General features: G+C 47.7%; 93 protein-coding genes, 2 pseudogenes, 6 riboswitches and 1 other annotated feature (2 of these 102 only partly in view). Of the genes and pseudogenes, 28 read left to right on the forward strand and 67 right to left on the reverse strand.

The features are described from left to right. The 3 genes from MKX98_RS25115 to MKX98_RS25125 form a co-directional block, all read right to left on the reverse strand. Window positions 1–415, reverse strand: the 5' end (the start) of a protein-coding gene (locus tag MKX98_RS25115; protein WP_339219064.1) for a DUF1963 domain-containing protein. Its footprint begins 887 nt before the window's first position; 415 of the gene's 1,302 nt are visible here — the first part of the coding sequence; it begins with the start codon at window positions 413–415; the stop codon falls past the left edge of the window. Window positions 416–774: 359 nt separating this feature from the next. Then, entirely contained in the window at window positions 775–1,629 is an 855-nt protein-coding gene (locus MKX98_RS25120) for an NAD(P)-dependent oxidoreductase (RefSeq protein WP_339219066.1), read from the reverse strand. Window positions 1,630–2,276: 647 nt separating this feature from the next. Next, entirely contained in the window at window positions 2,277–2,459 is a 183-nt protein-coding gene (locus MKX98_RS25125) for a GapA-binding peptide SR1P (protein WP_194544051.1), read from the reverse strand. Window positions 2,460–2,906: 447 nt separating this feature from the next. Here MKX98_RS25125 and MKX98_RS25130 point away from each other — a divergent pair, with 447 nt between their 5' ends. After that, window positions 2,907–3,554 (forward strand): transcriptional regulator, encoded by a 648-nt coding sequence (locus MKX98_RS25130; protein WP_339219071.1) that lies wholly within the window; start codon window positions 2,907–2,909, stop codon window positions 3,552–3,554. Between the two features lie 734 nt (window positions 3,555–4,288). Here the strand turns inward: MKX98_RS25130 and MKX98_RS25135 are convergent. The 4 genes from MKX98_RS25135 to MKX98_RS25150 all read right to left on the reverse strand — a co-directional run bounded on the left by MKX98_RS25135 (window position 4,289) and on the right by MKX98_RS25150 (window position 10,250). Continuing rightward, complete coding sequence (locus tag MKX98_RS25135) at window positions 4,289–4,900, reverse strand: SRPBCC domain-containing protein (RefSeq protein ID WP_339219073.1); 612 nt, start codon at window positions 4,898–4,900, stop codon at window positions 4,289–4,291. An 80-nt stretch (window positions 4,901–4,980) separates the two neighbouring features. Beyond that, window positions 4,981–5,949 carry a YafY family protein gene (locus MKX98_RS25140; RefSeq protein WP_339219075.1) on the reverse strand — a complete coding sequence of 323 codons (969 nt, stop codon included), beginning with the start codon at window positions 5,947–5,949 and terminating at the stop codon, window positions 4,981–4,983. Window positions 5,950–6,336: 387 nt separating this feature from the next. After that, window positions 6,337–7,260 (reverse strand): NAD(P)-dependent alcohol dehydrogenase, encoded by a 924-nt coding sequence (locus MKX98_RS25145; protein WP_339219077.1) that lies wholly within the window; start codon window positions 7,258–7,260, stop codon window positions 6,337–6,339. A gap of 167 nt (window positions 7,261–7,427) precedes the next feature. Beyond that, complete coding sequence (locus MKX98_RS25150; RefSeq protein WP_339219079.1) at window positions 7,428–10,250, reverse strand: LuxR C-terminal-related transcriptional regulator; 2,823 nt, start codon at window positions 10,248–10,250, stop codon at window positions 7,428–7,430. 228 nt (window positions 10,251–10,478) lie between these two features. Between MKX98_RS25150 and MKX98_RS25155 the strand changes: the two genes are divergently transcribed. Together MKX98_RS25155 and MKX98_RS25160 are read left to right on the forward strand one after the other, a co-directional pair. After that, the gene (locus MKX98_RS25155) at window positions 10,479–11,351 is read left to right on the forward strand and encodes an AraC family transcriptional regulator (RefSeq protein WP_339219081.1); all 873 of its coding nucleotides are present in this window, start codon (window positions 10,479–10,481) and stop codon (window positions 11,349–11,351) included. Window positions 11,352–11,514: 163 nt separating this feature from the next. Further along, complete coding sequence (locus tag MKX98_RS25160) at window positions 11,515–12,585, forward strand: hypothetical protein (RefSeq protein ID WP_339219083.1); 1,071 nt, start codon at window positions 11,515–11,517, stop codon at window positions 12,583–12,585. A gap of 104 nt (window positions 12,586–12,689) precedes the next feature. On the opposite strand, the gene MKX98_RS25165 is transcribed toward MKX98_RS25160, so the two are convergent. The 23 genes from MKX98_RS25165 to MKX98_RS25275 form a co-directional block, all read right to left on the reverse strand. After that, the gene (locus MKX98_RS25165; protein WP_339219085.1) at window positions 12,690–13,775 is read right to left on the reverse strand and encodes a nitronate monooxygenase; all 1,086 of its coding nucleotides are present in this window, start codon (window positions 13,773–13,775) and stop codon (window positions 12,690–12,692) included. Window positions 13,776–13,982: 207 nt separating this feature from the next. After that, on the reverse strand, window positions 13,983–15,242 hold the full coding sequence (gene tyrS / locus MKX98_RS25170; protein WP_339219087.1) for a tyrosine--tRNA ligase: 1,260 nt from the start codon (window positions 15,240–15,242) through the stop codon (window positions 13,983–13,985). 90 nt (window positions 15,243–15,332) lie between these two features. Continuing rightward, window positions 15,333–15,563: a binding site (T-box leader), on the reverse strand. Window positions 15,564–15,681: 118 nt separating this feature from the next. Beyond that, window positions 15,682–16,497 carry a tetracycline efflux ABC transporter Tet(58) subunit B gene (gene tetB(58), locus MKX98_RS25175; protein ID WP_071223302.1) on the reverse strand — a complete coding sequence of 272 codons (816 nt, stop codon included), beginning with the start codon at window positions 16,495–16,497 and terminating at the stop codon, window positions 15,682–15,684. Beyond that, entirely contained in the window at window positions 16,494–17,525 is a 1,032-nt protein-coding gene (gene tetA(58) / locus MKX98_RS25180) for a tetracycline efflux ABC transporter Tet(58) subunit A (RefSeq protein ID WP_220684216.1), read from the reverse strand. Before tetA(58) ends, tetB(58) begins: the two co-directional genes overlap by 4 nt. 298 nt (window positions 17,526–17,823) lie before the next feature. Further along, window positions 17,824–18,771: an ArsR family transcriptional regulator gene (locus MKX98_RS25185; RefSeq protein ID WP_071223304.1), complete on the reverse strand. Its 948-nt coding sequence runs from the start codon at window positions 18,769–18,771 to the stop codon at window positions 17,824–17,826. A gap of 241 nt (window positions 18,772–19,012) precedes the next feature. Continuing rightward, on the reverse strand, window positions 19,013–20,410 hold the full coding sequence (locus tag MKX98_RS25190; protein WP_339219092.1) for a family 43 glycosylhydrolase: 1,398 nt from the start codon (window positions 20,408–20,410) through the stop codon (window positions 19,013–19,015). An 89-nt stretch (window positions 20,411–20,499) separates the two neighbouring features. Further along, the gene (locus MKX98_RS25195) at window positions 20,500–22,242 is read right to left on the reverse strand and encodes a sugar-binding domain-containing protein (RefSeq protein ID WP_339219094.1); all 1,743 of its coding nucleotides are present in this window, start codon (window positions 22,240–22,242) and stop codon (window positions 20,500–20,502) included. Between the two features lie 67 nt (window positions 22,243–22,309). Continuing rightward, a complete protein-coding gene (locus MKX98_RS25200) occupies window positions 22,310–23,314 on the reverse strand; it encodes an aldose 1-epimerase (protein ID WP_339219096.1) in 1,005 nt (334 codons plus the stop codon). A 13-nt stretch (window positions 23,315–23,327) separates the two neighbouring features. Further along, complete coding sequence (locus MKX98_RS25205) at window positions 23,328–25,106, reverse strand: sugar-binding domain-containing protein (RefSeq protein ID WP_339219098.1); 1,779 nt, start codon at window positions 25,104–25,106, stop codon at window positions 23,328–23,330. Window positions 25,107–25,157: 51 nt separating this feature from the next. Then, window positions 25,158–26,093: a carbohydrate ABC transporter permease gene (locus MKX98_RS25210; protein WP_071223309.1), complete on the reverse strand. Its 936-nt coding sequence runs from the start codon at window positions 26,091–26,093 to the stop codon at window positions 25,158–25,160. Between the two features lie 15 nt (window positions 26,094–26,108). Then, window positions 26,109–27,080, reverse strand: coding sequence for an ABC transporter permease subunit (locus MKX98_RS25215; protein ID WP_339219100.1), 972 nt, complete (start codon window positions 27,078–27,080; stop codon window positions 26,109–26,111). Between the two features lie 29 nt (window positions 27,081–27,109). Further along, on the reverse strand, window positions 27,110–28,843 hold the full coding sequence (locus MKX98_RS25220) for an extracellular solute-binding protein (RefSeq protein ID WP_339219102.1): 1,734 nt from the start codon (window positions 28,841–28,843) through the stop codon (window positions 27,110–27,112). A 612-nt stretch (window positions 28,844–29,455) separates the two neighbouring features. Next, window positions 29,456–30,409 (reverse strand): glycoside hydrolase family 43 protein, encoded by a 954-nt coding sequence (locus tag MKX98_RS25225; RefSeq protein ID WP_339219104.1) that lies wholly within the window; start codon window positions 30,407–30,409, stop codon window positions 29,456–29,458. 315 nt (window positions 30,410–30,724) lie between these two features. Then, entirely contained in the window at window positions 30,725–31,375 is a 651-nt protein-coding gene (locus MKX98_RS25230) for an SUMF1/EgtB/PvdO family nonheme iron enzyme (RefSeq protein WP_339224577.1), read from the reverse strand. A gap of 61 nt (window positions 31,376–31,436) precedes the next feature. After that, window positions 31,437–31,805 carry a DUF4180 domain-containing protein gene (locus tag MKX98_RS25235; RefSeq protein ID WP_339219106.1) on the reverse strand — a complete coding sequence of 123 codons (369 nt, stop codon included), beginning with the start codon at window positions 31,803–31,805 and terminating at the stop codon, window positions 31,437–31,439. 2 nt (window positions 31,806–31,807) lie between these two features. Further along, on the reverse strand, window positions 31,808–32,467 hold the full coding sequence (locus tag MKX98_RS25240) for a TetR family transcriptional regulator (protein WP_339219108.1): 660 nt from the start codon (window positions 32,465–32,467) through the stop codon (window positions 31,808–31,810). 283 nt (window positions 32,468–32,750) lie between these two features. Then, window positions 32,751–34,208 (reverse strand): ABC transporter substrate-binding protein, encoded by a 1,458-nt coding sequence (locus MKX98_RS25245; RefSeq protein ID WP_194544068.1) that lies wholly within the window; start codon window positions 34,206–34,208, stop codon window positions 32,751–32,753. A gap of 70 nt (window positions 34,209–34,278) precedes the next feature. Further along, window positions 34,279–35,175 carry a carbohydrate ABC transporter permease gene (locus tag MKX98_RS25250; protein ID WP_071223322.1) on the reverse strand — a complete coding sequence of 299 codons (897 nt, stop codon included), beginning with the start codon at window positions 35,173–35,175 and terminating at the stop codon, window positions 34,279–34,281. Continuing rightward, window positions 35,175–36,101: an ABC transporter permease subunit gene (locus MKX98_RS25255; RefSeq protein ID WP_113061348.1), complete on the reverse strand. Its 927-nt coding sequence runs from the start codon at window positions 36,099–36,101 to the stop codon at window positions 35,175–35,177. The genes MKX98_RS25250 and MKX98_RS25255 overlap by 1 nt, the downstream gene beginning before the upstream one ends. 32 nt (window positions 36,102–36,133) lie before the next feature. Continuing rightward, window positions 36,134–37,399, reverse strand: coding sequence for a Gfo/Idh/MocA family oxidoreductase (locus tag MKX98_RS25260; protein ID WP_233355048.1), 1,266 nt, complete (start codon window positions 37,397–37,399; stop codon window positions 36,134–36,136). Window positions 37,400–37,446: 47 nt separating this feature from the next. Beyond that, a complete protein-coding gene (locus MKX98_RS25265; RefSeq protein ID WP_339219116.1) occupies window positions 37,447–38,538 on the reverse strand; it encodes a DUF4832 domain-containing protein in 1,092 nt (363 codons plus the stop codon). Further along, window positions 38,519–39,844, reverse strand: coding sequence for an acyltransferase domain-containing protein (locus MKX98_RS25270; RefSeq protein ID WP_339219118.1), 1,326 nt, complete (start codon window positions 39,842–39,844; stop codon window positions 38,519–38,521). The genes MKX98_RS25265 and MKX98_RS25270 overlap by 20 nt, the downstream gene beginning before the upstream one ends. Then, complete coding sequence (locus MKX98_RS25275; protein ID WP_339219120.1) at window positions 39,822–41,186, reverse strand: DUF4832 domain-containing protein; 1,365 nt, start codon at window positions 41,184–41,186, stop codon at window positions 39,822–39,824. The genes MKX98_RS25270 and MKX98_RS25275 overlap by 23 nt, the downstream gene beginning before the upstream one ends. 355 nt (window positions 41,187–41,541) lie before the next feature. On the opposite strand from MKX98_RS25275, the gene MKX98_RS25280 reads away from it, so the two are divergent. The 6 genes from MKX98_RS25280 (at window position 41,542) to MKX98_RS25305 (ending at window position 50,424) form a co-directional block, all read left to right on the forward strand. Beyond that, window positions 41,542–42,564: a LacI family DNA-binding transcriptional regulator gene (locus MKX98_RS25280; RefSeq protein ID WP_339219122.1), complete on the forward strand. Its 1,023-nt coding sequence runs from the start codon at window positions 41,542–41,544 to the stop codon at window positions 42,562–42,564. Window positions 42,565–42,779: 215 nt separating this feature from the next. Then, a complete protein-coding gene (locus tag MKX98_RS25285) occupies window positions 42,780–44,759 on the forward strand; it encodes a DUF4832 domain-containing protein (RefSeq protein ID WP_220684203.1) in 1,980 nt (659 codons plus the stop codon). A 258-nt stretch (window positions 44,760–45,017) separates the two neighbouring features. Further along, the gene (locus MKX98_RS25290) at window positions 45,018–45,725 is read left to right on the forward strand and encodes a response regulator transcription factor (protein ID WP_194544076.1); all 708 of its coding nucleotides are present in this window, start codon (window positions 45,018–45,020) and stop codon (window positions 45,723–45,725) included. Window positions 45,726–45,784: 59 nt separating this feature from the next. Further along, window positions 45,785–47,176 (forward strand): HAMP domain-containing sensor histidine kinase, encoded by a 1,392-nt coding sequence (locus MKX98_RS25295; RefSeq protein WP_339219125.1) that lies wholly within the window; start codon window positions 45,785–45,787, stop codon window positions 47,174–47,176. A gap of 95 nt (window positions 47,177–47,271) precedes the next feature. After that, the gene (locus MKX98_RS25300; protein ID WP_339219127.1) at window positions 47,272–48,036 is read left to right on the forward strand and encodes an ABC transporter ATP-binding protein; all 765 of its coding nucleotides are present in this window, start codon (window positions 47,272–47,274) and stop codon (window positions 48,034–48,036) included. Between the two features lie 6 nt (window positions 48,037–48,042). Further along, on the forward strand, window positions 48,043–50,424 hold the full coding sequence (locus MKX98_RS25305) for an FtsX-like permease family protein (RefSeq protein WP_194544079.1): 2,382 nt from the start codon (window positions 48,043–48,045) through the stop codon (window positions 50,422–50,424). A 74-nt stretch (window positions 50,425–50,498) separates the two neighbouring features. On the opposite strand, the gene MKX98_RS25310 is transcribed toward MKX98_RS25305, so the two are convergent. The 17 genes and pseudogenes from MKX98_RS25310 to MKX98_RS25390 form a co-directional block, all read right to left on the reverse strand. Continuing rightward, the gene (locus MKX98_RS25310) at window positions 50,499–50,945 is read right to left on the reverse strand and encodes a DUF5946 family protein (protein WP_194544080.1); all 447 of its coding nucleotides are present in this window, start codon (window positions 50,943–50,945) and stop codon (window positions 50,499–50,501) included. Between the two features lie 200 nt (window positions 50,946–51,145). Continuing rightward, on the reverse strand, window positions 51,146–51,349 hold the full coding sequence (locus MKX98_RS25315; RefSeq protein WP_194544081.1) for a Spo0E family sporulation regulatory protein-aspartic acid phosphatase: 204 nt from the start codon (window positions 51,347–51,349) through the stop codon (window positions 51,146–51,148). Between the two features lie 396 nt (window positions 51,350–51,745). Further along, on the reverse strand, window positions 51,746–56,944 hold the full coding sequence (locus MKX98_RS25320) for an isopeptide-forming domain-containing fimbrial protein (RefSeq protein WP_339219131.1): 5,199 nt from the start codon (window positions 56,942–56,944) through the stop codon (window positions 51,746–51,748). A 617-nt stretch (window positions 56,945–57,561) separates the two neighbouring features. After that, window positions 57,562–57,660, reverse strand: a riboswitch (cyclic di-GMP riboswitch). Between the two features lie 221 nt (window positions 57,661–57,881). Then, a complete protein-coding gene (locus MKX98_RS25325) occupies window positions 57,882–59,135 on the reverse strand; it encodes a hypothetical protein (protein WP_339219133.1) in 1,254 nt (417 codons plus the stop codon). A gap of 47 nt (window positions 59,136–59,182) precedes the next feature. Continuing rightward, window positions 59,183–59,965 (reverse strand): enoyl-ACP reductase FabI, encoded by a 783-nt coding sequence (gene fabI / locus MKX98_RS25330; RefSeq protein WP_194544084.1) that lies wholly within the window; start codon window positions 59,963–59,965, stop codon window positions 59,183–59,185. A gap of 379 nt (window positions 59,966–60,344) precedes the next feature. Next, window positions 60,345–60,785, reverse strand: a complete 441-nt coding sequence (gene fabZ, locus MKX98_RS25335) for a 3-hydroxyacyl-ACP dehydratase FabZ (protein WP_194544085.1) — start codon at window positions 60,783–60,785, stop codon at window positions 60,345–60,347. A 21-nt stretch (window positions 60,786–60,806) separates the two neighbouring features. Beyond that, entirely contained in the window at window positions 60,807–62,057 is a 1,251-nt protein-coding gene (locus MKX98_RS25340; protein ID WP_339219134.1) for a beta-ketoacyl synthase N-terminal-like domain-containing protein, read from the reverse strand. Next, complete coding sequence (locus MKX98_RS25345; protein ID WP_194544087.1) at window positions 62,047–63,267, reverse strand: beta-ketoacyl-[acyl-carrier-protein] synthase family protein; 1,221 nt, start codon at window positions 63,265–63,267, stop codon at window positions 62,047–62,049. The genes MKX98_RS25340 and MKX98_RS25345 overlap by 11 nt, the downstream gene beginning before the upstream one ends. Before the next feature lie 17 nt (window positions 63,268–63,284). Then, window positions 63,285–63,530: an acyl carrier protein gene (locus MKX98_RS25350; RefSeq protein ID WP_194544088.1), complete on the reverse strand. Its 246-nt coding sequence runs from the start codon at window positions 63,528–63,530 to the stop codon at window positions 63,285–63,287. 38 nt (window positions 63,531–63,568) lie between these two features. Then, entirely contained in the window at window positions 63,569–64,330 is a 762-nt protein-coding gene (fabG, locus tag MKX98_RS25355; protein WP_233355050.1) for a 3-oxoacyl-ACP reductase FabG, read from the reverse strand. 2 nt (window positions 64,331–64,332) lie between these two features. Continuing rightward, window positions 64,333–65,082: an acetoacetate decarboxylase gene (locus tag MKX98_RS25360; RefSeq protein ID WP_194544916.1), complete on the reverse strand. Its 750-nt coding sequence runs from the start codon at window positions 65,080–65,082 to the stop codon at window positions 64,333–64,335. Window positions 65,083–65,358: 276 nt separating this feature from the next. Continuing rightward, a pseudogene (locus MKX98_RS25365) lies at window positions 65,359–66,042 on the reverse strand (class I SAM-dependent methyltransferase); the annotation flags it as partial. A 203-nt stretch (window positions 66,043–66,245) separates the two neighbouring features. Next, window positions 66,246–66,334: riboswitch (cyclic di-GMP riboswitch) on the reverse strand. Window positions 66,335–66,462: 128 nt separating this feature from the next. Further along, window positions 66,463–66,795 carry a LuxR C-terminal-related transcriptional regulator gene (locus MKX98_RS25370; RefSeq protein WP_339219136.1) on the reverse strand — a complete coding sequence of 111 codons (333 nt, stop codon included), beginning with the start codon at window positions 66,793–66,795 and terminating at the stop codon, window positions 66,463–66,465. Between the two features lie 87 nt (window positions 66,796–66,882). After that, a complete protein-coding gene (locus MKX98_RS25375) occupies window positions 66,883–67,191 on the reverse strand; it encodes a hypothetical protein (protein WP_339219138.1) in 309 nt (102 codons plus the stop codon). Between the two features lie 161 nt (window positions 67,192–67,352). Further along, window positions 67,353–67,447, reverse strand: a riboswitch (cyclic di-GMP riboswitch). Between the two features lie 205 nt (window positions 67,448–67,652). Next, a riboswitch (cyclic di-GMP riboswitch) is annotated at window positions 67,653–67,747 on the reverse strand. A 145-nt stretch (window positions 67,748–67,892) separates the two neighbouring features. Further along, window positions 67,893–68,477 carry a YitT family protein gene (locus MKX98_RS25380; protein WP_233355133.1) on the reverse strand — a complete coding sequence of 195 codons (585 nt, stop codon included), beginning with the start codon at window positions 68,475–68,477 and terminating at the stop codon, window positions 67,893–67,895. A 251-nt stretch (window positions 68,478–68,728) separates the two neighbouring features. After that, a complete protein-coding gene (locus tag MKX98_RS25385) occupies window positions 68,729–69,595 on the reverse strand; it encodes a phosphosulfolactate synthase (RefSeq protein ID WP_071223336.1) in 867 nt (288 codons plus the stop codon). Between the two features lie 112 nt (window positions 69,596–69,707). Beyond that, on the reverse strand, window positions 69,708–71,018 hold the full coding sequence (locus tag MKX98_RS25390; protein WP_071223337.1) for an MFS transporter: 1,311 nt from the start codon (window positions 71,016–71,018) through the stop codon (window positions 69,708–69,710). 197 nt (window positions 71,019–71,215) lie between these two features. On the opposite strand from MKX98_RS25390, the gene MKX98_RS25395 reads away from it, so the two are divergent. The 6 genes and pseudogenes from MKX98_RS25395 (at window position 71,216) to MKX98_RS25420 (ending at window position 75,791) form a co-directional block, all read left to right on the forward strand. Further along, complete coding sequence (locus tag MKX98_RS25395) at window positions 71,216–71,923, forward strand: 2-phosphosulfolactate phosphatase (protein ID WP_339219140.1); 708 nt, start codon at window positions 71,216–71,218, stop codon at window positions 71,921–71,923. Between the two features lie 119 nt (window positions 71,924–72,042). Further along, on the forward strand, window positions 72,043–72,429 hold the full coding sequence (locus MKX98_RS25400) for a hypothetical protein (RefSeq protein ID WP_339219142.1): 387 nt from the start codon (window positions 72,043–72,045) through the stop codon (window positions 72,427–72,429). A 20-nt stretch (window positions 72,430–72,449) separates the two neighbouring features. After that, window positions 72,450–73,274, forward strand: a pseudogene (locus MKX98_RS25405) (DNA polymerase IV); the annotation flags it as partial. 255 nt (window positions 73,275–73,529) lie between these two features. Continuing rightward, window positions 73,530–74,777, forward strand: coding sequence for a DNA polymerase IV (locus MKX98_RS25410; protein ID WP_085980683.1), 1,248 nt, complete (start codon window positions 73,530–73,532; stop codon window positions 74,775–74,777). Beyond that, complete coding sequence (locus tag MKX98_RS25415) at window positions 74,774–75,118, forward strand: YolD-like family protein (protein WP_006212426.1); 345 nt, start codon at window positions 74,774–74,776, stop codon at window positions 75,116–75,118. Before MKX98_RS25410 ends, MKX98_RS25415 begins: the two co-directional genes overlap by 4 nt. A gap of 151 nt (window positions 75,119–75,269) precedes the next feature. Next, window positions 75,270–75,791, forward strand: coding sequence for a hypothetical protein (locus tag MKX98_RS25420; RefSeq protein WP_063477318.1), 522 nt, complete (start codon window positions 75,270–75,272; stop codon window positions 75,789–75,791). A 76-nt stretch (window positions 75,792–75,867) separates the two neighbouring features. On the opposite strand, the gene MKX98_RS25425 is transcribed toward MKX98_RS25420, so the two are convergent. The 7 genes from MKX98_RS25425 to MKX98_RS25455 form a co-directional block, all read right to left on the reverse strand. After that, complete coding sequence (locus MKX98_RS25425) at window positions 75,868–76,752, reverse strand: IS3 family transposase (RefSeq protein ID WP_210190097.1); 885 nt, start codon at window positions 76,750–76,752, stop codon at window positions 75,868–75,870. After that, window positions 76,695–77,018, reverse strand: a complete 324-nt coding sequence (locus MKX98_RS25430) for a transposase (protein WP_244235301.1) — start codon at window positions 77,016–77,018, stop codon at window positions 76,695–76,697. The genes MKX98_RS25425 and MKX98_RS25430 overlap by 58 nt, the downstream gene beginning before the upstream one ends. Window positions 77,019–77,115: 97 nt before the next feature. After that, window positions 77,116–77,571: a DUF4367 domain-containing protein gene (locus tag MKX98_RS25435; protein ID WP_036642935.1), complete on the reverse strand. Its 456-nt coding sequence runs from the start codon at window positions 77,569–77,571 to the stop codon at window positions 77,116–77,118. 313 nt (window positions 77,572–77,884) lie between these two features. Next, window positions 77,885–78,475, reverse strand: a complete 591-nt coding sequence (locus MKX98_RS25440) for a hypothetical protein (RefSeq protein WP_063477317.1) — start codon at window positions 78,473–78,475, stop codon at window positions 77,885–77,887. After that, window positions 78,472–80,103 (reverse strand): tyrosine-type recombinase/integrase, encoded by a 1,632-nt coding sequence (locus tag MKX98_RS25445; RefSeq protein ID WP_063477316.1) that lies wholly within the window; start codon window positions 80,101–80,103, stop codon window positions 78,472–78,474. Before MKX98_RS25445 ends, MKX98_RS25440 begins: the two co-directional genes overlap by 4 nt. Beyond that, entirely contained in the window at window positions 80,103–82,610 is a 2,508-nt protein-coding gene (locus tag MKX98_RS25450) for a helix-turn-helix domain-containing protein (protein WP_339219144.1), read from the reverse strand. The genes MKX98_RS25445 and MKX98_RS25450 overlap by 1 nt, the downstream gene beginning before the upstream one ends. Before the next feature lie 19 nt (window positions 82,611–82,629). Further along, the gene (locus tag MKX98_RS25455; RefSeq protein WP_006212418.1) at window positions 82,630–83,889 is read right to left on the reverse strand and encodes a hypothetical protein; all 1,260 of its coding nucleotides are present in this window, start codon (window positions 83,887–83,889) and stop codon (window positions 82,630–82,632) included. Window positions 83,890–84,116: 227 nt separating this feature from the next. Between MKX98_RS25455 and MKX98_RS25460 the strand changes: the two genes are divergently transcribed. Further along, the gene (locus MKX98_RS25460) at window positions 84,117–84,524 is read left to right on the forward strand and encodes a hypothetical protein (protein WP_339219146.1); all 408 of its coding nucleotides are present in this window, start codon (window positions 84,117–84,119) and stop codon (window positions 84,522–84,524) included. Next, window positions 84,521–84,862 carry a YolD-like family protein gene (locus tag MKX98_RS25465; protein WP_127593246.1) on the forward strand — a complete coding sequence of 114 codons (342 nt, stop codon included), beginning with the start codon at window positions 84,521–84,523 and terminating at the stop codon, window positions 84,860–84,862. Before MKX98_RS25460 ends, MKX98_RS25465 begins: the two co-directional genes overlap by 4 nt. 114 nt (window positions 84,863–84,976) lie before the next feature. Here MKX98_RS25465 and MKX98_RS25470 read toward each other — a convergent pair whose 3' ends face one another. Continuing rightward, a complete protein-coding gene (locus tag MKX98_RS25470) occupies window positions 84,977–85,531 on the reverse strand; it encodes a TetR/AcrR family transcriptional regulator (RefSeq protein WP_194544093.1) in 555 nt (184 codons plus the stop codon). A gap of 143 nt (window positions 85,532–85,674) precedes the next feature. On the opposite strand from MKX98_RS25470, the gene MKX98_RS25475 reads away from it, so the two are divergent. Next, window positions 85,675–86,640, forward strand: coding sequence for an SDR family NAD(P)-dependent oxidoreductase (locus MKX98_RS25475; RefSeq protein WP_339219150.1), 966 nt, complete (start codon window positions 85,675–85,677; stop codon window positions 86,638–86,640). Between the two features lie 119 nt (window positions 86,641–86,759). On the opposite strand, the gene MKX98_RS25480 is transcribed toward MKX98_RS25475, so the two are convergent. Both MKX98_RS25480 and MKX98_RS25485 read right to left on the reverse strand, forming a co-directional pair. Further along, complete coding sequence (locus MKX98_RS25480) at window positions 86,760–90,494, reverse strand: collagen binding domain-containing protein (protein ID WP_339219151.1); 3,735 nt, start codon at window positions 90,492–90,494, stop codon at window positions 86,760–86,762. 191 nt (window positions 90,495–90,685) lie between these two features. Continuing rightward, complete coding sequence (locus tag MKX98_RS25485; protein WP_194544096.1) at window positions 90,686–91,486, reverse strand: transglutaminase-like domain-containing protein; 801 nt, start codon at window positions 91,484–91,486, stop codon at window positions 90,686–90,688. Window positions 91,487–91,499: 13 nt separating this feature from the next. Next, window positions 91,500–91,588: riboswitch (cyclic di-GMP riboswitch) on the reverse strand. Window positions 91,589–91,645: 57 nt separating this feature from the next. Then, a riboswitch (cyclic di-GMP riboswitch) is annotated at window positions 91,646–91,732 on the reverse strand. Window positions 91,733–92,003: 271 nt separating this feature from the next. Between MKX98_RS25485 and MKX98_RS25490 the strand changes: the two genes are divergently transcribed. The 6 genes from MKX98_RS25490 to MKX98_RS25515 all read left to right on the forward strand — a co-directional run bounded on the left by MKX98_RS25490 (window position 92,004) and on the right by MKX98_RS25515 (window position 99,684). Continuing rightward, window positions 92,004–92,957, forward strand: a complete 954-nt coding sequence (locus tag MKX98_RS25490) for an ABC transporter permease subunit (RefSeq protein WP_194544097.1) — start codon at window positions 92,004–92,006, stop codon at window positions 92,955–92,957. A gap of 12 nt (window positions 92,958–92,969) precedes the next feature. Next, window positions 92,970–93,899, forward strand: coding sequence for a carbohydrate ABC transporter permease (locus MKX98_RS25495; protein WP_194544098.1), 930 nt, complete (start codon window positions 92,970–92,972; stop codon window positions 93,897–93,899). Between the two features lie 89 nt (window positions 93,900–93,988). Beyond that, the gene (locus MKX98_RS25500; protein ID WP_339219155.1) at window positions 93,989–95,485 is read left to right on the forward strand and encodes an ABC transporter substrate-binding protein; all 1,497 of its coding nucleotides are present in this window, start codon (window positions 93,989–93,991) and stop codon (window positions 95,483–95,485) included. 159 nt (window positions 95,486–95,644) lie between these two features. Continuing rightward, window positions 95,645–97,396: a histidine kinase gene (locus MKX98_RS25505; RefSeq protein ID WP_233355052.1), complete on the forward strand. Its 1,752-nt coding sequence runs from the start codon at window positions 95,645–95,647 to the stop codon at window positions 97,394–97,396. Next, window positions 97,371–98,132 (forward strand): response regulator, encoded by a 762-nt coding sequence (locus MKX98_RS25510; RefSeq protein WP_194544101.1) that lies wholly within the window; start codon window positions 97,371–97,373, stop codon window positions 98,130–98,132. The genes MKX98_RS25505 and MKX98_RS25510 overlap by 26 nt, the downstream gene beginning before the upstream one ends. Window positions 98,133–98,163: 31 nt before the next feature. Further along, window positions 98,164–99,684 carry an ABC transporter substrate-binding protein gene (locus MKX98_RS25515; RefSeq protein WP_233355053.1) on the forward strand — a complete coding sequence of 507 codons (1,521 nt, stop codon included), beginning with the start codon at window positions 98,164–98,166 and terminating at the stop codon, window positions 99,682–99,684. Between the two features lie 29 nt (window positions 99,685–99,713). Here the strand turns inward: MKX98_RS25515 and MKX98_RS25520 are convergent, their stop codons facing one another. The 3 genes from MKX98_RS25520 to MKX98_RS25530 all read right to left on the reverse strand — a co-directional run bounded on the left by MKX98_RS25520 (window position 99,714) and on the right by MKX98_RS25530 (window position 101,568). Next, entirely contained in the window at window positions 99,714–100,223 is a 510-nt protein-coding gene (locus tag MKX98_RS25520; protein ID WP_339219158.1) for a DUF4188 domain-containing protein, read from the reverse strand. A 6-nt stretch (window positions 100,224–100,229) separates the two neighbouring features. Continuing rightward, complete coding sequence (locus MKX98_RS25525) at window positions 100,230–100,871, reverse strand: TetR/AcrR family transcriptional regulator (RefSeq protein WP_194544103.1); 642 nt, start codon at window positions 100,869–100,871, stop codon at window positions 100,230–100,232. Between the two features lie 265 nt (window positions 100,872–101,136). Next, window positions 101,137–101,568 carry a DnaJ family domain-containing protein gene (locus tag MKX98_RS25530; RefSeq protein ID WP_220684185.1) on the reverse strand — a complete coding sequence of 144 codons (432 nt, stop codon included), beginning with the start codon at window positions 101,566–101,568 and terminating at the stop codon, window positions 101,137–101,139. 399 nt (window positions 101,569–101,967) lie between these two features. Here MKX98_RS25530 and MKX98_RS25535 point away from each other — a divergent pair, with 399 nt between their 5' ends. The 4 genes from MKX98_RS25535 to MKX98_RS25550 are packed head-to-tail and all read left to right on the forward strand — an operon-like array spanning window position 101,968 to window position 105,927. Then, the gene (locus tag MKX98_RS25535) at window positions 101,968–103,062 is read left to right on the forward strand and encodes an iron-siderophore ABC transporter substrate-binding protein (RefSeq protein WP_339219160.1); all 1,095 of its coding nucleotides are present in this window, start codon (window positions 101,968–101,970) and stop codon (window positions 103,060–103,062) included. Next, the gene (locus MKX98_RS25540) at window positions 103,059–104,099 is read left to right on the forward strand and encodes an iron ABC transporter permease (RefSeq protein WP_194544106.1); all 1,041 of its coding nucleotides are present in this window, start codon (window positions 103,059–103,061) and stop codon (window positions 104,097–104,099) included. Before MKX98_RS25535 ends, MKX98_RS25540 begins: the two co-directional genes overlap by 4 nt. Then, window positions 104,096–105,127 (forward strand): iron chelate uptake ABC transporter family permease subunit, encoded by a 1,032-nt coding sequence (locus MKX98_RS25545; protein ID WP_194544107.1) that lies wholly within the window; start codon window positions 104,096–104,098, stop codon window positions 105,125–105,127. Before MKX98_RS25540 ends, MKX98_RS25545 begins: the two co-directional genes overlap by 4 nt. Further along, window positions 105,127–105,927, forward strand: a complete 801-nt coding sequence (locus MKX98_RS25550) for an ABC transporter ATP-binding protein (RefSeq protein ID WP_194544108.1) — start codon at window positions 105,127–105,129, stop codon at window positions 105,925–105,927. The genes MKX98_RS25545 and MKX98_RS25550 overlap by 1 nt, the downstream gene beginning before the upstream one ends. A 10-nt stretch (window positions 105,928–105,937) precedes the next feature. Here MKX98_RS25550 and MKX98_RS25555 read toward each other — a convergent pair whose 3' ends face one another. The 7 genes from MKX98_RS25555 to MKX98_RS25585 form a co-directional block, all read right to left on the reverse strand. After that, a complete protein-coding gene (locus tag MKX98_RS25555) occupies window positions 105,938–106,231 on the reverse strand; it encodes a YfzA family protein (RefSeq protein ID WP_259445174.1) in 294 nt (97 codons plus the stop codon). A gap of 56 nt (window positions 106,232–106,287) precedes the next feature. Further along, window positions 106,288–106,914, reverse strand: coding sequence for an ABC-2 transporter permease (locus MKX98_RS25560; RefSeq protein WP_194544110.1), 627 nt, complete (start codon window positions 106,912–106,914; stop codon window positions 106,288–106,290). Further along, the gene (locus tag MKX98_RS25565; protein WP_339219163.1) at window positions 106,907–107,773 is read right to left on the reverse strand and encodes an ABC transporter ATP-binding protein; all 867 of its coding nucleotides are present in this window, start codon (window positions 107,771–107,773) and stop codon (window positions 106,907–106,909) included. The genes MKX98_RS25560 and MKX98_RS25565 overlap by 8 nt, the downstream gene beginning before the upstream one ends. Continuing rightward, window positions 107,770–108,153 (reverse strand): GntR family transcriptional regulator, encoded by a 384-nt coding sequence (locus MKX98_RS25570; protein ID WP_071223391.1) that lies wholly within the window; start codon window positions 108,151–108,153, stop codon window positions 107,770–107,772. The genes MKX98_RS25565 and MKX98_RS25570 overlap by 4 nt, the downstream gene beginning before the upstream one ends. Window positions 108,154–108,450: 297 nt before the next feature. Beyond that, the gene (locus tag MKX98_RS25575; protein ID WP_339219165.1) at window positions 108,451–110,685 is read right to left on the reverse strand and encodes a dockerin type I domain-containing protein; all 2,235 of its coding nucleotides are present in this window, start codon (window positions 110,683–110,685) and stop codon (window positions 108,451–108,453) included. A 116-nt stretch (window positions 110,686–110,801) separates the two neighbouring features. After that, complete coding sequence (locus tag MKX98_RS25580; RefSeq protein ID WP_339219167.1) at window positions 110,802–113,591, reverse strand: hypothetical protein; 2,790 nt, start codon at window positions 113,589–113,591, stop codon at window positions 110,802–110,804. Between the two features lie 322 nt (window positions 113,592–113,913). Then, window positions 113,914–115,343 carry the 3' end of a glycoside hydrolase family 2 TIM barrel-domain containing protein gene (locus MKX98_RS25585; protein WP_339219169.1) on the reverse strand. The gene runs 1,678 nt beyond the window's last position, so 1,430 of the gene's 3,108 nt are visible here — the last part of the coding sequence; the start codon falls outside the window, past its right edge — the gene reads right to left on this strand; the stop codon is at window positions 113,914–113,916.

A 115,343-nucleotide genomic window follows, 5' to 3' on the forward strand; every position in this document is an offset into this window, starting at 1 on the left:
ATGTCGGGATACAGGACTCAAGCGGCTTGTTCTGATAGCAGACCAGGGAAACAAGAATTTCCTGGCATGTGTCCTCATCACCTGCTTCCAGCAGATCAAGAGCAAAAGTCAGCAAGCGATCGGCCTCGCCTGGAGATAACGCCGAATATACCTCTTCTCTTTTCAGAGGATAGGGAATATATCGAATCAATGGATCCCGCTTCAGCGGGGCATGCATGATCTTAAGGATCCCTACAGGATCTGTAATCCCTTCATATAAGTCGATATCTCTCCGATTTTGTTCTATGTAACGCTGCCGTTCCGCACGCTCCATCTCCTGCTTGCACGGCATGCAATAACCGCCGGTCTTGGCCGCGGTTGCCGGTAATATCGTTGCCGAACATCCTTCGCTTCGGCATGGCAGCCGTTCTGTCATGCTAGCCCCTCCTTAATCTATGGCAAGTTCACTCAGTTGGATCCTGGCTCCTATTTCCTCACGGTCATGAATCTCCTTTATTAACTATAGCTTTCTTTTCATTCCCATATCAACAAGGAGCTCTCTTATAGACCACGACCGGCAAGGCTATGGGGTGTCGGCATATTAGGAGCATGGTAATTGAAAATAATCTTATAACGTCTCCATGGAATCGTGAGCACTGCTCCCTGAGCGCACGGTGTGTGGTCCGGGACATGCTCTACATTGTTACCCTTCAGATACGTTGTACATTGTGAATAGCATACTCCTTGTGTATGTACTCTTAACGGCGGAATCGGTTGGCGCATCGCTAAGCTCGCTCACCTAAGCGATTGCGCGAACCCTGTTCGCCACGTGGGATATAGCGGCTCCCAGCCGTACTCCTTCCGGGCTTTGGCGTTCGAAGCGCCGCGCTCGCCGCGCTTGCTCTCCGCTTGATATGCTGGAGCAGGCGCGTGCAGCGCCTCAGCATACAACGGCAGCCACAACGTACCGGCAGCAGGCTCGTCATCTACGATATTGACCGGCCCCGTCGGCCAGTCCAATGCCTGCAGTGCGGCATTCGCCGCATCCTCGACATGGAGAAATGACATAACGCCATCCGTTGCTGGAAGAGCTCGAGTTCGTACCTTTTCCGCCATGATTCCGTTGGCGTCGTACCACGTGCCGGGACCGTAGAACATTCCGTACCTTAGAATGACGTGGTTCGGCAGTTGTGCAACGGCATGTTCCAGCGAGATGATACCGTCTATCGTAGATTTGCGCGGCGGAGGCGCCTGGACATCCAGAGGGACGTTCTCGGTGGCGGGATAATCCCCGGGTTCATAGGCCCAGGCAATGCTCTGGGCAATCATGCGTTTAACGCCGTGGATCTGCGCGGCTTCTACCAGATGACGGGTGCCCTCCATCCGAATCCTCGCATTATCCTCCAGATTCCATTGGCTTAACGAAGTGAGCTGATGGATAATGACATCCGGCCGCACTTCCCCAATCGAGGCTATGATCCCTTCCCGATCAAAGGCATCCGCAACGATCCCCTTGGCTCCCCATGATTCGATCAGCCCTTTCCGCTGAGGGTCGTGGGTCATGCCGATAACTCCATGGCCGGCTTGCACCAATCTGGGAAGTAAACGCTGGCCGATAACGCCGGTAGAGCCCGCTACGAATATTTTCATAAATGACAACCCCCATTCCACTGCATATGAAGATAATTGATCCAACCCATCAAAAATGGGATATAGGCAGTTTCATCTTAGCATGACGGATGGGCAGCTATAAGTACCACTTTTCATCAAGTCAACCATGCCATTTCATTCGATTGAGAGGTTATCTCCACAGTTGGAAAGAGCATAGGACGCTCGCGTTTTTGACAAACGTGACGGAGCAGCGTAGTTGGGCAAGCACGAAGGACGCATTGGGACAAGCATGGATAGTGCAACCGCCTTTTGATAAATTCACAACATTATCGTAGTATTACAAGCGCGACAGAGTCGCAGCACCCGGAGTCAACAAGCGCGATAGAGCACCGCTGTACGTGAACCAAGCATTGTAGTTAAACAAGTACATAAAGTACATAGTTGGACAAGCACGACAGGGTATGCAGCACCCGAAGTTAAACAAGCGCGATAGAGCACCGCTGTACGTGAACTAGCATTGTAGTAAAACAGTGCATAAAACTCCGTAATTTTAGAAACACGACAGAGCACGCAGCACCCGCCGTCAACAAGCGCGACAGATCACGCAGCAATAAGCACTCTTCGTTCAACGCAAAAACGCACCACATCAAGGGGTGCGTTTTTGCGGGAACAACCTTCTTCTATCATTACTCTTCGTCTGTTACATCACTAACTGATACATGCATGTGGCTGTGCAGCTGCCGGCACTCCGGCTGATCACACACGCCATAGAAGGTAGCGATTCGATTCGTATCCACCGTATCGACTTCAGCGCTGCAATGCCTGCACAAGATGACGCCCATTTCCAACTTTTTAACGGAAGTGTTCATGCTTCACTCATCCTCTCCAGTATCAGATTGTTATGCATTTTTTATAATGATCTTCATGTAATTAATGTACAATATAAATAAATAATACACAATATATATTTATTAAATTGTTGAAATTCGTTATATATGACGTCATATTTATGAGGATAATATAAAAAAGCGCTCCATGTAGTAACATGAAGCGCTTCATGGCATGAATTTGCGAAAAATCACGCAATCACATGTTTTTTATCTTGGAAGAACTATATCGCTGTCACACATAGCTGGAGGCAATACTATTGCAAAACCCGCAAAACACGAGTTATACTAGCCATCATAAGGACGTGAAGAACACGCCGCTTCTATGCAAAGTGCCCCAATGAAGGATTGGGGTTCCATTGTATGGAGCGGCTTTTTTATTTTCTAGCGCAATCGCATTCCATCTAATACTAAGGAGGAAAAATGAACATGTCACGGTTTGATCAACAATATGAGCTCTGGATACACACGAATATTTTGAATGAAAAGAATCCCCGCAGGCTCGAAATCCTTCAGAAAGGGTTAGGCCACGGTACCGTCGAGTTTCTGCGCTCAGTGTGGTTTCCCGCAATCGGTAATTTCAATGACTTGCATCCGGAATGGGAAGTACGCGATTTCAGCAATGGTTATCGTTATTTAGACCTTGCCTACATGCCCGGTGGTGCGAGAGGAGGCATCGAAATCCAAGGATACGGCCCGCATGCCCGCGATTTGGACGTAAGAAGGTTTAAGGATTTATGCCGCCGTCACTGCTTACTGGCACTGGATGATTGGACATTCCTTCCCATTGCTTACCCCTCCATCGTCGAAGAGCCAAAACAATGCCAGCAGCTCATTTTATCCTTCGTCGGCAGATTTGTGGCGTCAGATGTACCTGCGTCCTTAAGTTGGCTGGAGGCAGAAGCTGTCCGATTTGCGCGGCGATTGCTACGCCCGATAACCCCATTAGAACTCGCAAATCATCTTAGGGTGAGTGACCGGCATACCCGACGCTTATTGCATAAACTGGTCGAGCTTCAGATACTGGACATAGCAAGCGGTGAACAACGAGCCCGTACCTATAAACTCCGCTTGTAACACAGTACCTGACAGGAGCACGTATCAGTTCCTTCAGATACCCAAGAGACGAATAAACAAACTAGTGGACACCAAATCCGTTATTCCGAAAAAAACAGCCACTTTTCCCGTTCTTCCGGACTCAGAATCCGCTATTTACTTAAAAAACCACAAATTATCACCATTCTTTATGTAATAGCGGATCTGGTGTCCTCATATTGCCCAAAACCCACCCGTCCAGACGTAATAGCGGAACCTCTGTCCTCATATTACCCAAACCCACCCGTCGGGACGTACAGCGGAACCTCTGTCCTCATAACGTCGCAGTAGCCCACCGCGAAACCACGCCTCATAAAAACATCTCTAAACTCCGCTCATCTCTAAAGTCAGCTTGTAACACAGTACCTGACGGGTGCACGTATCCGTTCCTGCAGATACCCAAATGACGAATAAACAAACTAGTGGACACCAGATCCGTTATTCCGAAAAAAACAGCCACTTTTCCCGTTCTTCCGGACTCAGAATCCGCTATTTACTTAAAAAACCACAAATTATCGCCCTTCTCTATGCAATAGCGGAACTGGTGTCCTCATATTGCCCAAAACCCACCCATCCAGACGTAATAGCGGAACCTCTGTCCTCATATTACCCTAAACCCACCCTACGAGACGTAATAGCGAACCTAAGTCCTCATAACGTTGGAGTAGTCAATTCAATCCGGTTGATAACCCTACGGTCCATATAACGGAATCTGTTCAGTTCGGCACCATCACCCGGTTTTGCAGCGTCGTCAGCATCTCATCCCAATAACACCTCATGATCTCTCTCATATAAACATCATCGAGCATCTCCTGGTGAATCGCGATGGTTGTTTTTCCAGTCTTCGTGGACAACACATAGATTTGCAGCCGGGACGGGTTGTCCCACTCCTTGCGTTTCCAAGTCAAGCGCAGCTTATGGTAGGGTACGACCACCGTAATTTTGCCGGACACGCCTTCCTTCGATTCATACTCATGCCCGACCTGCAGCTCCAGAGAAGGAACATCCCCGATCCATAATGACAGTCCCTCGGAAGACATGAGGAAATCCCAAACCCTCTCTTTTGTCGCGGCCATCGTCTTTCTGACCCCGATCTGCACCCCGGCATCTTTGGATAAGCCGACGGGCACCCGCCCCATGACCTGCTCATACATGACGGCGATCCACTCGCCCCATTCCCCGGATACTTGATGCTGCTCAACGATATGGTTTCGGATCTGCTCATGTGACCAGAGCGGGCCCACTTCCTGCCCAAGGGCCACAATCCATTCCTCCCACGAACGTTCGGTTGCTTTCATCACTTCTTGTTTAAAAATCGTGCCTGCCATCGAGCTCTCTCCTCCCTGACGCTATCTGTTGGAGTTCATTATATAATACAAACACTGACAAAGAAGGTCAGTGTTTATCTTCAGGATTGATAATATTTCAAGAGGGACTCCGCAATGTCGATCATGCCTGATTTCAGTTCCTCGGGCCCGATGATTCGAATCTTCCCGCCAAATGACAATAGGTAGTAGGCAACTTGCGTGTATAACATATGCTCATCCAGCCTGAACACCGCATGCTCCGCCGTACGTTCGACGAGGGCTTGACTGAGCAGCCAATGCGCGCATAAATCGTCCAAAGCTTGAGGGAGGCCTTGGATATGTACGGAAACCAAATGAGGATTGGATTCGGAACCTTGCCCCGATAACAAGCTGTCCAATACGTATTCCCGCGGGGAAAACGACGCCGGACGGTCAAACGCGTTGTCGGTATGCCGGATATCGCGCATACGGTCGACGCGGAAGCAGCGAATTTCACCGCGCAGATGGCAATGGCCCACCGCGTACCATTTGCTTTTCCAATGGACGAGTCCGTAAGGATCCAGGATACGTGGTTGTGTTATACCGTCATAGCCTGTGGCGTAGTCGATCTCGAGGCTGGATTGCCGGTCGATCCCCGCCTCGATCTCATGCAGTATCCTGGTAAGCGAAGAAGCTGTAGGAGGATGGATGGCCTCAATACTGCTTTCGTGGCGCTCCAAACGCTCCAGCTGCTCGGAATTCGTATATCGTTTTATTTTGGAAACGGCTCGATTAAGCGGCTCTTCGGATGGATAACCCGCTTCCCGTGCGAATGCGGCGGCATGAAGAAGCGCCCTTTGCTCATCGGCCTCAAAAAACAGCGGCTCCAGCTTGATATGCTCCGGGATGGAGTAGCCTCCATCGCGCCCAATCTCGGATACGACAGGCACGCCGGACATGCAGAGCGCGTCAATGCATCGGTAAACCGTCCGGATATGTACGCCCAGCTCCTCCGATAGTTGTTTAGCGGTTATTCTTCTTCGCGATTTCAGCAGCCATAGCATCGCCAGCATATTATCGGCTTTAGACATCGTTATGCAGCAGCCCTTCCCTTGGAATTCATATATGTGATCACATTATATATCACTTCCTAGTAGAAGGTTTAGAGATTTCTTCCTGCTTAATCCGGATGGTAATCACTGATTCCCCACGTTCTAATGAGAAAAGCCAACCCTCTGCAGGATCGGCTAGTCAATGAGTACATCGTGCGGCACTGCTACCTGTGTCCGCACGGTGAGTGGTCCGGGGCATGCTTGAATGTCTGTCTATACCTTGAATGTCTCTCTATATCCTTGGATGGCTGCTATATCCTTGAATGATGCCTAACTTCATCAGCTCTCATAATCATGCTCCGCCGTGAATGATGCCTAACTTCATCAGCTGTCATAATCATGCCCGCCGTGAATGATGACTTTTCCTCAATGATCATGGTCCACCGTGATGACAACGCTGCCCCTCTTGCGACCTTCATCCACATACCGGTGCGCCTCGGCCATTTGCTCCAATGCATACCTTCTGTCGATGACCGGCTTGATCTTCCCCGTTCCCAGCAGCTCCGCTAGCAATCTCAGATCCTCCATCAGCACCTTGGCTACCCCTTGCCCTTCAACGGTTACATAGCTCCCGCCCGGGGTGAGCAAATGCTTGCATTTGGATTTTGGCAGTTTACCGACCGCGTCCAGAATAATGTCGTATCGATCTCCGGTCGTCGTAATGTCCTCTTTGGTATAATCAAGGACCCGATCGGCTCCGAGCGACCTCACCATCCCCATATTCACGGCACTGCAAACGCCGGTTACCTCTGCTCCATAATGTTGCTTAGCAAGCTGTACGGCTAACGTCCCAACCGCACCGGACGCTCCGTAAATCAGAACCTTGTGTCCCTGCCGGATATTCCCTTTTCTAAGAAAATGCAGGGCCGTCGTTCCTCCGAAAGATACGGCGGCGGCATCGTCATAAGTCACATGATCGGGCTTTAACAGCAATAACGCATCTTCACGCATGCAGATATATTGGGCATACGTACCGAATTGCATTCCCCTGAATGCCAAGACCTGATCGCCTACCTTGAATCGCGTAACATCCCTGCCAATCGCTTCGACTTCCCCCGCCAGCTCTACCCCGAGTATCGGTTGTCTTGGCTTTCTCAGACCCAGCACCAGCCGCATGGGAATCCTGTACAAAAGAGGACTGCGAAATCCCCGCACGCGGCAATCCCCCGAATTGACGGTGGTTGCATAAATTTTGATCCGAATTTCGCGATCCTTTGGGATCGGCTTCTCTACCTCTTGCAGCTGTAAAACATCCGGTGCTCCATAAGCGGTGCATACCATTGCTTTCATGGGTTTCCTCCAAACTGGCATTTGCAATCAGTATATCTGCCGTCAGGTACCGGAACATAGATACTTAAGTATGGTTTTCTTATGGACAGCACAGTATGGTTCTCTCATGAATAGCGGTATAGGAAGGGAGATAGCCATGGATGAATATGTATACTACGATTGTCACCTTATAGTAAACCCAGCTCTCGCGCTCGCGCTACAGCTTCGGTACGGCGCGTGGCCTGGAGTTTATCGAAAATCATCCGGTTATGCCCTTTCACGGTGCTGAGCGTAACAAAAAGCCTCTCGCTAATCTGACGATTCGATAGCCCCTCGGCAATGAGACGCAGAACCTCCATCTCCCGCCGGCTTAGCGGCTCAATCAGAGAATCCGCAGGCTGAACAAACCCAGGAACGAATACGGATGTGACTCCACGTTTCAGTCCTTCAGCCTCAAATGCATGCAGCAATCGCTCCAGATAGTCACGGATGGGCCATAACAGCTTCTGCTCCGGTTTGTCTACGGCTCCTCTTAAGGGCAGCTGCTTGGGTTTGTCTACAGCTTCACTTAACAGCTTCTGCTTCGATTTGTTTACAGCTTCGCTTAATGGCCAATGCTTCGGCTTATCTATCTTCTGCCTCGGTTTGCTCAAAGCTGCTGCGTTGATCAATTCCCGCATCGGCTCCCCTTCATCGATAAACATCCGGATGAAGCCGCCCGGCTCGCCCATCTCCAGCACATCCGCAATAACTTGTGCCGCTCTCCGTTTCTCCCCATGGGCGTGAAGGGCCAAAGCCTGCAGCACCATCACCTTAAGCTGTTCGTTCATCCATTCTTTAACTTCCATATCCGTCCGCAGCTGTTCGAGGATCACCAGCGCTGTCGCCGTATCCCCCTGTGCCAGCAGCACCCTGGCTAGGCTTAGCTTGAGCTCAAACCTCTGGGCAAGCTGCAACGCTGAACTGACATCCCCTTGCCGCAGCAGGGCAAGCACCTGTGCTTCGGCAATATGGGGCAGCTGATGCGTGAAATGATACTGACGGGCGAAGTGATCCGCCTTGGCTAACATGGCAGCCGCTTCGCTCACCGCTCCCCGTGTAAGCTTCAGCCTTGCGAGAAACACCTCGCAGGCCACGCCCCTGTCGATATGCTCGAACTGCCCGGCCAAGCGGAGGGCCAGCTGTCCATGCTGTTCCGCGGCATCCAGATCATTCCACTCGCTGCATATTCGGGCTAGGCCCAGATGTGCTTCGCATGCTGCCGGCAGTGGAGGATCGCCCGCCAAATCCAGAACGCGCCGATACGTCTCGGCCGCAACATATAACTGATTCTCCGCTTCCTGAATCATTCCGAGTCCGAGCGTCGCCATCATGTTGATCGTGATGTGCCCAATCTTCTGACTGATGATCACGGCTTCCCGATACGCCTTGCCAGCAGCGGCCCGTTCCCCCTGCAGCTGGTAGGCATATCCCAGCGTCCATATCGTCGCTGTGCGCACGGGCAGATTATGCGGACTCAAAAATTCCAAGGCCCGGCGCGATTCCGCCATGATGGTTTCCGTCTGATGTTGACTGACAGCAAGCGTGGCACGTATGGAGGCGATATGCCCTATAAGATCCCGGGTATAATCGTCCTCCGCAGCTTGCAGATAGGTTTCGGCGGCTTGAAGTTTAGGTTCGATACCGGTCATTTGACCGACCATTAACATGGCGGAAGCATGCATGACATGTAGCGCGGGCCTTGCATCCATCTCCTCCTTAGGCAAGGAATCCAGCCAATGGAGCACAGGGCCTATTGCCCCACGGAAGATCAAAGGTATCCCCTTCCCTTCAATAAGGCGTGCGGCGCGATCCACATCCGAAGCGGCAATCGCATGCTGGAAAGCTTCCAGCAGAAGATCTTGACGTTCATGCCATTCGCTGGCACGACGATGCAATTCGGACACGTCCCTCTCTCCGCCAACCGCAGAAGCACCCGTTCGGGTCAGACGCTGCCGAAGCGCATCCGAGAACAAATGGTGATATCGGTACCAGCGCCTCTCCGTGTCCAGCGGAACGATGAACAGGTTGAAGCGCTCCAGGTACTCCAGGGTTTCTTGCCCGGAGATGGCGCTCAGCCGAGAATCACGAGCTCCGCTCCGAAGAACGTAGTCACACAATGGACCACACAACCGCTCAAGAATGGAGGTGTTTAGCAAAAAATCCTGAATATCCTCGGGCTGCTGCTGCAGTGCTTCTTCAACCAGGTAGTCCAGTACGTCACGGTGCTTGCCGCCGAAGGATCGGATAAAGGTGGCAGCGTCGTGATGGCCCTGCAAAGACAGCGCCGCTAATTGCAGGCCGGCAATCCAGCCCTCCGTGCGCGATTCGAGGAGCGCTGCATCCTCCGTCGACAAATCCAGTCCCATGGAGCGGCGCAGAAATTCAGAGGCTTCATCGGATGTGAAGCGCAAGTCTGATGTCCGCACTTCCGTCAACTGGTCCCGGACACGCAGCCGGGCCAAGGGCAGAGCGAGATCCTGGCGGCTGGCGATAACCACATGCATCTGCGGCGGCATGTGCTCGATGAGAAAATCAAGAGCGCTGTCTATCGCTTTGGAATCCAACACGTGGTAATCGTCAAGAACCAGAATGAACCGATTCGGCAGGGCCGCTATGTGGTTAAGGATGGCCGTGACGATACCTTCGAGCGGCAGAGGAAGAGGGGATGGCGCTTGGAGTTTGCTCATGATGCCCTCTCCGATTTCAACCCCGACGGTTTGCAGGGCGGCCACAAGATAAGCCAGGAATCTTGCGGGTTCACGATCCCCCTCCTCCAAAGACAACCAGGCGACGGGCAGCGGGGAATCTTTAATCCATTGGCTGAGCAGCGTAGTTTTACCGCAGCCTGCAGAGGCAGAAATCATAGTGAGCTTGCGCTGCAGACGCAGTCCCTCGTTCAAACCCTCGATTAGGCGGGGGCGAAGAACAGCCCTCGATCGGGGAGATGGTATATACAATTTTGTAGACAAAATAGGCGTGGACATCATAACCCCCGTTATGCCGTCATTGCAGCATTTTTTAACATATATATTATGATAAAGTGTTCGACAGCCTCCCGGTTTTCCCTCTTGTGCGCGATATTCGCTTGCTGCAGTCAAACGCAGAAGCATGATTTACAGGGTTAGGCATACGATGTATCCGAAATGCTGGAAGCCCTGTAATTGAACCCATCATTCATGCAAAAGGAGGTTTTTCAGATGAAAATTCACCATTCGATTCCTTGGCGTGACAATCTGTATCTGTTCAACTATCGAAGCGTACATACCGAGCCAGTGGAATATTTTCATTATCATGAAGGGTTGGAGATTCTGTACATTCACGAAGGCGCCGGAAGATATTTCGTCGATAATCAAACGTACTCGCTCAAGCCCGGCACCTTGGTGTTGATTAAACCTTTTCAAATTCACCATATTGAAGTCATCGTACCGCCGAATTACATTCGCAGCCTGCTGAAAATCAAAGCCTCCGTCATCGAGCGTTTCCTCACCGCACTCCCGCAGCTGACAACCGCGGTTTCACAATTGCTGGAGCATCCGTGGTCCAATCAGGTGTTTCATTTGTCGCCCAAGGATTCCATATATTTGGAAAATCAGTTTCTGCAATTGCATGAAATGCTGGCCAGCGTTCCGTCCAAGGTTCAGAAGGAAGTTGTTGCCTTGTTTTTATTTCATTTCTTCACCTACTTCAGTAGCCATATTTACCCGGCGGATCGTAGCGGGGGCTTCAAGTATCCTGCTCCCGCTGCTTCGATCGAGCCTGTCGGCGCCATGGTAAGCTGGATCGGCAAGCACTATCATCTATCCTTCACGATTAACGAAATGGCTGCGGAGCTTCATTTCTCTCCCAGTTATTTGTCCAAGCTGTTCAAAGAGCAGATGGGCATGACCATCATCGAATATACGAACAACAAGCGCTTGGAGGAAGCCAGAACGCTTCTTGGCTTGCCGTCTCTAACAATCGAAGACGTCAGTAAACAGGCCGGATTCAACTACCCCTCGTATTTTATCGCCATGTTCAAGAAAAAGTACGGTTTGACGCCTCTTCAGTATCGAATGCAGACGGAATTATGATATTTTCAAGCAGCAATGTGGTATGGGGATTGGATTATAATTAGAGCGCTTAAACAATGATTCTGATCCCTGTTAAGTGAGGTGATGTGTTTCGCACAGAAAGAATTGTAGGCAATTCATGCGACAGTACGGTGAATCGTGTCCAAAATAGCGAGGAGGTTTCATGATGATCAAGCCATCCATCAAGTTTGGCATCGTATCCTTATTTTGCTTCATGCTTGTATTTGCATTCTACCCTAGTCATATTGTAAAGGCGGCAACCAAAACGGTCCCGGCCGGTGACGTCGCGACGCTGCGGAGCTACCTAGCCAGCGCGAATCCCGGTGACATTATTGAAGTATCCGGGACCTACTCGGTGTCGGATGGAACCATTGCAACCTCCCGGAACGGATCGTCAGGCAATTACATTACGATTCGCGGCACGGGCAGCGGAGCCACTTTTCATTTCACCGCATCGGCAGGCAATGCGGCTTTCCATATCAAGAACAGCTATTATAAGCTGGAGAATGTGACGATCAACTCCAACTCCAAATCAAACAAAGGCCTGCTGATTGAGGCCTCTCACGGCTACGTTACCAACGTAACGGTCAAAAATACGACGGCAGAAGCGTTCAAGATTCGGAAAAACAGCCAGTACTGGCTTGTCTCGAACAGTACCGCCCATAGCGCGGGGCAAGGCGGGAAGTTCGGCGAGGGCTTCTATGTGGGGGATGCCGATCAGAACTGGACCACACTGCCCAATCCGGATCGAAGCGGATACATTACGTTCCTGAATTGCAGCGCCATACAGACCAAAAACGACGGCTTTGATTTTAAAGAGGGTACGCATCATATCAAAGTGATCGGCAGCACGGTTGACTTTCAGAATACAGTGCCGGAGTCGACCGTGGGCAACAACGGAATATTCATGCGGGCCAATGACGTACAGATCATCAACACCACCGTCAAAAACAATGCGGCCACGGGCCAGGCATTCAGAACAAGCAAAACCACGGCCTCGGACGGAGTGTCCTACGGAAGCAATCTGGAGCTTAAGAACGTAACCGCATCGAATATTTCGGGAGCGATGATTTACACGAACTATACGTCGAACAAATTGTATACCGACTATACCATGACCGGTGTTGCCGGAGGACTCTACGCTTCCGGCTCCAAAACAGCGACTTCTTCCAATCCGTCCTCCTTCGTGGAGATGACGTGGAGCGGCGAAGGCGGAGATACTTACGGCTTCTAGCCAAAAGATATGCAGGCCACCTTATGGGTTTTCTTCAGGTGGCCTGCTGCTTCATGTTTTCCTAAGCGAATGGCATAATCCGCTCTCATCTCCAATGATCGGATTTACGAAGAAAATGAGCAGATCAACAACGCTTCCCGGATCGTCTCGGCTACAATATCCGCTGCCGTTTGTCCTGCAGTCAGGCCTCTGGTGCCTTGCCCCGCCCACAATGACATATACTCCGGATTGTCTTGGCGATTAGCCGCGTTTCGGATGTCGCGGGTCACCGTATTCTGCGTAGGAAAAGGCAGCGGCTCTATGCCGCTCTGGTCCCATTGCCGGATGAATGCATTGCCGATTCCCCTTGCAGGCCGTCCCGAGAACGCTTTGGTGATCACCGTGCTCTCTTCCGTACTCTGAAGGAGCGCTTGCTTGTAAACCTCATGCGCACCCGATTCGACTGCGGTCAGGAATCGCGTCCCCATCTGAACGCCTTGGGCTCCAAGAACAAGCGAAGCTGCGAGCCCGCGTCCATCCATCACGCCTCCGGCGGCAATAACGGGGATCTTGATGTGATCCACGATTTGCGGTACCAAGGCAAACGTTCCGATCTGGGCCCCCATCGGGTGCTCCGAAATATCAAACGTTCCACGGTGTCCCCCCGCTTCGCTGCCTTGGGCAACGACGGCATCACACCCTGCCTGCTCAGCCAGCATGGCTTCGCGGACTGTGGTAGCCATCGCAACAACCCGAAGCCTAGCCGCTTTTGCTTGCTGCATATGAGGCTCATCCAGAATCCCGAATGCCGTACTGATGACAGGCACCTTCTCTTCGATCAGAACCGCGAATTGCTGCTCGAACCAATCCGGGGTTGCTACGTGGTCCTTGCCCGCATGGGGAATGCCAAGATCATCCCGCATCCGGTTTAACTCCTGTTGAACCTCTCCGATTCGCTCATGGCGATCCCGGGCACCGGGCACAAAAAGGTTGACGGCAAAAGGCTGATCCGTCCGCTTGCGGATTTCCTGAATGCTGTCGCGAATGGCAGCCGGCTCCATGTAAGCCGCACCCAGCGTGCCGAGTCCGCCTGCGTTGGATACGGCGGCGACCAGTTCTACTGTTGTCGGTCCTCCGGCCATCCCTGCCTGCAAGAGCGGATAACGGATTTGGAACAGCTCGCACAGCTCGGTCTGCAGTTGAATGTTCATGATATCATCTACCTCCTTTAACACTACAAATATTATCCTATTAAATGAGAGAAACTTTCAAATAAAAGAAGAACGCCAATAGGCCAACCAAAAGATTCTGGATAACCTGGTAATATGAAAGCCGCTAAGCACATGAAACGTGTTTAGCGGCTTTTTATGGGTGTTTTCGTCCAGGGAGACCGTTCTCCCCGATGGTTACAACGTCTTCTAGGACATTTTCACCAAGCTGTAGTTTTTCTTGCCTTTGCGAATGATGATGAAGCGGCCGCCGATCGCTTGGTCGGCTGTCACCTCGTGACCGACGTCGCTGATACGCTCGCCGTTCATCGAGATGGAGCCTTTGGTAATATCCTCACGAGCTTGCCGCTTGGAAGGCTCGATGCCCAGATCCACAAGCCAGTCCACGATATTCTTCGTTTCCGGCGTGGCTTCGAAAGTCGGCATCTCCTTAAATCCCTGCTCGATCTCATCGGCCGTAAGGGATTTAATATCGCCGCTGAACAAAGCCGCCGTAATGCGCTTAGCCTGCTCCAGCATCTCTTCGCCGTGCACGAATCTCGTCATTTCCTCAGCCAGCATTTTTTGCGCTTCGCGTTTATGCGGCTCGCTCTGCACCTTTTCGGCCAATTCGTCAATTTGCTCTTTGGTCAAGAAGGTGAAGTACTTCAGGTATTTCACAACGTCGCGGTCGTCGGTGTTCGCCCAGAACTGGTAGAACTCGAACGGCGTCGTTTTGTTCGGGTCGAGCCAGATCGCGCCGCCGGCCGTTTTGCCGAACTTCGTGCCGTCGGCCTTCAGCATGAGCGGTATGGTCAGGCCGAATGCTTTTGCTTCGGGCCCTTCTTTCTTCCGGATCAGATCCAGGCCGCTTGTAATGTTGCCCCATTGGTCCGATCCGCCGATTTGCAGCTGCACGTCCTCATGCTGGTACAGATGCAGGTAGTCGACCGACTGCAGGATTTGGTATGAGAATTCCGTAAACGAAATCCCGCTGTCAAGCCGGCTCGCAACCACGTCCTTCGCCAGCATCGAATTAATGCTGAAGTTCTTGCCGTAATCGCGCAGGAATTCGATGATGTTGATTTTATGCGTCCAGTCGTAGTTGTTAACCATGCGGATTTGATTGTCACCCTCGGTTACGAAGAGCTTTTTCATTTGCCCGGTCAGCGCGTCAACGTTAGCCTGAACCTGCTCCAGCGTCTGCAGGGAGCGCTCAGTTTGACGTCCGCTTGGATCCCCGATGGTGCCTGTCGCTCCCCCGATCAGAATGACCGGACGATGGCCGGCAAGCTGGAAGCGTTTGAGCATGATAAAGGGAATCAGGTGACCGATATGCATGCTGTCGCCCGTTGGGTCCACGCCGCAGTACAGCGAGATGGATTTTTCATTCGTAAGCTCCCGGAGGCCTTCGGCATCCGTCTGTTGGTTGATCGCATCGCGCCATTCCAGTTCGTCGATAATATTCACAGTGTTAACACTCCTTTTAGTTCAGTAATTTCCTTATAACGAAACGTCCAACTCGTTGAAAAACAAAAAATCGCCCCTTGTCTGTATAGACATAGGGACGATTGTTAACCGTGTTACCACCCTGATTGCACGAATGATCTGCACGCTGCCGCGCGTCATTCATGCCGCTCATTAGACGAGATATCGTTCGTCGTTTCCGCTCGGCATTACCCGAGATACTCCAGAGTGTATTTCGCCGCCTTGGTGTGTACCGGGTTCCATCATCCCCCGGCTTTCTAGAACAGGGACCAAGCTGCTACTGGGCTCTTTCAACGTATGTCGCTTATAAGATTACAGACAGTATAGTGAATTAATAAATCGATGTCAACCTGCGTTTCGGACGGAAGTCCTGCTTTCCCCGGCAGGATGGGTAAACGCCGTTAGGCGAGCCCCCTTGGTATCAAGTGCGGCGCATGTACGCACGAACCGTAATGGGAGCAAAGATCGCCACGATAACCGCGGCACCAACCAAGGATATCGTGAGATCCCAGCCCACAGTGCCAGCGTTGGTGAGATCCCGAACGGCTGTTACAAGATGCGAGATCGGATTCATATTGACGAACCACTGCAGCCAGCCCGGCATCGTATCCACCGGCACAAACGCGTTGGAGAGAAACGTGAGCGGAAATAGCACGATCATCGATATCCCCTGCACGCCGGAGGCAGATCTTGCAATCACGCCGCAGAAAGCAAAAATCCAGCTAATGGCCCATGAGCACAAAATGACGACCAACCCCGCAAGCGCAACATAACCCAAGCCGCCCTCAGGCCGGTACCCCATAATATATCCCATCGTAAAGGTAAGCACCGTCGCAATGGTATACCGAATCGTGTCTGCCAGCAGGGCGCCCGCCAGCGGTGCGATGCGTGCAATCGGCAGCGATTTGAATCGGTCGAATACGCCTTTATCCATATCCTCGCGCAGTTGAACGCCTGTGACGACGGAGGTCGTAATCACGGTCTGGACGAGGATGCCGGGAATGATGACGGGCAAATAACTCGCCACGTCACCGGAGATGGCGCCCCCAAAAATATAGGTGAACATCAGCGTAAAAATAATGGGCTGAAACGTGACGTCAAACAACTGCTCGGGCGTGCGCCGGAGCTTCAGCAGCCCGCGGTAAGCCATCGTCAACGAATTTCGGACCGTCTGACCCAAACTCGTGCGGTTCTTAAGCTGACGTTCCGTCCCAGGCTGAATCATGGAGCTGCTCATACCCGTGCCACCTCTCGATCATTGGATTCATAAGACCCTTGGGCAGCGTCTTCCTTCACGCCGTGGCCGGTGATCGTCAGGAACACCTCATCCAGGGTCGGCTTCTGCACGCTCATCTCGGACAAGCCGATTCCTGCCGTTCGCAGCTCGATCAACAGGTCTGTAACAAGACCCGCATTTGCCATCGGCGCCGTTATCTTTCCGGCTTCCGGCGATACATTGGCATGGACGCCTAACACTTGTTCCACGGTATGGCGGGCGCGATCCATGTCAACCGAATCCTCGACAGTCAAATGCAGCGAGGAAGTGCCTACCGACATCTTCAGTTCATCGGCCGTACCCTCGGCCACAACCCGGCCGTAATCGATAACGGCGATGCGGTCTGCCAGCTGGTCCGCCTCCTCGAGATACTGCGTGGTCAGCAATACCGTTGAACCGGTATTCACCAATCGGCGGATCGTATCCCACATCTGGGAACGCGTCCTTGGATCCAGCCCCGTCGTCGGCTCATCCAGGAAGATGAGCGGTGGCTGGGCAATCAGGCTTGCCGCCAGATCCAGTCTTCTCCGCATGCCGCCGGAGAAATTTTTTAGCGGCCGCTTCGCGGCTTCCGACAAACCGAATTCCTCAAGCAGCTCTTCCGCCTTGCGCCTTGCCTCCTTACGCCCCAAACCAAGCAAACGGGAGAATATAATCAGATTCTCCGTAGCGCTGAGCGATTCGTCCACCGACGCGTATTGGCCGGTTACCCCGATCAACTGACGGACAATCTGCGATTCCGCCTGCACATCATGTCCGAAGATTCGGGCCGAACCCGCATCCGGTCTTAGCAAGGTCGCCAGCATTCGGATGGTGGTCGTCTTGCCTGCCCCATTCGGGCCAAGCACACCGTAGATCGTTCCGGTACGTACGTTCAGATCCACCCCATCCACGGCGCGGTTATCGCCGAATGTTTTGACCAGTCCGTAAGCCTCAACGGCCAAGTCGCCAGGTTTTGGTTCTATTTTCTTTTTGTATGCATGCTCCATTATGATTTCCTCCTCTTCGCTAATGGATGATGATTGAATCGTAGCACCCCTAGTTAAACGGAATGTAAACCGGGAAAAGAATGGGCTCTTTTCATGAAAATGATCCTCATTCGATAAGGATTCGCGTGTTACTCCGAATACTTCTAAGGGCAAACAAAAAAAAGCGACAGCACAGAAACACCTTCTGCACTGCCACTTTATCCTTTATCTAAACGGGAAACCTCTTCGCCAACAAGCTGCCGCTGACTTGCCTCTTCTTCGTCAACAGCTAAGCCTTCGGCCACTTATACAAGCGTGATTAAAGGTCTTCCCCATCCTGATCCATCGTATATTTCAACTGCATGATGATATTCTGTTCGTGATCTCCAAACTGGCGACCGAACAGATTCAGCCCTCCTTGATTGACGGCATCGGGCTTAATGCCGATACGCAGCCGCAATTTGGGACTCTCGGAAAGATTCAGCTCAGCCAATGTAACACCCGACACTTTCTCCATATCCAGCGTCGTCTTCTCATGATCAACCCGCCAAGTCTTAAGAAACCCGTACTGCGTTGCCCAATCATACCACCAATTCGGGTTCAGCTTGCCGCGCCGATCCCCGAAATCGCCGGGGCTTGTCCACATGCCAATTTCAACGCCATTGACCCACACGGAAATATTCGAAGGCCAGTTATGATCATAATTGGGCGCCTCGGAACACATCTCCATGGACAATTCAAGCGATTCGATGCGAGCTCCGGCCGGAATATCCATCGGCATCAAATATTCCAAATATCCCTTGCGCAGCCAGATGATCTGGGCATTAACATGCTTGGGATGGTAAAAGCTCGCCGGCTCGTCTTCCTTTATGATATACCCGTCGGCATTCGCCATTCCGCATGTCGGCGATACTTCGCAATCGCTGTAATGGCCAATCGGCATCTCTACTTCATAGACATGCGTTACTCCTTTGGGTACCGAGTTTCTCAAATTCAACGCAATATGAATATCATCATAATTCCGGCTGCAGACCTTCATGGCCCCACGTGACGCCGGAAGCAATTCCGTATTAATTAACTCAGCCGCTTCCAACACTTTGATATTGCTCGCTACCGTCGAAACGGGGAGTTTGAGCTTCTCGGCGATTTCTATGATATTCAAGTTCTTGGAATTCAAGAGCCTTAGAATATCAACCCGAGAACGTGTTGACAAGGCATGGGCTACCGTGACCAATCTTTCCGGGTCGTTAAAACCAAGTTCCAGCACAAATCTGCTCTCCTTTAAACATATTCATTACAATAATTTTACTTCTTAATGAAATGAAAAACAATCACACTGGAAAGGCTTACACCAGCCATTTTCCTGCGTCTTGCCATACGGCATCATATAGCCGGACAAGCAAACCATGACTTTCATAGCCAGAAATGGCCTCCGGGAGAACCGGAAGCCATCCATGATCAAGCTAACAACTCTTTATTTATCGACCCACTATGCCATCGGCTGTGTCCTAATTCGCAGGCTTGATGTCAATAAAGTCGATTTCTCCATATCCCTCGCCTTTTGAAAAACGTATCGTGTTCACGCCGGCCTTCAACTGAATCCGCGCCGTGGACAGTCCCCAGTTCTCCCATCCTTTATTCGTGATATGGAACTTGCTCGCCGTACCGGCATTTACGCTGAGCATGAGATGGGACCAATTCCCCCCGGCTGTCCCGTTCGCCGTGCGGGCGAGCAGAATGTATTCGCCTGCCGACGCGACATGAACCGTGAATTCCACATAACTCTCCGGCGTATCGATATGCCCGGCCTTCATGCCTCCCGAGCCGTTAGGGCTCTGAGATGCATAGGCGATACCGCCGAATGTCCCTTCCTCGCCTTCGTAACGGATATGTGCTGCTTCGCCGGAAGGCAAGGTTATCGGAGCATTCGGATTCACCGGGACGCCGAGATTTGGCGTGTTGTCGGCATGCCACGTGAATTTCTGCATTCGAACCTCGCGGTTCCACCCGGCATTATTGTATTTGGCGACATGATAGAGTATCCAGTCCTCCGTACCGTCGGGCGACTTGGTGAACGAATGATGACCCGGTCCGTACAAACCGTTACCGGACTTGAATATAGGCTGGCTGCGTTTGCTCCATGATGCCGGATTCAGCAGATCGCTGGTTACGCTGGCCGTGATGAGGCCCAGGCAATAGTCGTTCGTCCAGCTTCCGCTTGCCGAGTATACCAGATTGATGAGACCGTTTCGCACAATCACCTGAGGCCCTTCGTTTACGTGCGGAGAATGGTTCGTTTCCCAGCTGTGAGTAGGCCTTGCGATTTCAACGCGATTCGAATCGATCGTCCAGGGATTGCTCATGCGGGCGATATACAAATTCTGCCGGACATTGGTGTCGCCTTCCCAGCCGGACCATATAAAATACAGCTGACCGCCTGTTTGCAGCACCGTGCCGTCAATCGCCCATTTGTTCGTCGGGTCTGTAATCTGGCCTTTGTACTGCCAGGTTCCCTGCGTCGGGTCCGCCGACGTGTTCTCCATGACATACATGCGGTGGTTGACGTTATCCCCGTCATCCTTGGCATAGTAGATGTACCAGGCCCCATTGATGTAATGCAATTCGGGAGCCCAGATGCTGCAGCAGCCCGTTTCCACTACCCTCGTCGGAGCTGCATCAATCGTCGTAAGCTGTGCGGACTTCCATATGGTCACATTTCCGCCGGTTGTTTTTGTGAAGTAGTAAAAGCCGTCGGTGTGTTTATAAACCCATGGATCCGCGCCCTCCTGCATGACCACGTTGTAGAAGTTATTTTGAAGCGTAGCCGCATGTGTCGCCTGACCCATAGGAAGAATAAGGAATGCGCATATCGTGAGCAATAATTTGTTCCGGTAATTCACCTTCATCCTTCGTCACGTTCCTTTCGGATAATATGCAATCATACATCATGCAGAAATGTAACACTGCCTACTTCGATAACGGTCATGATAACGGCTCAATCTTCAATCGCGGCCTTACGGGAATTGATGCGGCGAATCACGTCGGGATCGAATTTTGGACGTCTGTCATAGGTATACAATCCGTTCACTTCCTGCTCCACGTCGTACAGCTGGGTATAACAAAAACCGAACATCATCGGATGATCCAGCAGCACATTCGTTAAGCCCGCATAACGCGTTAGAAACGCTGCTTCGGATGTCGGCCTGTCGCCGTACCCCCAGGACTTCTCGTCTTTTTGGTCCGGATTCCACCATATGCCGCCATATTCGCTGATGAAATAAGGCTGGCCTTCATACTGCTGCCGATTCGGGAAGCTATTGTACACCTCTCCACCGTTCTTCATCGGCTCATATCGCTGTTTGAACGTCTCCGGGTTCTGGTCGTAATCATGGATATCGAAAATATCCGTCACGACATGGAAGTTGCCGCTCGTATCAATCACGGGACGCGTCGGGTCCATTTTCTTCGTGACTTCGTATACAATACGCAGTACGTCGTTATTTTGCTTGGAGCCGTCCCGGTCCCACGTCTCGTTGAAGGGACACCAGCCGATGAGGGCCGGATGATTGAAATCGCGCTCCACCCCTTCGAGCCATTCCGGCAGAAAATGGGACAACCCCTCCGCCGTGGTAATGTCGAGCCCCCAATTGGCATGCTCTCCCCATACCAGATACCCTAACCGGTCAGCCCAATACAGAAAGCGCGGTTCGAACATCTTCTCGTGAAGCCTTGCGCCGTTAAAGCCGAGTCCCATCGAAATTTCGATATCTTTGCGGAGATCCTCATCGCTTGGCGCGGTGTAGACCCCATCCGGATAGAAGCCTTGATCCAGCACAAGTCGTTGAAATACGGATTTGCCGTTGATGCGGAAGGCCATTCCGTCCAGCATGACGGTTCGGAGCCCGAAATAGGATTGGACGGTGTCACACACCTGATCCTGTCCTTGCAGGGATAATTCCAGATCGTACAGCCTGGCCTGACCCACCTCCCACAAGTGAACCTCCGATAATGGAATGGTAAGTTTGACGTACGGCCCGGATACGACGGCACTCGCATTCCCTACCGCTTTCCCTTCATACTGGGCGGATGCGGTCAGTTTATGGCCTGCTGCGTTCCCGTTGATCTTAATCTCGAGGTGGGCACAGCCATTATCCGGGTCACCCACCAGCTTCATGTCGGACATATAGACCCGCGGCACTTGCTCCAGCCATACCGTCTGCCAAATCCCCGTCGTACGGGTATAATCGCAGCCATGCGAGTGGAAGCGTCCGCTTTGTTTTCCGCGCGGCTGGCGTCCGGAACGGACGTCATCCTCCGCACAGACGGTAATCACGTTCTTGCCCGGTATTACATGCGAGGTGATATCTAAGCTAAAGGGCGTATATCCCCCGCGATGCGATCCTACGGATACACCGTTTACCCATACTTCCGCCTCGTAATCCACAGCCCCGAAGTGAAGCAGGATGCTGCCTTCCCATGCTTCAGGCACGGTAAAATCCCGCTTATACCATACGGCTGCCATGAAATCCTTATATTCAACGCCGGACAGCTTGCTTTCGGGGCAGAAAGGAACGGTGATCGTTCCGGACAGATCATGTCCCGGCTCATGGAATCCGCGCTCCTTCCCGCTTTTCCCATGATCGATTTCGAATTGCCAAGAACCGTTCAGATTGATCCAGTCGGGTCTTACCCATTGCGGACGGGGGTACTCCGGACGCGGCAGTGTTAATTCAGTCATGTTTAACTCCTTCTTATATGTTTAATTTGTCGGCATTTATCTTTCTGCCGACTGTCACCTGCGGCTTTTAGCCTTGGCTTTCCTTCACATACAGCCTGCTGGTCTCTTCCCAGATTTCATTCGGTTCAAGGCTGAAACATCCGATCTCTTCAGCTTCCATGTCCATATTGGGTGCATTGACCAGATTGATCTGCGGCTCAGGGCAAAAGAAACCCTCGGTCGCTTCGTTGTTCCAGATCATCCATTGTTTATAGGAGGTGCCTACGTCATAGACCAGCGTCAGTTTCTTCGCCCCATCGGTAAGCTCCATCCGGTTTCTTCCGTTTTGGGGCTCGGCTGTATAATGATTGTCCATCCCTTCAAAGAAAGGATAAACGCCTGCTCCTTGCATGGCCTGCTCGTTCGCCGACAGCTCCTGGTGGGAGCCAGTGGGCAGCATTCGACCATCCAGCTCCCATCGCTTCCCGACGGTCAGCTTTAAGCGGTAATCCCGGGCGTCGCCTCCCTCGGTAAATGGCGCGTTAACGGACGTATGAAACGCCAGCAGACACGGCATGGCTTCTTGGCCTGTATTGGTAATCGTTACCCGCTGGGATAGCCCCTGCTCGCTTAATCCGTACCGAAGCTGAATATGGAACCGGAACGGGAAGCTCCGAAATACCGGATGCCGTTCATCCACGCGGACAGACACGGTCACATAAGCTTCCTGCCCGGAATGCCCGTATTCATCAACCTCCCATGGAATATTGTACAGAAATCCATGCAGATGATGACCGGTTGCCTCTTCATTAACCGGCAGCTGATGGATTTTGCCGTTCCACCGGAACCGGCCATCCTGATACCGGTTCGGGGGAAACAACACCGGAATGCCATGGATCATCGGCCTTGCTTTGAAGGCCGACATTTCGTTAAGCGTCGGTTCATGCAGAAACCGGCAGCCCTTATCGAGGTCCCGGAACGATATCAAATTCCCGCCGATATCCGGAAGCATGATAGCCTCATAACTCCCGGCTCTTAAATAAACTGCTTTCTCGTTATGGTATACTCCTTCGTAAGCATTCGTCCCGTCCATTTCTCCACACCTCCTATTGTCCCGTCATGATGCTGCGTATGGTTTCAAGCGGCGCTTTGGGCTTGCGGTCATACGTCAGCAAGCCGTTGATCTCCTGCTCGACATCCGTCAGCTGCGTGTAGCAGTATCCCTGGATCACCGGGGAAGAGAACATGGGATCCACTACGGCCTTGAGCCGGATCAGGAAATCCTCCTCGTTCTCGGCTCCGGAATATCCCCAGCCTTCCCAATCGCTTTTCTTGAAGGCAATGCCGCCAAACTCCGACACCAGGATGGGTTGGCCTTCATAGGAAGCACCGCCGACGAATATCCTCCGGTTGGCCGGCATGGCTTCCACCGCCGATGCTGCTGTTGCATACCTCTTCTCCAGCACTTCCTGGCGGCTCTCGTAGTCATGAATCGTGACCAGGTCCGTGGTCATATGCTCCCATCCATCGTTATAAACAACCGGCCTGCTATCATCCAAAGACTTCGTTAAATGATACATCGCAAGCCCGTGCTGCTGCTGACGCTTATCCAGCTGAACATTCGGAACTCCCCAGCTCTCATTGAGAGGAACCCAGGTTACGATGCAAGGATGGTTATAATCCCGTTCGATGATCTCCTGCCATTCCGCTGTGAAGCGGCGAACATACGACTCGGAATATTCATATGCGTTGGCCGCCTCGCTCCATAACAGCAGGCCGAGCTTATCGCACCAGTACAGGAACCTGGGGTCCTCCGTCTTCTGGTGCTTCCTCACGCCGTTGAATCCCATTTCCTTCGCCAGCTCCACATCGCGCTTCAAAGCCTCATCCGACGGCGCTGTTAGAATTCCCTCAGGGAAATACCCCTGGTCGAGCACGAGCCTTTGAAAATACGGGCGGTTATTCAGGCATAGCTTGCCGTTCTCGATTGATACCTTCCGCATCCCGAAATAGCTGGATACTAAATCGACGACGTTCTCATCCTGAACAAGGCGGAATTCGATTGTATACAGGTTCGGATGCTCAGGGCTCCACAGGCGTCCCAGACCATGATCCGTAAAATCACTCAAACCGATGGACCGCAGCTGCTCCGCGTTTCGAATTGCATATTGATCTTCGGCAACTTGTTCACCCTTATACGATACGGTGATCTGCAGCTTGAGATTCTCCATCGACTTGTAACCCTCAAGGAAGGTCCGAATGCGTATTTCGTTCCGGTCAATGTCGGGTGTCATCCTTATTTTTCTCAGATGTACCGAGGATACCGGCTCCAGCCACACGCTCTGCCAGATGCCGGTCGTACGGGTATAGAAAATGCTTGCCGAATGCTCAAGCCAGTACTGTTTGCCTCGCGGCAGGGTGACGTCTCGGCTGAAATCCTCCGCCCGCAGCACGATCGTGTTGCTTCCTTCCGCGAGCGCGGCCGTAATGTCGGCCTGGAACGGCGTATGCCCGCCTTCATGCATCGCCACTAAATGCCCGTTTACCCACACTTTGGCGAAATAATCCACGGCGCCGAAATGAAGCATAATCCGCTTCCCGTTCCAGTCCTGCGGCACGTCGAACGTTCTGCGGTACCATACCACATCATGAAAGGAAGGGTCGCCGATGGCGCTCAGCTTGCTTTGGAACGTAAAGGGCACGTTGATTTTCCGCGTGAAGGAAGCCTTCGCTTCCACCCGATGCCACCCTGCATCCTCGCCGATGGCTTCATCATCAAAACTGAAATCCCATTCGCCATTGAGGGTTAACCACTCTTTACGCTCAAACTGGGGTCTCGGATATTCATTGCGAACCGTTTGTGTCTTGCTAACTTCTGTCGTCAAGATGCAACTCACTCCTAATGATTCAGTCTCTCTATGTGCTCGTTTGAACGTCTAGCCTTTGATCGAACCCACATAAACGCCTTTCACGAAATACTTCTGCAGGAACGGATACACCATTAATATAGGCACCGTCGAAACCACGATCGCGCAATATTTAACCAGCTCCCGGAACGCGGTCGAGCTCTGGGCGCTGTTAATAACGACTCCGCCCGCGCTGCCGATCGTGGTGGCCGTCGAATCATTGGCAACCAGGATTTCCTTCATTAACAGCTGTAACGGGAACAATTCCCTGTCCTTCAGCAGGACCATCGCGTTAAACCAGGAGTTCCAATTCCCGACCAGATAATACAGGAAGATAACGGCCAGCGTGGCTTTCGACAGCGGCAGGATCACCGTGATCAGAATGTTGGCCTGGCTTGCGCCGTCGATCAATGCCGCTTCTTCCAGCTCTCTCGGAATCGATTGGAAGCCGGTTCTTAGAATGATGATGTTCCAAGTGCTTAAAGCGGTCGGCAGAATCATCGCCCACAGATTGTTGTACAAGCCGATGTCCTTCATTAACAGGAACCAGGGTATCAGCCCTCCGCCAAAGAACATCGTGATCGTAATCAGAACCATGATAAAATTCTTGAAATACAAGTCCCGTCTGGAGAGCACGTATGCCCCCAATATCGTCATGACCATATTGACCAAGGTGCCCAATCCAACATAAATGATCGTATTCATGTACCCCTTCAGCAGGCTGTTGTCTTTGAACACCAGCTTGTAACCGTCGAGCGTGAATCCCAGCGGCTTTAACAACACCCCTTTATGTGCCATCAAGGCGCTGGGATCGCTGACGGAGGCAAACAAGATATGCAGTATGGGATAAAAACATACCAACGTTAAGGCGGTTAACAGCGTATAGTTCGTGAAGTCGAATACGCGGTCTCCTATGCTTTTATGCTTCCTTCTTCGTTTCACTTTGAGTTGCTTGATATCCTCCATAACCTTCCCTCTCTCTTACCATAAGCTGGATTCAGATCTGCGTTTCACGATGGTATTTGTCATCCATAACAGCCCGAAGTTCACGATGGAGCTTATTAATCCGACGGCTGTGGAATAACTCAGGCTCGCTTCCCTCAAGCCCCTGCGGTAAACATAGGAAGCGATGACATCCGCCGTATCGTAGATCAAAGGATTATAGAGCAGAATAATTTTCTCGTAGCCGGAAGCCATCAATCCGCCGATTGCAAAGATAAACAGGATGATGATGACCGGACTGATCTGAGGCAGCGTAATGTACCACATTTTTTTCACCCTGCCGACCCCGTCGATATCGGCCGCTTCATATAATGAAGGATCGATGGAGCTCATCGCAGCCAGGTAAATGATGCTGTCCCAGCCTATGCTCTGCCAGATTCCGGAGAAGGTATAAATCGGGCGGAACAAATTGGAGTACCCGAGAAGGGATGAGTAGTCTTTTCCCGTTATGAACGAAAGCAGCTGCGTAACGACCCCTTCATTGGCCGTAAAGATGTGAATGATCCCGCACACAACCACCAGTGAAATAAAATGCGGCATATACGTAATGGTTTGAACGGTCCGCTTAAACTTGGAAGAACGAACTTCATTCAGCAGCAAGGCCAGGATGATCGGTGCCGTAAATCCAAACACGATGCCCCAAACATTCAGCAGGAGCGTGTTCTTCACGACTCTCCAAAAATAGGGTCCGGAGAAAAAATCGATGAAATGCTTGAAGCCCACCCAATCGCTGTCCGCGAAGCCCAGTAAAGGCTTGAAATCCTTGAATGCGATCATGACGCCCCACATCGGTCCATAGCAGAAGATCAAGAACCACGCCACGACGGGAAGGGCCATCACATAGACAAACCAATTCTTTCTGAGATCTTTTTGAATCAACCGTTTGGTATTCTTGGGCTCCGAGGGCGTCCGAACATGGCCTAGTTCCTTGTTTTTCTGTAATATCTCCATGAATCAACCACCTGTTCTTATTATGAAAACTATCGTTGGTTATACCGATCCAAGGCTGCCTGATGGAGACTTAGGAATTCGTCCAGCCCCATGCTCTGCGCTTCCTTCAAAAATTTATCGTAAGCATCGACCGGCAATTCGCCCATAATGATCTTGGCAAAGTATTCTCCGCGCAGCGTGGACAATTGGTTTCCAAGCTCGGCTTCGCGTGAGGCTTCTTCTTTCGTGAACGTGATCGGCGGCATCGCCATGCTGGTATCCATGTTTTCCGTCCAATCCTTTCGGATATCTCCGGAATAGCTTCCCTTCGCCGAAATCAACGGGTTGGCATTATGCTCATCGCGAATGTTCGGCCAACTGTGCCAGCGGTATTTCCAAAGTGTGACGTCTACCGGCTGACCGTCCGGGTCATTGTAGATGTAACTGTTTTCCGGATAATAAGGCATTCCTTGTTCATCCACTAAATGAACCGTGCCGTACTCGCCGAAGTTAATGAGCTCCCAGCCTTTTTTGCTGAAGTTGAAATCCAGCCATGCCATTGCAGCTTCGACATTTTTGCTCTGAGTCGTGATGGCTGCACCGGTTCCGGTTCTTTTGAAGTTTTTATAGGTGGTTGCGGATTTGTCCCCTTTATTCAGAACAGGATTCAGCGCCCCCACGAAATCAATATCGTTCTGCACCTTCCAATAGCTCCACATCGTATCCGGGGAGTCCATCATGACGGCCGTATCATCGGATATCGCGCTAGCCATCCGTTGATTGAAATCGGCGGTAGCCCAATCCCGATTCAGCAAGCCTTCCTTATTCCACTGCTGCATGGTCGCGAGATATTCCTTGGCTTTCGGTTGTGCAGGACCCCATGCGACTTTGCCGTTCTCATCCAGGAAGGTCCAGTCCCAGACGCCATATGCGCCATTAATGATGCCGGTAAAAATTTGGCCGTACGTCGATCCGTAGTTCAGCGGTGCTTTATATCCGACTTCCTTGGATTTCTTCAGAAATTCATACCATTCGTCTATCGTCGTCGGGACTGGAAGTCCCGTCTTATCCAGCGCTTCCTGCTTGATTAATGTGCCGAACCAGATCCATTCGGAATATGGAGCGATCCCGTAGAAACCCAGCAGCCTGCCATCATCGGTCACGGTCGTTTTTCTTCTCGTTTCGTCCGAGTTGCGCCATGCCGAATAGTTCGGGGCATGCTTTTCCATCAGGTCGGTCAAATCGAGGTAAGCGCCGTCGTTTACCCCCGCTTCCAAGCCTCCCGGATAACGGCCCGGGTCAATGATGATATCCGGCAGCTCGCCAGAGGAGATCATCAAGGTGAAGGCATCCGCTTCCTGCCCGACGGGCGGCGTAATGAAGTTCACTTTAATGCCGGTGAGCTTCTCCACCTGCTTCTGAACCAAGTGATTATTCATATCCGGGATGTTGGAGTTGGCAGGCATCCATACATCCAGCACCACATCGCCTTTGACGGGATAAGCGGAATAATCGCTTGGAATGACTTCGTCAAATACATCACCGAGGTATGTATCATTGAGTGTGCCGTTGACCTCATCGATTTGTTCCTGTGTCGGTGCTTTATTGCCCCGTATGTCCCCGCTGATATCTTCGAACGTCACCTCATTCTTCTCTACGCTTTCCTCTTGGGTTACGGTATTGTCTGGCTCGTCACTTGCCTTGCCGCTGCAAGCGGTTACCGTCGAAATGATCAATATGGATATGAATAACAGAGTGAAATAACGTTTCATCGTTCTGTTCATGCTTAACCTCCCATGATATGAATAATTACGAGCACCCTCCGCATTAGCGCCCCAGAGGATCTATATTCCGTAGTTTTTCAGAGGTGCCAGTTTAAAACTTGCTATCTATCATCCTTCATCTTCGCAGTGTCTAAGCACCCCCAATCCGAAATGCAAATCTTCCTCATGGTCATTCCAATGGATCCCCTTTTTCACATGGTAATTGACGGCATTGCCAACCTCTACACACTCATTTAATACAATTATCCTGTATCTTTAACCGAAGTATAAGTTTATAACACCATTCTGTCAACGCTTTCATACATAAATCCCGTAACTAAATTTATTATTTTTTTAAAATCCGCACTTTTAATTTCAGATATCGGAAACAATCCATAAACTTAATAACCCTTATGTAAAAAGGGAGCGCCGTTTTATAACCACGATTTTTGTTATGGATATGTGTGTCTTACACGTTTTACTCTCATTCGTAATAAACCCCCATTCATTACAGATAATCTGTAATGAATGGGGGTTTATCGAATTCTATGAATATTCACTTACACCCTTCCAGCATTTGCCGCCTCTTGCCACTATCATCTACTCTTGGATCTCGTTATGAATCCGCATACATTATTCACCGGACGGTTTGGCCAGAGACTCAGACTCGCCGGCGGGTACGCCGAAATCCGGAGTTCCATCCGGCTTCCAGCCGAATTTCTGAATGCGGGTTGATCGCAAGACCGTATCTACTCCAGGCGCTGGAAGCGCATGATAGACAATCCAGTCCTCCTTGCCATCCGGAGATTGCGTGAAGCTGTTATGGCCGGTAGCATACACCCCGTTTTCCACGCTTTTGCAAAATACAGGCTCCATGGACTTAGTCCAGGAAAGCGGGTCCATCGGATCCGCAGTTTCCTCCATCGTGAGCATCCCCAGCGCATAATCCTCAGACCATGTAGTGCTGGCCGAGTATACCAGGAAGATGCGGCCGTTTCGCTGAAGGACGACAGGTCCTTCGTTAATGGCCATTCCGCCTTGTTTTTCCCAGGATAGGGTCGGGGCAGTAAGTAATACATGATCTCCCGTCAATGTCCAAGGGTTTGTCATGCGCATGATATATATAGCGGACCCATAATCTGGGAAGTGACCGTACCCGGCATACAGGAAATAAAGCTGATCCCCTATGGACATAACCGTACCATCCAGGCCGGGGACGGGAGTCGGCAGCGCACCTTTCCATTCCCACTCGCCTTCCATCGGATCAGGCTCCCCGTTCTCCAGCACGCATATTTGGCGCGACTCGTCGCCTCCCCCATCATTTGCCGTGAAATAAATGTACCATGTGTTGTCCACATAATGAATTTCCGGCGCCCAGAGGTTATGACTATAGCGTCCGCCGGCTTCCGGAGTCCAGATCGTTTTCTTCCGGCCCTCCGCAAGGCCTGTCAAGGTCGCGGATTGCGTCAACTCCAGACGATCGCGTCTCGTCGACATAAAATAATAGTGGCCGTCCGTATGCTTCCATACCCAAGGATCGGCTGCTTGCTCCACAATCGGATTATTGAATGTTGGTCCATGTGGCATCTTCTTATCCCCCTCATCCCTTGAATTTCCTGGTTTTTGATCAACACTACGGCAATTCAAACCTTGACTCCCTTTAGCTCCCCACACCTCCCCAGAAAAGTTAAACCCAATCTTACTGATGTCTTCCAGCCTTGTCTATACGCAATTTAGGTGTATTTACCGCGTTAGTTTATGTGACATATCTAGTTATAGTGAAGTATTGATGGCCAAGCATCTATTACCTTCTGAAGAAAATTGACGGCGTTTCGATGCGTTTATTGGAAATTCGTTACGTGCTTCACGATCAAAAAAAAAGCTGATCCCGAAGGATCAGCTTTATCGTAAAATCGATCTCGCCAAACGAAACCCGAGATCCTCAATCCGAAACGTCGGGTGGCTTCGGCGGCGGCATGTCGCCCCGCAGCCCCTGGCCTCTTCCGCCCAGCTTCCGCCGCGGAATACTCTGTACGAGCCGTATACATCCGGATCGTATACATCCCAGCACCACTCCCACACATTTCCGAGCATATCGTAAAGGCCCCACGCATTCGGACGCTTTGTGCCTACCTCATGCAGGGCTCCCCCGGAATTCCCTTCATACCAAGCGATGTCATCAAGCTCTCCGTAACGATAGCCATCACTCCCGGCTTTGCACGCATATTGCCACTCCGCTTCCGTCGGAAGGCGGTATCCATCCACCTCCCAGTTACACACGACACGTTCACCTTCGTCCGAGACCGAATAACATTCGTCCAGACCCGAGTGTCGAGATAGCACATTACAGAATTCAATCGCATCATTCCACGATACATCCACGACAGGAGCCTGCATGACCTCAGCAAATCCTGCTGAATGTGGCATAAGCGAGAAATATAACGCCTTCGTAACGGGAACCGGTGCAAGCTGAAAAGCGTTCACTTCAACCGCCCAAGAAGATTGGATACGGTCGTCCCTCAATTGAATTTCGCCTGCCGGAATGTTCACCATCGGGTATTCTTTTGGATTAAATCCAGGTGCTGACAATGATCTTCCTCCCGGTTTTCATTTCTTAGTTCACCCTGCTTAACCGTTCAATCCCTTGCTGTTCAGTCGGCAAGAAAAAGAAATCTTTCCCCTTATTGCATTCATATATGAAATCTTGCAAGCTTTGGCTTGGATACACAGAAAAATCACCGATGATCGCAACCTTCACATGATAATTGATATACTTCTGAAGGATTTCGCCTGCAAGGCGGGTCTTCAAATCGAAGAAGGATTTGCTGAATATTGATTGATTCATTACCATACGATGGCTTCCCGTTTCATATTGCACGGTTGCCATAAGATCCAATGCAGACTGAACATCCTCAATTAATATTTCATTACTGCTAACGACCGCTATCGTTCCTCCATCTGTTTCAATCTTCTCTATATTCATAGTCACCCTCCTGTTTTGGTAAGTCTTCTCACATAATCCTCACATATGTACCGATTGTCGTCGCCGTTGGCTGGCGGAACGTTAGCAACTCGAAAAAAACTCAGACCTATAGCCATCGCCAGCACACCATAGGCAGCGCTGTGTGGATCCTCAACGGACATCTGTCCCGCCCGATTACCATAATCCATGATCTTAGCGATGCCATGGAGATCCGTCTCGTAGCTCTTCGATACAACTTCCTGCAAATTGCGATCCAGCATGGCCTTTGAGTAAAACTGGACAAAGAGCTTGGCTTGATCCGCAAGCGGAATATACATCTTGTCGACCCCGTCCAGCTGCGACACATTAATCGTGCGATCCGCGTCATCGCTGAGCGGGGGAAGTATAAACTTCAGGGTAAGATCCATCATTTCTCCCGGTGTCATCGTTTGCTCAATGCCGGATTCGATCTTCAGTCCATAGTACGCCAAGAACGATTTGAAGGCTTCAATCGTCAGATGATCCTTGTTCTTGAAATAATATGTGACAACTCCTTTGGAACAGTTCGCATGATCGGCCACCTTATCCAACGTCATGCCGTCAATTCCATACATGCTGATGCAGGTTAACGTGGCATTAATGACCTCTGCCCTGCGCTTCGGTCCCATTCCTAATTTAGGCATGATTTCTTCACCTGTATCTTTGTATTTTATTTATACTGAACAGTCGGAATAAAAAGAGTGTACACAAGGATGGTACATATTGTCAATGGAGGTTTATGATCAGCCCCAGCGCGACAGCCCTTTTTGTTTATAAATCGCAGGAATGGAATGCTCCTATATAAAAAAGAGATATTTCCTTATTCAGAAAATATCTCTTTGAGTGTTACACATCCTTTATCTCAGATCAGACTCGAAGCTTGCAGCTTTTCCGAGTTAGAATTGGAACAAAAGTAGATACAAGCTGTTATTTCCCCGCCAAAAACTCATCCAGCTGACGCTGGATCTCAGCGACATAGTCATCAATGCCCGCCGCTTTCAGCTTCTCGATGGCTTTGGGATACTCCGTCTCAAAATCGACGAAACCGGAACGAATAGCGGCTAAATCCTTGCCGGCGACTTCTTTCAGGGCCGTCTCGATTAACTTGACCTTTTCATTGTTAAATCGGAAGCCCAATGAATCGGATCGGATAGCCTGTTCATCCCAGCTCTTGTACTTATCGATGGACTCTTGCGCCACACTCGGCCCGAACAATTGGTAATTTTGGTTTCTAAACATCCATTCATAGAAGAATTCGCTAGCGGTGAGCTTATTGATTCTTCCATCCACAATCTCGTAGTCCTTGCCTTCGACGCCATAGAGAGCAAACAGATAATTCTCCTGGGATTTATAAATCCAGTTCACGAACTTCATGGCGCCTTCCGGATTAGGAGCATTGACAGGTATGCCCAGCACTTCTCCGCCTGCGGCTGTCACGTAACGCGGTTTATCCTCGGCTAACAGATACGTCTTCACCTCGGCATCCGGCGCATTGGCTTTGATAGCATCGACGATTTCCATTTCCTTGCCCAAAGATCCTTCAACCCATAAGTATAAGCCTGTCTGCATGCGGGAGTCTCTCTCGTTATATTTGATGGTCAAATCCTCTGTATACAACCCTGCGTCATACATGGAGTTATTAAACTTCGCGACTTCCTGGAACGCTTCCGTTTCATAGTAGCTGTAGGCTTTTTTACTCTCTTCCCCGAATACGACCAAATCTTCTACGGCGATCCAGTTATATTGTTCATCGGTAAAATATCGGGTCAACGGTTTAAAGACAATATCGGCGGGTCCCTTCATTTCAGGAAATTTCTCTTTCGCCCTTGTTGCGAATTCCTTTAAGTCGTCTGCTGTCTTCAAGTCCGTCATCCCTACCGCTTCGAGGATATCCTGACGAACGGCCACCAGCTGGTACATGGCGGAGGAGGGTGCATAAGCGGATGGAATGCCATGTATCTTCCCGTCGATCGTTGCCCCCTGAAGCTGCTCCATCGGCAGGACCTTTAGCATATCCTGACCATATTCCTTGATTAAATCATCCAATACCATGGCTTGTTTCTTGTTTACGATGGTAGAAAGGTCCGGGAGGCCGTCCCAATATAAATCGATCGGTTCATTTGCGGCCAGCATGATATCTTTTTGTTCCCAATACTGGGCCCACGGCACAAATGTGACTTCGACCTTCAAACCAAGATCGGCTGCCATCTTCTCGGCAAACTCGTTGTCCAGAAATTCGCTCATGCGATCGCTTCGCTCCCCCGGATACAGAATCGTGACGGTTTCGAGCTTGGCTGCCCCCTCTTTTTTGTCGCTGCATCCTGCCATAACCGAAACGGACGCCATCAATAAGACCAACAAGATCAGCATTGTCCTTGCTTTCATGAAAGACCCTCCCTAATAAAATAGTTTATCTATGTTAAAAGCCGATATCGGCCAGTAACCATGCAGGCGTCTATTCTTTGACGGCACCAGCCATAATCCCGTGCACGAAGTATTTTTGAATGTAAGGGTAGAGGAAAATGATCGGGCCGATCGTAATGACCGTAATGGCCATCTTCACGGTCTCCGCAGGCAGTGTAATGTTGCCTGATGCCCCTGATGGAATTCGTCCGGAGCTTATCGCATTGACGTTCGACAAGATGTTGTAGAGGAAATACTGGAGTGGAAATAAATCGCGATCATTAATAAAGATCAGAGCATGCCACCAATCATTCCAATATTGAAGCGCATACATTAAACCAACCGTCAACAGTGCGGTCTTGCTTAATGGAAGAGCGATTTTTACATAGATCGTAAAATAATTGGCGCCGTCCATCTCGGCCGCTTCATATAAAGATGGAGAGATGCTTGCAAAGTACGTTCGCATCAGAAACATGTTCCAGACGCTGAATATAGACGGCAGGATCAAGGCCAGAATGCTGTTCTTCAGTCCATAATAATTGACGCTGACCATGTACCACGGAATGAGGCCAGCCGAGAAAATAATCGTAAAATTGCTAATGAAGGCGAGTACGTTACGGTATTTCAGCTTTTTGATCGATAGGGAAAAGGCAATCATGCTGGTAATCAGCAGCGCCCCCATCGTCCCCACGGTCGTTACAAGCAGGGTCACGCCATAGGATTTGAGCAATTTCATTCCACTATTAACAAAGATATATTTATAGGTATCCAAGCTGGGGCTCAGTGGGATGATCGAATACCCGTTTCTCGCAACGGCCTGCTCCGAAGAAAAGGACACGCTTAACGTTAAAACAAGGGGATACAGACACACGAGCGCGAATAAGCCAATGAAACCGTAGGCAAAGGCTATCACCAATTGATCGCCAAGCAATCTATTCTTTTGTTTCATCAAAATAGACCCTCTCCGTCATTTATTTTCTTAGCCGATTGGTTTGCAGCCGTAATCAGGATCAATCCCATCAGTGACTGAAATAACCCGATTGCCGTAGAGTAAGAAAAGCCCAGCGTACGCATCGACTGGTAAACATAAGTATCGATAACCGTGACTTCTTCAGCCAGGACCGGGTTGTTGCCGACAATACCGTAAATCATCCCAAAGTCCCCGTAGAAGATTCGTCCGACGCTCAGCAAGCTCAAAACGATGATCGTCGGCTTCAGCATAGGCACGGTCAAGTAAAAAATCCGCTGCAATTTGTTGGCGCCATCCACCTTGGCCGCTTCGTATAAGCTTCCATCAAAATTGGACATCGCCGCCATATAGATAATGGAACTGTACCCGCTCCATTTCCAGACGCTCGACAGAATGATGATCCATTTCCAATACTTCGGCTCCGAGTACCATCTGATCGGCTCTGCTCCGAAGAACTCCAGAATATGATTGGCAACGCCCACATCGGTAGAGAAGATCCCGTACAGTATCGCCCCAACGACGACCCACGAGATGAAATAGGGAAAAAACATCATGCTCTGAGCGACCTTTTTGTAGGTTTTATGCCGGATTTCGTTGATGAGAATGGCAATGCTGACAGGAATGATAATGCCTAAGATGAGACCAAAAAAGTTGATGTACAGCGTATTATAGGTAACCTTCCATCCCATGCTGTTTTCCGAGAAAAAGTATTTGAAATTGTCCAGACCCACAAATTCACTGCCGAAGATGCCGTCAACCACATTAAAATCGGTAAATGCCATCCATATTCCGGCAAACGGGATATAAGAGAACATGATCAGCACGATCAGAGCAGGCACGCACATCAGATACAGTATTCGGTTTTTCGTTATTTCATATAGAAACCCCTTAACCACGGAACCCATTCCATCACTACCTTTGCAATGTGATTAAACGATTATGCCAAAATGCTCTGCTGCAGCCTCTCCTTAAGCTGATCCAGATCGATCACGGTACCAGTAATTCTCGCCTCTTCCGCGGCATAGGCCATGATATGGCTTTCGACGGACATGTCGATGGAGGATCTGCTGCTGAAGTCGGCATTCCCCAGATTCTCCAAAAAGTCGTTCATCAGACCGGTATCGCCGCCGTTATGTCCGCCGCTCACCGTTGCTGGCCGAATGACGGTTTGCTGAACGGGTTCTGCCATATTGGAGTTAAAGCGGGTGACTTCGATAATGTTCAAGTTATCGTCGCCTCGAATTTCCCCATGCTCGCACATGATTTTGAGCGTACGGTACATTTTGTTGGTGAATCCGCTTAAATTAAACGTTGCCGTTACTCCGTTCTTGAACTCGATCACGGTGACTTGATGGTCGCACACATCATTGTCGAGCCGATAAACACAGCGTCCGTAAGGACTCGTTGCGAGCGCTTGGAGCAGTCCCTCCTCGCTCTGATCCGCCGAAATGACGGTAGCGGGCCACTGGCCCCTTATAGGCAAATAGGCTTTTCTTGCATCGAATCGGCAGTTCGCTGCTACCTTACAGTCGAGGCATCGTTCCGCGCTTCCTGCCGGTGCATTCTCCGCCTTAAAATAAGTCAGGCTGCCATAGGAAGAGATCCGTTTCGCTTGACTGTCCACCAGCCAGGCCAAAATATCCATGTCATGGCAGGACTTCTGCATGATAATTGGACTGGCCAGGTCGCTTCTCCTCCAGTTGCCTCGTACAAAGGAGTGTGCCATATGGAAATTGCCGATGTTCTCGTTATGCTGTATGGTCACGATCTTGCCGAGCTCTTGGCTATCGATGATTTTCTTGATTTCCGCAAAGAAGTTCGTATATCTGAGCACATGGCATACAATCACTTTCCGGCCTGTTTCATTGGCTTTTCGTTGTATTCTCAAGCTTTCTTCCGGACTTGGCGAAATGGGCTTTTCCAGCAAAATATCATAGCCAAGATCAAGCGCTCTCATCGTTTGCGCGTAATGATCACGATCCATAGAAGAAACAATGACGGCATCGCAAATTTTGCCGAGCCGATAAAATTCATCTACGGATTCAAATTGTTTCTCCAAAGGAATCCGAAACTCGTCCGCTGCCGCCTTTCTTCTGCTGTCATCCGGTTCAACGACCGCAACGATGTCCTCGCTTGGGTATGCATGCCTTGCGTAGATCATGCCTCTTTGTCCTGCGCCGATTAATGCTAACTTCAAATCCATAACCTCCAGCAAACTCGTATTTGTCCTAACCATCTTGTTCGAAACATCTATTCCTGTTCCGGAATCACGGGATCCTCCAAGGGGTAATATCCTTCCGGATCATAGTCATCCCAAATATTCCTAAGCGGATCCTCATCGGATATTTCGACTTGGATCATGCCTGCCTCATAATATCCATCCTGCTGCGGGTTCTGTATATGCAGGGGGATATACGACCGGTCTTCGAAAAAGAGTGCTATACTCAGCGTATATTCTCCCGGTAACATATCCTTCAAGGGGACCATCTCATTATGGACAAGGTCCCCGGTTAACCAGGAATGCGTGGCGGCGTGCAGGGGATATTCATAGGAAACCTCCCCCTGCTGTAACTGCACCCATAACTGAAAATCCCGGTATATTCTCGAGCTGCCCTCGTTGACAAACCAGAAACGCAGCGGCAAGCTTCCACGACTATATACCGTTTCCGGATACGTCAGTCTGCGTAAAGTTAGATGATATCCAAGTCCTATATTCAGATTGGAGAGGGCGGCGTGCCAGCGATATGCCTCGCGTCTGGTATGAGGACCGCAAACGTTATCGGTCACATCAAGGACCACCTGGTAACGCTTCCATACCTTCTGCAGCCTATGTATGGCAAAAGCCTCACAGCATTCGATCCAATTCTGCTCACCGCACTTCACCAGCAGGCCAAATCCGCGGCCGCGGTCTCTTAAATGTTGAATCAATCTGTCATTCTGCAGTTCGGCTAGCAGTGTCTGCGTCTCAAACGACTCCCCATAAGCGTTCCATTCTTCCTTACTGTCAGCTAAGGTTGATATCAGAACGGCTGTTAAGCGTCTGTCGGAGTCGATATAACTCCCGACTTTTCGGACCAAGGCCGCAAAACAATCAGGTTCATAACCCTGAACCCAGATCGGCAATTCCGGTACCAGGACAAGAATGGGATTATGGGCCGTACGCAGTGCTTCTTTGATCGCTTCAAGCCTGTATTCACCTCGAACCGGCTCAAGCGCTCTCCAGAAAAAGGAGACGTATTCGAATGGACCCTGGCTTGCATCAAACTCCCGGTTCAATAAGGGCTGCGGTCGGATTTTTACGGTTTTATACTTCTCGTAATTTTCAAGCGAGTATTTCCCCATCCTCTTCTCTCCCTTGCAAATGGCTGTCAACGGTGCGATGGAATTGCTCGATGTCTGCATCGGTTATGTACGGCCGGCTGCCAATCTTGTCGATATCCTCCCGCAATACAATCATGCTTAATGTGTTAAAACGGGCTCCCGTCTCCATATACGCCGCAGCTGCTTTTTGCAGGGAGGTTGTATATTCGCCTGGGTTTCGGACCGGGTCTGCCTTCCTGTCCCCAAAGGCTTCATAACGCAGCATGCCGTCCCCTTCCATGGTCGGATAATTATAGAATTGTCGTTGAACGAGGACAATATTGCTTCTTTCATGATCCAGGATAAGCGACAACCTGGTATCATAAAGCCAGCTTGAGCTCCAGAAGCCTTTGATGGGTAACTCCGGAAAGTACTGGTCATAGAATGCAGCAGCCATCTCCATGGAATTCTTCAACCTGTCCGGCGTGTACCCGGGGCCGGATGGAATGTGGAGCGCTAACAGCGTATCCCCTGTTTGAAGTACCGGCTCCCATTCCTTCTTCAGGATCGGCGTCGTTTCTCTTTCAACGAATCCCATGGGATTTATCCGATTAGCGATGACAAACTCGGCATTCTCGTGCCATTCTGAGGTGAAGTTTCCTTGAAGATCATATACATCATTGATTCCGTTCCGTTGTCCATCGCTGCGAAATTCTTCGCCTGCGTGCCGAAGGGCAATAACCTCCTGCGTGTTCACATGACGGAACATGGTGAAAGGATCCTCAAATCGGTAGGGGATAAAATAAAACCGGTCTAACAGAAAGATGGAGCAGGTATAAAAATTCATCACCCATGGAAAATCATGAACCTTGGCATCGCCGTGCTGCACCAGCTTTTCCAATTGAAGCTTCAGGGGCTGTTGAGGGATTTGCTCGTAGTAAGCTGTAGGTATGGAACGCGCCTCCAGCATCTTCATGGAAGGAACAACGCAGGCCAGCAGCAAAAGAAAGGAGTATAATTCTCCATATTGCGCCATGCATCCTGGCGTCATATTCGTATAATGGGTCTCATCACAGCGATTGCGCAAAGTGCACATATCCTCTACTAAAAATTGGGTAAAATGAAATAGTACGTCATCCTTTTCTATCGCCTCAATCCCCTGAACGAGCCATTGGCGGGTAGGTTCAGGAATTTGATACTGCTCAAAGATTCCGGACAAGAACTCCCGCGGGATAAGATAGGGCTCGCCATCCGGTTTATATCGATCATATTTAGCTTCCAACCCTTCTGGCAGGTAATCAAAGTTGCAGATTGCGATACACTCGTTAAACTTCAACAGACTCTCCATTTCCTTGTCTCCCCCGTTCAACTGTTAACTTGCCCATCGGGTAATAACCGTCCTTGTTCCCCTCGATGGCCAGCTGGATATTCCCGATTTCCTTAACTCCGGTTTCGATGCCAATCTCCAAATCATATTCGCCTTCGGACATATTACCGGGTAAACCGAAACCCTCTTCCCACACAATATCTTCGTCAGGCAGCCACTCCCTAATATCCTCTCTGCTGCGCAGCGTATAGGTTTGATCTTGGCCAGTAAGCCTCACAACCAGCGGATAAGGATTATAAATCGGTGCTACTCCTACATTAGCCCACAATGCACTGATTTTTAGCTGACCGCCTGCCTTCACCAACGAATCGTACGTGAGCTTTCTCAATTCAAAGCGGTATCCCATCTTGTTCAGCCAAGCCTTGACCTTCTCTTTCCACGGTTCGGGGACTACCGTTCCTTTATTGTTAAAGGATGAAATATGCCACTTCAGCGTTTCTTGAATGATATAATCCATATCCCAGCCCTGAAGATACCAATCATTCATGTGCCAGCATGCTTCAAATAGAACCGGAGCCTTCTCCCAGGCATCGCCCATCTTGAAATTCTGAATATTCTGGGGATAGAAATCCGTCATATGTGACCACTCATTTCCATGAAAGCCGCCCATATCACCCAAGCAATCGACGCGAAAGCCCACTTTGGCTTTGCGCTCCTTCATGATGCTGATCGACAAGGCATCATGCAGCAATGCTTGGAGAGGGGTTATTTTAAACCCATCCAGGTAGGCATCTGTAATGCGTTTAATGGCCTCCGGCTTTAAAAACTCCGTTCCGCCGCCTTCTCCCCAGGCCCCTACAATCGTCAAATCAACCGAGCTTATGACCGGATGTCCGTCAAACCGTGCGGCAAACGCTTTGATAAAGTCAGACCAATACAACACATAGGGTGTTGTCTCAGGATCTACTCTCCAGAACGGAAAGTCCGGCTCCTCCGGATGTTCCGCACGATACCAGGCGGGTATATCATCCTCTTCGCTTAACGCGTATGGGGAACAGCGAACCACGGCCGTACAGCCTATCGATTTGGCGTAGTCCAGCCTCTCCTCAAGAACTTCCCACCTGTACTCTCCTTGGCGAACTTCCAGGTCCCGCCAGCGCACGCTGCAGAAATACACTTTGCTGTCGGGATGATTGTACGTTCTGCTGTCTTCCGTGAACTTATATTTCTTGTGCTCTTCCCCTCGATTGTCGCAGATCCGACCCAGGTCTCCCATTAACCCTGGTGCTGCCGTAAAACCTATGCCCGGGTTGTTTAGGATGTCTTCTAACATCATGGGGTAAACCGTTACTGCTTTGTTCATGTTTTAATCCGCCCCCCGCCGCCTGCTAAACAAACTCTCTTGTTTTGTTACGTTAATATAACGTAACAAATAGACGTAATACTTGTAACGTTTCGTGATTTCATGTTATATCATCCCTGCGTATCCTTGCAATAATAATTTTGGTTTTTTTAAAAATTTGTAGTAACACAGCACGGCAGAAACATGTTATGATTGATTTCAATCATGAATATAGATACACTTGAATAACGTAACGATACTACGCAACAAATAACGCAACAAGACATTTATCAAGTCCATCATTGTTTACCATGTAACATTCCTATAAACTCTAAATGGTGACTATTCGTAACTAAAAAGGAGAATGTGTTTATTTATGAGTACCATTCGGGATGTTGCTAAATTAGCAAATGTATCTACCGCCACCGTATCCAGAGTGTTAAACAATGATACGAAATATAAAATTACGGACGAAACCCGGGAGCGGGTGTGGCAGGCTGTTACGCAGCTCAACTATAAAATCACTTCAAGTCCCAAGCGGAAAGTTGTAACCACGGAACATTCCGACAGCAAGTCGCACATCAAAATCGGGTGTGTATTAAGCGTTACAAAAGATAAATACAACGATCCTTATTTCATGTCGATTTTATCCGGCGTGGAAGAGCGATTGCTGAGCGCGGGATATAGCATTTCCTTTATTCGGACTGGAATTGAACTGAATGACAGCAAGATTTTATTCCATACATTCAGCGAACCGATTACCGGCCTGATTCTTATGGAATCCTTGAACGGCGAAACCTATGAGTATATACGCAAGCAGGTTCCTTATATCGTGGGGATTGATACCGAACGCGGGGATATCGATAATGTGGGTTATGATCATTACAATGTCGCTTCGATGGCCGTCAACCATCTCATTGACAAAGGTCACACCCGGATTGGATATATCGGGGGAAGCGGATTAACGAATAACTTCAAAGACAGCCGCCGTTATCGAGGCTACTACGCCAGCATGCATGCTGCCGGAATGTCGGTGAATCCCGATTGGGTTATTGATTGCATGTGGGATGAAGCGGTCTGCATTGAAAAAGTGAATCATTTATGCAAAACCAAAAATTGCCCGACCGCCTTCTTTGCAGGCAGCGATCTAATGGCTATGGCCGCCCTCAACGGCTTGTATAACAACGGCGTTTCCGTTCCTGATGAAGTAGCCGTCATAGGCTTATCCAATATTGAGGTATCCAAATATTCCAATCCCCCCCTATCAACGATCGACGTACCGACAAAAGAAATCGGCATGGTTGCCGTCGACAACCTGATCGACCGAATAAACGGAAATCAACTGCTGCCTAAGAAAGTGATTTTGCCTACCCGTTTGGTCGTACGAAGTTCTACTTAATGACTGCAACAAAGACGAGATGAATATGTTCTTTGCCCCATAGACCCACTGCACAAGAAGCACCCGACACGGTGCTCTTTTTTTCATGGTGGATGCGGGAACTTCAATTGGAAAGGGGGTGAAAGCTTCAGATTCGGTAGAATGATTTCTACGTTAATAAAGAAGTTTGGACTTGCAGGCTTTATGACATCCATCATTTTGTGAGGAGGTTTGACATGAAAGCATGGGGTATCAAAATGAAGTTGACGCTTACTGTTTTTACGATGACGGCCATTCTTATTGCCTTATTCCCTTCTCCCCTCTTTATTTCGACTGCGGAAGCAGCCTCCATCGTTATCGATGGTAACCCGGGCGACTGGGAAGGGATTCCGGTTATTTCCACGAATTCGGGAACAGCTGGCGTCCTAAAGGCTGCCCACGATGACAGCAATCTGTATCTGCTTGTGGAAGGCGCCGGCCTTAGCACCACCATGGGGAGCTTCTGGCTGAATACGGATGGGAAAACTTCGACCGGATATCAAGCCTTCGGATGGGGTGCGTCCGGTATTGAATGGCTCCTCGAGAATCAATCGCTATATCGCTATGCAGGAAATGGAAGCAGCTGGAATTGGGATTTGTCTTCGACTCTTCCTTCTTCTCAATATGTACGTACCTCATCGACCATTGAAGCTGCACTCCCTCTCGCTACGCTTGGACTTGCAACAGGCAGCAGTGTGAACATCGGATATCTGGATAACAATTCGGATATAAACCGACTGCCAGCGCTGAACCAGTCCCTTCCCGTTTATACGCTTAATGCAGGTAATCCCGGAGAAGAACGGATCGAATTTTACCCAAGCGAGCTGGATGATCCGCTTAATAACCCGTTTAAGGGCTGGGCACCTTCAGCGAAATCTACCCATTACCCTCAGGACCACCGTCTCGTGTATGCCGGTGTCACCTGGAAGGAGTTAGAGCCAACCAAAGGCAACTATGATTTCAATGCGATTGAAGCGACCAACCATTTCGACTATTGGCAAAGCCGCGGAGTTAAGGTAGTCCTTCGCATTATTCTGGACAGTCCTTCCGGTGTGCCTCACCGGGACATTCCTGACTGGCTCTATCATGACATGGTGAGTCTGGGACAATCTCCAGGCAAGGCCTACCAGGATGCAACCGGAGGCATGGGAGCCGGCAACAACACGGGCTTCTCCCCCAATTACAGTTCCGAGTATCTAATCGCCAGACATAAGCTTGCCATTGAGGCGATTGCGGAGCATTACGACACGGCTGACAGCCCGATTGCTTTTGTACAAATCGGTTCGCTTGGCCATTGGGCGGAATTCCACACCTGGCCTTACATCGGACCGAACGGGGAAAGCAACTATACGGGCGCATTCCCTCCGAACGAAATATCCAATCAGTACATTCAGCATTATATCGATGCATTTGCCGATCAGGAGGATCATACGCAGCTCTTGATCAGACGAAGCGTGGAATTGGCCAAGAATAATAACAAGGGTCTGGTTCTTGGAATGTATAATGATATGTTCGGCGATCAGCCGAGCTTCGATTCCGAATGGGGATGGTATACCGGCACACAGAACGGTTACTGGGATGATATCGGCCAGCAGCAGCCAAACCATGCCAACTTCTGGAACACGCGCGTATCTGGCGGTGAATTTTACGGCGGTGCCTATGGCATGAATGCTGCACTTACAACTGGCAGCGGCTTCAATGAGACGCTGCGGCAGACCGAGCTCAGCAAACCGAGCTGGCTGGGACCCAATGCTCCGGCTTCCTTAGCGCTGGGCAATCCTTTGCAGGGCAATATGGATACACTGAAGAAACGAATGGGCTATCACTTTGTCGTGAGCAAGGCTTCATATCCGCAAGATAGCGGAAGCACGCTTGATGTATCCATCGCTGTGGAGAATAAGGGGGTTCAACACTTCCCGTTCAACTGGCCTGTTGAAATCCAGCTGCGCAGCGGCGGGAACATCGTGGCGCGTCAAACGACAACCGCAGACGTAACAACCTGGAGAACCGGCTTGCATACGGTCTCAGGCTCTATCTCCACCAACTCGCTGGCAAACGGAACCTATGAGCTGGCAATCGCCATTCTTGATCCGTCTACAAACCAACCTGGGGTTGATTTTGCTAATACGGAACGTCTATCAGACGGAGCTTATAAGATCGGTACATGGACAAAATAACGAAATCGGCAGACTGATATCCGAAACTATGAAAACAGCTATCGGGAATATCCCGATAGCTGTTGCTCGTCTCAGATTCCAATAAAACCACCCTCTGGCTGCGTGCTCCACAGTTTAGGTAACCATGTTCTTGATATGACTTCACTTCACACCAAGCCTTTCAATTGGTAAGGTTCCCCTTATTTTCCCTATGCTTCATTCCGGCCCATGCTATAATGGACTCACTATTTAAGCATGCGGAACAGGGGCGACTATTTCATGAATTCTCCTAAAACAGTACTGATCATTGAAGATGAGCAGGATATCTCTCGCATCGTGAACGACTATTTGCGTGTTCAGGGATTCAGCACATTCATCACGGAAAATGCCGGCGACGGATTGCAGGAAGTCCGCAACCGGCAGCCGGATTTTATCATTCTCGATCTGACATTGCCTGATGCTGACGGAATTGAAGTATGCCGCAAGCTCCGCACGTTGACGGCTGCGCCCATTCTTATTTTAAGCGCCCGCAGCAGCGATACGGACAAAGTGCTTGCCCTTGGTTTCGGCGCCGATGATTATATGACCAAGCCTTTCTCGCTCAGTGAACTGGTCGCCCGCGTTCAGGCACATTTGCGCAGAATTGCAGACCCGAAATTCCCGTCAGCCCTACAGCAGCGAGTGCAATTCGGCACCCTTTCGATTGATAAAAATGCCCGCAGGGTCATGGTCGGACAGCAGGAAATTTCGTTATCCGCCAAAGAATTTGATCTGCTTTACTTCCTGGCGTCTAACCCGAATCAAGTGTTTACCAAGTCGCAGCTGCTGGATCAGGTCTGGGGGTATTCAGCTTATGTCGAGGATAATACCATCACGGTCTACATTCGGCGGCTCCGCGAGAAGCTGGAGCGGGCCGAGATCAACTCCTCCTATATCAAAACGGTTTGGGGCGTCGGTTATAAATTCAACCCCGATGAGACGGTGTAGCCCCCATGTACTGGAAATCGTGGCAAACAAGAAGGCTCTGGGCAGCCTGCCTATCTATCATGGTTATTTTGTTATCCGTCGTTTGGCTCGTTTGGCCCTCAAACCAGCCCGATTCGTCATCCATTGTCAACCCTATTCGCGTGCTGACGAATACGGTTGTCCATAACCTGGAGAATGGGCATGCCGACTTGCTGCTGGCCGATGCTCCGATTCGGGGGCAATTAACCAGCTGGAGTCAAGAGACAGGGATCGGCCTCAAGGTTGTATTTCCTGACGGAACGATGATCTATGACAGCGATGATTCATCCGTGCGCCATATTCATCCGCGCTTTGAACTCGACTACACGCTGCGTATTTCTGACAGCGAACCGTCTTATTATCATCTCGCTTTTCCGCTGCTGGACGCCGGCAGCAAAAGCTTTGTGGGCTACGCTCAGTTTGCTGTGCCTGCATCTGTCGTAGCCTCAGCCTTCCCCTCCTCAGACTTGCCGCTATATGTGCCATGGGCGCTGCTATCTCTGGCCCTATTGACGCTGCTTTATTTATTCTTCTCCATCGGACGCCGGGTGCAGCATGATTGGGTTGAGCCTGTCGCCGGGCTCAAGCCTTATGCCGAAGCCATATTGAAAGGCAACTACGAGCAGCGTGCCGAATGGACCAGCGATAACGAGGTCGGGGAGCTCTATGCCGTATTTGATCTCATGCGTGAAGAGATTCGTAATTTGCATATGCAGCAAGCCGCGCACAGCCAGTCGCACAAAGAGCTGATTTCCAATCTGTCTCATGACTTAAAAACTCCGCTGGCAACGATCAAAGCCTATATCGATGCAATTCGGGAAGGCATATGCCCGGATCTGCCGAGTGTGATGGCATACCTTGAGGTGGTGCATGCGAATACGAGCAAGATGACCGTGCTTGTAGACGATTTGCTGCTGCACGCCCTGCGTGATCTGGAGCAGATTGCCGTACATCCGATTGAGCAATACAGCGCTCCAACGCTGGAGCCGATCTTGCGGGCGATGGCCCATTATATCCGTACGATGGGCGTACGCTGCCAAGAACCCTCTGCTATTCCCAACGTGCTTGTCGTTATCGATGCCATACGGATCGAGCAAGTTCTGTCCAATCTCGTCACGAACGCACTGAAGCATACGGAGCCCGGGGATACGATTCAACTCGCTGTTGAAGAACACTCGGAAACATCCTGCCTGCAGATCATCGTCTCCGATACAGGGAGCGGAATTTCCCCGCAGGATATGCCTTTTATTTTTGATCGGTACTACCAAGGCAGCGTTTTACAACGAACGGCCAGCCAACCGACCGAGCGCCACGGGGTCGGACTTGGGTTGTCGATATGCAAGTATATTATGGAAGCGCATGGCGGCACGATCTCTTTTCACAGCCAACAGCAGCAGGGAACGACTTTCTACTTGACTCTGCCCCTCAGCTGACCCCTGTCATAATTTATTTATAAACTAATAACAAATGTGCAAGAATCGTTCTCTATAATTTGGTGGCATGGGAAGATAAGAGAGGAGATCAGAATATGCCTTCAAGCAAAACCATTATGCTGCAAGCTGCAAATTTATGTAAAACATACACCACTGGCAAGGAGCAGTACCATGCCATTCGGAATGTCGATCTTTCGATTTACGCAGGAGATTTCACGGTCATCATGGGCGACTCGGGGTCGGGAAAGTCCACCTTGCTGTACTTGCTCAGCGGACTTGATGAAGTGACAACCGGAGAAGTCTGTCTGCAGGGACAGCGCTTTGATCAATTTTCAGCCAAGGAGCTTGCACGCTTTCGGGCGAATCGGATCGGTTTTATCTATCAAAACAGCAACCTTGTACCCGATCTGTCGCTGTTCGATAACATTGCCCTCCCTGGATATATCGCAAATCAGGATAAGGAACAAGTACGGCAACGGGCAAATGACTTGATGGTCAATCTCTCCCTCGATAAACAGAGCAGCCGGTTGCCTTCCCAAGTATCCGGAGGGCAGCAGCAGCGGGCGGCAATCGCCAGGGCGCTCATCAATAACCCGGACATCATTTTTGCTGATGAACCTACCGGCAGTCTGAACTACGAACAAGGCGTTACGGTGCTTGATATATTGAGCCGGATGCATGCGGACGGTCAATCGATTGTCATGGTCACCCACGACATGAAGGCAGCCTGCCGGGGCAATCGCCTTATCTACATTAGCGACGGCAAGATCGGTGGCACGCTGGATATGGAACCCTACAGTCCGGAACAGGCCTCCGAGCGGGAAGCGATGATCTTCGCTTATGTCACCGGGAGGAGGTAGTCTGGGATGCGAGCCATATTGACACTCTGCTGGGGCAACCTACGCAAAAGAAAAATGCAAAACACGCTGATCGCATTGCTTATTGCCCTATCCGCTCTACTCGTCAGCACCGCATTCACGGTCTTGATGAATACGGAGAATGTATTCAATGATCGCCATGCGGCTGCTCATGGTGCGCACGAAGTCATAAATATGACCCGTGGGCTGCATGACGAACAGTTGGTAGCCGACTGGTGGTCCAGCCAAGAAGGCGTAAACGCGTCCAGCTTAATCCCTTACAAGCCATGGACCGGACTGGTCTTTAACGGGAAAGAATTGCCCAATCTTTATCTGTATATGATCAATACCCCGCCGATGCCGCATGGGGTCAACAATCCTCTTCCCGGTACAGGCCCTGAGCATCTGACGGTTCCGGAAGTCGGCGAAATCTGGATACCCACCTCGCTTGCCTACAAATACAACATGCATATCGGCGATGAATTGGTGTTCACCTCAGGGTCTGCACCGGCACAATTCACGATCGGTGCGATTGTCATTGACATATCCCATGGCGGTCCTTTCTCGACCACTGCCCGCATCTGGATGAACGAAGCCGACTATCGGTCAACCATGGGTAGCTTGTCCACTCAGGAGCAATACATGTTGTCGCTTCGCTATTCGTATCCTGAACAAAGCGAGGAATACTGGCAGCGCTTTGAGCAGGCGCTCGGGTCGCCGTTTTTAGAGGAACGCGTTTCGTTTGCCGAATTGTCGGCCTTTTATTTCATCATGAACAAGGTGATCGGCTTTGTGATGAGTTTCCTCGGACTGGTCATGATCCTCGTCGCCTTGCTCACGATCGGCTTTACGATCACGGACACAATCCTTGCCAATTACCGCACGATCGGCATTCTCAAATCGATTGGCATGACCTCCGAACGCATCATCGGCACCTACCTGCTGCAGTACGGTTTAATGACGATTGTCGCCTTGGTCCCGGCACTGATTGCAAGCCGCTTCCTTTCAGATGTCATCATCCGGAATTCCCTGTCTTTCCTCAAATCCGACACAGCTCCTGTTCCCGTTCAAGCGGCAGACGTTGCGATCTGGACTGGCTGCGGCCTGCTGCTCATCATCCTTCTATGCGTCCTTGTTTATGCTTCCAAGACACGCCATATCGAGCCCATTCAAGCGATCCGTTATGGCATGTCGGAGTCTTCACATAGTCGTATCCATCGGCATGGTGCTCGCAAAAGACTGCTGGATCGATGGTCCGTACCCACGGTCATCGGCTGGAAGCATGTGAGCGGCAACAAAAAAAGCGCAGCGCTAATCTTTCTGTTGATGAGCATCACGGTGGCTGTGCTCGTCTTTGGCGCCATGCTGGTAACCAGCGTCTATCGAATCAGTGAAACGTCGGCTCAGTGGGGTTATGACGATGCGGATATCGCGATTATGGTCATCCATGCGGAAGGTATAGATCGGGCGGAAATGCAATCTTATATCCAAAGCGACCCTCGGGTTCACAGTCTGAACTGGTCCGGATCATCCACCGGCGTCATCGCCATGGCCGAAGAGGATGACAATCCTCAACAGACATTCAGCCTCCCTTTGACGGTCGTGGAAGGCAGCATGAACGAGATCGGATTTGCCTCGCTTGCAGGCCGTAATCCCGTACTCCCTAATGAAATTTCCATCGGGATCAATATTGCCCGTAAATTGCAAAAAGGCATCGGCGACATAGTCACGATCTACATTGAAGGAGAACCGCATCCATTGCTGATCACCGGCACCTTTCAGTCCATTTCCAATATGTCGAACGTCGCCAGGGTCACATCGGATCTTGTCGAGCACTTGAATCCGGACGCCGGGTTTATTCAACTTAAGGACAATGCGGACAGCGATGCGTTTGTGCAGCAGTTGAACGAACGTTACAGCCCTTCCATTCAAGCGCTGAAGCAGGAAGTGCTGCTCGATTCCGTATTCAAAGAAGCTGCGGCGGTTTTGCTCATTCCGATGAGTATGCTGGCCCTTCTGTTCATGGCTGTCACTTCTCTTATTGTTTATACAACTTGCCGGCTGCATATTCGTAAGGAAACGAAAACATATGGCATTTATGCCTCGCTCGGCCTGACCGCTACCGACATTCGTCGTGCCTTGACAAGCGGCATTGCCGGACTGGCTGCGCTCGGTGCGCTGGCTGGCATCGCTTGCGGCGTCTACGCATTGCCGGCCGTGCTGCGCGGTCTGCTCTCTACCTATGGGATTGTCAAGCTGCCGCTCATCATGGAATGGCCGCTGGTCATTGGGCTGACGCTGATCGCGCTTGCTATCGCCGTCAGCGGCTGCTGGCTGGCTTCGCGAATCCTCCGCCGCACCTCCCTTCGTGTGCTGGTCATGGATTCATGAAGACGCTCCATGAACAGAAGATGACCTCCGAATGTCGGAGGTCATTTTTTTACTTCTTGCCTTAATAAATCTTCTTATTTTAATTCACATCGTATTTGCTCTTTCCACTTGATAATATTTGCGATGGCATTTGTTTCACCGCCTAAATAGATATCTTCTATGGTCATTGACCAAAATTTAGATTTGCGATTTCTTTCGTTATGCGGAAGAGGGTTTGTTATTTTAGCTACCTTGGTTACTCTCTCTCGATTTTTCTTGAGTATATAGGCGGTATCCCAATCATGATCATAAGCATTCGTAAATAAATCAACCAGCAATCGGTAACCTTCCTCTGTATAGTTGGAAGGATGCTGCAGCATATAACATGAAACAAGCCAAAAATGCAAAGCATATAACGCTGGATCACGATGTTCCCACACAAGGGGAAAACCGAATAATTCATAGCAGGAAAACCCATCGATCTCCTTAGCTCCACACTCCATACATCTTCCAGACTCCATTACGGTGTGATGATCAGCCATTTTATAATCCCCCTATCCTAAATGCTACTTTCCCCAAGATTAATAGATTGACGTTGCGTAAAGTCAACTCTTTGTATTCAATTCCCCTGCCTGAATCTTATGTCGCCAGTAAAACAGAGGGCGTGATCCTTATTCCCCCTACACTTGAAATCCAAATAGAAACACATGAGGCACAGAAGGTATCTTCTGTGCCTCATGATTCAAGTATGCTTTTTGATATATTCCTCTTGTTTTTTTAATTCCATGTAACGAATAATCAGCTTATCCAACGACTGTGAAATGGCGACAACATCTTGATGCACCAATTCGAAACTGCTGGCCACTCGCTCAAGTTCTCTTCGGAGAAGTTCGAGTTTTTTCGATACTTGTTTGAGTTCACTCTCGATAGAAATCACCTTGTTCACCCACCCCCGTCGTAACAAGTGATTGATGACAGTTGCTGTTAACGCGAATCAGCCTAACGGAGGTATCCCTCGTATTCGGCAACTGGCTGGCATCGAGGACATTAGCCCCTGTGGCTTTGTGTCGCAGTCTCATACTTATAAGTATAAAATTCGACTCAACCAAAAAAAATACCCAGAATTGGGTAATCTTTACCTAAGTACTTCAATAAATTCAGCTTCTAAAGTTGTTCCATGGATAATAAATTACTTTCTGCGTAACACGTTCCGTATTCTCGATCTCCTATTCATCGCGCAGCAGAATTCGGTAGCTCTTAGTGAACCATTATGATAACCACAACAACTAAATAGACAGCGGCTCCCCAAGTAGGTTTACTTGGGGAGCCGCCGGTTGTTAGTCTATCCTCTTCTTTTTCTTAGCAGTAGCAAACCTGCAAGCAAGAGGATACACCCCGCTAACATGTAGCTGTACATATTCGTAGCCGTATTCGGCAATTTATTTCCGTTAGGCTCGTTCGTTGCCTGATCTCCGGATTGAGCCGGATCTCGTGGAGTCGAATCCGATACGCCTAATGTTGAATCGTCATGATCTTCCGGTGTTTGTGCACCAGTATTCGAATCCCCGTCGGAGTCTCCATTCGAGTCTTCATTTGAGTTCCCGTTAGAATCTTCGTCAGAGTCTTCGTTCGAGTTTCCGTTCGGGTCTTCATTCGAATCCCCGTCGGAATCACCCGTTCCACCCGGGTTCGTCGTATTTCCACCGTTGTTCTCGTTGTCCGTCACTTCAATGACATTGGATGGTTTCTCCGGAGTTGTCACGTTATCACCTGTGACTTCACCGATGTTTACGATCGCTTTACCGGCTTGTCCCGCCTTGACGGTTGCCTTGAACTCAATCGTATGCCATTCGGTATCCGTAATCCGTCCAAAGTTACCGCTCACTTTGCCGTTAACAACCTGGCCTTTGTCGCCATCAGCGTTATCGGTGACGGAGACGCCGTCCACCTTCAGGCTGCCTGCTACATACGCAAGCCCTTCCGGCAGGAGGTCAGCAATCACAAGGTTCGATACGTAGCTGCCCGAAACGGTATTGCGTGCGGAGATCGTATACTCCAGCGTATCGCCGACCGTGATGCTGCCGCCATTGAGATCCCGCGACGTCTTCCGTGATTCGATGACTGGAGAAGACGGAGTTGGTGGTGTTACAGGCGGTGTGACCGGTGGATTTGGATCTACCGGTGGATTGACGGGTGGATCGACTGGCGGATCAACCGGTGGGTCCACCGGCGGCGTGTCGCCTTCCTCAACCACAATCTCATCCGTTGGGCGGCTCGGCTGATCGATGTTGTCCCCGGTAATTTCACCGGTGTTACGAATCGATTCTCCGGCGTTCGCTACGATCTTCGCCTGGAACTCCAGCGTATGCCATTTCGTATCCCATACATCCCCGACGTTACCGACAACCTGACCTGAAGCATAATGGCCTTTGTCGCTGTCCTGGTCATCGGTGACCGAAACACCGTCGACCTTCAAGCTGCCCGGAATATATTCCAGACCGGCCGGCAGCGTATCCGATATGACGAGGTTGGACATATACGTATCGTCCAGCACCGTTCTTGTCCGGATCGTATAGGTAACGGTATCCCCGACTTCGAATGTTTGCTTGCCCGCTTCAAGATTCATTGCGGACTTCTCGGATACGATCACTGGATCGCGCGGATAGACCTTGACTTCTTCTTCCGGCTCACTAGGCTCGTCGAAATTATCGCCGGTGACAGCGGCAATATTCCGAATATCCTTGCCGGCTTGTCCGGATTGGATGATTGCATGGAACTGAAGCTCATGCCAATCCTCATCCCAGATATCGCCGAATCCTCCGTACACGGAGCGGGTTACCACATGGCCTTCATCGTCGCCTTCATCATCGGTGACGGATTGGCCATCCACGGTCAAGGTGCCCGGCACGTATTCCAGTCCTGCCGGGAGTGTATCCGTAATTTTCAAATTCGAGATATACGCATCCTGTGTCACCGTTCTTGCCCGAATGGTGTAGACAACCGTATCCCCGACTTCGAAATGGGTTTTGCCCGCATTCAGGTTTTCTGCAATTTTCTCCGATTCCACAACCGGATGACGCGGATAAACCTGAACTTCTTCCTCGGACTCGCTCGGTGTGCTCACATTCTCGCCACCGGCTACAGCGGTATTTCGAATATTTTTGCCAGCTTGTCCAGGCTCAATAATCGCTTCGAACTCCAGCGTATGCCACTCGGTGTCCGTAATATCCCCGAACAGGCCGATAACTTGCCCATCGGTATACATACCTCTGTCTTGATCGCTTGCGTCATCCGTGACGGCAGCGCCGTCTACCTTCAGGCTGCCCGGTACATATTGCAGTCCTGCCGGCAGATCGTCCGAGATAACCAAGCTGCTGACAAAGCTCTTTTCGATCGTATTCCGTGCCTGAATCGTGTACCGCAACGTATCGCCTGGTTCAGGGTTACCAGGGTCCGTGTTTCCGGCAGCCTTCGTTTGAAGGACGGCATTTTTGCTGGACTCCAGAACAGGAGGATTGAAACGGACCGTCGTGGTGGTTTCGTTCGATTCCTTCTCTTCCGTGTCGCCTGTTAGTAAGTTGTTATAGCTGATTTGTGCTTTGTTCTTAATTTGCTGATTGGCGGCGCTTGCTAGAACCTTGACTTTAAATTGCACGGTAACGCCGTCAGCCAATTGGCTCGTATTGGCCAAGTCGCCTAACTGAATGCTGACCTGGCTGCCGTCAAAGCGACCTTCGTCGGTGTCGTCGGCATCCGTCAGGTCTTTGGTGGTCGAGCCCAGGATCAATTTCATGGAGCCAGGGACATATTCCGTTCCTTGCGGAATCAGATCCGTCACGCTTGCATCGGCGGCGATGTCTCCGCCTTCATTCTTGATCTGAATCTCGTAGGTTACTTCATCGCCGGCACTCACTTCTTGTGGAGATGCGGTCTTGTTAGCTGTCACACAAGGCGACGTACCAAGGAAAATATCATCGATGAAGTTTCCAGCTCCAATGTTTCCACTTGCTGTACTCACCGCCTCAAAGCCGAAGCGAGTGACCGTTTGTCCTGCTGGGACCGTATACGTGCCTGTATAGGTTCCCCATGCTTTGTTACCGTCCGTCATTTGTTCTTGAACTTTGGTGTCGTACGGGTTAGCCGTTGCTGCTCCAATACGAAGCTGCATCGTGTCAACCCCTTGCCGTCCCATATGGGATAGGCGCCAATAGATGGTCTGTCCAGGGGTTGTCTTCACATCCTGGTAAAGCATCCCGTTTTCATAAGCATTTAGTTCCGCCCATTTCCCGCCGTCCGGGGGAGCTGGCCAGTTCTTTACAACCGCAGGATTATTTCGCTCCCAGTCCCATAGTTCAATGACTGGATAACCGTTAGCATCATCCGTGGTCTTCCATCCAGGTACTTCGGATTCATAATAGTAGAGTCCGGACGTATTAACAGCAGTTCCCCGGACAGCGCCTTGCTCAAAACTGCCATTGATCATTGCAACTGGCCTAGCGCAAGCATCAATGACTTCTCTTTCGAGAATACCACTCGACACTTCATTAGAATCGATCGTTTCCTCTTTGCCTGCCAGTAAGTTCTTATAATCAACAGTCGCTTGATTGGTGACCGTCTGGCCGACATGGCTGGATAATGCTTTCACTCTGAATTGAACTGTGATGCCGTCAGGCAAGTCATTGGTATTCTGCAAATTTCCGAGCCTAACGATCACCTTGCTGCCGTCAAAGTGTCCTGCATCTGTATCATCTGCATCGGTTAGATCAATGGTATTGGTCCCGCTCACCATTCTCATGGAGCCTGGAACATATTCCGTGCCCGCAGGAATGACGTCTTCAAAGACGGTATTTGCGGCAACGTCTCCGCCTTCATTTTTAACTGTGACTTCGTAAGTAAGTTCATCGCCTTCAAAAACTTCTCCAGCAGGAGAAACGGATTTCTCTGCGATAACACATGGTTCAGTTCCCAGGAAGATGTTGTCCAGGTAATTACCGAAAGCCAAGGCTCCAGTAGATGTACTAATTGCTTTAAATCCAAAACGTGTTACTGTTTGACCTGCAGGAACCGTATAACTCCCGGAATAAGTTTCCCATGCAGTCCCAGTTGAAATTCTCTTTATTTCTGGCGTGGTATTGAATGGATCGTTCGTAACCGGTCCAATATTAACACTCATCGTGTCCACGCCACTATATCCTCTGTGATCTAAGCGCCAATAGATTGTCTGCCCTGGTACAGTTGGTAAATCTTGATACAGCATACTATTTGTATCCGCATTTAATTCTGCAAATCTACTCGTAAGATTGTCCTGATTCGGAGTGTTTGAAGGTATCGTGCTTGGTCGGGCAGGGTCCATGATTTGAATGATCCCTCTTGGTGTACGGTTAGTATCCGTCGTATTCCACCCTGGAACCGTGTCTGCATAGTAGTAACCGCCTCCGGCTACCGAGTTATCAAAAGTACCAGGTCCCTCCGGCTTTTCAAATTCACCATTAATCAATGCCACTGGTGATGAACAAGCATTTGGAGGATTAAGTGGATACACGTCAATCGCATTCTTCGGCTCATCAGGCATATCTAGATTGTCGCCCGTAACAGTTGCTACATTTTCGATGCTCTTACCGGCTTGACCCGAAGTGACCTTCACTTGAAAAGTGATACGATGCCACTCAGTGTCGGTTACATCGCCAATCGTTCCGGTTACTGTAGAATCGACAAACTCGCCTTGATCATTATCTCGATCATCACTGACCGGTTGCCCCTCCACTGTCAGTGTACCCGGAACATATTCCAAGCCTTCCGGAATCGTATCCGAGATAACCATGTTTCGAATCAGACTTTCGGAGATCGTATTTCGACTCTGAATCGTGTATAGCAGCGTATCTCCCACTTCAGGCTGGTCCGCAACGGTGTTTCCATCCGCTTTTTCTTGAATCTTCGCCGATTTCTGCGATTCAAGTTGAGGAGGATTTGGATCGAAATTAGGAATGACACGCGAAGCGGCATCGTAAGTAATCTCAATATTTGTAGAGCTCAGGAATCGATAGCTAAGTGTTTCTGGATCAAGTTCGTATACGAGCGTGTTGGTGTTTCCAGCGCCCACATACATTTTCCCGTTCGGCAGGAAGCTAAGAGCCCGCGGTCCAGGATCGATGGATTGGCCGTCTGCACTTACCATAGGAACAGAACGTATTACTTCTGCCGTTGCCGGATCGATTTGATAGACCTTTACCTGGTCAACAAGATCCAAAAGCCAAATAAACCCGTTTTTGTCATAAAGAATGTCGCCACCGTTGCTACTTGTCAAGCCGGTAATAACCTTACGATCTTGCTGATTTGTTGTTATATCGTAGTATGCGAGATAATTCTCCCCATTTTCGGTGTAAATATAATAGTATTTATTATCCGGGCTAATTACGGCGTTTGCTGCTGTTCCGGTCAACGTGGCTACCTGTGTAGTAGCACCCGTTTCTGAAATCTTATACAGCCGATTGATGCCGCCACTTCCGCTAAATGCGTAGAAGGCATTTTCCGTCATGGACATCGCTAATCCATTATTAATGAGGAGTGAGTTGTTAAGTGCTAGGCTTGCCTTTGGGTCTAGCTCGCCCGGATTATTTCCGTCGATCTGGTAGATAGCATTCCCGGATATAATATAAGTATCAGTGTCATTAATCGAAAAGGATGCGGCCTGAGCCTGAGATGGCTGTAAAGGAAATATCCCGCCTAAAGCAACTAAAAATACACAAAACTGGATAAACAAACGCTTGATCAATTTTGTGCTCGTACCAGAATGAATACTGCTCAAACATCTCCCTCCAATCGTTGTTAGTCTTGGCCGTCATTGGACTGTAGTGAGCCTCAAATTTTAATACACTGCTTACCAAATCGAATCGAATCCGTACTATGACTCATGGAATGATCCCAATCAGTTCGGCCAGTATGAGCAAATAGCCGTTAGTTTCCTAGCGTCATCATGTACTCACGGGCTCCTACTATGTATTCTTTATTTGTTCAAATGGCGTTCCCTCCTTGAAGATTCATCTCATCTATAGACAAGGCTTGATGCCTGGACTATCATTATTTAAAATTTGAAATAAAACTAAAAAAAGAAAAACCCGTCCAAATAGCGAACGCTAAACAGACGGGGAATCCGTCGTATTCGGTAACTGGCTGGCAGTAGTACTTGCTTTTTCAGCAAATCCATTAGCCCCTGTAGCTTTGCGTCCCCACTTTTCAATGGGTTTGCCATTATCGTACGAGCATATTATTTAATTGGTAAATTTATCATTTCCTTAAAGTTACAATACAAATAATCCATAAGTTAGGTGCTAATGACTCAATTTTGCGGTAGTTTATCACTATTTGTCGTTTTTTGTGTTTCAGGCTTTTTTACTATAGATCAACAAATTTAGGTAGGACTTGACAAGCCAACAAACTTACTTTCAAAGCACTTAAGCCCATTAAATTATAGCTTAAGCCTATCTTGGTAAACAGGGAACGAGCCGCAATCCCATCCTTCCACAATAACAAACTTTTAATCCATCCACAGTGACCAACAAATCTGCATATAATTTGGGTTCATCTCCACCATGAACCTCTTCGACAAATACCTCGTAGATCACTTCCCTGGCGGTTGGAGCCGCTTGTCCCCGCAATTGCACCTCATACAACACCTCAGGAATAGGCTCAAAACGGTATCCATCCTTATCCAGCGTAAACCCAAGTCCAGCGAGATAGATTGCCATCGCTTGCAGACAGCCTTCAAATTGCAGCATACCCGGCATAACTGGATCGTTATGGAAATGGCACAAGAAAAACCATTCATCGGGCTGAATTTCCTTTTTGGCCTTTAAGTAACCTAACCCCCAAGGTCCCCCTTGCGGATCAAAGCATTCTACTTCATCAATCATGAGCATTTTTCCCGATTGAATACGCGGTGATCTTGTGTGCGTAAATGCCATTTCATATCCATTTCCGAAGCATTCGGCAGTACGCCCTTTGGAAAATAAGCTTACTTGTTCCTTGGTGAAAGAGCGATGTTCGCAAACCACAACAGGAGTATCCCGTCTGGCGTCTGCATTAAAGCGTGCAGCTTCAGCATCCCATTTCACACCACGGGCTCCAAGCAATTCATCTTTAGTGAAGAAACCTACCTGACCTATTCGCACGGTCAAGCGTTTCTGTCCTGCGGCATAACAGTCAGTGTGGAAAAAGGTCAGCCACATCTCGCCATTATTGACGTGACCATCCACAGTAAGTTCGGATGTAATTGTAGAATCAGGCTTAACAAGCGATTCATGAAACATGAACTTACAGCCTATTAACCGTGTAAGGCGTTCCCCTTTATTATATGAATCGATACCCAACGAGGACATGATCAGTGTAATAGGGTTTACCAGCGATTCAAGCATGAGACCTAATGACATATAACCATCATGTAAAAACCATGAGTCTTTCGAAACATCTGTTTCAAACCATATCTTACCAAGTCCAAGAGTGCCCGGCTCACCTTCCATACCGAGAACCCGATCAGCGAATAACAGCGGGGGTTTGGGCATACGCGTTTGATGAGCATACTTGTCCTGGAATTTGAATCGCTCTCCTAATATATCTGAAATCTTTCCTGACGTTAACACCTCAAGTTCAGGTCGGGAAAATGAAGGCCCCACAGGTCGAAATGGATATGAATGGTTACTTGTTTCTGTTGATTCAACGGTTTTCTTAAAGCTCATATCTGTCCTCCCATCCTTGGCCGACTCGATCTCCAGTAATTATGATGTCAACCGCCGAGAATATGAAATCCTGAGTCAACATGTAAGATCTCTCCGGTGACGCCTCTTGATAGATCGCTAATAAAAAATAATGTTGCATCTCCGACTTCGTCCTGGTCAACACCTCGACGCAAGGGGGACTTATCCTCGATGTCATGCATTTTCTTTTCAACGCCGGAAATAACTTTAGACGAAAAGGTAGGAACAATACCAGCAGATACAGCATTAACACGTATACCGTATTTTCCGACATCATCTGCCAAATAACGCACACTTGCTTCCAAAGCCGCTTTAGCAGCTCCCATCACATTATAGTTTAGGCCAGACAGTATTCGTTCTGAACCCAGGTAAGTTTGCGTAACAATACTTCCGCCTTCAGTCATGAGCTCCTTTGCTGCTCTTGTTACAGCTACAAGCGAATAAGCGCTAATTTCCTGTGCCAGTAAAAAGCCGTCACGAGAAATGTCTGTAAATTCTCCTTCAAGGTCCTCACCCCTGGCGAAAGCAATGGAGTGAACAAGTCCGTGAATCACACCGACTTCATCCTTGATTTTAGTAAAGGCTTCCTGAATGCTATCATCGCTCGCTACATCGCAGGAAACAATTAACTTGGGGGTTATGTTATGTTCGTCCAGTAACTTAACCAATTTTTTATAGGATCGTTCCCGTTTGTTCGTAAAGATTAAATTTGCTCCTGCATTATGTAAGGATTTTGTAATCCCCCAAGCAATACTTCGCTCATTCGCGATCCCCATAACAACCACATTTTTCCCTTTTAATAAGCCCGGCATTTTCTACCTCCTGAATTTGTTAATCAACCATCAACAAATGGATTTTTCGAAAAATAGGAAATGAATTGTTCAGGTCGAACATGTATGACATGACTAGCAAAATCAGGGCTGGCTGAACAAACAGAAAGCTTATAATTAGCAATCGTATCGTACTGCCTGAAATAGTAAGTTGATTCATCGAAATATATGGATGATACTAAAAAATTATCCTCGTGAACAAGATTAAACGTGTTCAAAGGTATATGAAGGCCTTACCCACTGCTTTTTATAAAGCTCTCTTTTAAAGTCCATAGGTCATAAAAGGCTTCCAACTGTGATAAGAAACTATATTTATTAATTGAAGATAAATGATTAACACATTCTTTTCGATAAAATCTCCTTAATCGCTGAAACAACCATTTAATTCAGCTTTTGCAACAACCTTATCCCCTACCATGGCCTCAGCCTCGGCGAAGATTGCATTTTCGATGACTCTTGTGAACTTGCATGTATATATAATTTGATCGCCTGGCTTGACTTTATCTAAAAATCTTGCCTTTTTAATTCCGGTAAACAGGAAGATTTTCTTCTCAGAGTCTTCTGTCTTACAAATTGATAATTTATGAAGCAAAATGAGGGATTGAGCCATACCTTCGATTAATAAAACACCCGGAAAAATTGGATTGTCAGGAAAATGCCCTGGAAAAAACCATTCATTGAAACTTACATTTTTCAAGCATGTGATATGATCATTGACTTCATAATCCAGTACCGAATCTACGAAAATAAAAGGATAATCCTGTGGCAAGAGAGATCTGACCTCATTGGAGCCTAGTCTCATAAGTAGCCAACCTCCCTCTCATCAGACACTTTCAAGCATCAGACAACTCGTGATACCTGACAAGTCTTGTGATGTAGTCACTATGTTTTGTTTTTTAGTTTTCTTGATATCATTCGATGTTAAATGAATCGGAGTTTTTTCCAGATCACGATGATTAAGCTCTGAAAGAGCTATGCTTTTTGGTAAAATGCCCTTGTTTAGCGAGATCAAACCTGCTGCAGCCTGGAACACTCCAGATGCTCCGTATGTTTCACCAATCGTCCCTTTAAGTGAACTAATGGGAATCTCCGGATTCGCGGATGCAAATAAATTATGAATTGCGTTCATTTCCACTCTATCCTGCGGATAAAATCCACTGGCTCCTGAGATGATGCCGCTTGTTTCACCGAAAACTCTATCCGCCTGCTTGAAGACTTGCCCGATCGCTCTTTCCATGGCATGAATGCGCGAATCTTCATCAACAGCGAAGGTGGTGGAATATGAAGCTATTTTTCCCAGTGGAGTTCCTCCACGCTCCAGGCAATGTGATAATTTTTCCAACAAAATAACCGAAGCACCTTCTCCCGGTATCCATCCCGTACTATCTGAAGAAAAGGGCTTGCCGGCTCTATCTGAATATTCTTTTGGCAGAACATTAGAATTTTGATAAATCCATAAAACTCTTTCGTTGATCTCTTCTACCCCGCCTACCAAAACCTGTTTAGCTTGTCCTTTATGGATGGATGAAACAGCGTAAGCTATTGCATCAAGTCCAGCACATTGTCCAGTAGCAATCGTAGTGTTGAATGCGCAGGCATTCATTCTAATAGCAAGTTGTGCAGCTGGAGCGTTGGCTATGGTATTTGGCGCCTGCATTGGGCTTACAGATTGGGGGCCCACAGTAATGGTTGTATAATCATAATCTGAAATGGCCTTGAGTCCGGAAAAGTTGCTTGCCACAACGACCCCCAAGTCCAAGGCCTCTGATTCCGATGCTGGATTGAGGTCACCCAATCCGGCATCTTGCCAGCATCGCACTGCAGCGCTCAACAGGTATTGTGTGCTGAGTGATAGATATTTTAACCCACGCTTGCCGATTAACTCTTCCGGGTTCCAATGGTCAACACAAATGGTTTCAATGACAGGCAGGTCTAGAAAGTCATTGCTTTTTGGACTTGTACTTTTTGAATCTGACTCCCCTATAAGACGCTCCCAAAATTGATTCTTATCCGTTCCAAACACGGATACAGATCCCACACCTGACACTACAACCGGATCATTATCATTCCACATTATCGATCTCTCCTAATATTATTGAACATATGTTGCCTCCAAAAGCAAAAGAGTTACTAAGAACGGTATGAACAGAACTGTCGATACTCTTATTTGGGATAACATTTGTAATACATTCCGGATCCGGGGTCGAATAATTCATGGTGGGAGGCAGCACTTGATGTTTTATAGACAAAGCGCTCGCTACTGCTTCAATTGCGCTGGCCGCCCCCATGGTATGACCCAGCATTGATTTTATGGAACTGGTTGGAATTTGATCTAATAATGATCCAAATACGGATTGCAATGCCTTGGATTCGGTTGAGTCATTGGCAGGTGTGCCTGTTCCATGAGCACTAATATAAGAGATTTGTTCTTTCTTGATTTTTGCATCCTTCAATGCGTTATTCATTGCAATTTGTGCGCCTAATCCTTCAGGATGTGGGGCAGTCGGATGGTGAGCATCACAAGAAAGACCATAACCAAGCAGTTCGGCATAAATCGGGGCGCCTCGTTTTAGGGCAGTTTCCAGATTTTCTAAAACTAACACTCCAGCCCCTTCGCTTACCATCATACCCTTGCGGTTTTTATCAAATGGTTGACAAATATCCGGCGCCATTGCCCCCAATCTGTGAAAAAGCGCAAAACAGCTTCGTGATAATCCATCCGAGCCACCAACAAAGACAATGTCCGCAGCGCCGCTTTGTATTAATTCACTGCCCTGCCCAATGGCATAATTTCCGGCAGCACATGCTGTAGGGATTGTAATAGATGGCCCTTCCGCCCCTAAATGCTTTGAGACACTGCCGGATATATATGAATCCGGGTATGCGAAGATCGACGGCGGTATAGTATTCGGGTTATTACTGATTCTAATATCGTGATCATCTTCAACGATGGATTGGTTTCCCATCGTAGTTCCTATGCACACACCAACTCTTGTTTTATCCGCAAATGACGTAATATTGGCATCATCTTTAGCCATTTGAGCTGCAGCAACTGCTAGCTGAGAAGTTCTGGCTAATTTACTTGCATGGGTATTGGCCAGGAATTGAACGGGATTAAAGTCCTTAATTTCTCCTCCGCGAGTAACCGTGAATTTATTTACATTGAAAGCTGTAATTTCTGATATTCCATTTTGTCCCTGACAAAGCTTGTCCCAAAAATCCCGAACTCCCGCACCTATAGGTGATATTACACCTAGCCCAGTTACTACAACTCTGTTAGCCATTATAAATCCCCCACAAATTATGATTTTGAATCTAATTTTTCACTAACCATCTTGATGACATCATTCAGGGTCTCCATCTCTTTGATATGCTTTGCCGGTATAACGACTTTGAGTTTCTTCTCTATTTCATACACAATTTCCAGGGCCACCATGGAATCGACACCCAGATCCTCTACAAAATTGTCATCATCTGCGAATTCATCGATTTCAATAACGTCTGCGACCAGCTTTGTCAATTCATCTCTCAGTTCTTTTGTTTCCATTTTTAATTCCCTCCAGGTATAAAATTCATTTAAAATACTTATGCATTCCAACCACCATCTACATTTAATACCGAACCTGTTATATATGAAGACTGTTCTGATAATAGAAAGCATATTGCATTTGCAACTTCTTCCGGATCTCCGAGCCTTCCCAGAGGAATAGATTTCTCTTTGGAAAGCCTCATTTTTTCACTTATGGATTGATACATATCTGTATTGATATAACCAGGTGCAACTGCATTAACCCTGATGTTAAATCTCGCTATTTCAAGTGCGAGTGACCGAACCAATGCGATTTGACCAGCCTTTGAAGCGGAATAGTTAGCTTGTCCAGGCACTCCAATCAAACCATTTACTGAACTAACACAAACGATTGAACCTGAACGTTGTCGAATAAACTTAAATGATGCTGCTTTTAAATAATTGAAAGTCCCCGTTAGATTAGTAGAAATCACTTCACTCCAGCTCTCTTCATCCATCATCACCAAATTACTATCCCTAGTGATTCCAGCATTAACTACCAAACCATCCAGTTGAGAATTATCTTTACAGACCGTTTCTAGTACTTCGGAAGCGACTAAAGGATCGGTTGAATCCGCTTGAATACAGGTTATTTTCCCGATTCCTTTATCCACCACGTAATTACACAATTCCATTGCAGCAGCTTCATTTTCTTTATACGTAAAAGTAACATTAGCTCCCTGCTCGGCCAGTTTTATTACTGTTGCTCTTCCTATACCTCTCGAACCGCCTGTTACTAAAAAATTCTTTCCGGTTAAAATTCTAATCCCCCCATCCACTTTCAATGTTCCGCCAAATAGTCATAAATGACATCCGGCGCGGATAACCCCAAATCAGTAACAATATGCGAAGCTGATACAACCTCAAGCACGGGGAGATCTGCCAGTGGGGCCAACGCATGGGCAAACAATTGCAGCCGGGCTGGGGCCGTCCAGGCACCATGAATGGTCAGATTTTTGATCTGAGTACGCATCAGTTGGCATACCTTCTGAGTTCCATCATAGTTCGGCACAATTTTGAGCATAAATGTCGGTTGGCAAATCTCTTGGCGGGCCTGCTCCGGGTCGAGAGCCTGATGTTTATATCCCATCGTTGCGGTGGCTACACGTAAAGACCCGTAGTCCAGCGTACCGACTAATGTGTCCGAATCAATATACAGTTTTGGAGAGCCCAGTTTTTTCGGATATGCGCTGATCTCACGTCCGGCCGCGATCGCAGGAAGACTGTCCACATACATCGCGTGCTGGTATTCACCCTTCTCCCCATTAAAGCTCACCGGTATCAGCTGGCCAGATTCTGTATAGGCCCCCAAACCGGTAACATCCGGCATGTACATGAGCTCAAATTTGACTAAAGGCTCATCAATTTCAAGCGGCTCAGGGACTACACGTCTCAAGGCTTCCGTGTCGGTACGATATAGAATGTTCAGGTATTCCCGGTTACGAAAATGATAAGGTCCAACAGGATAAGCAGGAGCTCCCAATGGAGTCGACATTTGCTTGCGTACCTCATGCAGTTTCAATAGTTCCATCCCTTTCCTTTTGAAAGAATTCACTTCTCCCGCCTTCTCAATTTCCATAAAAACAACAACCTCGTATTTTTCCACAAAAATATCAATATGATGAATATCTTCTTCTGGTATAGCTTCGGTTAACTCTTGCATTTGCTCCTTGGTACGGTAAGTGATCCACCAATCCAACGCTGCCTCCATATAAGCAATAGAGGGGGTATCAGGAAGCCAATTGGCTATTAACAATCGACCTCCGGGATTGAGCAAATTAAATAATTCGTTAACTAATTTTTTGGCAACTCCGTTGGGCAGATAATCAAATACACCAACACTGTATATAAAATCAAATCCAGGAAGAGGCACTTCATTTTCAATGATGTCAACTATGGAGGCAGGAATCGTTTCGCCAAAGTCTTTTATGATTTCCGCTGCAACCGAAAGGGCCTCCTGATCTTGATCAATAGCAACAAATTTCCCAATGCGTTTATTCTTAACCGCGACACTTTCCAATACTTCTCTCAAATGGCCGCTAGGAAAAGAGAGAATATAAGGGTTCGCAACTCGTTCTGCTGTTTCGTCAATCTTGCTGGAAAATATACGTTTTCTTTCGCGAACAGCATCATTTGCATAACTTATACGATTAAGCTCGTAGTTGAGAAGCTCGGAAATTTCTGCTTGTCTGCCCTCGTAAGGTGGCGGTGCTGTTTTGTCGAAGTCATAGATGGAATCCATCATTACGGGATCACCAGCATAACCGCGCGGTTTGTCAAATGCTCGACGAGAAAACGGTTCTTGTAAGAAAAAATAGCTTACTGCATGTTGACGATATTGGGCAATAAACTGCTTCCAATCTTTTTTTGAAGAATGTCTGCGTATGCTGTCTAATCCATGATAAAGGGCATTAAATGCTTCAGAGAAAAGACCTTGATTAATCTTCGTCTCAACATCATCAAGTAAATGTTTTTTGTTAGTTTTGTCCATACTCTAGATTTTCCTCCCAAGAAGACATCCCTACAGGCATAAATATGTAGAATAGGTTGCTGACGATATTTGGTGAGATAGTTTGCCTCTAATCTTCTGAAGACTACAATTAGACATTTTTATATTTTTTCACCACCTTTAGCAATATCACTCAAAACACAAAAACCCCCCGCCATGATTAAATAGACTGGGGTCCCGTCGTATTCGGCAACTGGCTGGCATAGTGTTTATATCCACCTTAGTCCCCGTAGCTTTACGTCGCCACCTTTCGATGGGTTTGCTATTGTCGTACGAAGTATGAAATTGTCAAAATGTTCATTAATCCTTCAACGACAACTTACTTTAAAGTATAAAATTCGACTTAAACAAAAAAAATACCCAAAATTGGGTAGTTTATACTTATGTATTTTAATTTAAATTTTAAGTAAATTTCCTAAGGAATGCTCCTTTATGATTAACGCTCGTCTTTGCGTATATCTTTTTAATAAAAGTACGGACCGTGCTTTGACTAATCCCATAAATGCCCGCAATTTCAGGTACGTTTTTATTTTCCAGCCATCCATAAGCTATCTCTTTCTCACGATTTGTTAATTCATATTGGTCAAAGTGAGAATAAGTCAGCTCTTTTTGTAGAATGGGGTCCTTTTGAGGCAGTTTTTCTTCAATATTTTTAGCCAGGTGTTCAATGAGTGGTATGGCAAATGTAACCTCGTGTAAATAATGAAAACTCAGGCCAAGGTAGCCTATAATCACATTTTTTATTCGAATTGGCGTACATACACATGACAGCTCGGCAAACAATTGGTTGGTGTGCCGGGTACCAATTACGACAGAAACCGATTAATTTTCCATCGATAAAGAAATGGCATTGACCCCTGCGGTTTTCATCGCAAATGATGTGCCTTTTTTTATATTATTTCTTTCAAAATATCCTTTTAACAAATCCGTGCCGCAATAATCGATAACGGCACCATCCGTATCTGTTATAACAAATAAATAAGGTATGGACAGCAAATCGTTCATATTCCTGGTTTCCTCTTGCAGCAAATATAAAATTTCTTTCCGTTCAATCAACCTTCCTTTTATTTCAGACATACTGAGGATATTAGGAAAATGATCGTTTGCTTCCAGCAGTGTTCTACGGCCCATTATTTTCCCTTCTTCCTTTTAAGAATAAGTGATTAATAATGAAATCGATCTTCTAGTCATCTCCGCTTCTGAATTCGGTAGCTTATAAGCGAAAATAAACAATAAAAAACCACCATCCATTAAGATAACCATAGCAAAATAGGACGGAGGCTTCCGTCGTATTCGGCAACTGGCTGGCATCGCGGTCTTAGGCAGATCCGCATTAGCCCCTATAGCTTTGCGTCGCCACTTTTCAGTGGGTTTGCTATTATCGTACGAAACGATTCGATTGTGTGCCGAAAATTATATCTACGATTCACCTGCCTTTCAATATATTTAAAGTCCCTTTTCAGGTAGATAAGACTGTTAAGACTAGTACAGGTCCCCCTTTCATAAAATTTAATAAACAACACAAATAGCCTCCATCAGCTTAAAGACATAGGTGGAAAAACTAGTAAGAAGAGACGGAGGCTTCCGTCGTATTCGGCAGCTGGCTGGCATCACGGTCTTAAGCAGATCCACATTAGCCCCTGTAGCTTTGCGTCGCCGCTTTTCAGCGGGTTTGCTATTGTCGTACGAAGAGTATGAATTTGTCGAATATCCAAACATGTTATGACTTATTCAAACTATAACTTACATTGTTTTTCATTTAATATAGGTCGTACGACCCAAATTCCCATATTTTTGTTAGATTTGTAAATCACTCTTACACGTATACAGAATCACTTTTTGCGCCAAGCGGGTTGATAGACCGATTTCGGGGGAGGGAACTGGTGAATCCAGTTAATGATCCGGGTCGATATCCACTGGCATACAACTGCAAGGATAATAATTTTCCAATCGATCACATAGGCAGCGAAAGCGAATATGATTCCATTCATCCAGAACAATGAGGTGCCCGGGTTGATTCTTTTATACTTATAAATGGCTAAGGCAACATAACCGATTCCCCCATTCGATACCCTCTGCTTTATGAGGATGGCGACACCTGTTCCGAGAATAACCGAGCCGAATAGAAGATCGATCCATACGTTGCCGAACGGGGGTTCTAGGAACACCTCGAAGAAATTAACGGAAACGGACGTCACTGTTATAACAAATATGGTCCCGAAGGCACTGACTCCATCAAGATAAGGGACTGTAAAGGCAAGGAAAATAAAATTAGCCAGCCACAGTCCGAGACTCATCGGGATCTCAAACGCATGGTTCAGAAGCACCGCGATCCCTGCTCCTCCTCCCGAAGGAATGGCGTGAGGAAACAAGAACATGGCCATGGCAAAACCTTGAATGATGGAGCCGGCGGTAATGTAGAAAAGTTTCTTGGAAGCATGACGATAGAAAAAGGGGCTCTTCCGCCCGGGTAGGATCTGTAAGTTCACACGGAATCATCCTTCATCGATTAGAGTAACAAGCTAGTCCTGCTTTTTTAAGTGTATGCTTGTTCCCTGGAGGGGATACCGGGATAGATCTTTTTAACGAAAATATGTATAGGCTGACTCTGGAGATATCCATAGGCAGCCCGCTAGTATTTATCATTCTCTTGTGGTTTGGTCTATGTTTAAATTACGTAACAAAATCCATCGGTTTGTTTCTCTCTCACCCCGAGTTCAAACGTATCTTGACGAAGACCCCGGCGCATCGTTTCAAGGGAAAGCACTTCGGTGGGTTGGATATTTCCCAAATGTACATGAGATCCAAATTTGCGGAGAAGCATCGCTTGCTGCTGCTTAAGAGGTGCCTCCCAAATCAGCTTTCTTGCATCCGACACGTTGTCGATGATATTATTTATCATTTCTTCCTGGCACTCGCCATGCTTATCGTAAATACCGATGCCTAGTCCAGACTCGCGCGCTTCAACAATGATAAACTCCGCGCCTACGTCTAAATCCGCTTCCATTGTATACGCGAGCATTTCGGCGTCGATGTGGGAACCGGATTGTTTTTTACCATACTCCGTATAAACCCGAAGTCCGCGTTGTTTACCTTCCCGAATGAGTTCCGTTCGTTTTTTTCGCGACATCTCAATCGTGCCGTCAGATACTTCTATCGCGTTAAATCCAAGACGGCAAACGGTATTAAAAAATGCGGGGACGACATCTTGCTGCACGGCTGTCTCAAGCAAGGTCCCGCCGGGCATGACCGTGATTCCATGTTGTTTGGCTAGATTGATTTTGTATAGCAGCATTTCCGTTTTATACAGCGGAGCCGTCCCAAAACCGAATTTGACACAATCGATGTAATCCGAGGCTGTTTCAATCACATCTGAGAACATGTTTCTACCCAGGCCTTTATCAATAACCATCGTCATCCCGCGTTCCATGACCCCGTAGGTGTCGTGGTCTTTTTTGCCGTGTTCGGGATTTTCGCGCAGCCCGCTCGGATCACATATCTCCATGGGCCAAACTGTTCGCAGAGAACTGTTCATTCTAGGATCTCCTCAATTCTTTTTGATTTAGTCGTTTAATCCAATGACATTGGCATAATATGCTCATACCCATTGACAGGTGCCCATCTTTTGTCATAGGGATTCGTCACGGTCATCCGATCTGCCGAGGCGGCTTAATCAAAAAGAACACCAAACCTAGAGTAACCAAAGATAGTGAAGACACGGTTATAAAAACAACCTGATCCGATTTATCCATCATCCACCCGAACAAGGGCGGCCCTGCTGCAACTCCCAAAAATCGCAAGCTATTATAAAGGGATGTAATCATCCCTCGCTCACTTTTCTCAACTGCACCGGTGATCATCGTATTCAGGCAAGGAAGAAGCATTCCGGTTCCGATGCAGCTGACTGTCAGCAGCCCGATAAACACATAAATGTTCTTAAAAAAGAAAAGTGTAGCTGCCAGAGACAGGGTCATGGCAATCAGTCCGATATTCATCAGCCAACGAATCAACAGGCCATTCTTCTTGATCAAGCTTCCCGTCGTATAGGAAGTGATAACCATCCCAAGTAATGGAATGGCCAAAATCAAGCCCTTCACGACCCCGTCAATGTTATAAGGCTTGTCTTCAAGAATGTTGGATAGATAAAACAGTATGCCAAACAAAATGAATAGCCCCAGCGAACCGGCAAAAAAAGCAGTGATGAGCCAGCGGCCTTTTTCTTTAAAGATGTCCCCGATTTTTCCAAGGTACTTCCTTAGTTCTTGCTTTGAATGTTGTTTTGATTCTTTGATCATAAAAATGACGGCCAACAACGATAGTGCACAGAACACGGGAAATGCAAAGAAGGAAGCATACCATACGATCAGCATAAGCAGGGAGCCGATGATCGGGCTGAGTACCTTGCCGGCGCCATTGGAGGCTTCGATTAGTCCCAGTGCCTTGCTCTCTGTCCCGCCATCGTATAAATCGCCGACGAGCGCCATGGCAATCGGTGCTGTTCCGGCGGCCGCTAGCCCCTGAATCGCCCTCGCGGTAATAATCACCCCAAAAGAGTTCCAAATAGCACCGAATCCTGCCAGAATACCGGCACCTCCATATATGATCAGGGCGGGTATAATAATAACTTTGCGTCCAAATCGATCGGACAAATAACCAATAATCGGAATAAATAAGCCAGCTGCCAAGGAGAAAATCGTGATGATCAAGCTGCTTTGGAATTTACTGATACCCAGTTCCCTTTGCATTTCAGGAAGCCCCGGAACTAGCATGGAATTGCCAAAAACGAGCACGATCGGGATCGTTGCCAGTGCGATAAATTCCCACACTTGACCCTTTGAACCGGTAGAAGTTTTTGATTTTCCGGTGGATTCGCTGTCTTGTGTCTCCTCGGAGTCGGTCTGCAGGTCGATATCGCTATGAAAGCTGATATTCAGTTTTCGCTTTTTGGTCTTCTCCATGGTATCGCTCCTCGGACTTGAAGTTCGTGTAGAACAGAACATTTTCTTTATTTCCATGCTTCCTAATTATCACCACATCCGGATTTAATATTCCATCGCTGCTGCTGAATCCATTAGAGGATCTGAGCACTCCTTGGTTTTGGGCAAATATACTGTTACTAAAATAGCCCATTATGCCGGGGAAAAGGGGATACGACATGCCGATACAGATTATTCAAGGACACCATCACACCTTGGACGCATCACACATCAATATTGTAATTGATGTTATAAGGGCTTTTACCGTAGCGCACTATGCCTTTATCCATGGGGTTCAGGGTATCATTCTGGCAGGAACTCTGGACGATGCCTTGCGTCTAAAGAAAATCTATCCTGACTTTTTATTGGCGGGGGAGATACAGGGTCTGCCGATTCCGGGGTTTGAGCTGGATAATTCGCCTGCGCGTTTACATGACTTCGATCTTCGGGAGAAATTTCTGATCCAAAAGACAACCAATGGAGTTACAGCCACCCTAAATGCATTGAGCACCGAGCATCTATTCGTTACCGGGTTCACAAATGCAAGAACAACCGCAGAGTTTATAAAGAGGAACTTATTAAGAGACGATGACATGACGATTAATGTAATTGCTTCGCATCCGTCAGGGGATGATGATCTGGCCTGCGCACAATATATATCGGAAATTCTCCAAGACACTAATCGTATATCTGCCGAACAAACCATTGAGCGAATTCGAAAGTCAGAAGCGGCCGGGAAATTTTACGATATTGAAAGACCGGAATTTTTACAGGAGGATATTTCGTTTTGCATCCAAGAGATCCCTTCCGACTTTGTAATGAAAGTGAATCTGAACAAAAACCATCCGTTGATTGAAAGGCTCCAGGTAGGGGTCTTTAATCACTGATTATGCCAGGTACCGCTTGTGAGTTTCTGATTCCTCATCATAAGGGTATAATTTACATTGATAAAAGAACGAGTGTTCGCATATAATACAAACAAACGTTCCCGTCAATGAGGTGGTTAATGATGTTGAGTATTGGGTTGAAACCAGATGAAACCCAACTGGTGAAGGATTATATTTTATTACCCCTTTTACTTGATGTGTTAGAGCATGACCGTTCGATCCTATGTAGAGCAGATTTAAAGACCCCGGAGCTAACGAATGCGATGATCGACCATTTGCAGGCAGCTGCATTATCCGATTTAGCTCTGGCTCGCAGGAAAATGCGTGAATACGCCATTAAGGTTTACGAGGATCGAAAAACAAAGCTTGGCATTGAGGTTGAATTCATCTGCAGAGGGTATCATCACAAGCTGTCTATACTGTGGGGGCTAATTGAGGCAGAGATCGAGCAGAGATCGTACACCTACCTGGGGCTGAAAATCGCAGATAAGGGGAGTTCGCTGTGAAATCATCTAACCGAGTGATCATGTTAGGGGATTGCCAGTCCTTTTATGCATCTGTTGAGAAAGCAGACCATCCCGAGTATAAAAACCGCCCTTTGGTCGTTGCAGGGGATCCGGAAAGACGTTCAGGCATCGTGTTGGCTGCTTGTCCGCTCGCTAAAGCAAAAGGAATAACGACGGCAGAGCGATTAGGAGAGGCACTATCCAAGTGTTCCGACCTTGTCGTCATCAAACCCAGGATGCAGAAGTATATTGACGTCTCGATGCAAATCACGGAGATATACAAGAGTTATACCGATTTAGTTGAGCCTTACAGTATCGACGAGCAATTTTTAGACGTTACCGGTTCGCTGCATCTGTTCGGCACACCGGATGAGTTAGCCAGAACCATTCAGCGTCATGTCATGGATGCCACGGGTGTGTACGCTCGCTTCGGCATCGGCGAAACCAAAATCCTGGCTAAAACCGCCTGTGATAACTACGCCAAGAAAAATCCGTCCGGCATCTACACGTTGTCCAAGGACTCGCTTCCGGATACCCTCTGGAAACTGCCCGTCAGCTGCATGTTTATGGCCGGCAGCAAGATGACCCGCCACTTTAACGTCATGGGGCTGCCCACGATCGGCAGCGTGGCTCAGACGCCTCTTGCTAAATTGAAGCAGATGATGCGCCGTAAATTCGGTAAAAATTCCGATATTTCAGCCGAGATGTACTGGCGAATTGCCAACGGAATCGATGATAGCCCGGTAAGGCCAGGCACGCACCAGGTTGACCCTAAATCGGTTGGACACATGATGACCCTCCCTCGCGATTATACCAAGCTGGAAGAAATCAAGGTCGTACTGTTGGGTATCTATATAAAAACATGTGTGCATAAAGGGTCTAATCTTTTAATTCTTTGGAGGAATAATATTTTTCAAGTTGTTTGATATAGAGCACAAATAAAAAATGAGCATAATTCTATCTATTTATGCTCATTTTTAGTCGAATGAAGGACGTGTTCTATTGACAAACATAGATGGTCGGAGTTTGATTCTATGACATACGCGTCCTTGGATTAAAAGAAGGAGGGATATGTGTTGAAATCATCTAAACGTGTGGTCATGCTCGTTGACTGCCAATCCTTTTATGCGAGTGTAGAAAAGGCCGAACATCCTGAGTACAAGGATCGGCCTTTGGTGGTTGCTGGGGATCCGGAACGTCGTTCAGGAATTGTGCTGGCAGCTTGCCCTATTGCCAAGTCAAAGGGGATTACTACCGCAGAGCGCCTTGGGGAGGCAGTGGCAAAATGCCCGGATCTTGTTGTTATTAAGCCGAGGATGCAACGATACATCGATGTGTCTATGCTGATCACGGACATTTACAAGAGCTACACAGATCTGGTCGAGCCGTACAGCATTGACGAACAATTTCTAGATGTGACCGGCTCGATGCATCTGTTTGCGGATACACCAAAAGAAATGGCCCGGATCATTCAGGCTCATGTACAAGCTGCGACAGGCGTTTATACTCGCTTCGGGATTGCCGAAACCAAAATCCTTGCAAAGACTGCATGTGACAATTACGCCAAAAAGAATCCATCCGGCATATATACCCTCACCAAAGAGATGCTGCCCGAGACGTTGTGGAAACGTCCCGTCAGCGACATGTTTATGGCCGGCAGTCGTATGACCCGACATTTCAATGCTATGGGACTCCTGAATATTGGAAGTGTAGCTCAGACACCTCTTGTAAAGCTGAAGCAGATGATGCGGCGGAAGTTTGGCAAGAACTCCGACATCCAGGCGGAAATGTATTGGCGCATCGCAAACGGAATCGACGATAGCCCAGTGCGATCAGGCACACACCAGGTTGCACCAAAGTCAGTAGGCCATATGATGACCCTCCCTTTTGATTATCGGGAGTTTGACCACATCTTAACTCCATTGCTCGAGCTAACAGAGTTGGTCTGTCAGCGCTGCCGGGCACTAGGGTTCATGGGGCATGTTGTGTCGGTGGGGTGTATGGGAGCTGACTTCGATCGGCCAACGGGATTTTCAAGACAAATGAAGATGGAGGATCCATCCAACATCACCAATCAGGTTTATCATTGGGCACGCCGATTGCTTGAAACTTATTGGGATGGCTTACCGATCCGGCGGATAGGCGTTAGTTTGACTCAGCTCACCCCCGACAATGAATATCAGTTATCGCTGTTTGATACTGACCGGGAGAGACAGATGGCACTTGAACGGACAACCGACGCATTAAAACTCAAATACGGTAATGCAATTGTAATCCGAGCAGTCTCAAAAACAGCAGCGGGCCAAGCGCTCGATCGATCAGCTAAGATAGGAGGACACTATAAATGACAATACGCAAAAAGCTGGAGGGTAATGGGCTGTGGGAGTCTAGTCGCATGATGCTTCCTGAACATAAAGAAACAATCATTCGCCGGCAATTAGAAGAGGGCAGGGAGGCTCGGCCCACGCTTGATCCCCAAGAAATGGAGTTAATCGAGAAGGCGTTGGCCGAATCTTTTCATGAGCACCGCACTGTTACAGTAAGGATGTTTGTTGAGTATGAAGAAAGGGAGTTAACCGGTATTGTCGTACTAATCCATACGTTCAGACGAGAGATCAAACTGTCTATCTCTGAGGGTGAATGGAATTGGATAAAAGTAGATGATATTACTTCTGCAAGCACATTTTGAAAAAGGAACGCTTATCGGCATATAGCTGATAGCGTTTCTTTTTATATTGATTTAAAGATTCCAAAAAAAATTAGGATTCTGCTAACGTATTAATCTATTTAGCGTTTATATATATGAAGGCCTAAAAATTGGGAAAAGAGGTTGATTAATCATGAAAAGTAAATTTAAAATTTCTTTGGTATCATGTATTATTTTATCTGCAATGTTAACTGGTTCTGCTTTTGCTGATCCAACAATCTCTTCCGAAGATGCCTCTCTAAGCCAATCCTCTACTGGGAGCAACGTTAGCGAGGAAAGTAATTCAGGCGGAGATTTTGAAACGCAAGTTTTTCAAGAATATGGACCTTTCGGTGGCCTATACCAATATAGCGGTGCTATACATGGAGCTTTAGTAAAACCTAACTCTAACCATAGTATGGAGATCAGAAACCTTAGAGTTTATGGTGTTAATTCAGGAAACCCAGCATATTTCACTCTGCGTGTAGCTGATGTAGATGGAAATACAATATATTCAAAAACCTACATGACAGACCAAGACCTCAGAAATAAACCGCCGATTTTGGTACCGGTTGTTAGCTATAAGAATTATCAAGTTATTATAGAATCACACACTAACAACCTTATGCAGGGGGGCTTCTATCTCGGCGTCGACGGGAACGTGTCACAGTTTTAAAAAAATACTCAGTATATTAAAAAAGAACTGCAACCCGTGTGGTCAAGACCCCATTTTGTGGACATTGGAAAAACACCTAAGCTGCAAACTGGCGTCGGTACTCTACCGGCGTCAGTTTGTTTAATTTCCGCTGCGGTCGTCTCTGGTTGTAAAATCGTATGTATTTTTCAATTCGGTTTTGTGCCTCTGCCAGATTTCGGATATTATAAGGGTAGAGCCCTTCCGTTTTGAGATGCGAGAAGAAGCTCTCCATGGAGGCATTGTCTAGGCAATTGCCCCGACGAGACATGCTGATTTGGGCGCTAACCTTTGGCAGCATGTCATGGTAAGCATGAGACGTGTACTGGAACCCTTGGTCGCTGTGAACGACCAATCCGGTCACGTCTTTTTGCTTGGCAAACGCTTTGGCGAACGTCTTTAGTACCAGTTCGTTGTCGTTGCGTTCGCTAAGCTGGTAGGCCACAATCTCGTTGTTGAATAAATCTTTGACTGCCGAAAGATACAGCCAGCGCTCACCTACCCGGTATTGCGTCACATCTGTTACCCATTTCTGGTTCGGTTTTTCTGCTGTGAAATTTCGCTTCAACAGATTCTCCGCCACGCGTTCCCCCGCATGGTACGCCGTGTTAAAACGGCGTTTGCGGCGAATGTTGGATTGAAGTCCGAGCTTTTGCATCAGACGCAATACTTTCTTGTGGTTCATCCATATGCCCTCATCCTGCCACAAGAACAACTGGATTTGGCGGTAGCCGTATTTCCCTTCGTAGCGCGCATACACCCGACGAATGAGCAATGCAGCTTCCTTGTCCCGGTCCATATGTTTGCGCTTCAGATAGGCGTAGTAGCCGCTACGAGAGACCTTGAAGAGTTTGCAAAGGCTGCTGACGGGGTAGCTAGAGGCAGCTATCTCAATGACTTTATACTTCTGTTTTTCACCTCCTGCATCCAGATTTCCAAGCACTTTTTTAGCATTTCGTTTTCCCGCTTGAGCTTTTGAACATACCGATCTTGGTCGATGTATGCTTCCCGTCGACCTCGCTGATCCACCAGTCCAAACTCGCCCTGTTCCCGAAATTTCCGCATCCATTTCTTCATCCGCTGAGGATCATTAATCCCCAAGTGTTCATTAATCTTTCGGTAAGTCCATCCCTCGATAACATGCAGACGAACCGCCTCTTTCTTGATCTCTTCCGAATACGTTTTATACTTTTGTCCCTTAATTGCCATACAAAAATGCACCCCCTAGAATTTCATCGGATAAACCAGGGGTTTATTCCAATGTCCATTCTAAGGGGTGCACTTCAGTGAGGCTGCAGTTCTTTTTTTATTCTTTAACTTGCTTTGTTATGGTTTCTGCAATTGTAATCATTTCATCTACGTTTAGTGTGAAGCTACTCATTTCAAAATAAACATCGCCCTTAACCCATCTAAGAACCCATCCGCGTTGTTTGCTTTTCCAGGGGTAAAAAGAATAGGTAGTATTATTGATTACCGTTTGTTCTGACTGAGCTACAGGGACCATTGATCTTCGATTTTCTTCAAATATGGTCATAATTAAATCATTATCATCAGAGTCAAAATAAGCTAATAAAATGCTGTTTTCAAATTTTTTTGTTTCAAGTCTCCAACTCTTAGGCACTTCAGGATGTATTGGTTTTTTTATTCTTAATGGTGCATCATAGCCATAACCAACCTCAGGCTTCTTATCGTGAACAGGTTCAGCATGGACAACAGGATGAACTGTGAAAGCAAGCAAAATACAAATCAAAAGCTTCTTCATAATACCTCCGAAAAAGTTAAGTTTATCTTTAGTATTACAATTAAAGCTTTTTTTATGTGGAGGGATTTTAAGTATCACTATACTTTGGCAAGTAATTGTCGGCATTCTCTAACCGTAATAGCCTTTTGTTTTCAGAGAGATGGATTTGGAATTAGAACGCAGCACTTTACCACTCTTTTTATTCACAACAAATTATTTTAGTTCATCTTTGTCCGAGCTATATGAGAGTTCCTTAAAGCTTAGTTGTTCAGCTAAGGATTAATCCGATTTTTTTACTCAAATCGAGACGCAAGCCTAGCGCATCTTCCCACCATCAATTATCAAATAGCTCTGGATACATTTTTACAATATCAGCATTTAAGGCACGATCTTCTGATTTTTTATTTTTAGTGATGGATATGATTTTTTCTAGTGCCTCTTCATCCTGGAAGGTTTTATAAGTACTTTTAACAGCAACTTCAAGGTACTGTTGTCTGAGTAATTTAATTTCGTTCTCAAGCATTTTAATCTGCTTTTCCTTTATAGACAAGTTAGCGGCTAAGTCTTGATTTTGCTTGAGGATTGTATCTGACTCCTTCGCTTTTTGATGCAAAGCATTTAGCATCTGATTGAAATGAGATAACGCGCTAATCAAGCCTGATTTATTATTCCAGTATGTTTCGACAAGTTCCACAACATTAGGTAAGGGAAGTGAAGTTTCAGTTTCTGTATTTTCCAGCTGCATGGGCTCGTTAATCATTGCGATTTGTTCGGACATTCTTCTTTTCCATACAAAGCGGTTTACCCCAGTCTCTCTTTCCAAAATAGAAGGGTTAATCTTCTTCCCAGGATTTTTTGATATATATTTTAACAAGATGTCTTTTAATTGCTTATCCGTATATTTTTGTGGCGCACCTTTTTTCATAATTCGTCCTCCAGCAAATAAGAATCGACCATCGCCTTTTGATCCATCAATCTTCGCAGTTCATTACTCGCTGAGGATAGCCTTTCTTGACTAGTATGCTGATATGTCAACGTAGCACAATCGTAATTTGTGGATTTTGTGACATATCGTATGAGTTCCAATTGTTCCTTTAATCTGCTTTCAAGAGCATCAGAACAATCTTTCAACCAGGCTAATCCCTTTTGTTTGTCTTCTGGTGAGAAAAAATAAAATTCACAAAACCGGCAATCCCCAACCTGACAGCGAGATGGGTGATCCGTACAAAAGCCATGTTCCACTTTGTGCGTCTCTTGGAAATCACTTATTTGATAAATTCTACTTTTAGCAATTATGCCCTGAGTCGCAACATCCCAATTTGATCTCCATAAGTTCACACGTTTCATTCGAAGCATCTGCGCCGCGTGATGGACAAAAGATTGAGCGAAGTGATCCAAATGTTTATGATAATGTAATTGGGTTTCTAATTGACTATGTCCACCCATGCGAGCAATAGTTAACATATTAAACCCTTGCAACATCATATTGCAGAAGGCAAAATGTCTGGTATCGCCAGGCTTTATTCTTTCCAAGTCGCCATACTTCGCAGTAACGATTTCATCATAAAATCGATCAATCATATTAATAAATTGGGAAGCTCCTATCTTTTCTCGCGTTATTTCCTTTGATTTTAATTTAACGTACTTTCGATAAGCTTTATACGATATCAAGTAGGAAGATTCAGTTGCATAAGCTAATGTAAGTCGTTTATAGTCCTCAATTAATTCGAACACTTCCCGATTCACTTGGATAGTATCCGTGACCGCTAGCTTTCCTGGACGGCTGGATAAATTCTTTCTTCGAGGTACAATCATCCAATATCTATCCTCATCATCCTTCATTGTGCAGTCCCTGCTTAAAGAGTAAAATTCGACGGGGCGCATGGGAATAATCCGAGTAATCCTCCACCATAAAAAAATCGGATAATATTGCAATTTTTCTTCGTCTGAAGTACATGTTATAAAATAGTCATCCAAAGCAACATCGAAAAGCAAGATATCATGAAAATTAGGTAATTCACGTACATTGGAGACTTTCGCATTATAATTAGCACATAAGTCGCAATACAACTCAGTATGAGGATGATTATAAAAAATCAGAAACTCCTTTATACTGGTAGCCATGGCAAACTGTTTATGGTCTCCGAAATGATTTAACGTATCTTCTAAATGTTTGAGATGGTCTAATCGAAAACCTCGGGTAATTCGTATAGCCTCTTTTATTTGTCCTATATTTTGGCGAACGGTTTGCGTAGTAATGCCGTTATACATTTTTTGGACAGAATAGCATTTCAAAGCTTGATTGATTTCACCATAGATTTCACAATCAAACTGAAAAAGAAAATTACTGGATTCCCCTTTAGCCGACCACAAGAAGTCTTCAAAATCGCCTGTTACAATAAGCCCTTTGCGTTCCAATTCTCTGAACATATCCTTGTAATCGTGAAGTTCTTCTAAACTAAAGGTGACAGACTCAATACTTTCTAAAATTTGTCTATCGCTTAATTCCTCTAGGGTTCTTCTTCTGTGTAATGCAGCGTGGAATTTAGCCATTAAACTTCCTCACTAATTAAATTTTGAATAGCAATCATCTTTTCCTTTAAATTGTTAAGATCGATAAAAGTCTGAACATAGGTTTTGCCGAATTGCTGTATCGCCTGACTTAAAAGATCTAGAATTTGAAACAAAAACTTGCGGTCCCTGACCCGAACGGCAGGATACTTGGTATTTTTAATCGATACGATCAATCGATCAAGTTCATGATGAATAGAAATTAGAATATATATCTTCGGTATTGCGTTCTCACAATGTAAGCAAGTCGTTGCCGTTGGTGAAGTGCAACTTGGGAAGGTCAAGCATTGAACATGCTGCAGTTTGGCTGGCATCTCACCTTTATAGATTTTATGCAACAAAGTCATCAGCTCTGTTTCAGTAAGATTCGATAGTTGCAAAGCCAATGAATGTTTACTTTGTTGCTGGCGTACTAAGAATTGGCCAAGTTGTTCCAATTGATAAGGAGAAAGTTCTTTTCGAAACTGTTCGATCAGTGCGGTACTTTGCTCTACCTCTAACTGAGGCGCGTTTGGCATAGATAGACGAATGAGATGATGGTACAGCCATCCAAAGTGCCCTCGGTTAAACAAGTTTAAACTTACCCGTTCAATTGAACCATCTTTGTTTACTGCTTGAATATAGGTTGCAGTCGAGTTTTTATCGGTATGCCCCCTCATTCGTTGAGACAGTTCGTACGCGATATCCGCACTTCCTTTCCCCTCTACGACACTATAAAAGAAATAGGTCAAGAGAGTTCTATTCATTTTTCGACTTTGGAAATCAACAAGATCCGGCCGCTTATCGAAAAATAATCGGATATACGTTTCTTTTTCAAAGTGGACGAATCTTCTTTGGCCCAGTCTGAGTAGTTGTTGATCTCCTTGCATTCTACGATGGATTTCTGTGATCACAAGAACGGTAGCCGTGGGAACAATCATGTCCTGATTAACGAGGAAATGCCCCAGGGCACCAGTTTTGCTAATATACATTCGTTCTACCCGTTTATACAGATGGTTGATGACTGCTTGCGCTTGCTCCTTTGACAGTTTCGTTTCCCTTAGTTGATCAAAAGTCTGTAAATTGCAGACCTCCAGCTCAATATTCGGCAGCTTAATAAAGTCTGATGGTCTCCACGCATCAATGACATGCATTAAGACATATAACCATGTTACAGCGTAATCCCTACTTTGGATGGCCTGCTCAATGTGAAGGTCGACATCCCTAACATAACTGTAATAAGCTAAAAATTGTTCCGGACTGTACATCTCTCTTTCTTCTATAGGAAGGGAAGTGATAGCATAACTTTTCGAGAATGAACATAGCCCTTTACCTGTGCAATATTCCAAAAAATAAATGAAAGTGCTTTTATCCCGAATTCCCATTCCAGGATTTCGAAAGATAGTTTCTAATTGTTCTGCATTCATCAAGAATACTTCAGTCTTTAGTAGACGGAATAAACGCTTTAATGTGCTGATATACTCCAGAGCCTTATTGTGGATTGTTTTGCTGTTACCGTGGCTGCTATTAATTTTTAAGATAACAAATTCACGATAGAGATCTACTGTTTTTTGCAACGTATCAGGCACTTCCAGTTCAGCCAACCTGTATTCAAATAAATCAATTGGTCCCGATAGTTCCGCTAATTCTTGTTTTCTATTTCTTTCCTTTTCAATATGTTTAATGGACTCATCAGAAGGTACCATCCACTCATTGTTATGTTTTATACCTCCAGGAATTACTCCCTCCCGAATCAACTCTGACACCCATTTTTTACTAACACCCAAACTTGCGGCAATATCAGTAGGAGGTACATAATCACTTAAAAAAGATTGCGATTCCTTAAACTGATTTATGGACTCAATAGGAATAATCCATCCCGCGTGATGATAGGGAATTTTTTGTTTTTTTGCACCCGTGAATGCACCTTCATTAGCTAATGAGCTAATATTTGCTTTACTCAGTGATAATACTTGTGCAGCTTGATCCGCGGAAAGATATCCTTCAGGTGGTGAAATCGATAATAAATATTCGTCCACACATTCTATTCGAATGTAACGAACACCATTGATGACTTCGACACCCGATAAAATGTTTCTTAATACTAATTTTCTGATCCATGATTCACTTACGGATAAATATTCAGCTGCTTCCGGGAAGGAGAGGAATCCTTCGGGAGAAGAGGACGACTGAATATATTCCTGCACAGACATGGAAGGCACTATCCAAGAACCTCTATGTTTCTTTGCCCCAGCAAATGTTCCTCTCTTAATAAGTCTGCCAACCCAAAGCTCGGAAAGATTAAGTCGTTCAGCAATCTCGGCAATAGTCAAATATTCATCGGGCATGTTTAATAATGCCTTGTAATCCTCCACAGACTTCAGAGGGATTTGCCACGAATCCAATACTTTTATTGCTCCTGTAAACGCGCCGTTTTTCACCAAGCGTAGTAGGCTTCTATAGCCTATTCCTAATTTTTCTGCAGTTTCAGCAGGACTTAAATAAGACATGTTTCTTCTACTCCAATAATCAATTTTTTATTAATTTTGGTAGGTAATCTTTATATAAATGTTGCATCCGGTTCTCAAGTTTCTTTCTCATTCGTTCCGTGTTTCCTTGATACACAAGAGATGATGCAAGATTGGAGTCTCCTCTTGGCAAAGCAATATCGTATGGATTATCAGCTTCTTCGGCTAGGAGATTTGTAAATATGCCTCTGCCTAGATGAGTGGACCATTTATATTCTTCCAGTTTGACTGCATAAATCAGATCATCTGGATTAGACGATTTCCTCAGTTGCTTCAAAAATTCTTTTTTTAATTTACTGAAGTAGGCCCTGTAACTTTGTCCTGACATGGCTTTCCCATCCCGATTTACAAATAACGCATCAGATCCATCCATAGGAGGATAATTTTCAATGTGATTACGATACAGCATCTGCAACCAATCTTGAATTGGGAATACGATTTGTCTTCTTGGTTTTTTTACACCACTTGAACCAGCACTATCTTTAATATCCATTCGCAAGGTTTTTTGTTCTAGGCGAACTACTAAACCGAATTCTCCATAAGAGCCGATAGAATTTACATCGGATTTTCGAATGTTCACAAGCTCTCCTTGTCTAATTCCTCCGAAACACTGCATATAAATTCCCAAGGCAATGGGATTCGCGGTTTTCACAGCCAGCTCAATAAAAGGTAAAATATATTGTTCAGGCAAATCATGAGCTATATGGCCTTGCTTATTTCTCGGCATTATCACTCCTTTAAATGGGGAGACCGTATATTTTTGGTTTGATTTTCCGTACAGGAGCCTTTTTTTAAAGGAACTTTCGTTAACATGAACCAACAGTTTTTTCTTCGCCAAGAACTCAAAGAATAAGGTTAAGGTTCTTTCCGCCTTTCTAAGTGTCATTCTTGATTTGTCTTTTTTCGTTAGTTCGTTCAAATAGTCAGTTCCATGAGAAAAACGAAGTTCTTTTAAAGAAGAAAGCTTATATTTTTGCTGATTATCAATAAGTATGTAATTTAAAAAAGAGCAAAGGTAATTAGCATGGAGCCTTTGAGAATTATACGCTCTATATTTCCAGTAGTGAAAAATAAACTCTGTAAGAGGATGGATGCATAGTCTACCATTCATTTTGTTTTGCAAAACAATTACAGCATGCTTATTAAGGACAGGTTCGCTATCTCGATACCTTTTCCAAAACTCAATTCCAACACTTTGTACACTAAAACGTAACTCATCAATCTTTCTTGAAAAAGGCAAGATTGAACTATTCAGGCTCATTTAAACACCCCCACATCTAATTCAGTAAATAATTATGCTCATTCATGAATTCGAAATATTTAATATGTTACCATATCATTGTTATCGTGTTAAGCAATCAATAATGCTCATAAAGAAAAGGTCCTCAAATTAGTATAAAGCCTTGATAAATCAAGGTTTATGCTAATTATTAATGCACACAACAAAATATGCTCAAAATTTTATAGATACTGCTGGAGCTGACGGAGTTGGTTTGCCAGCGATGCCGCGGTCTTGGTTTTATGGGGCATGTGGTGTCGGTCGGTTGTATGGGGGCAGACTTTGACCGCCCTACGGGATTTAGCCGACAGATGAAGATGGAGGATCCATCGAATATTACGAATCAGGTTTACCGCTGGGCATGCCGGCTGCTTGAAACGTATTGGGACGGCCTGCCGATTCGGCGGGTCGGTATTAGCTTGTCACAGTTTTCCCCGGACACGGAATACCAATTGTCATTGTTTGATACCGGACGGGAGCGGTCGATGGCACTTGAACGGGTGACCGATGCCCTGAAAAATAAATACGGGAATTCGATTGTGATCCGAGCCGTATCCAAAACGGACGCAGGCCAAGCGCTGGATCGATCAGCCAAGATAGGAGGACACTATAAATGACAACACGAAAAAAGCTTGAGGGCAATGGGCTGTGGGAATCCAGTCGGATGATGCTGCCGGAACACAAAGAAACCATCATTCGCAGGCAGCTGGAAGAAGGCCGGAAAGGCCGGCCGACGCTGGATCCGCAAGAAATGGAATTGATCGAGGGGGCCCTCGCCGAGTCATTTCATGAACACCGTATGATTACCGTAAGGCTATTCGATGAATATGAGGACACGGAATTGACAGGAATTGTCGTGCTGATCCATACATTTAGACGGGAGATCAAACTATCCATGGCCGAAGAGGAATCGCGTTGGATTAAAATTGACGAGATCATTTCAGCAGGATCATGATGTATAAAGCTAAACCCAGCGTGAGATGAACGCACATTAAATACCTCTGATCTCGATCAGAGGTATTTTGGTATCTATGTTACTGCACATTGGTTTAACGCGATGCTTGCTCTCCTAAATAAAAATCAGATCGAGAAAAGAATCGAGAAGATGGGTTGGATGATCCAGTCCCTTTTCCGGTTCCGTATGCTGGGCTGAATTCAATTCAACCAAGCCATGAATGAACGCATACATGATGGCGGTTGATTCGGTTGGGGGTTTCCGAATGTTCTCTGCCTTTTCCAAACACGTTTCTACAAGCTTAAATATCTCAAAAGCAGAATGATAAAGATCAGGATACAACTCCTTATCCCATTGCTTTCGGAACATCAAGCGGTAATGCTCCTGATGGTTGATACCAAATTCAAAATACGTACACAAAATAGCATATATAAGTTTTCGCGAATCGTTTGTGCTTTCCATTGTTTTTCGAATCGTGCTGGTCAGCATCTCAAAATTTTCAACCGCAACAGCCGCCAGCAAGTCTTCCTTATTTTTGAAATGTCTGTACATGGCACTGCGGGACAAGTTCATTTCTTTACCAAGCTCGCGCATGCTGACAGCATCAATGCCTTGTCGATCAATCATTTGTCTGGTGATATGAATCAGCTTTTGTTTGGTATCGTTCATAATATCCTCTTAAGATATGGATTGTAATTTCATGTCTTAAATTTTACACCAACGCTGTTGACAGTGTCAACTTCGCAGGTATATAATCACCGTATGTTGACACTGTCAACGTATGAAATACCAAAATAGGAGCGTGGTTAGGAATGAGTCCACAGAAACAAACGGTGATCGTAACAGGCGGGAACTCTGGTTTAGGATATGAATGCGCTAAGATATTAGCTAGGCATGACAAAAGTTATCATGTGGTGATCGCCTGCCGCGACGCTGCTAAAGCCAATCAAGCAGTAGATGCGTTAATTCAAGAAACCAATAATAAAAACATAACCTTTTTGGAGCTCGATCTTTCATCTATGGCATCCATAAGAGGTTTTATAAGCAAGTTTACACAAATGGATTACCCGCCTTTATATGCACTTGTATGCAATGCAGGCGTACAGTTTATCGATAAAACGCATTATACGAAAGATGGGTTTGAAGCTACCTTTGGCGTAAATCATCTTGGACATTTCCTCCTGGCTAATATGTTGCTTGGACAAATAACGCAGTCCGGCAGAATCGTGTTAGTCAGCAGCGGAACCCATGATCCATTGAAAAAGACAGGAATGCCTGCACCTGATTTTGTAGATCCCCAATTATTAGCCTATCCTGACCAGGCGAGCTCGAGCGAAGCTATATCTCTCATTGGCAGACGGCGCTACACGACTTCAAAGTTATGTAATTTATATTTCACCTACGAGTTGGCCAATCGAATAAAGCAGCAAACCCAAAAGAATATTACCGTAAATGCTTTCGATCCGGGAATGATGCCAGGCACGGGCCTTGCTCAAAGCTATACGCCGATTATGAGATTTGTTTGGAACTATCTTATGCCTGTTTTAACGCTATTTTACCCTAACGTGAATACGGTGCGTCAGTCCGGGAAAGCATTGGCTGCTCTAGTAACCGATAGCAAGTTTAACCAAACGACAGGGAATTATTTTGAAGGTACGAAACAAATAAAATCATCCGAACTTTCTTATAACAATGAAAATAGGAAACAGTTATGGGAGGTTAGTGTAGCGTTGACCAGTTTGAATCAAACGGAGACAATTTTAGAAACAGGGGTATAACTCGCCCCATGATCTGATCTCCGAACAAGCCTAATGGACGGGATTGAATCCCCAACATGGAAAACGGCTCCCCTTGCCCAGATCATTGGACAAGAAGAGCCGAAGTATAGCGTGAGACGTTATGGTTTCATTTTTATCCGTTTGCGACCTAACCATACACCGAAAGCGATCAACCCGAGGCCAGCCAAATAGAATGGATAAGGGCTCGCTTCACCGGTTTTTGGAAGCATCGGAACCGTCGTTTGCGGTGTCGAGGTCTTCTCTGATGGAGCTGGTGCTTCCGGCTTCTGAGGCTCAGGCTCGACGCCTCCTCGCGGAATATCCTCTTCGCTAATATCAACGGTTGGTGTTTCCGGCTCTGTCGGAGGCGTTTGAGGCGTTTGCGGCGTTGTTGGTTCGCCTCTTGGAACATCCTCGTCTGGCACCTCTACTTCACCGGTCGGATTGCCCGGATCGGTTGGGTTCCCCGGGTTACCCGGATCCGTTGGATTGCCCGGATCGGTTGGGTTCCCTGGGTTACCCGGATCCGTTGGATTGCCCGGATCGGTCGGGTTCCCTGGGTTACCAGGATCCGTTGGATTGCCCGGATCGGTCGGGTTCCCTGGGTTACCCGGATCCGTCGGATTGCCCGGGTCTGTTGGGTTCCCTGGGTTACCCGGGTCTGTCGGGTCTGTCGGATCCGTAGGCTCGCCAGGTGTAACCGGCTCTTCCTTGCGGTTCGTTACGATCATTTTCTTCACATTGCCTTGATCCTTGATGCTGGAATCAATCGTTAGGTCCCACGTCGTTTGCTCGATTTTATATCCTTCTGGAGCGGCCAGCTCCTCCAAAATATACTCGTCGTAGAGCAGCTTCGTAAAGAGGATCTTGCCTTCCTCATCGGTGGTTTTTACGATCGGTGTTCGTTTGCCTGCCTTGTCGTAAAGCGCAAACTTTGCTCCCGCCAGCGGCTTCGTCTGATCATCCTGATCCACCTTCGTTACTTCCAGGCTGCCCGTTACGCCGCCTCCCGAACCTGAGCCGGAGGAAGTACGGACAATAACCTCTTCCGTCGTTTCCCGAATCTCCGTCTTCAGCTGATCTCCTTCAAGAGCCACCTTATTTTGAACAGCCTCTTTATCTTCAGCGATAATGAACGACTGATATTCCAAAATATAAGCCGTTGAGATATCACCCGTGAACTTTAATTCGAAGGTCTCTTGATCTCCCTCAAGCCTATTAATGGTTAAGGTGTAATCCTTCCCTTTTGTCAGCTCTTGAGCTTTTTCCGCTTTTCCATTTGCGTCGATCTTGGTTGTATACAAGTGGAAGGAATCCTCGATCAAGATTTGGTTCGCACTTGGATAGTCGATTATTTTAGCGTTGGAAATATGCGACTGACCTTCATTGATTCGAATCACCCAGTCGATTTTGTTTCCATTTTGGGTGCCGCTTTTCTTCACATATTCGCCGCCGTGTGGAATCGTTACGCTGGCGTTCCAGGTCGCTTTTTTAGCGCTGCCATCCAGCAGTACGGCGGTATTGTCGATTTTGTTGACAATCAATGTGTCTTCCAGCGATGTTTTGAATTCAATCCAGTATGCTGATGAGATCGGGCTGGTAAACCGAACGGACAACTGGTTTCCGTTAGCTTCTGATGGTTCAGTCACTGCATATTGTTCAGCTGGAACTAGCGAGCCCTTCTGAGCGCCATTCCGTCCCCCGGTCAACTCCATCTCGTATACCTTGACCGAATTCGGCACAAGCTTCTGCTGGTGCTTCAGGGCATCGGTTACGATCGCTTCGTTAAGCGAATCGAGATTATAATTCATCTTGATATTCCACGTCACTTCTTTGTCGACAGGATTGTAGCTGCCGTCTTTACCGCCATTATTTTTCGTATAATCGTCAGCGGAGAAGCTTGCATCCCGCTCAATCGGCCCTCTGCTCTTGCCTTCTTCGACCCATGTCATCGAGGCTCTGTTCAAAAAGTCCCGTTTGCGATCCTTCAGCCAGCCGATGTTAAACTTCGTTTCATATTCAATCGTATAAGTGGCGTCAATCTTGGAGAATTCGATGACAAACCCGTTGCGTACATCATCGATCACGATTTTATAATCGCCCTCTGGAACGACTTTCCCGTCCGCTTTTACAGTCACTGAATCCGGAACGAATTCGAGACCGCCTTGCGGGAACGTATCCGTGATGACTACCTTCTCCATGCTGTATTTGGTGCCGTCCGGCTTTTTATCGCCATTGACCGTGATCTTCCACTTTGCCTTTTTGTTGGCGAAATCGATGTTAGTATTTCCTTTCACCAGAGCACGGCTTCCATAACCCGGGGCCGTTACTTCCTTGAATGCTTCACCCGATACAACTCTGTTCTTGACCTCCTGACCTTCGGAGCTCAAGCGGTCAACCGGCATCGTCTGATAAACGATCGTATAAGGCGAATCGATATCCTGCTTGAATTGAAGCTCGAATCCGTTCGTGCCTTTCGCTACAACGTTATAATCCTCTTCTGAAACCAGGTCTTTGGCATTCGTCGAATTCCCGTTATACACCTTCAGCGAATCGGCATCCCAGGTATGATTCTCACTAAATTCATCCGTAATTACGGCTTGAGCGCTCGGAATCTTCTTCTCGTTGAAATTGTATTTCACCGTCCAAGTAATGACTCCGGTATCCTTATCCTGGCGATACGACTTATTCAAGAATTGGCCGCGATCTACCGTTACGGTCGCCGTCGATTGGGCATTTTCCATCCCTTCGCCTGACAGGACAGCGGTATTCTCAAACCGTGACTGTTGACCGATAAGCTTCGTCGAAAAGCGAATTTCGTAGGCTTTGCTGATCATCTCATCCTGGAATGCAAGTTCCAGTTTGCCGCCGTCGCCCGTTTGGACGGTGTACTTGCCAGCGTCCAGCTTATCACCAAGAAGCGCTGAGCCGTCACCGTTAACCTGCAGGTTATAAACCTCTACGGAATCCGCGATGAGTTCCAAGCCTTCAGGCATCTCATCTGTGAGAACCGCGTGCTTGATTTTATCCAATGATTTGTTGATCTGGACCGTCCAATCGATCTGATCTTTGCCGATCGCTTTCCCTTGCTTCTCGATCAGCTTTCCGCCTTGCGGCTTTAGGTTCACAATGATGGTCTGAACCCCGCCCTTTATCGGAAATGCAATAATGATTTCAGTGCTTCCTTTAAGAACTTCCTTCTTAAACTCTGTGCGAATTTCCAGCTTGCCGCTGATGTTGGAATGATTCTCCACGTAATCGTTGAAGGTCATCACAACTTTCCCGTTCCGATCAACCGTAAATCGGCCAACTTCGCCTTGACCGGCAAGGAGCGGTGCGTCAATGTCCGTAAAAATCTCAAACTGCGTCGGCAGCTCGAAAGTGAATATATCCCCATTCTTGTAGCCGTGTCCGTTCGGAAGCTCCCATTCGTAGCTGAGATTAACGGCTGCACCGATGTCCAGGCTGCTGTCCGGATTATACACCGCATCAACCACGGTACCGTTCACATCGGTTAATACGACTTTGGTTAGTATTCCTTCCATGTCGACTGCTGGTGCTGGCGTGTTATATACGTCATCCGTGACTGTCTTTGGCTCGCTAACTTCTAATTCCTGCACGCCAGTCTCTGATTCCTGCACAGTAGCGGCTGATGGCTGCTCGCTACCCGCCGCATTCGCCGTCCAAGCAAATGTGCCCAATAGGGTTTGAAACAGAAGCAGCAACGCCACAACAATTCCACTTACTTTTTTCTTCATAATCTCTCCCTCAATCTTATCATTACCCTCGTAATATTCGGTTCCGATCTTACTTTTTCGTGCGCTGATTCGTCCCATGCTTCTATCAAAATGCATGCCAATAATGGACTTCACGAGCCATCATCTTCAAGACCTGTTACGGGCGCACGATTCATTGGTGTCTGTATTTTCCTTCAGAACCCAGCGGGCTTCCTGCATTATATCGGCCAAAACTATACAATTTCTATACAAGCGAAATAAGCCTTGGACATAATCGTCCAAAGCTTAATTTTATTGTTACGCATTAATTAGTAGTATTTGGATGCTGAATAGCTGGAGGCATCTTTAATCATTTTGTATCCGGCTCCTTTGCTTTTCCAGCTTGCATCGACGGTTGTGTCAATGGTTACCCACTGCCCGTTCAAATATACTTCATTCCAGGCGTGGTAGACATCGACGTATTCCGAGGTTCCCATGACAAGCTTTGCCGGAATATCGAGGCTTCGGAGCATGGAAGCGAACAGGGAGGCGTAATCGTAGCACATTCCCTTTTGTCCAGCGATCGTGCGGTTGCTATCGGGAAGGTAATCCGTCAGCTTGCTGGATGCCAGAGCGTTGTCGTACCGAACCGTACCGACGATATATTCGTAGACAGCCTGTACTTTTTCCTTGTCGGAGTGAGCAGTGCGGGTTAGCTTTTTCGCAAGCTGAGCAGCCTTGCCCTCTTCGCTCCAATCGACATTTTGTACAGAGTTCAAAAACACTTGGCTGCTGTTCGTCAGTTGAAGTTTAACTGCCGCTTCCTGTACGATCTTGTATTTGCTGCCGCTGACTTGTTCCAGCACGGAAATCTTGTAGTTCCCGTTGCCCATCTGCAGTGGAAAAACTTCCTGCTGCTTTGCCCTCGAAAGCCCATATGTATATTGATCCTGACCTTTTCCGATCATGAGCTTCGTTTTGGTGCCTGCTTTCACGTCATATCGAATGACGATTGCTCCACGATCCAGTTCCTCCAAGCCCAGCCAATCTTCAGATGGTGCAGCTTGTACAACCGGAGCCCATATCAGTAACGCAAAAAGTCCAATTATCGCGAACATTGCGTTGCGCATGCTGTAACTCCCCTTCGGTGGCCAGGCTGCCATTTGACATTTCGTCAAGAAGGCCCTGTAGCTTTGCGTCCTAGTCTTTCGACAAGTTTGCCATTATCGTATTAGAGTTTCACAGGATTCAGTGGATGTTTGTCCAAAAAAACAAAAAAAGCGTCTTCGTTCGGTAGCTGGCTGTCATTGACGTTTCGTCAAGAAGACCCTGTAGCTTTGCGTCCTTGCCTTTCGACAAGTTTGCCGTTATCGTGAGTAGCTTTTGTGAATACATCATATCAAATATATCCATTTCTATCAATAAAAAAATTAAAATTTGGAATATTGTCTTAGGTCCCACAGAGCGTCTAACCTTGAACGTTTGGCTCTTGTTAATTAACCGAACAATAGAGCAATAAATCTTTCGAATCTAACGTTTGTTGACTATAGTATCAAGTTTGTTATCTGGAAGCATCGAATCTTCCTCTTATACAATAAAACTAACAAGTGCACGACAAGCGAGATAACACCGTAAGGAGTGACAGACATGAGCTCACAAGCCGAACCCAAAAAACGAAAGCGCTTACGAATACGCTGGCACAAGCAGGATACGGAGCTAACCCTCTTGGCGCTGCCGACCACGATTTGGTACATCCTGTTTAGTTTCTTGCCGATGTTCGGGATCATTATCGCCTTTAAAAATTTCAGGATTAGCGGCGGATTTTTGAGCAATGTGTTTAACAGTCCTTGGATCGGCCTCAAAAACTTCGAGTTCCTATTCAAGTCGAATGACGCCTGGATCATCATTCGAAACACGATCGGATACAACATTGTGTTTATTGTGCTGGGGATCGTTCTGCCCGTCCTATTCGCGATCATGATCGGCCTCCTCCACAGCCGCAAAGCCAGCAAAGTCTATCAGACGATGATGTTCCTCCCCTATTTCCTATCCTGGGTGGTCGTATCTGCGGTAGGCTGGGCATTCTTAAGCTTCGACAAAGGAATTGTCAATCAAATGCTCGTCAGTATGGGCAGCGATCCTATTAACTGGTATATGGAGCCGCAATATTGGCCATTCTTCTTGATTCTCTTAAATGTCTGGAAGGGCCTGGGCTATGGTATGGTCATTTATTTGGCAACCATCACAAGCATCGACAGCACCTATTATGAAGCAGCTGTTATTGATGGCGCTTCGATTTGGCAGCAGACGAGATTCATAACATTGCCCATGCTCAAGCTGGTGATCGTCATGATGTTCATCCTGGCCGTAGGGCGCATATTTTACACCGATTTCGGTTTGTTCTATCAGGTCACGCGAGACTCCAATTCACTGTTCAACGTGGCGACCACCATCGATGTCATGGTGTATAAACAACTGAAAACCGCCACCGTAGGGATGGCATCCGCAGCCGCATTCGTACAGTCTGTTCTGGGATGCGCTACGATTCTGGTCGCTAACTGGATTGTTCGTCGAATCGATCCCGATAGCGCGATGATGTAAGGAGGCAAGACGATGACACCAAAAACCAATTACGAGACGGGCCTTGAGAAGTTTAACCGTACAAACAAAGCCGTCAACCTGTTCTTCAACCTGGTATTTATTATGCTGGCCCTGCTCTGCGTCATACCTGTAATCGTTGTTCTGTCCATCTCCTTCTCCAGTGAGGAGTCCATCCGTGAGACCGGATATCATCTGCTGCCGGTTGCTTTGTCGGCCGAGGCTTACGTTTACATCATCAAGCAGGGAACGATGATTCTGCGGGCCCTCGGTGTATCCGCCCTCGTTACCGTGGTCGGTACCGTGCTCGGCGTATTGCTGACCGCTTCCATGGGTTACGTTCTCTCTCGCCCCAACTACAAGCTAAGGGGTTTTCTCACCTGGGTGGTATTCATCCCGATGGTATTCAACGGCGGCTTGGTATCCAGCTACTTCATTAACACGAATTTACTGGGACTGAAAGACAGCATTTGGGCGCTTATTCTCCCGCTCGCCGTTTCATCGTTCAACGTCATCATATGTAAAACCTTTTTTAAAAGCACGATTCCCGACGGGCTGATCGAATCAGCCGAAATCGACGGCGCGAGCCAGCTGCGAATTTTCTTCTCGATCATTATGCCGATCTCGCTGCCCGTCATCGCCACCATCGGATTGTTTCTCTGCTTTGCTTACTGGAACGACTGGTTTCAATCGATGCTGTATATCGACAACCAGAACCTGTATTCCCTGCAAGCGCTGCTCAACAGCTTAATGAGCAATGTCGATGCACTCGCCAAGAATGCAGCGAGTATGGGCGTTAGCTACGCCATGCTCGTCGCAACGATGCCGAAGGAATCCGCCCGCATGGCGGTCGCCATTCTCATCGTGCTGCCTGTAGCATTCGCCTACCCTTTCTTCCAGAAGTATTTTATTTCCGGATTGACGGTCGGCGCCGTGAAGGGCTAATGACGAAATAAACCAAGACAAGCTTGGTTTATGATAAATATCCGCTATACAACACTCAGTTAATTTAACTTCAAAAAGGGGGAAATGAAATGAAAAGAGCATTAAAGTTCATCTCTACGCTGTGCGTGCTGACGCTAATGTTGACCGCTTTGGCAGCCTGCGGCGGCTCGAAGCCTGCTTCCACAACAGACGGATCCCAAGCGACGCCGGACACATCCAAAGACTCCGAAACGACAAGCAAGGATATTCCGACGTTAACCTGGTGGACCATCGGCGGCCAAGTGCCGAACAATTTCAGCAAAGCGGTGGATGCCATGAATGCCTATACGGCCGAGAAGATTGGCGTGAAGGTCGACATCAAGGTAGCCAGTTGGGGCGAATGGGACACCAAAATGAACACCATCGTGAATACCGGCGAGCCCTTCGACATCATGTTCACGAACAGCGGTAAATACAGCAAGCAAGTGACAATGGGCGCGTTTGCCGATATTACGGATCTGGTTCAGAGCGAAACGCCGGACTTGTACAAATTGATTCCCGAAAAGGTATGGGAAGGCACCAAGATCGGCGGCAAATATTATTCCGTTCCGACGTACAAGGATTCCGCGCTGACGCAGTACTGGGTATTCGATGACAAGTATGTGCAAAAGTACAATATCGACATCAACAATATCAAAACATTGCAGGATCTGGATAAGCCGCTTCGTGACATGAAGGCCGGCGAAGGCAAAAGCTTCTATCCGCTGCCAATGACGCAAGGCGAAGGCTTGAACGGCTTCTTTAACGACTATGACGATTTAACGCTGGGCTTCCCTCCCATCGGCGTAAAAGCGGACGATGCAGCACGCACGGTGGTCTCTGTTCTCGAGCAGCCGGATGTCATGGCCAATCTGAAGCTCCTGCACCAGTGGTATCAGGATGGCATCATCAACCCGGATGCTCCGACAAAGACGGAGAACGACAAAGGCAGACCGTTCTTTGCAGCCCAGGCATTCCCGGGAGCCGAGGTCAGCTGGCAAATCAATGACGCCATTGAAAAATATAATATGGTTCAGCATTATGGACCGATCTATACCACCGGTACGATCCAAGGCTCGCTAAACGCGATTTCAGCGAATTCCAAGTATAAGAAGGAAGCATTGAAGTACCTTGAATTAGTGAATACCGATCCTAAACTTCGCAATATGCTGGCATTCGGCGAGTTAGGCGTCGACTACAACAACGTCGATGGCGAAAAGGTGATTGAGCGTACATCCGATACTTGGCCGCTGGCTGCCTACACGCAAGGCACATTCTTCAATTTGGCGGTGACCAAGGGCGCCCCTGAAGATCAGTGGGAGCAGGTTAAAAAGCTGAACGATGCAGCGACCTCTTCCACCGTCCTGGGCTTTGCGCTGGACATCACCGATCTTCAGACCGAAGTAGCGAACTGCCAAGCCGTATGGGATAAATACAAATATGAGCTGATCACGGGCGCATCCGATCCGGAAACCATGGTGCCGAAGATTACGGCTGAATTAAAGTCAGCCGGCATGGACACGATTATGCAAGCTGCCCAAGAGCAAATCAACAATTACTTCAAGTAAGATTACAGATTACAATCAGGCGCATCCCTTAATGAGGCTCTCTTAAGGGATGCTTTTTCCATACGATCTATGAAGCTTTGCGTAAATCGTGTTAAATTGAGATATAGCAACATCTGTTTCAACGACCTGCTGCAATCGAGGTGTCGTATGGGCTCTTTTTTGCAAATCAAAATTTATCGTCACAAGTTTATTGCCTATGTCATCTTCGTCGTGGCCATCGGACTTACGCTTGGTACGCTGACCTGTGCCATGCTGCTGAATCAATGGGTTGGCAATGCCCGCATCGAGGCGGCTAATGCCTTCTCGCGTGTAGAGAATGAGCTGCAGTATGATGCCGACCGCATCGAGGCTTACATGCAGCGAATGTATTCCAATCCCGCTCTGATGGATGATGCTCGCAGCTTTTTAAGCAGCAGCGCTGAGGGATACTTAACCCGCAGGCTGCAGAACAGCCAATTCTCGCAGCCGCTGGTTTCTTTTCCGGAGGATGTGAAGACCTATCTGTACAGCTGGGCGCAGGGCGAAATCACGCAGATAAGCACGCATACCGATAAGCATGGCAATGTCGTCCGTTTTAATGATAACGGAATTGCAAGCTTTACCTTCGGGCTTCCGAATACAGATGAAACTTTTCGCGATACCCTGATGAAGGGGTTCGTATATCGCAAGAAACTGTCGGATCCAACGTCAGGTTCCCAGGAATTCGGTGAGCTGCGCTTCTTGGTCAGCAGTGAACAGATCTTTAAATCCGTTCAAAGCTTCCGATTGGGTAATGCTGCTGCAGTCAGCCCTTCCGGTGAAATATATCTGATCGGGAACGAACAGGACCGGGATCTGGAGGAGTTATCCCGACTAGCCGCGGCGAAAGGACGCAGTCACGGCATTATTTCTAAAGGAGTTTTGAAGCATATCTTTTTTGTCTCCTTTCCATCCACCAAGTTTAATTTCAAATTCGTCAGCATCATCGATTTATCCATGCTCATCCGTCAGCATGCCGGGATGCTGATCACCATCTTTATGATCATATTGACGGCCATGGTCAGCGTGCTTCTGCTCATTGCATACAATATGCGGGATGATGCCCTCTTCCTGCGCCGCATCATTCAATCGATTGGACGTGTGAAGATGGCCAACTTCACGCCTAACCGCCCTGCCCGTTACCGTCGAAATGAATACGGCATGATCGCCCGGGAATTGGACGATATGATTCAGCAGCTGGATAAGCATATCCGCAATGAATATCTGTTAAAGATCAAACAGCAGGAAACTGAAATGAAAGCGCTTCAACATCAAATCAATCCTCATTTTTTATACAATACATTGGAGGTGATCCGCTCCACTGCTCTTGTCAATCAGGACAGGGACACCGCTGATGCCATTGCAACGCTGGGGACGCTCTATCGTGAAATCGTCAAAAAGGAAAATATCATTTCGATTGCGAGCGAACTGGAATTGCTGCAGAAGTACTTGGAGATTATGGAGTTTAAGTATCCCGAGCGTTTTTATTATCAAGTGAATGTAGAGCCGGCGTTGCTGCACATCCCTACCGTGAAATTTTGGATGCAGCCTTTGGCTGAGAATTTTTTCATCCATGGCTTTAACGCGAATCATGAGTTTAATTTGTATGTCGTTAACGGCTATGAAGCCGAAGATGGTTACGTACTGGAATTTGTGGACAATGGGCGCGGTATTTCTCCGGAGCGTTTACGTAACGTCCGAAGCACAATGTCTAATCTTGATGAACCTTCTTCCCATAGTATCGGGCTGCGCAACGTATATACGCGCCTTCACTTTTTCTACGGGAGCGGCTTTTCGATCGAGATTGCGAATAATGAGGAAGCTGGAGTCAGCATATCCGTGCGGATTTCAAAAGAGGTGATTGAACATGTACAAACTGATGATTGTGGATGACGAACCTCAGATTTTGGAGGGAATGAAGCGAATCCTGGATTGGAAGCAATACGGATTTGGCCGGATCGAAACCTGCGAATCCACGGAGGAAGCCATGTCCAAGGTGGTCGACCTGCTGCCGGATGTCGCCATATTCGATGTTTGCATTGGCAAGGAGCTTGGATATGAAGCAATCCGCAGGCTGAACGAATTTCAAATTCCTACGAAATATATCATTATGAGCGGCTATAGTGAATTTACATATGCCCAGGAAGCCATTCGGTGTGGCGTCAAAGACTATCTGCTCAAGCCTGTGGAACGCACCAAGCTGCAGCAAGTGATTGAGAAGATCATCGTCGAGGATCTGGGCGGTTCGATAGGTAACAGGAACGGCGAAAGCTTGAACCAGGATCCGGTGCTTGGTGTAAGCTACGACAGCTTATCCAAGCTGGTCAACCGCATCCTGCTGATGATCAGAACAGAGTATGCTCAGAATATCACGTTGAAATCCGTAGCGGAGCGTTTCCAGATGAACAGCACCTACCTTGGACAATTGTTTCTTAAGGAAACCAACATGAAGTTTTCCGAATACCTCATGGCTTACCGAATGCTTCTTGCACAAGAACGAATTCAATCAACAGATGAGAAGATTTCCTACATCGCCTTTTCCGTCGGCTACAACAATCTCAACTATTTCTATACGCATTTTCACAGCTTTTTCCGAAAATCTCCTTCCGAACTGCGGGGAAAAGGGTAACAGCGAACGCGGCGAAAAAAGGAGGATATCGATGATGTTAAAGCATCCAAGGCCCAAACGCATCTTCATGATCATCAGTCTCATAATGCTGCTGACATCCTATACAACCGGCTGCTTCCGGCAGCCCGGATACAACAGCGAAACCTATGATGGGGACACGGTAAATCTGATTTATTATACGATCGGAGAGCCCGACAAGGATCTGCAGCTCGTCAATGATAAAATCAATGAAATCATGGCTCGTAAAATCGGTGTGACGATCACCTATGTCAAGGTAAGCTGGCAGGAGTATGAGGATCGGCTGAACACACTCATATCCGCCGGCAGCCCGTTTGATATTGCCTTTGCACCTGAGTATGCAACTACGGCTATGCGCGGCGCCTGGCTGAAGCTGGATGACTACCTTGCCGGCCTGGGCAAGGAAATGTACGATGCCATTGACCCAACCTTTTGGCAGGGGGTACGGATGAACGATGGCAGCATTTACGGTGTGCCGACCAATAAAGAGTTAGCCGTGCTTGATCACTGGATGTACCCCGCTTCCATCGTGAATAAATATAATATCGACATCACCAAATACAATACGCTGGAATCGCTTGAGCCGCTGCTTCGGATGATTCATCGGGAAGAGCCGGCCTACATCCCCATGGAATTGGATCGGGATTCCCACAATTTCTTCACACTCCATGGATACGAATATATTATGAACCATAAATTGCCCTTGATGATCAAATCACTGGACCCGGGCGCTCAGGTGGTGAATATCTTCGAAACCAGGGAAGCACGGCAGGTGCTGGATACGCTGCGGCGTTACTACAAGGAGGGCTTCATTAATGAGGATGCCGCGCTGCGAGAGCCCGGAGGGCTTAAACGCGGGGCCAAAGTGTTCTGGAAGTCTTCAGGCGGCGGTCCGCTCTCGGAGACGACTTGGAGTAAGGATCGCGGCTACAAGATTGTAGCCCATCCCGTAACCCCAAGCACCGTCACGACGGAATCCGTTCGGGGAGGCATCATGGCCGTGAATGCCAACACCAAACATCCCGTAGAGTGTATTAAATTTTTGAATTTACTCAATACGGACCCCGAAATACGAAACTTATTCAACTATGGAATTGAAGGCGTGCACTACACGCTGGATGAACAGGGGCAAGTCGTTCCAAATACGGACAAGGACAGCCATGGCAACCCGCTCCCGGATGCGCCTGCAAGCCGCTATTCAGGTGTACAATACACGCAGGGGAATTGGTTTATCCTGAAAACCATGGGCGGTGATAACCCGGATCCCCTCGACAAGTGGGATCAATTCCGCAAGTACAACGCTGGCGTCGTCAAGTCCACCGTGCTCGGCTTTACGCCCGATCTATCCAAGATGACCGCCCAAACCGATAACATCGAGATGGTCTGGCATAAATATTATCCGAGCCTCATGACAGGCTCCGTCGATGTGGATACAATCCTCCCCAAGTTTAACGAGGAGCTGAAGCAGGCAGGCATAGACGACGTACGGCAGGAAGTGCAGAAGCAGCTGGATGCTTGGCGGGAAATGAGATGAGTGCTGGCAGCAGCCATTGTTATTCTGGACTACGGATTTGGAGGTGTGGGCACAGCGGGTTCTCCCTCGCGGCCAAGCCGCCGGCTTGCCGTTTCCCTGCGCCCCGTCGCGGGGACGTGGGCTCCGGCTTTGGCCAAACCGAACCTCGGCATGTTGTTGTACAGGCATTCATGCTGCCCTTCCTGGACAAGATAGGTTTCGTGGAAAATCCCTACGTCCCCTCCCGTTCCAACTTTGCGGTTGAAATCCCGCCATGCCTTCAGCTGATTGGCTCCGTGACGGGCATAATGCTCCAGATGTTCAAAGCTCCTCCAATATTGAATGAGTGTAAGTCCCCGCCCTGAAAAATGATAGGTACCGTCCATGAACCCGAGCTCCTCCTTGTTCCGGTACAGCTCCTGAAGCATCGGGGACATGGCATTCATGACAGGCAGCCACTTATGCACCGCCCACCATTTGTTAATCCGAAACCCGATCACGAATACAACGAAGGAACCGTCCATGTGTGCGGTATATCGACCTGGAATCACTTTACCCATGCTTGCTCACACCCCTTCCTTTACTTCAAGCAGACCCAGATGCGTTTCATAAAAGCGGCCAATATCCGTTGAATTGTACAATTGAGCCGTCAGAAACGCGCCATAAAAAATGGTGAAACAGATCTGCACGGCTTGCTCCAAGGTAAGCGCTTTGTTCAGTCTTCCGACTTGCTCTTCTTCCTTCATGAACTGCTGGAACAACGCATACATGTTAGGCGATTGGCTTCCCGCTTCCTCGTGACGGGGAAAAAGCAGCGAGACTTCCGCAGGGCTAAGCTCCGGCATGCAGGGCTGCATGTTCTGCTCCGCAAGAAAGGAGATCAGGCTCGGCATCATGCCCGGTCTTACGTGATGCTCCTGAGCTACTTGGGACAACAGATGCCGAAAAGCCTGAAACCCTTTCTTCCCTTCTGCGTCGATCTCGATAATTCGCTGGGTCAGCCATACCCGCATAAAATAAATCAGCAGATCCTCTTTACGTTGATAGAATTTAAAAAAAGTAACCTTGGATATTTCTGCGCGCTTGCAGATGTCCTCCACCATGACTTGGCTGAACATCCGGTCCCTCATCAGGGATATTCCCGCTTCATACAATGCGATTTTGTTCTTGGCTTTCTTTAACTCCCTTAATGAGATATCCGGATCCATCGTGATTGCCCCTCCATTAAATTAACTGGTGTAAATAAATTTACTTTAGTTAATTTATTTTGTCAATACCGCCAAACAGACAGACAAAACACCCCTAACATCAGCGACATGATGCAGGGGTACGGCATACTTTCAAGGCCCGGATAAAAATAACTGAAGAAACAATATCCCAAAGAGACCCTGAAGCTGATAGCTTAGAGTCTCTTCGCCGTTTTTTTCGAGTAATCTCTTAAATTGTCACGGGGAGCACATTTGAGGTAATTAGCTACTCCCATTTATCGTAGGCTGCGTGCAAATTAACTTCGGACAGGAGCCCTTTTTGCAGCTGTGGATTCGGAACCATTCGGTTGTACTTTATAATCTTTTGATTAATGGCCTCTAACTCTGTCTCTAGAATCGCAGTCGACTCCGGACGCTCCAAGAGCCGCTTGATGTCGGCAGCGACTTCTTTTCTCAGCTCGACCCATGCTGGCTGGTAATTCGCGTTCTTCATAATCCCGGTTAGAACATCCCCGTCTTCGATCTTAATCGGCTTTCCCTTCAACGGCGAATCGTCAAAGCCGCCTTCTCTGGCAAATTTGTCAATGGCCGATTCCAGAAGCCCGCTGCTGGTCGACATGGGGCGTCGTTCCTTTTCTTCGCTATGATCTTCTTCAGAAGCAAGAGCTGAATTTTTTGGATCATCATTCCGTTCCATTTTGGTCACCTCCGTCTTACATATCAGGGAAATACATTCTGTCCTTCGATGGAATGCCGAAGATCTATCCCCTTAAATTATCCAAAATATAACATACCATTTCTAAAATTAACAGTTCGTTTCAGCGTATACCGCAGATCATTTTGGATGGGTCAGGGATTAAATACTACAACGTATGATTGAGAATTTTTCATTGACAAGCCACCAACGCCAATATATGATAATGATTATCATTTTCATGTACTGTTTTGTACCAATTGTTTGTTACCCAAGCACAATACATAAACCTCTTTGCCTGCTGCCAATCCCCCAAGCTCAAAATAAGTTCATTTCCTTGAGGCAGTTCCAACATTCAAGAAATTCCCCAAAAAATATTTTATTAGAAGGAAGGATAAACCCATGGTTAAAAAGCGAGAAATTTCATTAAGAGCATTATTTATTTCGGCAGTGATGTTGGTTTTGCTAGTCGGCTGTTCAACCCAGCAATCAAGCTCGACGTCTGAACCGGCTGCGACTGAAAAGGCTTCGACCAGCACGGAAACGCCTAAAACGGAAACACCTGCTTCCCAAGAGACCGATGCTGCATATCCGATCGTAATCAAGCACGCTTTTGGCGAAACCGTCATTAAAAGCAAGCCTGAACGTGTAGCTACGATTCAATGGGCCAATCATGATGTGGCTCTTGCTCTTGGGGTTGTTCCAGTAGGCTTTTCTGCAGCGAATTACGGCGTTCAGGACGACAGCGGATTATTGCCTTGGACGGCTGAGAAGCTCAAGGAACTTGGCGTAAGTGAGCCTAATGTTTTTCAGGATACGGACGGCCTTGACTTCGAGGCTATTTCCGATGCCGACCCGGATGTCATTCTGGCAGCCTACTCCGGAATCACGCAGGAAGATTACGATATTCTAACCAAGATCGCTCCGGTTGTAGCGTACCCGACGACTCCTTGGCTCACCACTTGGCGGGAACAAGTCATGTTAAATGCAACCGGCATGGGCATGAAAGCGGAAGGCGAACAGCTCATTAAGGATACGGAGAACCTGGTCAAGGAAAAAGCAAGCGAGCATCCTGAGATGCGTGGCAAGAGAGTGGTTTGGGTCAATTTCTCGGCTAAAGACATGTCCAAATTGCACATCTACACCCCTGCTGATCCTCGCGGTTCTTTTCTGATGGAGCTCGGGATGGAATATCCTGAAAGTGTTACGAATCAGATTACCGACACTACCAGCTACTCGCTGAATATAAGCGCGGAGAACGCTGATGTCCTTAACGATGCGGATATTTTGGTCGGGTATGGCGATGAGACTTTATATGAAGCTGTTAAAGCAGACTCCCTGCTTGGCAAGATTCCGGCTATTCAAAGAGGCTCCGTCGTATTTATTGGCAACGGCACGCCGCTGGCGGCAGCCGGAAATCCGAACCCTCTTGCCATCTCATATACCATCGATGAGTACCTGGATTTACTTGGAGGAGCTATTAGCAAAATTAAATGAATAGTTCATCCATTTCAGAAAACAAAACCCTAAACTCCCGCATTCCGAGGAATTTCAGCACGGTTCTGGTGATATGTTTGGTTTTGCTCGGTATTAGCGTGCTCGCATCTTTCACCTTAGGCTCCCGGCCCATCCGATTTCATGAATTGATGGACGGATTATTTCACCCGGACATCGATTCCTACGGAGCAAACGTGGTTCGAAAAAGGATTCCTCGAACGATTTTCAGTTTGTTTTGCGGTGCAGCACTTGGCGTTTCCGGGGCGCTTATGCAAGCCGTCACCCGCAACCCGATTGCAGACCCGAGCATTCTGGGCGTCAACACCGGCGCAGCATTGTTTGTGGTTTGCGGAATTGCGTTCTTGAATATTAGCACCGCTAATCAATATATCTGGCTAGCCTTAGCCGGAGCGACCATTACCGCAGTGTTTGTATTCGGAATCGGTTCCATGGGGCGTGGCGGTGCTACGCCCCTTAAGCTTGTTTTGGCTGGAGCCGCCACAAGTGCTGCCCTCTCTTCGTTGGTTAGCGCCATCATGATTCCACGCTCCTACGTCATGGATCAATTCAGATTCTGGCAAGTGGGCAGCGTGGGTTCAGCGAACTGGAGCGATATGGCTACGTTCGCACCGTTTCTGGTGGTCGGCATGCTGTTAGGCATTATTTCGGCTTCGGCATTGAATGCGTTGGCGCTTGGAGACGAGGTCGCGACCGGACTGGGCGTTCGTACAGGAGTACTACGGCTTGTCGCGGCTTTTGCCGGGGTTCTTTTATGCGGAGCAACTACGGCGCTGGCAGGGCCCATCGGTTTTATCGGACTTTTGTCAACGCATGTCATCCGTCTTCTTCTTGGCTCCGACTTGCGTTATATTATACCGATGTCTGCCATTTCGGGAGCTGTCATATTAACGATATCCGATGTCATCGGCAGGCTGGTCGGCAGCCCCGGAGAACTTGAAGTCGGCGTCGTCACAGCCTTTATCGGGGCACCGATCCTGATCATATTAGCTATGAAAGCGAAAGTGCGTTCATTATGAAAAATAAAACTGTTGCGTTTATTATGGCAGGCAGGCGTCAAAGACGCCGTCGATGGATCCTTGTTACCACCTTCCTTGCGTTGCTTGCCTGCGCGCTCTGCTGCGCCATGCTTTTACTTGGCAGTACCATTTATCCCATTCAGGATGTCGTCCGGGCGCTTTCGGGTGAGAATATCAAAGGGGTATCTTTTGCTTTGAATACGATACGCTTGCCGAGAATGCTGGCCGGTCTTTTTGCGGGATTTGCTTTTGGCCTGGCCGGCAACACCTTCCAGACCATGCTGCGCAATCCTCTTGCGAACCCAAATGTCATCGGAATTACGTCCGGTTCGAGCGCAGCGGCTGTTTTTTGCATTATCATTCTTCATACAAGCAATGCTGTTGTTTCCATCGCTTCGGTGGTCGCAGGTCTGGCTACAGTAACCATCATTTATCTGTTGTCTCGGGCAAAGCCATTTTCCGTCGGGCGATTAATTTTGGTCGGTATCGGCATGCAGGCCATGCTGAACGCAGTTATCTCCTATCTTCTCTTGGTCGGCGCGGAGCAAGACATTCCGACAGCATTCAGATGGCTAAGCGGCAGCCTTAATGGCTCCCAAATGCATGAGCTTCCGGCTCTGGTGATATCGGTTCTGATTGGTACGCCTATCATTGTCATGCTGGGAAAACATCTAAGTGTACTGGAACTGGGAGAACAATCCGCCGCTTCTCTCGGCGTGAATACGGACCTGACCCGAATGGTGCTTATCTTAAGCTCCGTCTGCATGATCGCGATCGCTACCGCTACGACAGGCCCCATCGCTTTTGTCGCTTTTCTCTCAGGACCGATCGCCAAGCGATTGGTTGGCGTCGGGTTTTCGAACGCCATCCCGGCGGGGCTTGTTGGCGTAAATCTGGTTATGGCTGCCGACCTGGTCGGACAGTTTGCTTTTGAGGTCCGATTTCCTGTGGGCATCATAACCGGAATCCTCGGAGCGCCTTATTTGATTTTCTTGCTGATCCGAATGAATCGAAAGGGAAATTTATAATGAAACCTACGCATATTTTTAAAGCTGAGCATACGGTAGCGGGATACGATAATAAAACCATCATTCACGACATTAGTCTTGTCATTCCGAGTCATAAGATCAGCGTTATTATTGGAGCCAACGGATGTGGAAAATCTACGCTTCTGAAAACAATGGCAAGGCTGATCAAGCCTACATCTGGTCAAGTTACGCTGGACGGAAAGCCTATCGGCCATATACCGCCGAAAGAGCTGGCTCGTGTATTGGGTCTGCTGCCGCAGTCTCCCATTGTTCCTGAGGGGATCTCCGTCGCGGACTTGGTGGGACGCGGAAGGTTTCCGCACCAGTCATGGTTTAGCGGATGGAGCAAAAAGGATGAGGAAGCCGTTTCCGAAGCGATGGAAATTATGAATATCACGGAGCTGGCCAATCATAACATAGACGAACTGTCAGGCGGTCAAAGACAGCGCGTCTGGATCGCTATGGCACTGGCACAGCAAACCGACATTTTATTGCTCGATGAACCTACAACCTTTCTAGATATTACTTATCAGATCGAAATTCTTGACTTGCTCACAGACTTAAACCGAAAATATGGAACGACGATTGTCATGGTTCTCCACGATATCAACCTGTCCGCTCGTTATGCGGATCATATCTTTGCGCTTCATAACGGATTGCTTGTGGCTGAGGGGGCGCCCTCGCAAGTCATTACGAGCACCATGATCAAAGACATATTCGGGCTTGATTGCTCGGTAATCGAGGACCCCGTGTCAGGCTCACCCCATGTGATACCCAAAGGACGATATCATGTTCTATGATGTAGTGGATTCATTTTCTAGAAACAAGGTCTTTTACTGCACCTATTAAAGCTGCCGGGAGTAATGTAACGGCAAAAATGGCAGTGAATAAGTTATGTTCTTGGGTTTTATAAGGTGTGAACCATTCCGTAAATAACTTTGATTCAGAAAAATCGGCAAATAATGACCCTTCTTTCACTTTGAATGGGGTCCACAAGGCATTATCAAACGCGATAAACAGTATTTGTAATACAATAAGTCCCCCTAAGAAATACATCCAGCTTTTTATCCGGGAAGAAGCAGCTTTATGTTGTGTATCTTTCAATGGATGCGCTCTCCTTTTTTATCATTTATTACTTCATCATGCATCCGCGGGGACTCTTATAAGTCTTTCCTCTTAAATAGGCTTATCGTTAAGAAATAGGAAGCAATGAATACAACGACGATACCGATTAGAATCAGAAGTAATGTTTGATCGTTAATGAGGCCTTTCTCGCTCACCATATTCATCAGCACCGCTGCAGGTTGTGCCAGGACAATTAAGGAGATCATGAATACGGCATTGATAATTCCGGCTCCTTTTTTGCTAAGTGCGTAAAAAAGAGGCATATAGATAGAGATGAGAACAAGCAGCATTCCTACGGAAACCAATAAGGACATCACTGTATAGTCTGGCTTGTCAAGCTGGGGGAACGAAAGATCAATGATCCGGTGAATCCCGTAAGAAGCAATGACTCCAAACAGTGTATACACGATGGCTGTTATGTATTTGGCCAGCACAATATGTTTGCGGCTAATCGGCAGCGTGACCAGAAATTTATGGTTATGGTTTTTGATATCGATCATCGTAGCTAGAATAATGGAGCCGAAAGCCGTATAGATTCCTACAAAATAGATAGACATTTCACTTTTTGGTATAAAAGCGATGCTGAATACAGCGAGATAGAGAAGAATCGTCCACAGTGAGCTTTTTAAAGCGATGAAATCTTTACGAAGCAAATTAAGCATGAACTCTTCCTCCCTTGGCAGTGAAATACATGATGTCTTCTAAGGTTGGTTTTTCTAAAATAGCATTATGGCTAAACAGCTGCGCGGCCTTGCGTCGATTATCTACCAAGCCCTCAAAACCAAGCGTCGTCTCACGAATCCCGATAAATTCCTTTCGAATATCGGAATCAATCAGTTGCATATCGCCCTTCACGATCGCGTATCTCTCAAGCACATCATCTTTCGCTTCATTGAATACAAGTTTTCCGTCATTGACGAAAGTAATGTAGTCGGCAATACGGTCCAAATCCGTCGTAATATGCGTCGAGAAGATAATCGTGTTTTTTTCGTCCTGCATCATATCTGCAAGCAGATCGAGCATTTCCCTCCTGAACACAGGATCAAGTCCCGAAGTCGGCTCATCCATGACCAGGAGCTCAGCCTCATGGGATAAGGCAACGGCAAGGGCGAGTTTAATCTTCATTCCCTTAGATAAATCTTCAACCTTCTTCTTAGGGGACAATTCGAATTGTTCGAGGTAGCGGTTAAATTTCTTTTCATTCCAATGGCTATAAAAAGGTGCGATCATTCTCTTCGTATCACGAATCGTAAGATGCTCATAATAGAAGCAATCATCCGAGACGATGCCGATGCGCTGTTTAATGTCGACTTCATGTTGAGGCATATCCAGACCGAGTATTTTTACACTGCCGGAATCGGGACGTACCATGCCGAGCATCATCTTGATTAAGGTGCTTTTACCAACACCATTCGGACCAATGAGTCCGGTAATGTAGCCTTGTTTCACATCCAGAGATACATGATCGACTTTGAAAAGAGGGTATGTTTTCGTTAAATTTCGTAATTCGATTGCATTCATGGTGTTTGTTCCTCCTCGAACAGTAAAGTCAGATGATCGATTACATCTTGTTGACTCATGTTTAATTCCTTGCTTTCTCGAATGATATGGATCATTTTCTCTTCTAATCGCTTCATGCGCTGCTCCCTGATAAAATCTTTATTTGCCCCTGATACGAAGCAACCCTTGCCTACGACCGAGTCGATTAGCTTTTCGTTCTCCAATTCTTCATAGGCACGCTTAGTCGTAATAACACTAACCTGCAAATCCTTAGCAAGCTGCCTTATAGAAGGGAGACTGTCGCCTGCGCGCAATTCTCCACTCAGGATACTCTGTCTAATCTGGTTCATAATCTGTATGTAAATCGGATCGTTCGATGCGTTGGATAATATGATTTTTATGCCGTTCACCTCACTGCTGTTAATTAAGTGCATACCGTATATATATAATATATACACTATACCCTCTTGTGTCAATTCATCCATCTGGGCAGTGATTCTCGTCCTCTACGATTGTTAACATAAAAAGGCCGCGGGTTACGCTACTTCGTATGGGGATATATGCTTATATCTCCGACAGGGCCATTATGGGAATATGACTAAAGCAGCCGCCCCTTGTGCCAGGAGCGGCTGCTTTAAGTTTAAACTGTATTAACACTAGGGATGGGGATCGTAGTATTACGAAAAAATTTTGATCGGTTACTTTTGTTTTCGGTCCTCATTCATTTTTGCTGTAACTCTTCTAACATCTTCTGCATTTATTTTTCCATCCTGGTTCACGTCCAGCTTCTGCAAATCGCCTACCGGTTCTTTTCCTATATGCCTTGCTACCAGCCTGATATCATGATGATCTACGGTTCCGTTTCCATCCACGTCTTCGGGGATCGTTACTTTCGTTCCAATATGGATTCGGGACAAGTAGGTGCGGTCCGTGCCGTCCGAATAATACAGATATCCGTCATCGCCTATCGTAAAGCTATAAGCACTTGTTACCTCTCGATACTCCAGGGTAACCGGATCAATCGCAATGAGCTTGGAGCCGAAGAGCGCGTACAGTATACCGTCGGCATCCCATTTCAGCGGAACGGAAGACCATGCACCGTAATTGAACGATCCCGTGTGAACCTGCTTGCTCTTCACAATTTCCTTATGATCCGGGTCCATCGCGAAAATGGTACCGTTAACGGCTCCCCAAATCAGCCCATCATGGGGTCCTACTGTCAGTCGGCCGATAAATTCAGGTTTATCTATGCCTTCGATCTGTGGTGACCATTCCGCTAATTTCTCTCCAGTCAAGGCATTCATGGTAAACATTTTGGCTTCCTCTGCCGTCGGGTTGCTTCCGAGGCCGTTGTTAATATTCGTTGAACCGAAGATTATACCGTCTTTATAAGCAAGACCTACCACACTTTGATCTTGAACAACGTTTCGTATGACCTTCACGCCTGTCTTGTTCTCGGCATATGCGCTTGGATCAATGATCGTTACGGCTCCTCCATTAACCCCATATGCGGATACACTCCCGAAATAGATACGTCCGCCGCCGGATGTCGCTTCGATTAAACGATCCTGATGGGCCTCAGGGTCCACCTGCAGGAATTGGGAGGGATTGCCGTTACCCGGCGCTCTGGTTTGGTCATATTTATGAACATAGGCTTTGGGATACACTCCCATATACATGGCATTGTCATGATACACCATGCTGTCGGCCTGACCCAGGGAAATCGAAGTCACCTGATTCTGGTCCGGATCATAGACAGCCCCTGTACCTGCGCCCAATGTGCTCATAAACAACTGGTTATCCGAGCCTTTTTCAATGACGTGAATATTCAGCGGCGTCCCTTCAACGACCGGGCGCGTAGCCGTCATCTTGTTCTGCGTAACGTTGAAATAAACGATCCCCCCGCCAAATTGCATGGTAACCAGATTCATGCCGATCAGATCCGGATTCTCATGCAAATCGATTTCGACCCAATCGGCACCTCTAAGCCCGCTGCCATAGGCCATGCCGGTGGAGCCGATCTCGCCCGTTGCCAAGTTGTAATATTTTAACGTGTTGTCCGCAATGAAGTAGACTTTGCTTTCATAAGAGTCCGTAACATGCAGACCGGTCACATTGGATAACACAACGTCCAGCCAGCTGGAAGACTCGAGATCATAGACATACATATTTTTGGATTCGGAATATCGGGCGAATATATAGCGATTGTCAACCAGATTCATATCGTACACAAAGCCGGTTTCCTGTTGATCCATCAGCGGCTGCGCTATATTCGTTTTGCTTCCGGTCGCTAAATCCAGTTTGATGATTTGACCGTGCGCCGTACCGGCATAAATATGTCCTCCTTCTTCATCCAGTGCGATGGATCTTACATATTCTTGCGGCTGGTTTCCTAGCATTCTCCCGTAATCTTCCGTAACGGTCCCCAGACCGAGATCGTATTTAAATACCTTACCGCCGGGATAAGTACCGATATAGGCATTACCCTTGCTATCGGTAACAAGTGACCACGGACCTTCGTCAACGAAGTCGTGTACAAGGTTCATCTCTTTGGTCTCGGTTGAATACAGCCAGAGCGTTCTGTGTGATGTCACATACACATGCTTTCCGTCCGGTGTGACTTCATGGTGCCAGGCATCTCCGCCCCCGCCCTGCAAGATCGATGTATGGATTACCTTATTCGTGGCCATGTCTACGACATTGAACTGGGCAGGAGAGCCTTTTACCGTTGTAAACATAACCTTTCGGCCATCCTGTTCCCCGACGGCCCCGTCATAGATGCTGATTCCCCGAATGGGTTGGGCCAATCGTTCCGGCTGTCCATACACTTTATCCTCCAACCGTATGGGATTCGAGAGACCTGCGGGGTTCGTGAGACCGGCGTCCTGCCATGCTTGTGCATTCATGGGTTTTGCCGGGAGGTTGGTTGTCATACAAGCACACGAAAGCATAACCATTAAGCCCATCTTCACTTTTACACGCTTCAAATTTCCGCACCTACCTTTTCAATAGAAGATATTTCAACCGTATAACCCTAACTTGATCGATGTTACTGAAGTGACGATGCATCCCGAATCAAATAGGCTGCTGCTTCAGATGAAATATGCTTCCCCGTTTGGGCGTGGACTTGATTGATAAATGCTGTGATATTCCCTTTTGTGGCCTTCGCAGCAAGGCTGTTCGCAATACCAGGATTATCGATCCATCCCTGTTCAGCGAATCGATACACAAGCTCTTCCAGACTCTCGAAACTAGTGACGATATGGAAATTCATCTCCTGAACGGATTCGTTGCCTGCCAAATCGGCTGCCCGTATCGTAAGCGTGTGCTCGCCCAAAGGGAGTCTGAATAACGGAAGGGCTGATGGATGCTCTACCCGCTCTCCGTCCAGCGTGATGACGGTTCCGTCCGTATCCATACCCGACCATTCGTCCTGAAGTTCGAAATCCAGCTTCAAATCATCTGCAGTGCTGATTTCTTTGGGTATGTCCGATTTCCAGCGGATTACGGGTCCCTCGCGGTCCACATGCAACTGGAGCTTACGCGGTGCCTCCTCGTTGCCAGCTTTGTCAATGGATCGATAAGTAAGCACGTGACGTCCATCCTCCTGCACATGCAATGGCGAACCATCGTAGCTGGTCCAGCTTGCTCCTTCATCCCAGGAGTATAAAGTGGATTCAATCCCGGCTCCTTCATCATAGGCCGACAGCGTAACCGTTACAGGGCTGACGAACCATCCATCCTTTCCATCAGGCTTCTCCGGATTGGTCGCAGGTTCTGTCGTTGGGGCCTGGGTATCCTCTTCTTCCGCATCGGATATGGGAATCATGTACATCCGTGTTTCTTGCGCATAATAGATGTTTCCGTCATCCCCCAAGGTAAAGAGTGCCGATTTAATTCCCAGTTCTTTATGCTCCATCGTGTCGGGATTCAAGATTGTCAACTGACCGTAGAGGTCGGTATAGAGCAGGCCATCGTTCCCCCATCTGAGGTGGATCGGCCTCCACATCCCGTAGTCCGTGACACCCGGATAAATGACCTTGCTTTTAACGACCTCCTGCGTGGCAGGGTCCACCGCAAACAGAATGCCGTCTGCTGCTGCCCAGAGGAGTCCGTCTTGATCGAAGGTCAGCCCGCTGATCATGATCGGGGATTTAACGGCGCCCGGAATATCAGGCGTGAATTCGCTAAGCTTTTCGCCGCTAACGGCATCCCACACAAACATTTTTGCTTCCGACTCGGTTGGATCGATGCCGAGACCGCCTCTTATGCTGGTCGAGCCGTAAATCTTGCCGTCCCGATAAGCCAATCCCACGATGCTCTGGTTCCGAACGACATGGCGATGAACATCAAACGTTTCGGAGGCCGGGTCGTACGCAACGAGCGCTCCGCCCAATTCTCCGTAATACGGTATGGTCCCAAAGTAGATTTTGCCTCCGCCCGTAGTCTGGACATAAGGACGATCTTGGTCTTCCTCCATGTAGAATAAGGATTCCGGATTGAGGTCCGGCTTGTTCGGATCCGTTTGAACGGGAAGCGTTGTATCCAGCTTGCGAATCTCCGCTTTGGGATAAATGCCAAAGTATACGTCATTCCCAAGCGAGCCGATGCTTTCGGCTTGACCCATCGGATACGTCGAATGGGTGCGCGTAACGGGATCGAACACGCCTCCCAATGCGGAGGTCATGCCGCTTGTATAGATTTTGCCGCCCGGTCCTTTCTCCAGAGCCTGAATAAGCGTAGGTTGCCCTTCGGCGACCGCAGGCAGCGTCTTATGAATGCCGGACTCGAAGTTGAACAGTGCCGCCTTCCCTCCGAATTGGATCGTCACTAAGGTCTCGCCGGGAAGCTCCGGATCATCCGGAAAACGGACCCAGCCGGTAGAGCGGAAACCAGTTCCATAAGCAATCCCCGTATCCGTGACCTGCCGCGTCGTCATATCAAAAGCTTGTACTTTCCGATTTTGGACGAAATACACTTTTCCTTCGCGTTCGGGCGACACATCAAGGCCGCCGTATCCGCTGTATACCTCATCCAGCCAGACGCCCCTCGCCATATCGTATATAATCAATGCGGTTGTTCCATTGCCGTTTAAGTAAGCGAAAAGGTAATCCCCCCTGGCATCCAGGCCATACACAAACGGGAGACTGCTTACGCCCGGTACGTCCCGAATCGGCAGTTCTGTCTTGTCCCCGGTAACCGGGTCGAGCTTGACGATATGGCCTACCGTGCCGATACCTGCATAAACGATACCATCCGCATAGGCAATAGAACGAACATACCCTTGGCCTTCTACCATGGTTCCGTAATTCGTGAACGAATTCGTTTTGGGATCGAATTTAAACACCTTGGCGTTGGGATACGTCCCGCCGTATACATTCCCTTGCTCATCCGTGACTAATCCCCAGATAGAGGTTTCGCCTGGAATCGCGGGTCCCAAATCATCAAGTTCTTTGGTCTGGGGCGAATATCGGTAAACTTTGGATTGACCTGCTATATATAGCGTTCCGTCTGGAGCAATGGTCTTAGCCCAGGAGCTGTCGGCATCCGGAAGCGGGATCGTCCGGAGCAATTTGTTGTCCACGAGGTCAATAACGTTTAACATGGCCGGCTTTCCATTCACCGTGGTATACATGACGTCACGACCATCCTCTTGACCATAAGCGCTTTCAAAAATGGCAATCTGCTGAATAGGAGCTCCCACGGAAACAGGGTCCCCGAATTGTTTGTTGATTGACGATTGAGCTTCTACAGGCACTGGTTGCAGCGAAGACAATCCTAATAGGGTTATCGTAAGTATGATCAACTGGGTTTTGAACGGCACGATATTTAATTTCATCAAACTTCCCCTTTCGAATATGGTTTAGCCTAGCGTTTGGAACAAACGATTGCCCCTCCCCTCGATTAACCTCCAGGACGAAACGAGTATGGACTCCGTTTCGTACTTGCCCATCATTGTAAAAATACTCAAGGGTTCCGTAAATGTCTCATTTTCAGAGATTTTGATTTTCTCCAAATAGATTTGATGAATCCTTAAACATCCCTCAAGCACGGAGGATTCAGAGTGGTGGAAAATACAAATGAAGTGGAGAAATCAAAAAAACCGAAATCCTTAAATAAGGATTTCGGCAATATTGTGGCAACGGTTATCGAAACTCGCATTAAGCTCTGCGAATCGTAAATTCAAAGGACATGTCCATCGAAGGATCGATTTGATACTCGTCATGAACCGGAGCCCCCCAGCTGTCGTCACCCCCAACCCCCATTTGCCGCCCGGCAATGGTAACAACGGTATGGTGAACGTTCGGCAGCTCATAATGATGCGTCGCGTTCTCCAGCTCAAATGCGGTATACGGCGATATATTGGCTTCTACCGGTGCTGCCGATGGTGCCTCCATCGTGATGCCATGACCTTGATCGCTGGTTATGGATACCTCCCGCACGCCTGTACGATTGCCCGATTCCTGCGGTACCAAGTATGCTGAAACATTATCCGCCGCACGATTCCGGAAGCGACACAATTTAGCTCCAAATGCACGGTCGATATAATTCTCTTCCGGCCCGTTCGCATACCAATCCAGGTTGTCGTAGTCCGCCGGCACTTTGAAGGTAAGAGCAAAGATCGGCAGCCTCGGCAATCCCGGTGCACCTTGGTACCCCGACTTCACTTGAATGCTGCCATCGGTGAACACCGTATAAGATACGCGCACCCTTACTTCCTCGGACACGCTCAGTTTATACATATAGGTCACGGTCGCGTGATCCGAGTCCTCCGTAAGCTCGCAGCTTAACGTTCTCCGAGTCAGGCTAGCAGCATACCAAAGCGCGGAATCAAACTGCAGTCCAGCCCCTTTATCGTTATCCGTCATCGCTCTCCAGAAGAGCGGCACCGGTGGCGAAGAGATCATCTCCCGTCCCGCATACTTGACGGATATGAGGGTCCCTGCCTGCTTCGAGAACATGACGGAGAAATCACGCCCATGAACGCCGATGTTTACATCCCCTTCAACTACACGAAAATCATTCGCAGCCATATCAGGCGAAACACCTGAACCTGGTTGCAGGCGTTCCCTCACTTGAGTAGTGCTAGACTTATCAACAGCCAACGGGTTCTCCTCTCGGAAAACAAACTGTCCAAAAGCCATTTCATAACCGGCGTTCGCCCACAACGAATCCTTCTTGAGCACGAGTGAAACGTCTAACGCATATTCACCAATCGGAAGCCCTTCCTCAGGCAGTTCCAGCTTTACATATCGCTCTTCACCGGGACCAACCTGGGGGCATACCGCTCCGCTGTAGATATTCCTGCCTTCATAATTCAGGCAATATATAACATCATAAGCATCCAACGAAGCGAACAAGTTCTCATTTCTGATCGTGACGCCATAACGATCCGGGGTCAGCTTGACGTTCTGATACAGGAACTTCACTTCCTGCATTTTGGGGGACCATGTCCGATTCGCATAAACGATGCCGTTGCCGGAGAAGTTGTAATCGGTTGAACGATCATCAAAGTCCCCTCCATAAGCCATAAAAGGCTTGCCGTAACGATCATGTTTCACGATGACCTGATCCATGAAGTCCCAGATGA

Origin of the sequence: Paenibacillus sp. FSL W7-1332 (assembly GCF_037969785.1) — a bacterium.
GTDB lineage: Bacteria > Bacillota > Bacilli > Paenibacillales > Paenibacillaceae > Paenibacillus_AQ.

Excerpts from the sequence above, each read along its gene's own strand:
- MKX98_RS25120 (WP_339219066.1), bottom strand. The coding sequence starts at position 1,629 with ATGAAAATATTCGTAGCGGGCTCTACCGGCGTTATCGGCCAGCGTTTA.
- MKX98_RS25125 (WP_194544051.1), bottom strand. The coding sequence starts at position 2,459 with ATGAACACTTCCGTTAAAAAGTTGGAAATGGGCGTCATCTTGTGCAGG.
- MKX98_RS25130 (WP_339219071.1), top strand. The coding sequence starts at position 2,907 with ATGTCACGGTTTGATCAACAATATGAGCTCTGGATACACACGAATATT.
- MKX98_RS25135 (WP_339219073.1), bottom strand. The coding sequence starts at position 4,900 with ATGGCAGGCACGATTTTTAAACAAGAAGTGATGAAAGCAACCGAACGT.
- MKX98_RS25140 (WP_339219075.1), bottom strand. The coding sequence starts at position 5,949 with ATGTCTAAAGCCGATAATATGCTGGCGATGCTATGGCTGCTGAAATCG.
- MKX98_RS25145 (WP_339219077.1), bottom strand. The coding sequence starts at position 7,260 with ATGAAAGCAATGGTATGCACCGCTTATGGAGCACCGGATGTTTTACAG.
- MKX98_RS25155 (WP_339219081.1), top strand. The coding sequence starts at position 10,479 with ATGAAAATTCACCATTCGATTCCTTGGCGTGACAATCTGTATCTGTTC.
- MKX98_RS25160 (WP_339219083.1), top strand. The coding sequence starts at position 11,515 with ATGATGATCAAGCCATCCATCAAGTTTGGCATCGTATCCTTATTTTGC.
- MKX98_RS25165 (WP_339219085.1), bottom strand. The coding sequence starts at position 13,775 with ATGAACATTCAACTGCAGACCGAGCTGTGCGAGCTGTTCCAAATCCGT.
- MKX98_RS25190 (WP_339219092.1), bottom strand. The coding sequence starts at position 20,410 with ATGAAGGTGAATTACCGGAACAAATTATTGCTCACGATATGCGCATTC.
- MKX98_RS25195 (WP_339219094.1), bottom strand. The coding sequence starts at position 22,242 with ATGACTGAATTAACACTGCCGCGTCCGGAGTACCCCCGTCCGCAATGG.
- MKX98_RS25200 (WP_339219096.1), bottom strand. The coding sequence starts at position 23,314 with ATGGACGGGACGAATGCTTACGAAGGAGTATACCATAACGAGAAAGCA.
- MKX98_RS25210 (WP_071223309.1), bottom strand. The coding sequence starts at position 26,093 with ATGGAGGATATCAAGCAACTCAAAGTGAAACGAAGAAGGAAGCATAAA.
- MKX98_RS25215 (WP_339219100.1), bottom strand. The coding sequence starts at position 27,080 with ATGGAGATATTACAGAAAAACAAGGAACTAGGCCATGTTCGGACGCCC.
- MKX98_RS25220 (WP_339219102.1), bottom strand. The coding sequence starts at position 28,843 with ATGAACAGAACGATGAAACGTTATTTCACTCTGTTATTCATATCCATA.
- MKX98_RS25225 (WP_339219104.1), bottom strand. The coding sequence starts at position 30,409 with ATGCCACATGGACCAACATTCAATAATCCGATTGTGGAGCAAGCAGCC.
- MKX98_RS25230 (WP_339224577.1), bottom strand. The coding sequence starts at position 31,375 with ATGGTGAACATTCCGGCAGGCGAAATTCAATTGAGGGACGACCGTATC.
- MKX98_RS25235 (WP_339219106.1), bottom strand. The coding sequence starts at position 31,805 with ATGAATATAGAGAAGATTGAAACAGATGGAGGAACGATAGCGGTCGTT.
- MKX98_RS25240 (WP_339219108.1), bottom strand. The coding sequence starts at position 32,467 with ATGCCTAAATTAGGAATGGGACCGAAGCGCAGGGCAGAGGTCATTAAT.
- MKX98_RS25245 (WP_194544068.1), bottom strand. The coding sequence starts at position 34,208 with ATGAAAGCAAGGACAATGCTGATCTTGTTGGTCTTATTGATGGCGTCC.
- MKX98_RS25250 (WP_071223322.1), bottom strand. The coding sequence starts at position 35,175 with ATGAAACAAAAGAATAGATTGCTTGGCGATCAATTGGTGATAGCCTTT.
- MKX98_RS25255 (WP_113061348.1), bottom strand. The coding sequence starts at position 36,101 with ATGGGTTCCGTGGTTAAGGGGTTTCTATATGAAATAACGAAAAACCGA.
- MKX98_RS25260 (WP_233355048.1), bottom strand. The coding sequence starts at position 37,399 with ATGGATTTGAAGTTAGCATTAATCGGCGCAGGACAAAGAGGCATGATC.
- MKX98_RS25265 (WP_339219116.1), bottom strand. The coding sequence starts at position 38,538 with ATGGGGAAATACTCGCTTGAAAATTACGAGAAGTATAAAACCGTAAAA.
- MKX98_RS25270 (WP_339219118.1), bottom strand. The coding sequence starts at position 39,844 with ATGGAGAGTCTGTTGAAGTTTAACGAGTGTATCGCAATCTGCAACTTT.
- MKX98_RS25275 (WP_339219120.1), bottom strand. The coding sequence starts at position 41,186 with ATGAACAAAGCAGTAACGGTTTACCCCATGATGTTAGAAGACATCCTA.
- MKX98_RS25280 (WP_339219122.1), top strand. The coding sequence starts at position 41,542 with ATGAGTACCATTCGGGATGTTGCTAAATTAGCAAATGTATCTACCGCC.
- MKX98_RS25285 (WP_220684203.1), top strand. The coding sequence starts at position 42,780 with ATGAAAGCATGGGGTATCAAAATGAAGTTGACGCTTACTGTTTTTACG.
- MKX98_RS25290 (WP_194544076.1), top strand. The coding sequence starts at position 45,018 with ATGAATTCTCCTAAAACAGTACTGATCATTGAAGATGAGCAGGATATC.
- MKX98_RS25295 (WP_339219125.1), top strand. The coding sequence starts at position 45,785 with ATGGTTATTTTGTTATCCGTCGTTTGGCTCGTTTGGCCCTCAAACCAG.
- MKX98_RS25300 (WP_339219127.1), top strand. The coding sequence starts at position 47,272 with ATGCCTTCAAGCAAAACCATTATGCTGCAAGCTGCAAATTTATGTAAA.
- MKX98_RS25305 (WP_194544079.1), top strand. The coding sequence starts at position 48,043 with ATGCGAGCCATATTGACACTCTGCTGGGGCAACCTACGCAAAAGAAAA.
- MKX98_RS25310 (WP_194544080.1), bottom strand. The coding sequence starts at position 50,945 with ATGGCTGATCATCACACCGTAATGGAGTCTGGAAGATGTATGGAGTGT.
- MKX98_RS25320 (WP_339219131.1), bottom strand. The coding sequence starts at position 56,944 with ATGTCCATGACGGAAAATGCCTTCTACGCATTTAGCGGAAGTGGCGGC.
- MKX98_RS25325 (WP_339219133.1), bottom strand. The coding sequence starts at position 59,135 with ATGAGCTTTAAGAAAACCGTTGAATCAACAGAAACAAGTAACCATTCA.
- fabI (WP_194544084.1), bottom strand. The coding sequence starts at position 59,965 with ATGCCGGGCTTATTAAAAGGGAAAAATGTGGTTGTTATGGGGATCGCG.
- fabZ (WP_194544085.1), bottom strand. The coding sequence starts at position 60,785 with ATGAGACTAGGCTCCAATGAGGTCAGATCTCTCTTGCCACAGGATTAT.
- MKX98_RS25340 (WP_339219134.1), bottom strand. The coding sequence starts at position 62,057 with ATGTGGAATGATAATGATCCGGTTGTAGTGTCAGGTGTGGGATCTGTA.
- MKX98_RS25345 (WP_194544087.1), bottom strand. The coding sequence starts at position 63,267 with ATGGCTAACAGAGTTGTAGTAACTGGGCTAGGTGTAATATCACCTATA.
- MKX98_RS25350 (WP_194544088.1), bottom strand. The coding sequence starts at position 63,530 with ATGGAAACAAAAGAACTGAGAGATGAATTGACAAAGCTGGTCGCAGAC.
- MKX98_RS25360 (WP_194544916.1), bottom strand. The coding sequence starts at position 65,082 with ATGGAACTATTGAAACTGCATGAGGTACGCAAGCAAATGTCGACTCCA.
- MKX98_RS25375 (WP_339219138.1), bottom strand. The coding sequence starts at position 67,191 with ATGGGCCGTAGAACACTGCTGGAAGCAAACGATCATTTTCCTAATATC.
- MKX98_RS25385 (WP_071223336.1), bottom strand. The coding sequence starts at position 69,595 with ATGAACAGTTCTCTGCGAACAGTTTGGCCCATGGAGATATGTGATCCG.
- MKX98_RS25390 (WP_071223337.1), bottom strand. The coding sequence starts at position 71,018 with ATGGAGAAGACCAAAAAGCGAAAACTGAATATCAGCTTTCATAGCGAT.
- MKX98_RS25395 (WP_339219140.1), top strand. The coding sequence starts at position 71,216 with ATGCCGATACAGATTATTCAAGGACACCATCACACCTTGGACGCATCA.
- MKX98_RS25400 (WP_339219142.1), top strand. The coding sequence starts at position 72,043 with ATGATGTTGAGTATTGGGTTGAAACCAGATGAAACCCAACTGGTGAAG.
- MKX98_RS25410 (WP_085980683.1), top strand. The coding sequence starts at position 73,530 with ATGCTCGTTGACTGCCAATCCTTTTATGCGAGTGTAGAAAAGGCCGAA.
- MKX98_RS25415 (WP_006212426.1), top strand. The coding sequence starts at position 74,774 with ATGACAATACGCAAAAAGCTGGAGGGTAATGGGCTGTGGGAGTCTAGT.
- MKX98_RS25420 (WP_063477318.1), top strand. The coding sequence starts at position 75,270 with ATGAAAAGTAAATTTAAAATTTCTTTGGTATCATGTATTATTTTATCT.
- MKX98_RS25430 (WP_244235301.1), bottom strand. The coding sequence starts at position 77,018 with ATGGCAATTAAGGGACAAAAGTATAAAACGTATTCGGAAGAGATCAAG.
- MKX98_RS25435 (WP_036642935.1), bottom strand. The coding sequence starts at position 77,571 with ATGAAGAAGCTTTTGATTTGTATTTTGCTTGCTTTCACAGTTCATCCT.
- MKX98_RS25440 (WP_063477317.1), bottom strand. The coding sequence starts at position 78,475 with ATGAAAAAAGGTGCGCCACAAAAATATACGGATAAGCAATTAAAAGAC.
- MKX98_RS25445 (WP_063477316.1), bottom strand. The coding sequence starts at position 80,103 with ATGGCTAAATTCCACGCTGCATTACACAGAAGAAGAACCCTAGAGGAA.
- MKX98_RS25450 (WP_339219144.1), bottom strand. The coding sequence starts at position 82,610 with ATGTCTTATTTAAGTCCTGCTGAAACTGCAGAAAAATTAGGAATAGGC.
- MKX98_RS25455 (WP_006212418.1), bottom strand. The coding sequence starts at position 83,889 with ATGAGCCTGAATAGTTCAATCTTGCCTTTTTCAAGAAAGATTGATGAG.
- MKX98_RS25465 (WP_127593246.1), top strand. The coding sequence starts at position 84,521 with ATGACAACACGAAAAAAGCTTGAGGGCAATGGGCTGTGGGAATCCAGT.
- MKX98_RS25470 (WP_194544093.1), bottom strand. The coding sequence starts at position 85,531 with ATGAACGATACCAAACAAAAGCTGATTCATATCACCAGACAAATGATT.
- MKX98_RS25475 (WP_339219150.1), top strand. The coding sequence starts at position 85,675 with ATGAGTCCACAGAAACAAACGGTGATCGTAACAGGCGGGAACTCTGGT.
- MKX98_RS25480 (WP_339219151.1), bottom strand. The coding sequence starts at position 90,494 with ATGCATTTTGATAGAAGCATGGGACGAATCAGCGCACGAAAAAGTAAG.
- MKX98_RS25485 (WP_194544096.1), bottom strand. The coding sequence starts at position 91,486 with ATGCGCAACGCAATGTTCGCGATAATTGGACTTTTTGCGTTACTGATA.
- MKX98_RS25490 (WP_194544097.1), top strand. The coding sequence starts at position 92,004 with ATGAGCTCACAAGCCGAACCCAAAAAACGAAAGCGCTTACGAATACGC.
- MKX98_RS25495 (WP_194544098.1), top strand. The coding sequence starts at position 92,970 with ATGACACCAAAAACCAATTACGAGACGGGCCTTGAGAAGTTTAACCGT.
- MKX98_RS25500 (WP_339219155.1), top strand. The coding sequence starts at position 93,989 with ATGAAAAGAGCATTAAAGTTCATCTCTACGCTGTGCGTGCTGACGCTA.
- MKX98_RS25510 (WP_194544101.1), top strand. The coding sequence starts at position 97,371 with ATGTACAAACTGATGATTGTGGATGACGAACCTCAGATTTTGGAGGGA.
- MKX98_RS25515 (WP_233355053.1), top strand. The coding sequence starts at position 98,164 with ATGATGTTAAAGCATCCAAGGCCCAAACGCATCTTCATGATCATCAGT.
- MKX98_RS25520 (WP_339219158.1), bottom strand. The coding sequence starts at position 100,223 with ATGGGTAAAGTGATTCCAGGTCGATATACCGCACACATGGACGGTTCC.
- MKX98_RS25525 (WP_194544103.1), bottom strand. The coding sequence starts at position 100,871 with ATGGATCCGGATATCTCATTAAGGGAGTTAAAGAAAGCCAAGAACAAA.
- MKX98_RS25530 (WP_220684185.1), bottom strand. The coding sequence starts at position 101,568 with ATGGAACGGAATGATGATCCAAAAAATTCAGCTCTTGCTTCTGAAGAA.
- MKX98_RS25535 (WP_339219160.1), top strand. The coding sequence starts at position 101,968 with ATGGTTAAAAAGCGAGAAATTTCATTAAGAGCATTATTTATTTCGGCA.
- MKX98_RS25540 (WP_194544106.1), top strand. The coding sequence starts at position 103,059 with ATGAATAGTTCATCCATTTCAGAAAACAAAACCCTAAACTCCCGCATT.
- MKX98_RS25545 (WP_194544107.1), top strand. The coding sequence starts at position 104,096 with ATGAAAAATAAAACTGTTGCGTTTATTATGGCAGGCAGGCGTCAAAGA.
- MKX98_RS25550 (WP_194544108.1), top strand. The coding sequence starts at position 105,127 with ATGAAACCTACGCATATTTTTAAAGCTGAGCATACGGTAGCGGGATAC.
- MKX98_RS25560 (WP_194544110.1), bottom strand. The coding sequence starts at position 106,914 with ATGCTTAATTTGCTTCGTAAAGATTTCATCGCTTTAAAAAGCTCACTG.
- MKX98_RS25565 (WP_339219163.1), bottom strand. The coding sequence starts at position 107,773 with ATGAATGCAATCGAATTACGAAATTTAACGAAAACATACCCTCTTTTC.
- MKX98_RS25575 (WP_339219165.1), bottom strand. The coding sequence starts at position 110,685 with ATGACAACCAACCTCCCGGCAAAACCCATGAATGCACAAGCATGGCAG.
- MKX98_RS25580 (WP_339219167.1), bottom strand. The coding sequence starts at position 113,591 with ATGAAATTAAATATCGTGCCGTTCAAAACCCAGTTGATCATACTTACG.